Source organism: Neorhizobium petrolearium (assembly GCF_017873175.1).
Taxonomy (GTDB): domain Bacteria; phylum Pseudomonadota; class Alphaproteobacteria; order Rhizobiales; family Rhizobiaceae; genus Neorhizobium; species Neorhizobium petrolearium.
The window spans coordinates 55934-171276 of the sequence record NZ_JAGGJW010000008.1 but is presented as its reverse complement, the minus strand read 5'-3'; the positions used below and the strand labels follow the sequence as shown (position 1 = coordinate 171276).

The 115343-nt window shown below is 60.5% G+C and carries 102 protein-coding genes, 1 pseudogene and 1 riboswitch (2 of these 104 running past the window's edge); of the genes and pseudogenes, 38 read left to right on the top strand and 65 right to left on the bottom strand.

Features of this window, described 5'->3' with window-relative positions; translation table 11 throughout:
* The 8 genes from J2046_RS16865 to J2046_RS16830 form a co-directional block, all read right to left on the bottom strand.
* Window positions 1-1554: the 5' portion of a nitrate reductase gene (locus tag J2046_RS16865; RefSeq protein ID WP_210053723.1), read on the bottom strand. 1101 nt of this gene lie to the left of the window's left edge; 1554 of the gene's 2655 nt are visible here — the first part of the coding sequence; its start codon is at window positions 1552-1554; the stop codon falls past the left edge of the window.
* On the bottom strand, window positions 1555-1887 hold the full coding sequence (nirD, locus tag J2046_RS16860; RefSeq protein ID WP_210053721.1) for a nitrite reductase small subunit NirD: 333 nt from the start codon (window positions 1885-1887) through the stop codon (window positions 1555-1557).
* Window positions 1888-1946: 59 nt separating this feature from the next.
* On the bottom strand, window positions 1947-3212 hold the full coding sequence (locus J2046_RS16855) for an MFS transporter (protein ID WP_210053719.1): 1266 nt from the start codon (window positions 3210-3212) through the stop codon (window positions 1947-1949).
* Between the two features lie 346 nt (window positions 3213-3558).
* Complete coding sequence (locus J2046_RS16850; protein ID WP_210053717.1) at window positions 3559-4350, bottom strand: class I SAM-dependent methyltransferase; 792 nt, start codon at window positions 4348-4350, stop codon at window positions 3559-3561.
* A 2-nt stretch (window positions 4351-4352) separates the two neighbouring features.
* On the bottom strand, window positions 4353-5183 hold the full coding sequence (locus J2046_RS16845) for an ABC transporter ATP-binding protein (RefSeq protein WP_210053716.1): 831 nt from the start codon (window positions 5181-5183) through the stop codon (window positions 4353-4355).
* Window positions 5180-6178: a FecCD family ABC transporter permease gene (locus tag J2046_RS16840; protein ID WP_210053713.1), complete on the bottom strand. Its 999-nt coding sequence runs from the start codon at window positions 6176-6178 to the stop codon at window positions 5180-5182. Before J2046_RS16840 ends, J2046_RS16845 begins: the two co-directional genes overlap by 4 nt.
* Window positions 6179-6216: 38 nt before the next feature.
* Window positions 6217-7251 carry an ABC transporter substrate-binding protein gene (locus tag J2046_RS16835; protein WP_210053710.1) on the bottom strand — a complete coding sequence of 345 codons (1035 nt, stop codon included), beginning with the start codon at window positions 7249-7251 and terminating at the stop codon, window positions 6217-6219.
* Window positions 7252-7446: 195 nt separating this feature from the next.
* A riboswitch (cobalamin riboswitch) is annotated at window positions 7447-7680 on the bottom strand.
* A 197-nt stretch (window positions 7681-7877) separates the two neighbouring features.
* Window positions 7878-8663: a class I SAM-dependent methyltransferase gene (locus tag J2046_RS16830; RefSeq protein ID WP_210053708.1), complete on the bottom strand. Its 786-nt coding sequence runs from the start codon at window positions 8661-8663 to the stop codon at window positions 7878-7880.
* A gap of 114 nt (window positions 8664-8777) precedes the next feature.
* Here J2046_RS16830 and J2046_RS16825 point away from each other — a divergent pair, with 114 nt between their 5' ends.
* The 4 genes from J2046_RS16825 to J2046_RS16810 all read left to right on the top strand — a co-directional run bounded on the left by J2046_RS16825 (window position 8778) and on the right by J2046_RS16810 (window position 12858).
* Window positions 8778-9914, top strand: a complete 1137-nt coding sequence (locus J2046_RS16825; RefSeq protein WP_210053706.1) for an ABC transporter substrate-binding protein — start codon at window positions 8778-8780, stop codon at window positions 9912-9914.
* Window positions 9915-9920: 6 nt separating this feature from the next.
* Window positions 9921-10991 (top strand): FecCD family ABC transporter permease, encoded by a 1071-nt coding sequence (locus tag J2046_RS16820; protein WP_210053703.1) that lies wholly within the window; start codon window positions 9921-9923, stop codon window positions 10989-10991.
* Window positions 10985-11737, top strand: coding sequence for an ABC transporter ATP-binding protein (locus J2046_RS16815; protein ID WP_210053701.1), 753 nt, complete (start codon window positions 10985-10987; stop codon window positions 11735-11737). The genes J2046_RS16820 and J2046_RS16815 overlap by 7 nt, the downstream gene beginning before the upstream one ends.
* Before the next feature lie 362 nt (window positions 11738-12099).
* Window positions 12100-12858, top strand: coding sequence for a FadR/GntR family transcriptional regulator (locus J2046_RS16810; RefSeq protein WP_210053699.1), 759 nt, complete (start codon window positions 12100-12102; stop codon window positions 12856-12858).
* Window positions 12859-12904: 46 nt separating this feature from the next.
* On the opposite strand, the gene J2046_RS16805 is transcribed toward J2046_RS16810, so the two are convergent.
* Entirely contained in the window at window positions 12905-13693 is a 789-nt protein-coding gene (locus tag J2046_RS16805; protein WP_210053697.1) for a carbohydrate-binding protein, read from the bottom strand.
* 10 nt (window positions 13694-13703) lie between these two features.
* The gene (locus J2046_RS16800; RefSeq protein ID WP_210053694.1) at window positions 13704-15494 is read right to left on the bottom strand and encodes a heparinase II/III domain-containing protein; all 1791 of its coding nucleotides are present in this window, start codon (window positions 15492-15494) and stop codon (window positions 13704-13706) included.
* Between the two features lie 242 nt (window positions 15495-15736).
* Here J2046_RS16800 and J2046_RS16795 point away from each other — a divergent pair, with 242 nt between their 5' ends.
* From J2046_RS16795 to J2046_RS16750, 10 genes are all read left to right on the top strand, one after another.
* Window positions 15737-16687, top strand: a complete 951-nt coding sequence (locus J2046_RS16795; protein ID WP_210053692.1) for a carbohydrate ABC transporter permease — start codon at window positions 15737-15739, stop codon at window positions 16685-16687.
* Between the two features lie 4 nt (window positions 16688-16691).
* Window positions 16692-17528 carry a carbohydrate ABC transporter permease gene (locus J2046_RS16790; RefSeq protein WP_210053690.1) on the top strand — a complete coding sequence of 279 codons (837 nt, stop codon included), beginning with the start codon at window positions 16692-16694 and terminating at the stop codon, window positions 17526-17528.
* Window positions 17529-17532: 4 nt separating this feature from the next.
* Window positions 17533-18705: a glycoside hydrolase family 88 protein gene (locus tag J2046_RS16785; RefSeq protein WP_210053688.1), complete on the top strand. Its 1173-nt coding sequence runs from the start codon at window positions 17533-17535 to the stop codon at window positions 18703-18705.
* A gap of 10 nt (window positions 18706-18715) precedes the next feature.
* Entirely contained in the window at window positions 18716-19825 is a 1110-nt protein-coding gene (locus tag J2046_RS16780; RefSeq protein ID WP_210053686.1) for an ABC transporter ATP-binding protein, read from the top strand.
* Window positions 19826-19845: 20 nt separating this feature from the next.
* Entirely contained in the window at window positions 19846-20580 is a 735-nt protein-coding gene (locus J2046_RS16775; protein WP_210053684.1) for a DUF624 domain-containing protein, read from the top strand.
* Window positions 20581-20610: 30 nt separating this feature from the next.
* Entirely contained in the window at window positions 20611-21891 is a 1281-nt protein-coding gene (locus tag J2046_RS16770) for an ABC transporter substrate-binding protein (protein ID WP_210053681.1), read from the top strand.
* A 74-nt stretch (window positions 21892-21965) separates the two neighbouring features.
* Window positions 21966-23819, top strand: coding sequence for a DUF2264 domain-containing protein (locus tag J2046_RS16765; protein ID WP_210053679.1), 1854 nt, complete (start codon window positions 21966-21968; stop codon window positions 23817-23819).
* A gap of 82 nt (window positions 23820-23901) precedes the next feature.
* Window positions 23902-24750: a 5-dehydro-4-deoxy-D-glucuronate isomerase gene (gene kduI, locus J2046_RS16760; RefSeq protein WP_210053678.1), complete on the top strand. Its 849-nt coding sequence runs from the start codon at window positions 23902-23904 to the stop codon at window positions 24748-24750.
* Window positions 24751-24994: 244 nt separating this feature from the next.
* Window positions 24995-25783 (top strand): cell wall hydrolase, encoded by a 789-nt coding sequence (locus J2046_RS16755; protein WP_210053675.1) that lies wholly within the window; start codon window positions 24995-24997, stop codon window positions 25781-25783.
* Between the two features lie 149 nt (window positions 25784-25932).
* The gene (locus J2046_RS16750; RefSeq protein WP_210053674.1) at window positions 25933-26463 is read left to right on the top strand and encodes a hypothetical protein; all 531 of its coding nucleotides are present in this window, start codon (window positions 25933-25935) and stop codon (window positions 26461-26463) included.
* Window positions 26464-26468: 5 nt separating this feature from the next.
* Here the strand turns inward: J2046_RS16750 and J2046_RS16745 are convergent, their stop codons facing one another.
* Window positions 26469-27686 carry an FAD-dependent oxidoreductase gene (locus tag J2046_RS16745; RefSeq protein ID WP_210053672.1) on the bottom strand — a complete coding sequence of 406 codons (1218 nt, stop codon included), beginning with the start codon at window positions 27684-27686 and terminating at the stop codon, window positions 26469-26471.
* A 128-nt stretch (window positions 27687-27814) separates the two neighbouring features.
* Here J2046_RS16745 and dxr point away from each other — a divergent pair, with 128 nt between their 5' ends.
* Window positions 27815-29002: a 1-deoxy-D-xylulose-5-phosphate reductoisomerase gene (gene dxr / locus J2046_RS16740; protein ID WP_210053670.1), complete on the top strand. Its 1188-nt coding sequence runs from the start codon at window positions 27815-27817 to the stop codon at window positions 29000-29002.
* Window positions 29003-29035: 33 nt separating this feature from the next.
* Here the strand turns inward: dxr and hemA are convergent, their stop codons facing one another.
* From hemA to J2046_RS16720, 4 genes are all read right to left on the bottom strand, one after another.
* Window positions 29036-30250 (bottom strand): 5-aminolevulinate synthase, encoded by a 1215-nt coding sequence (gene hemA, locus J2046_RS16735; RefSeq protein WP_210053668.1) that lies wholly within the window; start codon window positions 30248-30250, stop codon window positions 29036-29038.
* A gap of 220 nt (window positions 30251-30470) precedes the next feature.
* Entirely contained in the window at window positions 30471-31268 is a 798-nt protein-coding gene (locus J2046_RS16730; RefSeq protein ID WP_210053666.1) for an FAD binding domain-containing protein, read from the bottom strand.
* Between the two features lie 13 nt (window positions 31269-31281).
* Complete coding sequence (locus J2046_RS16725; protein WP_210053664.1) at window positions 31282-33627, bottom strand: xanthine dehydrogenase family protein molybdopterin-binding subunit; 2346 nt, start codon at window positions 33625-33627, stop codon at window positions 31282-31284.
* A 123-nt stretch (window positions 33628-33750) separates the two neighbouring features.
* Entirely contained in the window at window positions 33751-34239 is a 489-nt protein-coding gene (locus J2046_RS16720; RefSeq protein WP_210053663.1) for a (2Fe-2S)-binding protein, read from the bottom strand.
* Between the two features lie 275 nt (window positions 34240-34514).
* On the opposite strand from J2046_RS16720, the gene J2046_RS16715 reads away from it, so the two are divergent.
* From J2046_RS16715 to J2046_RS16690, 6 genes are all read left to right on the top strand, one after another.
* The gene (locus J2046_RS16715; protein ID WP_037156862.1) at window positions 34515-34781 is read left to right on the top strand and encodes a glycine zipper domain-containing protein; all 267 of its coding nucleotides are present in this window, start codon (window positions 34515-34517) and stop codon (window positions 34779-34781) included.
* Between the two features lie 174 nt (window positions 34782-34955).
* On the top strand, window positions 34956-36884 hold the full coding sequence (locus J2046_RS16710) for an autotransporter assembly complex protein TamA (RefSeq protein WP_210053661.1): 1929 nt from the start codon (window positions 34956-34958) through the stop codon (window positions 36882-36884).
* Between the two features lie 29 nt (window positions 36885-36913).
* Window positions 36914-41416 (top strand): translocation/assembly module TamB domain-containing protein, encoded by a 4503-nt coding sequence (locus J2046_RS16705; RefSeq protein WP_210053659.1) that lies wholly within the window; start codon window positions 36914-36916, stop codon window positions 41414-41416.
* Between the two features lie 40 nt (window positions 41417-41456).
* Window positions 41457-42386, top strand: coding sequence for an arginase (gene rocF / locus J2046_RS16700; protein ID WP_210053657.1), 930 nt, complete (start codon window positions 41457-41459; stop codon window positions 42384-42386).
* A 248-nt stretch (window positions 42387-42634) separates the two neighbouring features.
* A complete protein-coding gene (locus J2046_RS16695) occupies window positions 42635-44422 on the top strand; it encodes a methyl-accepting chemotaxis protein (protein ID WP_210053655.1) in 1788 nt (595 codons plus the stop codon).
* Window positions 44422-44901 carry a chemotaxis protein CheW gene (locus J2046_RS16690; RefSeq protein WP_037156852.1) on the top strand — a complete coding sequence of 160 codons (480 nt, stop codon included), beginning with the start codon at window positions 44422-44424 and terminating at the stop codon, window positions 44899-44901. The genes J2046_RS16695 and J2046_RS16690 overlap by 1 nt, the downstream gene beginning before the upstream one ends.
* Window positions 44902-44968: 67 nt before the next feature.
* Here J2046_RS16690 and J2046_RS16685 read toward each other — a convergent pair whose 3' ends face one another.
* The 10 genes from J2046_RS16685 to J2046_RS16640 all read right to left on the bottom strand — a co-directional run bounded on the left by J2046_RS16685 (window position 44969) and on the right by J2046_RS16640 (window position 57309).
* On the bottom strand, window positions 44969-46018 hold the full coding sequence (locus tag J2046_RS16685; protein WP_210053653.1) for an aldo/keto reductase: 1050 nt from the start codon (window positions 46016-46018) through the stop codon (window positions 44969-44971).
* 257 nt (window positions 46019-46275) lie between these two features.
* Window positions 46276-46620, bottom strand: coding sequence for a formate dehydrogenase subunit delta (locus J2046_RS16680; RefSeq protein WP_210053651.1), 345 nt, complete (start codon window positions 46618-46620; stop codon window positions 46276-46278).
* A complete protein-coding gene (fdhD, locus tag J2046_RS16675; RefSeq protein ID WP_210053649.1) occupies window positions 46610-47437 on the bottom strand; it encodes a formate dehydrogenase accessory sulfurtransferase FdhD in 828 nt (275 codons plus the stop codon). Before fdhD ends, J2046_RS16680 begins: the two co-directional genes overlap by 11 nt.
* 4 nt (window positions 47438-47441) lie before the next feature.
* A complete protein-coding gene (gene fdhF, locus J2046_RS16670) occupies window positions 47442-50321 on the bottom strand; it encodes a formate dehydrogenase subunit alpha (RefSeq protein ID WP_210053648.1) in 2880 nt (959 codons plus the stop codon).
* 4 nt (window positions 50322-50325) lie between these two features.
* Complete coding sequence (locus tag J2046_RS16665; RefSeq protein ID WP_210053645.1) at window positions 50326-51882, bottom strand: formate dehydrogenase beta subunit; 1557 nt, start codon at window positions 51880-51882, stop codon at window positions 50326-50328.
* Window positions 51879-52358: a formate dehydrogenase subunit gamma gene (locus J2046_RS16660; protein WP_210053644.1), complete on the bottom strand. Its 480-nt coding sequence runs from the start codon at window positions 52356-52358 to the stop codon at window positions 51879-51881. Before J2046_RS16660 ends, J2046_RS16665 begins: the two co-directional genes overlap by 4 nt.
* Before the next feature lie 167 nt (window positions 52359-52525).
* A complete protein-coding gene (locus J2046_RS16655) occupies window positions 52526-53419 on the bottom strand; it encodes a LysR family transcriptional regulator (protein ID WP_210053642.1) in 894 nt (297 codons plus the stop codon).
* Between the two features lie 68 nt (window positions 53420-53487).
* Window positions 53488-54612 carry a mandelate racemase/muconate lactonizing enzyme family protein gene (locus J2046_RS16650; protein ID WP_210053640.1) on the bottom strand — a complete coding sequence of 375 codons (1125 nt, stop codon included), beginning with the start codon at window positions 54610-54612 and terminating at the stop codon, window positions 53488-53490.
* A gap of 13 nt (window positions 54613-54625) precedes the next feature.
* Window positions 54626-56125 carry an aldehyde dehydrogenase family protein gene (locus tag J2046_RS16645; protein ID WP_210053639.1) on the bottom strand — a complete coding sequence of 500 codons (1500 nt, stop codon included), beginning with the start codon at window positions 56123-56125 and terminating at the stop codon, window positions 54626-54628.
* On the bottom strand, window positions 56125-57309 hold the full coding sequence (locus J2046_RS16640; protein WP_233469841.1) for an iron-containing alcohol dehydrogenase: 1185 nt from the start codon (window positions 57307-57309) through the stop codon (window positions 56125-56127). Before J2046_RS16640 ends, J2046_RS16645 begins: the two co-directional genes overlap by 1 nt.
* A gap of 70 nt (window positions 57310-57379) precedes the next feature.
* On the opposite strand from J2046_RS16640, the gene J2046_RS16635 reads away from it, so the two are divergent.
* Window positions 57380-58276, top strand: a complete 897-nt coding sequence (locus J2046_RS16635; RefSeq protein WP_210053637.1) for a LysR substrate-binding domain-containing protein — start codon at window positions 57380-57382, stop codon at window positions 58274-58276.
* A 52-nt stretch (window positions 58277-58328) separates the two neighbouring features.
* Here the strand turns inward: J2046_RS16635 and J2046_RS16630 are convergent, their stop codons facing one another.
* The 9 genes from J2046_RS16630 to J2046_RS16590 form a co-directional block, all read right to left on the bottom strand.
* Complete coding sequence (locus J2046_RS16630; RefSeq protein ID WP_210053635.1) at window positions 58329-58736, bottom strand: F0F1 ATP synthase subunit epsilon; 408 nt, start codon at window positions 58734-58736, stop codon at window positions 58329-58331.
* Between the two features lie 174 nt (window positions 58737-58910).
* Window positions 58911-60341 (bottom strand): F0F1 ATP synthase subunit beta, encoded by a 1431-nt coding sequence (atpD, locus tag J2046_RS16625; RefSeq protein ID WP_037156829.1) that lies wholly within the window; start codon window positions 60339-60341, stop codon window positions 58911-58913.
* 23 nt (window positions 60342-60364) lie between these two features.
* A complete protein-coding gene (locus J2046_RS16620; RefSeq protein ID WP_210053633.1) occupies window positions 60365-61246 on the bottom strand; it encodes a F0F1 ATP synthase subunit gamma in 882 nt (293 codons plus the stop codon).
* 42 nt (window positions 61247-61288) lie between these two features.
* The gene (atpA, locus tag J2046_RS16615; protein WP_210053631.1) at window positions 61289-62818 is read right to left on the bottom strand and encodes a F0F1 ATP synthase subunit alpha; all 1530 of its coding nucleotides are present in this window, start codon (window positions 62816-62818) and stop codon (window positions 61289-61291) included.
* Complete coding sequence (locus tag J2046_RS16610) at window positions 62818-63384, bottom strand: F0F1 ATP synthase subunit delta (RefSeq protein WP_152601253.1); 567 nt, start codon at window positions 63382-63384, stop codon at window positions 62818-62820. Before J2046_RS16610 ends, atpA begins: the two co-directional genes overlap by 1 nt.
* A 262-nt stretch (window positions 63385-63646) precedes the next feature.
* Window positions 63647-64030 (bottom strand): AGROH133_08824 family phage infection protein, encoded by a 384-nt coding sequence (locus J2046_RS16605; RefSeq protein WP_210053629.1) that lies wholly within the window; start codon window positions 64028-64030, stop codon window positions 63647-63649.
* Window positions 64031-64100: 70 nt separating this feature from the next.
* On the bottom strand, window positions 64101-66323 hold the full coding sequence (locus J2046_RS16600; protein ID WP_210053627.1) for a primosomal protein N': 2223 nt from the start codon (window positions 66321-66323) through the stop codon (window positions 64101-64103).
* Window positions 66324-66372: 49 nt separating this feature from the next.
* A complete protein-coding gene (locus tag J2046_RS16595) occupies window positions 66373-67509 on the bottom strand; it encodes an AAA family ATPase (protein WP_210053625.1) in 1137 nt (378 codons plus the stop codon).
* Window positions 67510-67537: 28 nt separating this feature from the next.
* Complete coding sequence (locus J2046_RS16590) at window positions 67538-68443, bottom strand: GNAT family N-acetyltransferase (RefSeq protein ID WP_210053622.1); 906 nt, start codon at window positions 68441-68443, stop codon at window positions 67538-67540.
* Between the two features lie 151 nt (window positions 68444-68594).
* On the opposite strand from J2046_RS16590, the gene J2046_RS16585 reads away from it, so the two are divergent.
* Both J2046_RS16585 and J2046_RS16580 read left to right on the top strand, forming a co-directional pair.
* Entirely contained in the window at window positions 68595-69530 is a 936-nt protein-coding gene (locus J2046_RS16585; RefSeq protein WP_210053620.1) for a tyrosine recombinase XerC, read from the top strand.
* 79 nt (window positions 69531-69609) lie between these two features.
* Complete coding sequence (locus tag J2046_RS16580; RefSeq protein WP_210053618.1) at window positions 69610-70689, top strand: TraB/GumN family protein; 1080 nt, start codon at window positions 69610-69612, stop codon at window positions 70687-70689.
* A gap of 3 nt (window positions 70690-70692) precedes the next feature.
* Here the strand turns inward: J2046_RS16580 and J2046_RS16575 are convergent, their stop codons facing one another.
* The 16 genes from J2046_RS16575 to sdhC form a co-directional block, all read right to left on the bottom strand.
* Window positions 70693-71193: a cytochrome b gene (locus tag J2046_RS16575; RefSeq protein ID WP_210053617.1), complete on the bottom strand. Its 501-nt coding sequence runs from the start codon at window positions 71191-71193 to the stop codon at window positions 70693-70695.
* Window positions 71194-71557: 364 nt separating this feature from the next.
* Window positions 71558-72964 (bottom strand): dihydrolipoyl dehydrogenase, encoded by a 1407-nt coding sequence (gene lpdA, locus J2046_RS16570; RefSeq protein ID WP_210053614.1) that lies wholly within the window; start codon window positions 72962-72964, stop codon window positions 71558-71560.
* Between the two features lie 39 nt (window positions 72965-73003).
* Window positions 73004-73507 carry a hypothetical protein gene (locus J2046_RS16565; RefSeq protein ID WP_210053612.1) on the bottom strand — a complete coding sequence of 168 codons (504 nt, stop codon included), beginning with the start codon at window positions 73505-73507 and terminating at the stop codon, window positions 73004-73006.
* A gap of 5 nt (window positions 73508-73512) precedes the next feature.
* Window positions 73513-73929 carry an MAPEG family protein gene (locus tag J2046_RS16560; RefSeq protein WP_210053983.1) on the bottom strand — a complete coding sequence of 139 codons (417 nt, stop codon included), beginning with the start codon at window positions 73927-73929 and terminating at the stop codon, window positions 73513-73515.
* Between the two features lie 15 nt (window positions 73930-73944).
* On the bottom strand, window positions 73945-75177 hold the full coding sequence (odhB, locus tag J2046_RS16555; protein ID WP_210053610.1) for a 2-oxoglutarate dehydrogenase complex dihydrolipoyllysine-residue succinyltransferase: 1233 nt from the start codon (window positions 75175-75177) through the stop codon (window positions 73945-73947).
* A 58-nt stretch (window positions 75178-75235) separates the two neighbouring features.
* On the bottom strand, window positions 75236-78232 hold the full coding sequence (locus tag J2046_RS16550; protein WP_210053608.1) for a 2-oxoglutarate dehydrogenase E1 component: 2997 nt from the start codon (window positions 78230-78232) through the stop codon (window positions 75236-75238).
* A gap of 182 nt (window positions 78233-78414) precedes the next feature.
* On the bottom strand, window positions 78415-79320 hold the full coding sequence (gene sucD, locus J2046_RS16545) for a succinate--CoA ligase subunit alpha (protein ID WP_210053606.1): 906 nt from the start codon (window positions 79318-79320) through the stop codon (window positions 78415-78417).
* Window positions 79321-79339: 19 nt separating this feature from the next.
* The gene (gene sucC, locus J2046_RS16540; protein WP_210053604.1) at window positions 79340-80533 is read right to left on the bottom strand and encodes an ADP-forming succinate--CoA ligase subunit beta; all 1194 of its coding nucleotides are present in this window, start codon (window positions 80531-80533) and stop codon (window positions 79340-79342) included.
* A gap of 36 nt (window positions 80534-80569) precedes the next feature.
* Window positions 80570-81532, bottom strand: a complete 963-nt coding sequence (gene mdh, locus J2046_RS16535) for a malate dehydrogenase (RefSeq protein ID WP_210053602.1) — start codon at window positions 81530-81532, stop codon at window positions 80570-80572.
* A gap of 176 nt (window positions 81533-81708) precedes the next feature.
* The gene (gene zapE, locus J2046_RS16530) at window positions 81709-82872 is read right to left on the bottom strand and encodes a cell division protein ZapE (protein WP_210053600.1); all 1164 of its coding nucleotides are present in this window, start codon (window positions 82870-82872) and stop codon (window positions 81709-81711) included.
* Between the two features lie 28 nt (window positions 82873-82900).
* A complete protein-coding gene (locus J2046_RS16525) occupies window positions 82901-83428 on the bottom strand; it encodes a protease inhibitor Inh/omp19 family protein (RefSeq protein ID WP_210053981.1) in 528 nt (175 codons plus the stop codon).
* Between the two features lie 264 nt (window positions 83429-83692).
* Entirely contained in the window at window positions 83693-84472 is a 780-nt protein-coding gene (locus tag J2046_RS16520; protein WP_210053598.1) for a succinate dehydrogenase iron-sulfur subunit, read from the bottom strand.
* Complete coding sequence (locus J2046_RS16515; protein ID WP_210053596.1) at window positions 84465-85391, bottom strand: glycosyltransferase family 25 protein; 927 nt, start codon at window positions 85389-85391, stop codon at window positions 84465-84467. The genes J2046_RS16520 and J2046_RS16515 overlap by 8 nt, the downstream gene beginning before the upstream one ends.
* Before the next feature lie 4 nt (window positions 85392-85395).
* Window positions 85396-87237 carry a succinate dehydrogenase flavoprotein subunit gene (gene sdhA, locus J2046_RS16510; protein WP_210053594.1) on the bottom strand — a complete coding sequence of 614 codons (1842 nt, stop codon included), beginning with the start codon at window positions 87235-87237 and terminating at the stop codon, window positions 85396-85398.
* A 7-nt stretch (window positions 87238-87244) separates the two neighbouring features.
* Window positions 87245-87625 carry a succinate dehydrogenase, hydrophobic membrane anchor protein gene (sdhD, locus tag J2046_RS16505; RefSeq protein WP_210053592.1) on the bottom strand — a complete coding sequence of 127 codons (381 nt, stop codon included), beginning with the start codon at window positions 87623-87625 and terminating at the stop codon, window positions 87245-87247.
* Between the two features lie 12 nt (window positions 87626-87637).
* Entirely contained in the window at window positions 87638-88030 is a 393-nt protein-coding gene (gene sdhC, locus J2046_RS16500; protein WP_210053590.1) for a succinate dehydrogenase, cytochrome b556 subunit, read from the bottom strand.
* A gap of 284 nt (window positions 88031-88314) precedes the next feature.
* On the opposite strand from sdhC, the gene J2046_RS16495 reads away from it, so the two are divergent.
* Entirely contained in the window at window positions 88315-88719 is a 405-nt protein-coding gene (locus J2046_RS16495) for a hypothetical protein (protein ID WP_210053588.1), read from the top strand.
* A gap of 82 nt (window positions 88720-88801) precedes the next feature.
* Here the strand turns inward: J2046_RS16495 and J2046_RS16490 are convergent, their stop codons facing one another.
* From J2046_RS16490 to tsaD, 5 genes are all read right to left on the bottom strand, one after another.
* A complete protein-coding gene (locus J2046_RS16490) occupies window positions 88802-89446 on the bottom strand; it encodes a class I SAM-dependent methyltransferase (RefSeq protein WP_210053586.1) in 645 nt (214 codons plus the stop codon).
* Window positions 89447-89451: 5 nt separating this feature from the next.
* Window positions 89452-89892: an EVE domain-containing protein gene (locus tag J2046_RS16485; RefSeq protein ID WP_210053584.1), complete on the bottom strand. Its 441-nt coding sequence runs from the start codon at window positions 89890-89892 to the stop codon at window positions 89452-89454.
* A gap of 8 nt (window positions 89893-89900) precedes the next feature.
* Window positions 89901-90194 carry a YciI-like protein gene (locus J2046_RS16480; protein WP_037156768.1) on the bottom strand — a complete coding sequence of 98 codons (294 nt, stop codon included), beginning with the start codon at window positions 90192-90194 and terminating at the stop codon, window positions 89901-89903.
* A gap of 78 nt (window positions 90195-90272) precedes the next feature.
* A complete protein-coding gene (locus J2046_RS16475; RefSeq protein WP_210053582.1) occupies window positions 90273-91262 on the bottom strand; it encodes an NAD(P)H-dependent glycerol-3-phosphate dehydrogenase in 990 nt (329 codons plus the stop codon).
* A complete protein-coding gene (tsaD, locus tag J2046_RS16470; RefSeq protein ID WP_210053581.1) occupies window positions 91259-92356 on the bottom strand; it encodes a tRNA (adenosine(37)-N6)-threonylcarbamoyltransferase complex transferase subunit TsaD in 1098 nt (365 codons plus the stop codon). The genes J2046_RS16475 and tsaD overlap by 4 nt, the downstream gene beginning before the upstream one ends.
* An 84-nt stretch (window positions 92357-92440) precedes the next feature.
* On the opposite strand from tsaD, the gene hemC reads away from it, so the two are divergent.
* The 6 genes from hemC (at window position 92441) to J2046_RS16440 (ending at window position 98333) form a co-directional block, all read left to right on the top strand.
* The gene (gene hemC / locus J2046_RS16465; RefSeq protein WP_210053579.1) at window positions 92441-93370 is read left to right on the top strand and encodes a hydroxymethylbilane synthase; all 930 of its coding nucleotides are present in this window, start codon (window positions 92441-92443) and stop codon (window positions 93368-93370) included.
* Between the two features lie 4 nt (window positions 93371-93374).
* On the top strand, window positions 93375-94085 hold the full coding sequence (locus J2046_RS16460) for a uroporphyrinogen-III synthase (RefSeq protein ID WP_210053577.1): 711 nt from the start codon (window positions 93375-93377) through the stop codon (window positions 94083-94085).
* Window positions 94086-94174: 89 nt separating this feature from the next.
* Window positions 94175-95422, top strand: coding sequence for a COG4223 family protein (locus J2046_RS16455; RefSeq protein ID WP_210053575.1), 1248 nt, complete (start codon window positions 94175-94177; stop codon window positions 95420-95422).
* A gap of 8 nt (window positions 95423-95430) precedes the next feature.
* Complete coding sequence (locus J2046_RS16450) at window positions 95431-97050, top strand: heme biosynthesis protein HemY (RefSeq protein WP_210053572.1); 1620 nt, start codon at window positions 95431-95433, stop codon at window positions 97048-97050.
* Between the two features lie 21 nt (window positions 97051-97071).
* A complete protein-coding gene (locus tag J2046_RS16445; protein WP_037156756.1) occupies window positions 97072-97551 on the top strand; it encodes a tellurite resistance TerB family protein in 480 nt (159 codons plus the stop codon).
* Between the two features lie 17 nt (window positions 97552-97568).
* On the top strand, window positions 97569-98333 hold the full coding sequence (locus J2046_RS16440) for a glutamine amidotransferase (protein WP_411828512.1): 765 nt from the start codon (window positions 97569-97571) through the stop codon (window positions 98331-98333).
* 3 nt (window positions 98334-98336) lie between these two features.
* Here the strand turns inward: J2046_RS16440 and J2046_RS16435 are convergent, their stop codons facing one another.
* Window positions 98337-99572 (bottom strand): MFS transporter, encoded by a 1236-nt coding sequence (locus J2046_RS16435; protein ID WP_210053568.1) that lies wholly within the window; start codon window positions 99570-99572, stop codon window positions 98337-98339.
* A 141-nt stretch (window positions 99573-99713) separates the two neighbouring features.
* Between J2046_RS16435 and J2046_RS16430 the strand changes: the two genes are divergently transcribed.
* Both J2046_RS16430 and J2046_RS16425 read left to right on the top strand, forming a co-directional pair.
* Entirely contained in the window at window positions 99714-100004 is a 291-nt protein-coding gene (locus J2046_RS16430) for a YggT family protein (RefSeq protein ID WP_210053567.1), read from the top strand.
* Window positions 100001-100312 carry a DUF167 domain-containing protein gene (locus tag J2046_RS16425; RefSeq protein WP_411828509.1) on the top strand — a complete coding sequence of 104 codons (312 nt, stop codon included), beginning with the start codon at window positions 100001-100003 and terminating at the stop codon, window positions 100310-100312. Before J2046_RS16430 ends, J2046_RS16425 begins: the two co-directional genes overlap by 4 nt.
* 10 nt (window positions 100313-100322) lie before the next feature.
* Here the strand turns inward: J2046_RS16425 and ppa are convergent, their stop codons facing one another.
* The 7 genes and pseudogenes from ppa to J2046_RS16390 all read right to left on the bottom strand — a co-directional run bounded on the left by ppa (window position 100323) and on the right by J2046_RS16390 (window position 109663).
* Window positions 100323-100859 (bottom strand): inorganic diphosphatase, encoded by a 537-nt coding sequence (gene ppa / locus J2046_RS16420; protein ID WP_037156746.1) that lies wholly within the window; start codon window positions 100857-100859, stop codon window positions 100323-100325.
* A 151-nt stretch (window positions 100860-101010) separates the two neighbouring features.
* The gene (locus J2046_RS16415; protein ID WP_210053563.1) at window positions 101011-101517 is read right to left on the bottom strand and encodes a GNAT family N-acetyltransferase; all 507 of its coding nucleotides are present in this window, start codon (window positions 101515-101517) and stop codon (window positions 101011-101013) included.
* Window positions 101518-101717: 200 nt separating this feature from the next.
* The gene (typA, locus tag J2046_RS16410; RefSeq protein WP_210053560.1) at window positions 101718-103535 is read right to left on the bottom strand and encodes a translational GTPase TypA; all 1818 of its coding nucleotides are present in this window, start codon (window positions 103533-103535) and stop codon (window positions 101718-101720) included.
* Between the two features lie 132 nt (window positions 103536-103667).
* On the bottom strand, window positions 103668-105350 hold the full coding sequence (locus J2046_RS16405; protein ID WP_210053558.1) for an ABC transporter permease: 1683 nt from the start codon (window positions 105348-105350) through the stop codon (window positions 103668-103670).
* Between the two features lie 11 nt (window positions 105351-105361).
* On the bottom strand, window positions 105362-106321 hold the full coding sequence (locus J2046_RS16400) for an ABC transporter substrate-binding protein (RefSeq protein WP_210053556.1): 960 nt from the start codon (window positions 106319-106321) through the stop codon (window positions 105362-105364).
* Window positions 106314-107430, bottom strand: a pseudogene (locus J2046_RS16395) (ABC transporter ATP-binding protein). Before J2046_RS16395 ends, J2046_RS16400 begins: the two are co-directional and overlap by 8 nt.
* A 142-nt stretch (window positions 107431-107572) precedes the next feature.
* On the bottom strand, window positions 107573-109663 hold the full coding sequence (locus tag J2046_RS16390) for a M3 family metallopeptidase (RefSeq protein WP_210053554.1): 2091 nt from the start codon (window positions 109661-109663) through the stop codon (window positions 107573-107575).
* A 187-nt stretch (window positions 109664-109850) separates the two neighbouring features.
* On the opposite strand from J2046_RS16390, the gene J2046_RS16385 reads away from it, so the two are divergent.
* Window positions 109851-110273: a hypothetical protein gene (locus J2046_RS16385; RefSeq protein ID WP_210053552.1), complete on the top strand. Its 423-nt coding sequence runs from the start codon at window positions 109851-109853 to the stop codon at window positions 110271-110273.
* A 14-nt stretch (window positions 110274-110287) separates the two neighbouring features.
* Here the strand turns inward: J2046_RS16385 and J2046_RS16380 are convergent, their stop codons facing one another.
* The gene (locus tag J2046_RS16380; RefSeq protein ID WP_210053550.1) at window positions 110288-110929 is read right to left on the bottom strand and encodes a LysE family translocator; all 642 of its coding nucleotides are present in this window, start codon (window positions 110927-110929) and stop codon (window positions 110288-110290) included.
* A 148-nt stretch (window positions 110930-111077) separates the two neighbouring features.
* Here J2046_RS16380 and J2046_RS16375 point away from each other — a divergent pair, with 148 nt between their 5' ends.
* Together J2046_RS16375 and J2046_RS16370 are read left to right on the top strand one after the other, a co-directional pair.
* Entirely contained in the window at window positions 111078-111542 is a 465-nt protein-coding gene (locus tag J2046_RS16375; RefSeq protein ID WP_037156729.1) for a MarR family winged helix-turn-helix transcriptional regulator, read from the top strand.
* 22 nt (window positions 111543-111564) lie between these two features.
* A complete protein-coding gene (locus tag J2046_RS16370; RefSeq protein WP_210053980.1) occupies window positions 111565-112740 on the top strand; it encodes a multidrug effflux MFS transporter in 1176 nt (391 codons plus the stop codon).
* A 52-nt stretch (window positions 112741-112792) separates the two neighbouring features.
* Here J2046_RS16370 and J2046_RS16365 read toward each other — a convergent pair whose 3' ends face one another.
* The gene (locus J2046_RS16365; protein WP_210053547.1) at window positions 112793-114016 is read right to left on the bottom strand and encodes an argininosuccinate synthase; all 1224 of its coding nucleotides are present in this window, start codon (window positions 114014-114016) and stop codon (window positions 112793-112795) included.
* Window positions 114017-114210: 194 nt separating this feature from the next.
* Here J2046_RS16365 and J2046_RS16360 point away from each other — a divergent pair, with 194 nt between their 5' ends.
* Both J2046_RS16360 and J2046_RS16355 read left to right on the top strand, forming a co-directional pair.
* Window positions 114211-115068: an SDR family NAD(P)-dependent oxidoreductase gene (locus J2046_RS16360; RefSeq protein WP_210053545.1), complete on the top strand. Its 858-nt coding sequence runs from the start codon at window positions 114211-114213 to the stop codon at window positions 115066-115068.
* 69 nt (window positions 115069-115137) lie between these two features.
* Window positions 115138-115343, top strand: the beginning of a protein-coding gene (locus tag J2046_RS16355) for a LysE family translocator (protein WP_210053978.1). The gene runs 436 nt beyond the window's last position; 206 of the gene's 642 nt are visible here — the first part of the coding sequence; its start codon is at window positions 115138-115140; its stop codon lies beyond the right edge, outside the window.

Here is a 115343-nt window from a genome sequence, read left to right as displayed (position 1 = left end):
GGCACCGATATCGAAATCACGGCCGCCATCGTTCTCGAACGCCGAGAGCGCCGCATGCTCGGCAAAGATGTCGGCCGGCGAATGGAAATCAAAGCCGGCAAAACCCATTCGACGTCCGACTTCTGCTACCTGCCACCAATCAGCCTTCGCTTCGCCAGGCGTGGGAAGGAACGGCCGCTGACGGGAGATACGCCGCTCCGAATTGGTGATCGTGCCGTCCTTCTCGCCCCAGCCAAGCGAAGGCAGCAGCACATGCGCATGGCGGGCAGTATCGGTTTCCTTCAGAATGTCCGAGACCACGACGAACGGACAGGCCTTGATTGCCGCCTCGACCGCATCGGCATCCGGCATCGAAACGGCTGGATTGGTCGCCATGATCCAGAGCGCCTTGACGCGTCCGTCGGCGACGGCACGGAACATATCGATGGCCTTGAGCCCGGGCTTCGACGCAATGGTTGGAGAGGCCCAGAAGCGCTGCACGCGATCGCGATCCTCGGCGCTCTCAATTGCCATATGGGCTGCCAGCATGTTGGCGAGTCCCCCCACTTCGCGCCCACCCATCGCGTTCGGCTGCCCGGTCAGCGAGAAAGGCCCCATGCCGGGCCGGCCGATGCGGCCTGTCGCCAGATGACAGTTGATGATGGCATTGACCTTGTCCGTGCCGGACGAGGACTGGTTGACGCCCTGGCTGTAGCAGGTGACGACCTTTTCCGTCGTTTCGAACAGGCGGAAAAATTCGCGGATCTGCATGGATGGCAGGCCGGTGCGCTCCATAAGGTCGATGAAAGAGAGCGCCGAAGCAGTAGCAAAGGCTTCGGCAAAACCCTGTGTATGAGCGGCGATGTAGTTCTGATCGATCGCGGAACTGGCCGCCAGATGGGCGAGCAGCCCCATGAACAGCGCAACATCGCCATCGGGCCGGATCGCAAGATGGAGGTCGGCAATATCGCAGGTCATGGTGCGGCGCGGATCAATGACCACGATCTTCATGCTTGGCCGTGCAGCTTTCGCTGCGCCCAATCGCTGATAGATCACCGGATGGCACCAGGCGAGATTCGAGCCGGTGAGGATTACAAGATCAGCAAGCTCCAGGTCCTCATAAGCACCTGGCACTGTGTCGGACCCGAAGGCGCGGCGATGGCCGGCGACCGAAGACGACATGCAAAGCCTTGAATTGGTATCGATATTGGCCGAACCGATGAAACCCTTCATCAGCTTGTTGGCAATGTAATAATCCTCGGTCAGCAATTGGCCGGAGACGTAGAACGCAACTGAATCCGGTCCGTATTCGGCAATCGCTTCAGAGAATTTTTGCGCGACGAGATCAAGTGCCGCGTCCCAATTGGCGCGCTGGCCCCCGATCTCGGGAAAAAGCACACGCCCGTCCAGGTCGATGGTTTCCGCGAGCGCGGAGCCCTTGGAGCAGAGCCTGCCGAAATTGGCCGGATGCTCTGGATCGCCTCTTACCGTCACGACACCGTCATCCGCCAGGGAAGCGATGACACCGCAGCCGACACCGCAATAAGGACAGGTAGTCTTCACATCGGTTGCCATTTATTCCGCCGCCACCGTCATCAGAGTCTCAAGCGCGATGAAGAGCCTGCCGTTGTCGTTTCTGAGGGGGATGGTGCGAACCTCCCCCTCGTCAGCACCGAGCGCCTTTCCGGTTTCGAGCGAGATCACCCAGTTATGCAGCGGGCAGGTGACGGCTTTGCCATGCACAATGCCCTGGCTGAGCGGCCCGCCCTTGTGGGGACAACGATCGTCTGTCGCAAACACCTCGTCTTCCGCCGTCCGAAACACCGCGATCCTGCCCTGCGGTGTCTTCACGCACCGCGCACCGCGCAGCGGAACGTCGGAAATATCGCCGATCAGATGCCAGTCCATAGATCTACCTTCCTCCGTAATCGGTACGGGCCTTCGCTGGAGCTGTTAATCTCGGGACCTCAGGTGGCGGCGGCCACCGGCTGAGCGGAGAGCCCCTGACGGTCGAGTTGCTTTACCGACAAGTGCATCCAGACGAGCGAGATTGCGACGATCAGAAAGAGCAGCACGAAGCAGCTGGACCAAAGGCCGGTCATGTCCTTAAGCACGCCGAAGGCAATCGGAAGAATGAAGCCGCCGAGACCGCCCATCATGCCGACGATACCGCCGACGGCGCCGACGCTCTCCGGGTAATATGCCGGAATATGCTTGTAGACGGCGGCCTTGCCGAGGCTCATCATGAAGCCCAAAACGAAAATGACGACGATGAAGACGCCCGGCGTGATCCCGAGTGCGGAGCCGGTTCCGGCTGCCGGTAGCGAAAGGATGAGCGTGGCAACGGCCGATACCGCGAACATCGCATACATGACGCTGCGCGCACCCTTCCTGTCCGACAACACGCCGCCGAAGGCACGGAAGATGCTGCCCGGAATGGAATAGGCAGCCGCGATTATGCCGGCGACTCCAAGGTTGAAGCCATAGACGCCGACGAGATAGCGAGGCAGCCATAACGACAGGGCAACGAAGCCGCCAAAGGCGAAGAAATAGTAGAGCGAGAAGCGCCAGACCTGAGCGTTCTTCAGTGGTGCGAACTCCTGAAGCAGGCTCTTGGAAACAACACCATGCTCGCGGCGAAGGCGGAAGGCCGGATCATCCGTCGTGGTGAACCAGAAGACGATTGCCATCAACGCCAGCCCTACGGCCCAGATCTGCGCGACAGCCTGCCACCCCCATGCGATGAGCACGAACGGTGCAGCGAATTTGGTCACGGCCGCGCCGACATTGCCGGCGCCGAAGATGCCAAGTGCCGTCCCCTGCTTTTCGGCCGGGAAGAAGGGCGAGACATAGGCGACGCCGACTGCGAAAGAACCACCGGCAAGGCCGACACCGAGACCGGCAATCAGCATTTGTGTGTAGGTTTGAGCATAGGACAGCAGGAAGGTCGCCAATGCAGCGGCCAGCATGGTGAGCGTGTAAACGAGGCGGCCGCCGTAACGGCTGGTCCAGACGCCAAGGAGGATGCGGATGAGCGAACCGGTCAGGATCGGCGTGCCGACCAGCAATCCGAACTGGGCTTCGTTCAGTCCGAGATCCTGCTTGATACGGATCCCGATGATCGCAAAGATCGTCCATACGGCAAAACAGACGGTGAAGGCGATCGTGGACATCCACAATGCTTTGGCTGGTTCGCCGGCGGACATGGGCTGCGTTTTCTCAAGTACAGACATGGCTTCTCCAGGGCCCGACAAGGTCGTGCCGATCCATCGCTAGAGGTTAAAAACAAAAAGCCGCTGGCCAGGTACGCGAACACCAAAGGTGTGCGAGATATCCTGATCAGCGGCTTTGCCTGGGGCGCCCGTCGTTGGACGCCAAAAAATGCGGCCCGTTGGCCTCACTAGTTTAGATGCAAGAGCTGTGCCAAATACGAAAAGGTAATTAAATCCGTTATTTCGCTCTCAAGTCGTGCTCGCATCTGCCAAACATCAATCACATAGGCGCCAAAAATTGTGCAGTGCGCCTAAAATAGGCACGAACTCAACCCATGTTCGGCACCGCGGGGACGACCCTGTGCCTTCACTCGCTCCTGCTGAAGCTCGGCCGCCGGCAGGAGAGAATGAAGCGCCGGTAAAGCAGCGTTCTCAATCGGTTTCTCAAATTGGTGGTCTTGCGCTGCGCTGCGGCGATCGGTCGATGGGAGGAAATCTCTATGTCCTCAAAGCCCGCCGCTTCGACCAGCGGCTGGAGCCTCTCCACGGTGAGGCCCTCACCGAACGGCAGCGAGGCCATGATGTTCTGGTGCTGGTCACTCATGGCGCCATCATAATGCGGATCGATTCCGCTCAGCCTGTCGATGAGACCGATGGCGTAAGACGCGAATTTCCCAACGGGCGTCGGCCTTGCCCAATCGCCGTCGAAGATCAGAAGTTTCCCTCCCGGCTTCAGGACCCGACACCAATCGGCAAGGGCCTGTTCGGGTTCCGTCAGCGTCCAGACGAGATGACGGCAGACGACGGCGCCATAGCTTGCGTCCGGCTCCATCGTCTGCTCCGCATCGGCAAGGATGAACCGTACCCGTTTCCGCCCCGCATGCTTGCGCCGCGCGACATTCAGCATTGCTTCGGAAAAATCGAGGGCCGTGACCTCGTGCCCGAGGGAGAGGAGCACATTGGTCACCTCGCCGGTGCCGCAGGCAAGTTCAAGCACCTTGAGCGGTTCGTTGCCGAGGCTCCGACGGACTGCGGCGGCCCAGGCCTCAAGTTCCGGCCCGGGCGGAATGCGATGACCAAAGGCGAGATCGAAGGTTTCCGACCGCTTGGACCAATGTTCGCGGATATCCTCCTTGAGGTGGTGGTTGCGTCCGTCCATGCTCACGATACCCTATGTGCAATCGACTTCAGGCGTGCATCTTTCCCGAATGATGGTGCCGTATGGGGCGAACCCATGGCTATGTAGCGGATGAAGCAGCTGCCATCGTTTCCCTGATCGATCTCCGCCTCCACGCCGAAGACCTCCCGAATGCATTCGACCGTCAGCACATCGCTCGGTGTGCCGAGCGCCACCAGTTGCCCGCCCTGCATGACGGCAAGGCGGTCGCAGAACATGGCCGCATGATTGAGATCGTGCAGAGCCGCCGCCACAGTCAAACCTTGCCGACGCACCAGATCGAGCAAGCCGATCTGGTGGCCGATGTCGAGATGGTTGGTGGGCTCATCGAGAAGCAAGATTCGCGGATGTTGTGCGAGCGCGCGGCCGATATGCAGGCGCTGGCGTTCGCCGCCGGAAAGCGTGTGCCACAACCGGCTGGACAGGTGGACCATATCGACGTTTTGAAGCGCCGCCTCTACGATCGCGTCGTCCTCCGGCGACCAGGGCGACAGCGGTTCTAGATAGGGCGTGCGTCCAAGTTCGACCGCCTGCCGGGCAGTAATCCGCTCGCCGGTCTCCGCCTGCTGCTCCACTAGTGCCAACCGGCGGGCAACCTCGCGCCGCCCGAGCGTGCCGATCGGCACGCCGTCCAGCAGGACTTCGCCCGACTTCGGCTTGCGGATGCCGGCAAGCAACGCCATCAGGCTCGTCTTTCCCGAACCGTTCGGGCCGATGATGCCGAGAAATTCGCCTGACCGCACGTCAAGCGAGACATCGCGCAGGATTTCGGCGCCTCCGGCTGCCCATGAAACATTCCTGGCCGAAAGCATCATGCGCGGCCTCTCCTCTGTCCAAGAATCAAGGCGAAGGCCGGCGCTCCGATGAGCGCGGTGATCACGCCGATTGGCAGAACCTGGCCCGGAATCAAAATGCGCGACAGGATATCCGCCACAATCATGAAGGCGGCGCCGATCAGCGCTGCCGCCGGCAGGAGCACGCCATGGCGGATGCCGACCAGCATGCGCGCCGCATGCGGGATGACCAGTCCGACGAAGCCGATCGACCCTACGATGGAGACCATGACCGCCGTCATCATCGCGGATATGCCGACCAGCGTGAGATAGGTCCGGCGAACCGAAATGCCGAGCGAAGCGGCCGATTCTGCGCCGAAGGTGAAGGCATCAAGCGACCGGGCATGCCAGAGGCAGACCGCAAGGCCGAATAGAGCCGCAGGAATGGCGAGCCAGGCATCCGGCCAACGGACGCCGGAAAGATTGCCGAGCAGCCAGAACATGATGCCGCGCGCCTGCTCGGCGGTCGCCGCCTTGGTGACGATAAAGGAGGTGAGCGCGTTGAAGAGCTGCGAACCCGCGACGCCGGCAAGGATGATGGCGGCCGTACCCTTGCCCGCCTTGGCGGCCAAAAGGCTGACAAGCGCGAAGGCGACGAGGGCACCAAGGAAGGCTCCCATCGGCAGCGTCAGGAGGCCCGCACCAAGTCCCAGGATCGCCACGCCGACAGCACCGGTGGAAGCCCCGGCCGATATGCCAAGGATATAAGGATCGGCCAGCGGATTGCGCAGCAGCGATTGCAGCACGACGCCGGATAAAGCGAGTGAGGCGCCGCAGCAGGCCGCGACTACGGCGCGGCTTAACCGATAGCTCCAGACAATGCCTTCGTCGATCGGTTCCAGCGGATAACCTGCATCCCATAGCCGGTTGGCGACCGTCTTGGCGACCACCTCGAGCGGTATCGCTGTCTCACCGATCGCCGCGCCCAGCCAAAGCGCGGCGACAAGGACGACAAGCGCAAGGAAAACCGCGCCCATTCGTCCGATTGAGGATATCGCCCGGCCCACTTGGAGGGTCACTTTGCAAGGCCGGCAGCGGCGATGGCATCGGCCAACGCCTCGATGCCTTCGATGGTGCGGATCGTCGGGTTCATCGCCTGTGCATCCATGTCGAAGACATGACCGTTCTTCACGGCCGGCATCAGGCTTGCAACGGGATCCGTCTCAAGGAACCTGTGCTTGGCCTCGATACTGTCCAGCGGATAACGCCGCCGCTCCATGGCGCCCGCGACGATCATGGTCGGATTGGCCTTGGCGATGGTTTCCCAGCCGATCGTCGGCCATTCGTCATCGGTCTTTATGATGTTCTCGATGCCGAGAGCCGACATGATATAGCCCGGCGCGCCGTTCTTGCCCGCCATATAGGGATCAGAATCCTGCTGGGCGCTCGAGAACCAGAAGACGGCGGACAGCTTGCCTTCCGCCGGGGCGACCTTGGCCCGGGCGGCATCCTCGCGCCGCTTCAGGTCCGCCACGACCTCTTCGCCCTTGTCCTGGACGTTGTAGATCTTAGCGAGATCGCGGACTTCTCGATAGACGAGTTCCATGGTGAAGACCTGATGGCGGACGCCGTCGCTGGCGGCAGAATTTTCCTTGCCGATGCAATCGGATGGCGACGTATAGACCGGAATGCCAAGTTCGTCGAACTGCTCCGGCTTGGCGACCACGCCCTCGGGTCCGACCTGCCACTGGAACTGAACGGCAACGATGTCCGGTTTCTTGCCAAGCACGCTTTCAAAGCTAGGCTCGTTGTCTGCAAGCCGTTCGATCTTCGTATTCACATCCTCGTAGCCTTTGAGGACCGGGCCGACCCAAAGCGCCGTACCGACCACCCTGTTCGCCAGCCCCAGGAGATAAAGGATTTCGGTGCTGCTCTGACCGATCGAGACCGTACGCGACGGCGCCTTCCCGAAGGTGACCTGCCGGCCGCAATTTTCGAGCGTGAGAGGATAGCTGGTTTCCGCCGCAGCGGCGCTGTGGAACAGGCCGGAGGCGATCAAGGAGAAGGCGCCCAGGCCAACATGCAGCGGCCGTTTCAGAAAGATATTCATCGTGTTCCCCGAAATGTGACGTGAACGCCGGCGGCAAGCCCGCGTGCCGGACGGTGGTGAGGCTCAGAATGCCCGTTAGGCAGCCCGATCAGCTGAATAGTCGTCGAGATTTGGGGAATACGAAGTGCCAGAACGCCAAAAGGCGCGGATGATAGTCATGTCCTGCTCCTGTTCCGGGCATCCCCGCCCGTGACGATGGATCGATATTCGACGGCAGGTCTCCTGGCTTGCGGATATCTGTCGTCCATCTGCCTTCCCGCGCCGGACTGACGCAGTGGCATGGCACCCTTCAGCGCCACGAGGATGGACGGCAATCCGCTTACAGTTGCGGGGGCAGCCACGGTCTTGGATCCCCTTCGGGTCTCCGCACCGTGTTCCCATTTCATCCCTTCGCATTGAACTCCGGGAACCGTCACTCGCCAGATAAAGACCACTCGAGATCGCCGTCAAGTGGCGAATGATTGTAAGCGAGCCATTGGCCTCTCCCGATATTGGCATTTAACGTAATGTAATATCATTACATAAGCAAAGGATGCGCACGTGTCCAGCGGCTTTCAATCTCAGCCGTCTTTTTTGTTTCAGAGTCGGAGTGCAGCAAAATGCCGATGAAATATCAGGAGGGAAGGCTAATTTGGCTTGGTCGCACAGATCGCATACCGATCCTGCACCATGCGCTCGAGGCCGCGCAGGAAGGGCATCTTGCGGGCTTGCGCCCAGTGGATGTCGAACAGCTTGCGGTCGACGACGATGTTTTCGAAACCGGCTTGACGCAGCAAATCCACAATCGCTTCCGCCGGCATTCGGTCGGAGAAGTAGACCCGTGATCGGATGCTTTGATGCCGTGCCATCATCTCTGGCGCCATGTGGCTCGCAAGCTGCTTGCCTGTCATTTTCGCCCAGAACGTCTGAAGGCTCTTGACCCAGGTTTCCTTGCCCATGTTTCCGTCGACGATCAGGACCTTTCCCCCTGGCTTCAGGACGGAGAACCATTCGCGGAAAGCCGCAGGCGGATCGACCAGCGTCCAGACAAGGTGGCGGTTGGTGATAGCGTCGTAGCTCTCCTTCGGCTCCATCGTGTTTTCCGCGTCGCCAGAGACGAAACGGATATCGGCGCCTCGTGTCTTCGCCTTGGCGCGCGCCTGCGCCAGCATCGCATCCGACCAGTCGAGGCCCGTCACCCTGAAGCCAACATCGTTCATCAGGTGCGAGATGACCGCCGTGCCGCAGGCGAGATCGAGTGCCGCCCGGCCTTCTCCCTCGCCCAGATGCTTCCTGATCAACCGCTGCCAGCCCTTCCGCTCGCCCTCGGAGAAGATTTCATGGCCGACGCTCTCGTCGAACGTTGCGGCTCTTTCCGACCAGAAGTCACGAATCTCGTCACGGATAGAGTAATTGGTGTTCATCAGGTTCATCACAGCCACCCCTGCACTTCAAAACTTTGGAAAAGCTCTAAAACATAAAACTTGATTCCGAAAGTCACATTTCTTATGCCTGTGGACATTATCGGGCGTCGGGAGAGTTTCCATATGGATTTCATGAAATTGTCGGCAGCAACTGCGGTTGTGCTTGGAGGCCTTCTGGCCTTGCCTGCCATGGCGCAATCCTTCACGGTGAAGGACGTGGCTGGCCGCGAAGTAGCCTTTGACAAGCCGGTCGAGCGCGTCATCCTGGGTGAGGGCCGCATGCTCTACGCCGTGGCGCCGATCGAAAAGGAAGATCCCTTCGCAAAGGTGGTCGGCTGGCGTAACGACCTGTGGACGACCGACAAGGACGGCTTCAACACCTATGTCACGAAGTTCCCTAAGGGCAAGGAACTTCCCTTCCTCGGCAACCTGACGGATGGCACGCTACAGACTGAGACGGTCGTCAAGCTCAATCCCGATGTCGTGCTGCTCCCGATTGGCAACAAGCAGGCCGCCGACGAAGTCAAACTTGAGGATATGCTGAACGGCATCGGCGTGAAGATCGTCTATATCGACTTCCGCGAACACATTCTCGACAACACGGAACCGAGTCTGAAGATTCTCGGCAAGATTCTTGGCCACGAGGACCGTGCCGAAGCCATCGCCGTCTACTGGAAGGAGCAGATGGCGCGCGTCACTGACAAGCTCAAGGCGGCCTATCCGCCGAAACCGAACGTCTTCATGTACCGCGCTGCCGGACTCGTGGAGTGCTGCGGCACGTTCGGCCCGGACAATTTCGGCCTGATGGTGGATTGGGCCGGCGGCCACAATCTCGGCTCCGATTTCCTGCCTGGCTATACAGGCTCCATCAATGCCGAACAGGTTGTTGCTTCCAATCCGGATATCGTTGTCGTCACGGGATCCAATTGGAGCCAGACGAAAAATGCCAAGGACTATGTGAACGTTGGCCCGAGCGCCGCGTCCACCTTCAACGATAGCCGCAAGGCACTGAATGCGCTGATGGAAAACCCTGCTTTCACCGGTTCGAAAGCCGTCGCCAATGGCAATGTTCATGCGATCTGGCATCAATTTTATACGAGCCCTTATCAGTTCGTCGCCGTGCAGCAGATGGCCAAGTGGTTCCACCCGGACCTTTTCGCCGATCTCGATCCGGACGCCACCTTCAAGGAGTTCCACGAGAAGTTCCTGCCGGTCGCTTATCAGCCGGGTTATTGGGTCAGCGCGAAAGAGGGTCGGTAAGCGCCGATGGCCGAGGTCGCAGCTCCGTCGATTGAAGTCAACGCCGGGCGGGAGCGCTATCGCGCCCTCGCCCGGCGCAAGCTGACAATCCTTGCGGTGATGACCGGTGCACTTTGCCTGTCATTTGCCGTCGATCTCGCCTGGGGGCCGGCCCGCTACGGCCTCGGTGAAGTCGTCGCTGCACTTCTCGATCCGTCCTCTGTCTCGCCGCAGGTCCGGGCCGTCGTATGGGATATCCGCATGCCGGTCGCCATCATGGCAATCGTGGTCGGCGCCGCTCTTTCCGTTGCAGGGGCTCAAATGCAGACGATCTTGGCCAACCCGCTTGCGAGCCCCTTCACGCTCGGCATTTCGGCCGCCGCGAGCTTCGGTGCCGCGCTTGCGATCGTCACTAGCGTCTCGCTCCTGCCGGTTGCGGCCGGCATGCTCGTGCCTGTCAACGCCTTCATCATGGCGCTGATTGCCACGCTTTTCATCCATTTCATCTCACAAGCCCGCGGCGTTTCGGTTCAGACGGTCGTCCTGCTCGGCATTGCCTTGGTTTTCACTTTCAACGCCCTGCTCGCCTTCCTGCAGTATCTCGCCTCCGAGCAGGCTTTGTCGGCGGTCGTCTTCTGGACGATGGGAAGTCTCACCAAGGCGACCTGGCCGAAGATCTGGGTCACGCTTGCCGTCCTTCTGATCGCCCTGCCGCTGTTTGCGCGCAATGCCTGGGCTCTGACAGCTATCCGCCTCGGCGAAGACAAAGCCGCCAGCTTCGGGGTGAACGTCCGCCGCATCCGGCTGGAGACCATGCTGATCATCTCGCTGCTGGCCGCTGTACCGGTGAGTTTCGTCGGCACGATCGGCTTCGTGGGCCTCGTCGGACCGCATATCGCCCGCATGATTCTCGGCGAGGATCAGCGCTTCTTCCTGCCGGGCTCAATCCTCTCCGGCGCACTCCTGCTCTCGCTGACATCAATCGTGTCGAAATCGATCATTCCAGGCGTGGTTTTTCCCATCGGCATCATCACCGCGCTGGTTGGGGTACCTTTCTTCTTCTCGCTCATCCTCTCCAACAGGAGCCGTTCATGGTAGCGTTGCAGTTGCAATCGGTCGGCGCTTACCACGGTCGCAAGCTCTTCGTCGAAGGCGTGACGACACCGATGATGAAATCCGGTGAAATGATCGCGGTGATCGGTCCGAACGCGGCCGGCAAGTCAACGCTCTTCAAGCGGATCACCGGCATACTGAAGGGGCCTGGCAGTGTTGTGATCGACGGAGCCAGGAGAGGGAATGCCATCGGCTACATGCCTCAGGATACTTCCGCCAACGCCGTTCTAACCGTGTATGAATCTATCCTGCTGGCCCGCAAGCAGGGCCAGACCTGGGCCGTCAGTGACGGCGATCTGCGTTTCATCGACGAAATCATGAAGGCGCTGAATATCACCTCGATCGCCTTCCGAGACCTTGGCGCACTTTCCGGTGGCCAAAGGCAGCTCGTCTCCATAGCCCAGGCGTTGATCCGGGAACCGGAAATCATGCTGATGGACGAACCGACCAGCGCGCTCGACCTCCATCGCCAGGTCGAGGTGCTCGACTTCATGCAACGCCAGGCGCGCACCAAGGGTATGATCGTCCTGATCGCTATCCACGACCTCAATCAGGCTCTCCGCTTTGCCGACAAGGTGCTGGTCATCGCCAATGGCCGCATGCGCGCCTGCGGCAAGCCTCGCGACGTGGTCACCGCCGAAATGTTGCGCGAGGTCTACAAGATTCATGCGCGCATTGAGAAATGCTCACTGGATCATGACCACGTCATCGTGGATGGAACCGCACACTGACGACTGAAGGCTTGGCTTACCCTCGCGACTGCCCGATGCTAATGATGGGCGCGTGAGTGACCGTGTCGCGAAGAAGGCCGCACGATGACGAGCAGGCCGCAAAGATCATCATATTAATCTAGCAGGGGATCAGGTCACTTGAAGAGACCGGTCGCTTGGGCCTGATCGACCTCAAGCATCAACTTATCTTTTTGAGCCGTGAACCGCTCTGGACACGAGCAGCGGCATTAGATTCTTCCGTCCGATAACGACAACTGGTCGGGGAGAGATATTCGCCGTCGACTCGTCCATTGAAACGGAGCTTTATTTGTCATACATGTCTGATGAATCGATTGCACATCGAGGTGGTGCTCCGATAGCCAATGCAAAGGGATCAAGGCGTGGCAGTACACATAAAGGATCGCGGCAGGGGTCCCGGATCGCTGGTCTCACAAGTCGGAGAAAGCCTTCGGCAGGCTATCTTGAGCGGTCAATACTCTCCCGGCGACAAGCTTCCGAGCGAAATCGAACTGACCGAGACGCACGGTGTCAGCCGCACCGTGATCCGGGAAGCGGTAGCGGCACTTCGTTCCGATGGGCTTGTCGAAGTGCGCCAGGGAGCCGGGATATTTGTTCTCGGCACCGACGCGTATCCATCGCTTTCCGGACGACGAGTCGACAAGGCGCGCGTATCCTCCGATCTGGAAGTCCTCGAAGTCCGCGCGCCGCTCGAGATCGAAGCAGCAGGCCTTGCGGCGCTGCGCCGGTCGCCGGCGCAGGAGGAGACGATTTTCGAGTGTCATCGGAAAATTCTCAAATGCATCGAGAATGATGAATCGATCCGCGAAGCGGATCTCGCCCTCCACTTCGCCATTGCCGAGGCCACCAATAACCCGCTTTTCAAGCAGCATCTCGAGTTCCACGGCTCCGCGGTCATTCCCCAATCAAAGATTGTCAACGAGTCGCGGGCGGCCGAACAAACCGCTTATCGAAAAATGATCCACAAGGAGCATGAGGCAATCGTCGTGGCGATCTCCGATCGGGACGAGGAAGCCGCACGCAACGCCATGCGCGATCATTTGAGAGGCAGTCAGATCCGATATCGAGACTTGCTCAAGGACTTCCGAACATTTCCGGGCTAGGTCGCCAGCACCCTACATGGGTGATCGTCGCCACCCATACCCGGCCCTAGGCAACGTCTCTTCCCCACACTTCGATCTGTGTCAACGCCGGAAAGAATGAAGGATCTTCGGCCTTGACGAGGCTGTGCAAGCGAATCCATTCGACAGTCCTGGGCCTTACCGAAAAGGATTGAGCTGCCCCTGACTTAGCCAATGGAAAGCAAGTGGTTTCGCCGTTCGAAAAGGTGATGCTTGCCTTTTTCCACCATGAGTCATGCGGGAAATCCGCCCGCAGATAGAAGACGAGTTCGTCGATCCAAACCGGGCGACCGAACCCCACCGTGAGTGTCGCTTCCGGATTTCTGTTGATACCCCAGCTCGTGTAGGGCCAGAAACCGTGATGGTCGTTGGCCTTCTCGCCATCGATCACATTGCGCGCGGCAAACACCGCTTCGCCGCGCGTCTCCGCATTGGCTTTCGCATGCGGGAACAGCGTTGTATTGGCATGATCATCCCATGGATTGAGAGCCAGGTTCCTCCGTGAGGCGATCTCGTCCGGCCGGGCCTTGCGCACATGGAGCCGGTGAATATCGCCCTGAAATGCACGGGGGGAATAGCAGGCACGCTTGTCGCCGAAAGGGACCTTGAGAGAATAGCTGGGACCTTTGAGGTAGGCTGCAGCAGAGCCGATCGTGTCGTCAAGCGCGAGAACGACATGTCCCGGTTCCGATGCCATGACAACGATCTGATCACCTTCCTGGTAGTCCTGGCGGTAAACGAGAAAGACTTCGTCCTTTCCTGTCGCACTTGCCAGGACGGTCCCATTGAGGCCAAGGACCTTCAACGTCAATTCCATCCCGTCCTCCTCAGACGATCCGTAGTGTCAGTTTTTTCTCGGCAAGAGGAATAAGCAGCCGGTAGATCCTGGCGGGCCAGGATTCCCTCAGCCGTTCATCCTCTATCTCGATGGGCTCCACTTCCACTCTGCCGGCGCCCTGCAACTCGATCCGGCCGAAGGGCGGCACTTCGATCACCCCCGCCACGACTGATGGCTCGAAGCAGATCATGAGCGACAGAACGGCCGGCACATCCCCTTCGTAGATGTCGGAAATTTCCACGTGGCGACCCCGAAGGAGTGAGACGACGCGCCGATAGCTACGGACCTGCGCCTCGGGCGGATAGGCGCCGGCGATATCGAGGGAAATGCGCGCTTCCGCCTCATCGAAACTGGTCGCCACATCCCGCGCGGCAAAGCCTTCGCCATCAGACTGCATGACGCCGCCGAAGGTCGGCAGGTTGTGATATGCCGACTGCATCGTCCATATCTCGTACCGTCTCTGAGAAAAGGTCTTGGCAGTGTAGGTTTCGACGCCGACATCGATGAGGAATGGCCGGCCATCCTTGTAGAGCGTCACGCTTCCGACGTCGTTGTGGTTGTGGCTTTCGCCGTTATGGCCGCCCTTCACTGCGAGAGCGAAATGTTCGTCGCGTGCAATGAACAACTCGATGCCAGGATAGAAGATATCGCGTGCCTCGACGTGATCAGGTTTGGCGGAGATCTTCGGTCCCGTCAGCAACTCCTGCACCCGGTACCAAAGATTCCATTCCTGCGGCAGATGCGGGTTTTCCGCGCGCACTCTGTCGGCTGCGGCAAACGATGCCAAAGCCTCTGATCCAACCGCCTCGCCAAAGAGATACTCGCGCGCACTGCAGGGCTCGACCACCGCAGAAGAATCCGCGAAATTGAAATAGTGACGGCCGCAAACATGCATGTTGAGAATATATTCGGCCATGTTGCGGATTTTCGGTTCGCTCCGGAGGGACGTGAAAACGCCCGGCGCTGCAGCGTCCAGGATGGTCATCGCGCCATGCAGACAGAGCGCGGCATGCCGGTAATAGACAACGCCTTCCTCGCAGGCACCGTCCTCGGCATAATCCTTCAAAAAAGCATCGAGGCTGCCGAGAGCCTTTTCGACGACTTTCCGGCGCAGTTGCTGTTCGGTGCGAAGGCAGAAGACGGACAGGAGGACATTCTGGGTTATCCACGCCGTCCAGTTGTTCATCCGCTCGCTGCCGCGGCCCATCCACCAGAAATGCCTGACCAAGTAAGGTTCAAAGATGCGAACTCCGATCTCCCGTTCGATATGGGCGGCGATCTCGGGGCTCACCGCATCCAGTTCGTCCCGCATCAGTGCCACGACAGTGGCAAGCAACGCTGCGGTTTCCGCTGCAAATAGATCGATGACGGGCCGGGCGGTGTCAGGGAGAGCAGAACGCGGGCCACCCCTCTCATAGGAATTGTGTGCCGGCAACTGCCAGCCGCTTTCCTCGGCAATCAGGAAAATGCCGTCGACGATGGCCGGGAGGAAGCGTTTCCTGCCCTCGACCAACTCCCCGAGAACGAGGTTGTTCAACATGCGGCGCCGGCTGAAGTAAAGCTCCTCGAAACGGGACCGATTGCCCGTTTCACCGTATTCCCGGTAGTCGGATGCCAGGATAAGCGACCATGGCCGCTTGAGCGTTTCTTCGGCATCCTGGAGAATCACGGCGCGAAGGGGAGCGGGCACAGCAGTCCAGGCAGCGCGGTCCGAGAAAGGAACACCGGGGCAGAAACCGGCCAGACTGCCTGGCAGCTTCCCCGCCACCTCGCTGAACATGTGTCTCCTCCCAAAGCGCAGCCAGTTTCAGATCGCACCTCCCACCTATCATACGTATTTTCCCGTCGCCACCAAATTCATATGATTTATTCATAACTTGTTTGACCAATGTGGAAGATATGCTATGTGGTGCAGCGGTAGGCGAGGAGGAGCGCGAGGATGCGCCCGTAGGCAACAACGGAATTGCGCGTCGTGCCTGGCGGCTTTCATGTCGCAGGCGGTCAGCCGGGAGGAGAGGATCGGTGTCCATTTCGAATACGGCTACAGCGATAGACCATGCACCGGCAGATCCCCGGCGCAAGGTGAAGGCCTTGTCGAAACGACGCCGCAAGATACAGGATGCACTGGTCGCCTATTCCTTCATCGCACCGAATTTCATCGGCTTTGCCGTCTTCACCCTCGGACCGATCGCCTTTGCATTCGCGCTGGCCTTCATGCACTGGGATGGCTCCAACGCCATCACCTTCGCAGGGCTGGATAATTTCTGGCGGCTTTTCGAGGACAAGGCCTTCATCGCGGCTTTCTGGAACACCGTCGTCTATACGGTCGTATCCGTGCCGGCGACGCTTCTCTGCGCGCTCGGCCTCGCAATCCTTTTGAACCAGAAGATCTTCGGCCGCGATTTCTTCCGGACCGCGATGTTCTTCCCGTATGTCGCATCGCTGGTCGCCGTGGCCGTCGTCTGGAACATGATCTTCAATCCCGAAATGGGACCGGTGAACATGATCCTCTACACGCTCGGCCTCGATCCAAAGGACATGCCGGGCTGGGCGGCCGATCGACATTGGGCCATGGTCACGGTCATTCTCTTCGGCATCTGGAAGAGCATGGGCTATTACATGGTCATCTATCTGGCCGGCCTGCAGGGCATCAATTCCGAGCTCTACGAGGCGGCCGACCTCGACGGCGCCAATTCCTGGCAGAAATTCATCTACGTCACCGTGCCACAGCTCGCGCCGACCACGTTCTTCGTGACGGTCATGCTGACGATCCAATCCTTCAAGGTATTCGACCAGGTCTACATGATCACCCAGGGCGGTCCGGGCACATCCACACTCGTCCTCGTCTACCACATCTACAACGAGGCCTTCATCTCCTGGGATCTCGGTTATTCCAGCATGGTCGCGCTGGTCCTCTTCTTCCTCGTGCTCGCCGTCACGGTCATCCAGTTCCACCGTCAGAGGGAGGACTGAGGTCATGAGGATCGCCGGACGTAAAATCACGGCCAAAACCTTAGCCGTCTATACGATCGCCATCGTCATCACCGCGGTGATGCTGATGCCGTTCGCCTGGATGCTCTCGGCTTCGCTGAAGCTCAGCCGTGACGTCTTCGTCTTCCCGATCGAATGGATTCCGTCCGAGCCGCAATGGCGGAACTACGTGGACATCTGGACGAAGATCCCGTTGGCGCTCTTCATCTACAACACGTCCAAGCTGACCATCATCGTCACGCTTCTCCAGCTCCTGACATCGAGCTTCGCAGCCTATGCCTTCGCCAAGCTCAACTTTCCCTACAAGAACACGCTCTTCCTGGGCTATATCGCCACGATCGCCATGCCCTGGCAGGTCTACATGGTGCCGCAATTCCTGTTAATGCGGGAGTTCGGGCTTAACAACACGCATCTGGCGCTGATCTGCCTGCAGGCCTTTACCGCCTTCGGCGTCTTCCTGATGCGGCAGTTCTATATGTCTATCCCGACAGAGCTCTGCGAAGCGGCGCGCATCGACGGCATGAACGAGTACCAGATTTGGGCAAAGATCATGCTGCCGCTCTCGAAGCCAGCGCTTTCGACGCTGACCATCTTCACCTTCGTCACCACATGGAACGACTTCCTCGGGCCGATGATCTATCTCACCAAGACCGAGCTGAAGACCATCCAGATCGGCCTGCGCATGTTCATCTCCCAGTATTCGGCCGAATACGGGCTGATCATGGCCGCCTCGGTCGTGGCACTCATTCCGGTTCTCGTCGTCTTCCTGTCTCTGCAGCGCTTCTTCGTCGAGGGTGTCGCCTCGTCGGGTCTCAAGGGTTAAGTCCATGAACGCCGTCTCGTCCGTCGCCCCGCAGCCGATCACCGATACCGAGGTTAAGACCGCGCTCGATATGGCCGTCGAGCAGGTCAGGCGGAACCTGCCGGAATTCACCTATGTCTCGCAGAATCATTCGAGCGTCGGCAATGTCTATCCGGCGGTTGAAAACAACCAGTGGACCGCAGGCTTCTGGCCAGGAGAAATCTGGCTCGCTTTCGAGCATACCGGCGACAGGATCTTCCAATATGCCGCGCAAATCCAGATCCAGAGCTTCCTGCACCGGATAGAAAACCGCATCGAGACGGACCATCACGACATGGGGTTCCTCTATTCGCCGTCCTGCATCGCCGCATGGAAACTGGTCGGTGATGAGGATGGCCGCAAGGCTGCGCTACTCGCGGCAGACCAGTTGATCGAGCGCTTCCAGCCGATCGGCCGGTTCATCCAGGCCTGGGGCCGCAAGGGCGTCGCGGAAGAATACCGCTACATCATCGATTGCCTGCTCAACCTGCCGCTCCTCTATTGGGCGAGCCGCGAAACGAACGATCCGAAGTACCGCGATATAGCGCTGATGCACGCCCGAACGACGCTGGCAAATTCCATCAGGCCCGATGACACTACTTATCATACCTTCTACCTGGACCCGGTGACGGGAGCACCTGTCCGTGGCGTGACGAAACAGGGATACAGCGACGAAAGCGCCTGGGCACGTGGCCAGGCTTGGGCCATCGCCGGAATGGCGCTTTCCTACCGATATGAAAGGATCGAGGAATATCGCCAGACCTTCGATCGCTTGCTCGCCTTCTATCTCAAGCGCCTGCCGGTCGATATGGTGCCCTATTGGGACCTCATTTTCTCGGACGAGGACGGCGAGCCCCGTGACAGCTCCTCCGCTTCGATCGTCGCCTGCGGCCTGCTCGAAATGGCCGATCTGGTCGAGCCTGAGACCGCATCGCGATATCGCGAATTGGCGCGCCGCGTGATGAAGAGCCTCGTGGACCGCTACGCAGTCAAGGATTCCGCCGTATCGAACGGCCTCGTCCTGCATGGGACCTATTCGAAGAAATCCCCCCATAACACCTGCCGAGGCGAAGGCGTCGACGAGTGCGTCTCCTGGGGAGATTACTATTACATGGAAGCTTTGACGCGCCTTTCGCGCAACTGGTCTTCCTATTGGTGAGAAGGACCTGATGGCCAGCATTTCACTGAAGAAACTGAACAAGACCTATGGCGCGCTGACCGTCGTGCACGACATCGATCTCGAAATCGCCGACAAGGAGTTCATCATCCTGGTCGGCCCCTCGGGCTGCGGCAAGTCGACGACGCTGCGCATGATTGCCGGGCTGGAGGAGATTTCCGGCGGGGAACTCAAGATCGGCGGCGACGTGATGAACGATGTTCCCTCCAAGGACCGCGACATCGCCATGGTCTTCCAGAACTATGCGCTTTATCCGCATATGACCGTCTACAAGAACATGGCCTTCGGCCTGCAGCTCCGCAAGGCGAAGCGGGACTTCGTCGACAGTCAGGTGCAGGAAGCGGCAAAGATCCTCGATATTACGCATCTGCTGAACCGAAAGCCGAAGGCTCTCTCCGGCGGCCAGCGCCAGCGCGTCGCGCTCGGCCGCGCCATGGTGCGCAATCCGGCCGTCTTCCTGCTGGATGAGCCGCTTTCCAACCTCGATGCGAAGCTGCGCGGCACGATGCGCGCCGAAATCACCAAGCTCCACAAGCGGCTCGATGCGACCTTCATCTATGTGACCCACGACCAGATCGAGGCCATGACCATGGCGGACCGGATCGTGGTCATGAAGGACGGCCATATCCAACAGGTCGATACGCCACAGAACCTTTATGACCGGCCGATCAACATGTTCGTGGCGGGCTTCATAGGCGCCCCCCAGATGAACATGCTGCCATCGGTGATCCAACGTCGCGGCGATGGATATCTTGCAGTCTTCGACGGCCGGGAACTGCCGCTGCCGGCACATTTCGACAAGAGCCGCATTGCACCTTACGAAAATCGGGAACTGGTGCTCGGCATCCGCCCGGAAAACTTTCATGAGCTGCCGCCGGCCGACATCCCTGCGGAGAACCTGGCTCCATTCAAGGCGATCGTCGAACTGGCTGAGCCGATGGGCTCGGAAGTTCATCTGAACCTGGTGGCGGGCGGACGCGGTCTGATCGCGCGCATCTCACCGAGGTTCAAGGCAGGAATCGGGGACGAAGTCACGCTCGTCGCCGATATGAGCAATATGCAGTTGTTCGACAAGGAGACGGAGCGCTCGATCCTGTATTGAGGCGTCTGCGGAGAGAGGCCATGCAATGGCTGCGCGACATGTGGACAAAGGAGGGACGGGGCATTCCGAAGGATGCTCCAAAGAAGACCAGGCTTGCCCTGTTCGCAGAAATTTTCGCCCGTGAATGGTGGGAAATGGTCAAGCTCAACATCCTGTTCATTCTCGCCGCGATGTTCGTCGTAACCCTGCCGGCGGCAATCGCCGCGACTGCGCGCATTTGCGTCGCCTTCGTCGAGGACCGCAATGTTTACCTGCTGCGGGATTTTATGGAGGCTTTCATCAGCTACTTCTGGCGCGCCACGGCCTGGGGACTCGCTTTCACCGCCACCCTTGGCATGGGGGTCTACGCGACGGCGAGCTATACCTCCGCGGCCAGAGATAATTTGGTTCTGGTGGCACCGCTGACCATCAGTTTCGTCGTGACTGCCTTCATTGCGGTCATGGCATGTCACCTCATCGTCCTGATGGTGATGCGCAACCTTCCGGCGTTGAGGCTACTGCGCCTCGCGGCAATTGCCTCAATTATCCGCCCGCTTCCGGCGTTTGCGGCGATTGCCTTTGTATCGGCCCTCTGGCTCGCCCACATCGCCTTCTATCCGGTTTCCGTTTTCATGCCGGCAACGCTCAATTTTTCACTCGGAATGTTTGCCGTCGCATTCGGCGTTCATCGGGCCGCGACGATCGTTCTAGCCCTGCCAATCGCAACACAAGAGCAACGCGAGCCGCAAGCCCGCAACACGACACAAAACATCTAATCCAGAAACACTCAGGGAAGGAGAATCGGAATGTCTTTGGATCATTTTGGGAGAACAATGAAACTTGCCTTGGCCGGACTGGCTTTCGCCACGACGACCGCGGGCTCCGCGCTCGCACAGTCGGCCGACGCGGTCACACTCAAATGGGCGCTCTGGGATTGGGACAAGGTCGCCTACTACAAGCCCTTGATCGAGGCTTACGAGAAAAAACATCCGAACGTCAAGTTCGAGCCTGTCGATCTCGGCTCGCAGGACTACCAGCAGATGATTTCAACGCAGTTGACCGGTGGATCGAAGGATATCGACATCGTCACGGTCAAGGACGTTCCCGGTTATGCCAACCTGGTGCGCGCCGGTTCGATCAGCGACCTCAGCGGCTTCATGAAGGAGCAGACGATCGATGCGGGGCCCTTCGGCGGTCTCATTGAGGAACTGACGGTAGATGGCAAGATCTATGCCCTCCCCTTCCGGTCCGACTTCTGGGTCGTCTATTATAACAAGGATATCTTCGACAAAGCCGGCGTCTCCTATCCGACGAATGACATGACCTGGGCGCAGTTCGACCAGATCGCCACCAAACTCACCGGCGGCATGGGCACGAACAAGACCTATGGCGCCCTCTTCCACACCTGGCGCTCGACGGTCCAACTGCCCGGTATCCTGGACGGCAAGCATACGCTGGTCGATGGCGATTATGCCTTCCTCAAGCCCTGGTACGAGCGGGCGCTTGCCCTGCAGAAGGAAGGTGTGGTCCCGTCCTATGCGTCGTTGAAAACCTCCAACACCCACTATTCGGCTCTGTTCTTCAACGGAACGATCGGCATGCTGCCGATGGGCACCTGGTTCATCGGTACGCAGATCGCCAAGGTCAAGTCGGGCGAATCCAAGAGCAAAAATTGGGGCATCGTGAAGTATCCGCATCCGGAAGGCGTGCCGGCCGGGACCACCGCAGCGCAAATCTCCGGCCTCGCCGTTAACGAGAATTCCGATCACAAGGAAGTGACGCTTGATTTCATAAAGTTCGTCACCGGGCCGGAGGGGGCGGCAATCATCGCGTCCACCGGTACCATTCCGGCCCAGCGCACAGACGATGTCGGCGAAAAGATCGCTTCCGTTCCCGGCTTCCCGCAGGATGCGAACAGCAAGGCGGCACTGAAAGCCGGCAAGTCCTTCCTGGAAATGGCGGTGAACCCCAACGCAGCAAAAATCGAGGTCGTGCTGAACCGTACGCATGACGCGATCATGACGGACAATATCTCTGTCGATGACGGCCTGAAGGAAATGACGGAAGGCGTGAAAGCGATCAAATAACTCCTGCCATGATTGACCGCGGGAGTGCTCCTCTCGCGGTCAATTCTCTTTGGACATATTCCTGGATATCGCTTGTGATTTACGATCTCGCTCAGGCCAATCCCCTTTTCGGCAATCCCTTGAAGACCCGTGACGACCTTTCGAAGGCCGTCATCGATCTCTTCAAGCCGCTCCTGCCTTACTTTTCCGAAGGTGGTGCACGCGTACGCCTGAGCGCAACCGGCGCCATCTTCGACCGAGCAGCTGCTGATCTGGAGGGTTTTGCAAGACCGCTCTGGGGAATTGTGCCCCTGGTTGCCGGCGGCGGCACTTTTCCGTTCTGGGATCTGTATCGACGCGGCCTCGCCAATGGCACGGACCCCTCCCATCCGGAATATTGGGGCGACGTCGCCGATCGAAATCAGCGACTGGTGGAACTGGCTGCCATCTGCTTTGCTCTCGCAATGGTTCCGGAGCATATCTGGGAGCCGCTTGCCCCAAAAGACAAGGACAAGATTGCAGCCTATCTGATCAGTGGCCGCGAGCACGAGTTCGTCGACAACAACTGGAAATTCTTTCGCGTCTTGATCGACCTTGGACTTGAACGGGTCGGGGTACACTTCGACCGATCGAAAACTACGGCCTATCTCGACGAACTGGAGGCATTCGACATCGGCAACGGCTGGTATCGCGACGGACCGGTGCGCCGAGTCGATCATTACATTCCCTTTGCCATGCACTTCTATGGCCTGATCTATTCGGTTCTGGCGAAAGGCGACGAGGCTCGCAAAACCCGTTTGCGGGAACGCGCACGAACCTTTTCCAGCGACATTCGCCACTGGTTTGGCCCGGATGGAGCAGCGCTCGCCTTCGGACGCAGTCAGACCTACCGATTTGCCGCCGGCGGCTTTTGGGGAGCACTCGCCTTCTCCGGAGTCGAGGCACTGCCTTGGAGCGAGATCAAGGGCTACTACATGCGGCATATCCGCTGGTGGTCGGACAAACCGATCGCCGATCGCGATGGAGTTCTCTCGATCGGCTATGGCTATCCGAACCTCTTGATGAGCGAGAGTTACAATTCAGCTGGATCGCCTTACTGGGCGCTCAAATTCTTCCTGCCCCTCGCATTGCCGGACGATCATCCGTTCTGGATTGCGGAAGAAGCGCCGGCACCGGAGTTTCCGCTGCCGATTCCGCTGAAGGAACCGGGCATGGTCGCCATGCACACGCCTGGCAACGTGGTGATTCTGTCGTCCGGGCAGCAGCACGACAAGATGCGCGGGGCGAACGAGAAATATTCGAAATTCGTCTATTCGACGCGCTACGCCTTCAATATCGAAGCCGATGACCGGCAGTTTGCCGCCGCCAGCTTCGACGGCATGCTTGGATTGTCCGACGACGACGTACACTTTCGCATGCGGGAGACTTTGGACGAGGCATTGATCGCTGACGACCGGCTTTATTCGCGCTGGCGTCCCTGGAGCGACGTGGTCGTCGAGACTTGGCTTCTGCCCGTAAACCCATGGCACATACGCGTTCACCGGATCACCACGCCGCGCGCGCTGAAAACCGCCGAGGGTGGCTTTGCCATTGAGCGTGCCGATTTCAATGTCGATCGGGCTGAGCATTCGGAAGGCCGGGCGGTATGGCACGGCCGAAGCGATATCAGCGCCATCATTGACCTTTCGCCGGGTGCGCAGCGGGCCGGCCTTGCGATGAGCCCTATCGCCAACACGAACCTGATCCATGCCAAGACGCTGCTGCCGCAATTGCGCGGCGACATTCCCGCAGGTACGACGGTATTGGCGACCGCCGCTATGGCACTGCCTGTTGGCGATGATGCGGAGGCGGCGCTTCATGCCCCGCCACCTTGCCCCGAAATCGATGAATTCGAGCAGTTCTTTCGGATGAAAGGTTCACCGATACCCGCATTCGCACTCGAGCTGTAGATTCCCGTAAAGCTGCGGAAAGGCCTTCATCAAAGAGCCGTAAGCATGCTGGACTGCAGCTCCCGACACGAAAGGAAAAGACATGACCGCCACCGTTCAAACGCGCCATGCAATCCACTACAGCCAGTCCGAACGCATGACAGGCGCGGAGATCAGGGAAAACTTCCTGATCGAGACGCTTTTCGTCCCCGGAAGCCTCCAGGCGGTCTATACCCATTATGATAGAATGCTGGTTGCCGGTGCCATGCCCACGAACGGCCGGCTGATCGTCGGCGACGAACTGGCGAAGCTCGTCGGGACCGACTATCTACTGGAGCGCCGTGAGCTCGGTCTGATCAATATCGGTGGCCCGGGCCGCGTCATGGCCGATGGCACGACTTATGATCTCCAATCCATGGACGGGCTTTATCTCGGCCAGGGAAAGCAGGAAATTGTCTTCGAAAGCGTCGACCCGACGAGACCTGCAAAATTTTACATCAATAGCGCCCTTGCCCATGCCAAACTTCCCTCGCGGATTATTGCCAAGAGCGATGCGATCGAGAACGATCTCGGGGACGGCGCCACCTCGAACAAGCGCAAACTTTACCAGTATCTCCATCCGAAGGTCTTGCCGACCTGCCAGCTCCTGATGGGACTGACGCGGCTCGAAACCGGCAGCGTCTGGAATACGATCCCGGCCCATCTGCATGATCGCCGCATGGAAGCCTATCTCTATTTCGACCTGCCGGAAAACGCGTTCGTCGTGCACCTGATGGGGCGCCCCGAGGCCACGGAGCATCTGATCGTCAGAAGCGAGCAGGCTGTCCTTTCCCCCCCATGGTCCATTCATTGCGGCGCAGGCACCTCTGCTTATGCCTTCATCTGGAGCATGGCAGGAGACAATCAATCCTTCACCGACATGGATATGGTCGACATGAAGAGCCTTCGGTAGCAGGTAGCATGGGCTGTTGAAGAGCGAACCTTCGCCTTCGTCGGATAAGACGCACGGATAGGGACAGGGAACTGGTCCTTCCACGACTTGATTCGGCTGAGCGCTGCCGCTTGCCAACTTCTCCAGTATCAGAATGATTTTCTTAACCTTTGCGGCCTTTATAGATTTTGTTTGATCCGAAGCGGCGCTTGAGGTACCTCTTTTCGCGCCGAGGTGATTTTTGAAATTTTATCGCGGGGACATCATGACGGCGATCACTTACGCCCCTTTTCGAAGGGCAGCCTGCCTGGTTGGATTCGCCCTTCTGGCCGGCTGCACGTCGTCTCAGACGACATCGTCAATCACCAAGGATTCCGTGAAGACGAATACCGCTTCGATTGATAGCACCAAGCAGGTGTACACTTATACCGCAACTGACCGCGAATGCTTGAAGCGGGCGATGTATTTTGAATCTAAGCGGTCCAGCAAAGACGGCTTCATGGCCGTCGGCAGCGTGGTGATGAACCGCCTGACTTCCGGTGCTTATCCGGAGACGATTTGCGGCGTCGTTTCCCAAGAGAAGCAATTCGCGCCGGGCGTGATGACACGCGTGATGAAAGAAGAAACGGCGCCTGAACTGAATGCTGCTGCAGACGCCATCCTTCGAGGCGAACGAAATCCCGAAGTGAAGGAAGCCATGTTCTTCCATCAGGATGGGCTGAAATTCCCTTACGGCAACATGCACTATGTGACCGTGGCCGGTGGCAATGCGTTCTACGAGAAACGCGACGACGAAGGTGAGCTGCAGACCCCTGCCCCAAAGCCGGCGGATGAATATATCCTCGCCTTCGCGCCGCATCTTGCCGCTTCGCCAAGCATGGTGGCCGTGAACGATGTCCGAGCAACAGCCACGCAGGCAGAAGGGGATGATCTCGTGCTTCCGCTTGATGCCCCGGTTCCCATTCAACGGCCCCAGCCTGCAAGCATGTCCGCCGCAGGGCAGATGGCTCTGGCTCAGCCGGAAGTGTGGTCCTTGCGCCCCGCCGGGAAGTGATCTGCGTCGGGCCAAGTCAAGGCTTGCTTCCGTGGCTGTGGACATCTTCCCGGGCAGGTAACGTCCCGATTGCCTCGCCGATTTGCTGGCCATAGAAAGTTATGCGCCACTTTAAGGGGAAGCTGGCGGAATATTTCGGGGGCTAGTCAATGAATTCGCGTTTTTCTTGCGTGGCCGCACTCGGTGTGCTGGCCATGATCATGGTCGGCTGTACGACGACGGAAGAAGCCAACCAGGCGATCCAGTCCAAGTGGATCGGCCAGCCGGTCGATTCCTTCTTCACCTATTACGGGCCGCCCGTTTCGTCTTTCCCGCTGAATGACGGCGGAACGATCTATACTTGGGTCGGCGGCGAGACGACGCGTTATATTCCGGCCCAGTATCAGACACCGCAACCCGCCAAACAGGATGCGAACCGGGTTACGCGCACGACGACGGAAACGCAGAAGAAGGCGGATGGCAGCACCGTCACGACCACCAAAACCTCGTCCTTCGGCATTTCGGCTCAACCCGCAGCGCCACAGATGATCTCGCCGGCCCGCACCGAGGAGCTCTTCTGCGAACTGCAGATTACAACGGGCGCCGACAAGATCATCCGCATGCTGCGCGCGACGAAAGATACCGATGGCGAAGGTTTCAGCCTCTCACGCTGCGCCGAAGTGATGGGCGTCAAGAAATAGGCCCGTCAACGCGGCCTTACATGCTCCATCCGAAAGCCAAGGCCGATGAGGCGTCCTGACAGATGGGCAAGCACTGGCCATCGAGCAATGCCGCGGATAAAGGCGGGCGGGCCTTTTCGTCTCTGCTCATCCGCCTGATCGGCGCGGCGGCGGCTGCGCATCATCAGCTGCAGCTTCTGTGTCGCTTTGGTCGGAAAGCTGCGGCGCTTTTCGACGGCCGCCAGATCGGCATCGGAAAGGCGGTTTTCCCCTAACGGAGCCGCCAGGATGTTGGCTGCCGCCACGGCATCCTGGATTGCCAGGTTGACGCCGACACCGCCGATCGGCGACATGGCATGTGCCGCATCGCCGATGCAGATGAGTCCCGGTCGCCACCACTGTTTCAGTCTGTCGATACGGACGGTGAGCAGGCTCGTATCGTCGAATGTACGGATTTCCTGTATGCGATCCGCCGGCAGCGGCGAAACATCGATCACCATCTGGCGAAAGGTTTCGATACCTTTCTCGCGGATTTCGGCAAGCGTTCCCTTACGAATGACATAGCCGCATTGCCAATAGTCACCGCGATCGATCAGCACGAAGCCCTGACGCGGACCGGCATGCCCCATCACTTCGTCTGGATCGCCTGGCTGTTTCGAAAGCTTCATCCAGACCACCTCGCTCGGAATGCCGAAACTTTCGACGATAAGCTCCGCCTTCTCCCGCACAACCGAGTTCCGACCGTCTGCACCTATAACGAGCCTGGAATGGATGGGCAGATTGCCTTCGGTCGTTTCTGCCACGAGGCCGGAAATCCGATTACCCTCTTCCAACAGCTCCGTGACCTTTGCATTCATGATCAGCCGGAAATTCGGATATCCCTGGGCTTGAGCTGCAAGAAAGTTCAGGAAATCCCATTGCGGCATGAAGGCGATAAAGCGGTTCTTCACCGGCAGGCGTGAAAAATCGGCGATGGTAATCGTTCGGCCCGCCATTTCAGCGGACAATTTCGGCGCCCGCGTATGCGGCAGTTTCAGGAGCTCGTCGATGAGGCCGAGTTCCTGCATCACTTCCATGGTCGACGGGTGAATCGTGTCGCCGCGAAAATCCCGCAGGAAATCGCCATGCTTCTCTATCACTACGACATCGACGCCCGACCGCGCCAGCAGATAACCGAGCATCAGGCCAGCCGGCCCCGCTCCTGCGATCACGCATGTGGTCTTTATTTCCTGTGTCGCGCTCATGACCTTATTTCGCTTGAAGCCATTTCCCGGATCAAGCAGCACTTGGTCGCAGCGTGATGAAATTCAAGCCTTGTGAGCTGCGACTTTCGCTTGTAGACCTGCGGCAGCTTTATGAAACGGAAGATATCATGGCCGATACCGGCAAACGCCGCATCAGCATTCTCGGCTCTACGGGCTCGATCGGCGTCAACACGCTCGATGTCGTGGATCAGCTCGGCGGCCGAGAGGCTTTTGACGTCGTCGCGATCACCGGCAATGCCAATATCGCCCTCCTGGCCGAGCAGGCGAAGGCGTGCGGCGCGAGCCTGGCTGTCACTGCCGATGACGCTCAATATTCTGCTCTGAAGGACGCGCTTGCGGGCAGCGACATTGAAGTGGCCGCCGGACGCGACGCACTGATCGAGGCGGGCGCGCGGGATTCTGACTGGGTCATGGCGGCAATCGTCGGCACTGCGGGGCTCGCACCGACGCTGGCCGCCGCACAACGAGGCGCCGATATCGCCCTTGCCAACAAGGAGTGCCTGGTCTCCGCCGGTGAGCTTTTCATCAACGCGGTTGCCGAAGGCGGCGGGCGGCTGATTCCGGTCGACAGCGAGCACAGCGCGATCTTTCAGTCGCTGGAAGACGATCAGCACCATGCCGTGGAACGCATCGTTCTGACTGCATCAGGCGGCCCGTTCCGCACCTGGACACGTGAGGCGATGGCGGGCGTTACAGTAGAGACCGCCCGTGCCCATCCTAACTGGTCGATGGGATTGAAGATCTCGATCGGCAGTGCGTCCATGTTCAACAAGGCGCTGGAGATGATCGAGGCGAAACACCTCTTCGATCTGAGGCCGGACCAGATCGAGGTGATCGTCCATCCGCAATCGGTCATCCATTCCATGGTCGGGTACACGGACGGCTCGGTGCTTGCCCAACTCGGCTGCCCGGACATGCGCACCGCGATCGGTTATGCGCTCACTTATCCGAACCGGCCAAAGCTCAACGTCGAACGGCTGGATTTTGCGAAACTCGCACGTCTCGATTTCGAAGCCCCGGACGAAGTGCGCTTCCCGGCACTGCGGCTCGCGCGAACGGCGCTTGAACGAGGCGGCGTACAGGGCGCAGCCATGAATGCAGCAGAAGAGACCTCCTTCCACGCCTTCTGTGCCGGCCGCATCGGCTTCCTGAATATGGCCGACATTACCGAACAGGTGATGGACAGCATGGCAGATTACGGCGCAGCCACGACCATGGACGAGGTTTTCACGGCGGATGCAGAAGCCCGCAGACGGGCCGGCGAAATCATCGCGAAAAATGAAATGGCCGCATAAGCGGCCATTTGGCTTATCCGATTTTCAGACCTGTCACGCGACGTGCCTTGCCAGCGCACAACGCGACCAGAGCTGGTGCAGCGAGCCGACCAAATGCTCGATATCGGCATCCGAATGCAGCGGAGTCGGAGTGATTCGCAAGCGTTCGGTCTTCTTTGCCACGGTCGGGTAGTTGATCGGCTGGACATAGACGTCGCAGGTATCGAGCAGGATATCCGAAATCCATTTGCACTTTGCAGCATCGCCGACCATGACCGGCACGATATGGCTGGGATTGTGCATATGCGGAATGCCGCGCTGGTCGAGCATGGTGCGCAACTTGCGAACGCGATCCTGATGACGGACGCGCTCGAAGGGGCTTGCCTTCAGATGCCGGATCGAAGCGAGCGCACCGGCAGCCAATGTCGGCGGCAGTGCCGTCGTAAAGATGAAGCCGGAGGCAAAAGAGCGAATGAAATCGCAAAGTGCTGCGGAGGCAGCGATATAGCCACCCATCACACCGAACGCCTTGCCAAGCGTCCCCTCGATGACCGTCAGCCGATCCATCAGGCCTTCGCGCTCGGCAATGCCGCCGCCACGCGGGCCATACATGCCGACCGCATGCACTTCATCGAGATAGGTCATCGCTCCGTATTTGTCGGCCAGATCGCAGATTTCCTTGATCGGGGCAATATCACCGTCCATCGAGTAGACGGATTCGAAGGCGATCAGCTTCGGCGCGCTCGGATCGGCGGCCGCGAGCTTCGCCTCCAAGTCATCGAGATCGTTGTGCTTCCAGATCATCCGTTCGCATTTGGCATAGCGGATGCCCTCGATCATCGACGCATGGTTCAGCGCATCGGAGAAAATGATCAGTCCCGGGATCTTCTGGCCGAGCGTACCAAGCGTTGCCCAATTCGACATATAGCCCGAGTTGAAGATCAGGCCCGCTTCCTTACCATGCAGATCGGCAAGCTCGCGCTCGAGGAGAACGTGGTAGTGCGTCGTTCCAGAAATATTCCGGGTGCCTCCCGCACCCGCGCCACAGTGATCGATGGCTTCCTTCATCGCCTCGATTACGGCGGGATGCTGGCCCATGCCGAGATAGTCGTTGGAACACCAGACGGTTACTTCCTTCGGGCCATCGGGAGTGTGGCGTGTGGCGCGCGGAAAATTGCCACGATGCCGTTCGAGATCAGCGAACACCCGATAACGACCCTCCGTGTGAAGCCCGTCCAGTTCGCTCTTGAAAAATGCCTCGAAATCCATGTCACACTCCAGAACCTGCTTTGGTTTTGGTTTCAGTCGCGCTTTTCGTCAACCCCGCGATGCGTGAATAAAACCCACCTGCGGCAAAAGGCCCGTATCTTTGAATTATTCCAATAAAAGACTTAGCCAATATGGGCAATGCGATAATTGATCCACGTCAAGGAGGAAGGAAAGAGCGGCGCTTGCGCTCTTTCCTTCCGGTTCGGATCGCGACTCGTCGTCAACCGGCAGCAACGACGGCTCGTTTCGCCATGACCTTCACGAGGTTGGCGCGATATTCCGCGTTGGCATGCAGGTCCGAGAGAAGATTGGACGAATCCACCGCGATGTTCGACAGAGCATCGGCTGACCAGTTGGAAGCGAGCGCCTGTTCGAAGCCCGAATGGCGAAAGACACCGTTCGAGCCAGCGCCGGTCACGGCAACACGCACGCCGCTGGATGTCTTTGCCACGAAGACGCCAACCATCGCGAAGCGCGAGGCCGGATTGTTGAACTTTGCATAACCTGCCTTTTCCGGTGCATCGAAGGAGACGGCGGTCACAATCTCGCCATCCTCAAGGGCCGTCTCGAATAGGTCCGTGAAGAACTCATCTGCCGCGATCGAACGCCGGTCGGTAATCACCGTCGCAGCAAGGCCTAGTACGCCAGCCGGATAATCCGCCGCCGGATCGTTATTGGCAATCGAGCCCCCGATCGTGCCCATATGGCGCACATGCGGGTCTCCGATATGGCTTGCAAGCTCGCAGATCGCAGGGCAGATGGCACGAAGTTCACGGGAACCGGCGACATCGGCATGCGGCGTGGCGGCGCCGATCGTCACCTCGCGACCGTCGATCGAAATCCCGCGCAGAGCCGCGATATGCCGGAGATCGATGAGATCGGTCGGCGCGGCGAGTCGCTGCTTCATGGTCGAGATCAGTGTCATGCCGCCGGAGAGATATTTACCCTCCTCATGCGCAGCGCGGAGTTTGACGGCATCTTCCACGGAGGAAGCACGGTGATAGCTGGTTGCATACATTGTCCATTCCTCCTCAATGAGCCGCGTGCATCGCCTGCCAGACCTTCATCGGGGTCGCTGGCATGGTAAGCCCGTTATTGCCGATCGCATCGGTGATGGCGTTGATCAGCGCCGGCGGCGAGCCGATCGCACCTGCCTCACCACATCCTTTGATACCGAGCGGATTATTTGGGCAAGGCGTGTTCTGGTGCGACAGCTTGAAGGACGGCAGGTCGTCGGCGCGCGGCATGGCGTAATCCATGAAGCTCGCCGTCAGGAGCTGACCGTTCGAATCATAGTGCACAGCCTCGAGCAGCGCCTGGCCGATGCCTTGGGCCAAACCGCCATGCACCTGGCCCTCTACAATCAGCGGATTGATGATATTGCCGAAGTCATCGGCGGCGACGAACTGGATGATGTCCGTCTCGCCGGTTTCCGGATCGATCTCAACCTCCGCGATATAGCAACCGGCCGGGAAGGTGAAGTTGGCCGGATCGTAGAAAGCCGTTTCCTTGAGCCCGGGCTCCATACCAGCCGGCAGGTTATGAGCCGTATAGGCGGCGAGTGCCACCTGGAACCATGGCAAGGCTTTATCCGTACCGGCAATTTTCAACTCGCCGTTTTCGATCACGACATCCTGCTCGTCCGCCTCCATCAGATGTGCCGCGATCTTCTTTGCCTTGGCCTCGACCTTGTCGAGTGCCTTGACGATCGCCGACATGCCGACTGCGCCGGAGCGGGAACCATAAGTGCCCATGCCCATCTGCACCTTGTCGGTATCGCCATGAACGATGTTGATGCTGTCGATCGGCACGCCGAGTCGGCCGGCGACGAGCTGGGCAAACGTGGTTTCGTGACCCTGCCCATGGCTATGGGAGCCGGTCAGCACCTCAATCGTTCCGACCGCGTTCACCCGTACTTCCGCCGATTCCCAAAGACCAACACCTGCGCCGAGCGAACCAACCGCCTGCGACGGTGCAATACCACAAGCTTCGATATAACAGCTCATACCGATGCCGCGCTTCTTGCCACTGGCTTCTGACTGTGCCTTGCGGGCAGCAAAGCCTTTCCAGTCGGCCGCCTGCATCGCAGCATCGAGCGAAGCTTCGTAATCGCCGGTGTCGTAATTCATGATCACCGGCGTCTGATAGGGGAAGGAACGGATAAAATTCTTCCGCCTCAGTTCAGCCGGCGAGACGCCGAGCTCGCGCGCCGCCGTCTCGATTGTGCGCTCAAGCAAGTAGGTTGCTTCAGGGCGCCCGGCGCCGCGATAGGCATCGACCGGCACGGTATTGGTATAGACGGTGCGGACATTGGCATGAATCGCCGGGATCGCGTATTGGCCGGAAAGCAGCGTCGCATAGAGATAGGTCGGCACGGCCGAAGAGAAGAGCGACATATAGGCGCCGAGATTGGCGATCGTGTCGACCTTCAGCGCCGTGATGCGGTTGTCCGCGTCGAAGGCCATCTTCACCTTGGAAACATGGTCACGGCCGTGGGCGTCGGTAAGGAAGGCTTCTGTGCGGTCGGAAGTCCATTTCACCGGCACTCCGGTCTTCTTCGAAGCCCACAGGCAGACGATCTCCTCCGGATAGATGTAGATCTTCGAGCCGAAACCGCCGCCGACATCCGGCGCGATGACGCGCAGCTTGTTTTCCGGCGCGACATTGTAGAACGCGCTCATGACAAGGCGAGCCACGTGCGGGTTCTGGCTCGTCGTATAGCAGGTGTAGTGGTCTTCGGCCGAATCATAGATACCGAGCGTGGCGCGCGGCTCCATCGGGTTCGGCGAAAGCCGGTTGTTGACGATCTCGATCTCGGTGACATGCGCGGCCGACGCGATCGCCCGGTCGGTCGCATCCGGATCGCCGAGCTGCCAGTCGAAGATCAGGTTGTTTGATGCTTCCGGGTGGATCTGCGGCGCTCCGGCCTCCAGCGCTGCGGTCGCCTCGGTGACGGCTGGAAGCGGCTCGTAGTCGATGATGACGGCTTCCGCCGCATCGCGGGCTTCACCGATGGAATCCGCCACGACGATCGCCACCGCATCGCCCACATAGCGCACGGTTTCAGCGGCGAGCGGCCGCCAGGCGCCCATTTTCATGGGTGAGCCATCCTTCGAATGGATCATCCAGCCGCAGATGAGATTGCCGATGCCATCGGCCTGCAGCTGCTTGCCGTCCAGCACATCGATGACGCCCGGCATGGACTTCGCGGCACTCGCATCGATGCTCTTGATCCTGGCGTGCGCGTGCGGACTGCGAATGAAGTAGGCAGATTTCATGCCGGGGACAGTCATGTCGTCCGTATAGCGCCCCTTGCCGGTCAGGAAACGCTTGTCTTCCTTGCGGGTTACGCGTGCACCGATTCCTTCAACACCCATTTTCATCTCCTCCAGAAATGAGCGAATAGCCAATAGGAAGTAGCGAATAGAGGGATTTCGAGTAGCGACGGGCCAAACCAACGGCCAACTATTCGCTATTCGCTACTCCCTATTCGCTTGCCTTCACTCCGCCGCTTGACGGCCCGATGCCATTTCGGCATCGGCGGCGAGGATGGCCTTGACGATATTGTGGTAACCAGTACAGCGACAGATATTGCCTTCCAGCCCTGCGCGGACCTTCTCTTCTGTCAGCGAACCGCCTTCACGGTTGATCATGTCGACCGCCGTCATCACCATTCCGGGCGTGCAGAAGCCGCATTGAAGTCCGTGGTGCTCCTTGAAGGCCGCCTGCACCGGATGCAATTCGCCCTGGCCGGCCAGCCCCTCAATCGTTGTGATCGTTGAACCGGAAGCCTGTACCGCGAGGATGGAGCAGCTTTTGACCGAATGGCCGTCCATATGGATGACACAAGCGCCGCACTGGGTCGTGTCGCATCCCACATGCGTTCCGGTCAAACCAAGTTTCTCGCGGATGAAGTGCACGAGCAGGGTGCGATCCTCGCACTCGCCGCTCATCGCGCGGCCGTTCACGGTCAGCGTCACTTTCGTCATCATTTTCCTCCTCGCATCTCTCCCGGATACAGACATCATCATTTGCTTTTTTACGGAGAGGATCAACTGCTACTTTCTAGGGAACCGTCAATTATTTGGTCGGCCTCGGAACCCGTCTTGACGCTTCCACCAACGATTCGAGGGCAAATTCCTCAAAGAAATGAAGGCGGCATATGGACTCTTCTACATCGCACCCTATTGTTCCCGCGATAGTGCTGGAGCTTGCTGGCGGATGCCGCGGAAGGGCCGGCCATAATAGACAAAGGAGAAATGTCATGAAGAAAGCCATCGTGCTTCTGATGCTTGGCGCATCCCTCGCGAGTTGCACCGCAACTGAACAAGGCGCTGGCATCGGCGCTGCGTCGGGTGCCGTGATCGGTGGCCTTGCGACAGGCAACGTCCGCGGTGCGGCTGTCGGCGCCGCGATTGGCGGCGTATCGGGCGCATTGATCGGCTCCGTCGCCGAACAGCCCGGTCAGTGCTACTATCGCGACCGCTATGGTCGTCGCTATGTCGACGATTGCCCGCGCGGTTACCGATAAACGCTCGGATTGCCGGCGAAATGTGTGGCCCCGGAGCACGCTTCGGGGCTTTTTCTTTCATGAAATCATCGCGAAGGACAGACAAGGGGTACCCTGCCCCTTCTTTTGCCGTTAGATAGGTTTTGTTGGGGGCTATGAGGACTCAAAGCCGAGGCGTCGACAGTTAATTTGCGTATGCGGAACAAAAGTACGGGGCGGGAAAAGGACCGGAAGCTGAGGGGAGCAGGCACCGTCGCAATGCTCGTCGCCGCCTTTCTGTTTGCTCCGCCGCTCGTAAACAATGCCTACGCCTTCAAGATCTTCGGCATAACGCTCTTCGGGGATGACGAGGAGACCGTCGAGGTCATCGATCCTGTCCGGTACGACGTGACACTCGAGACGGGAAATGCGGACAAGGATCTCAAAGAGCGCCTCGAAAATGCAGCGTCGCTCGTCGCCGACGAGAAGCAGCCCGTCTCCGGCGATCTTGGTGTCGTTATCAAGGCGCGGGAAGACCGCGACCGACTGATCGCCGTTCTTTATGAAGCAGCGCGTTACGGCGGCACCGTGCATATTTCCGTCGCCGGCACCGACATAGACAGTTTGCCACCCAATCCGACCTTCAATCACGCAGCGCCTGTTCCGGTGACCGTTCGCATCGCCCCCGGTCCGGTCTTCAAGCTTGGCTCGGTGCGTTTTGAAGGAGATGCCGTCGGACGCGATCCCGCGAAATACGACCTGGTTCCCGGCGGAGAAGCCGGATCTCGCCTTATCCTCAAAGCCGGCGAGCAGCTTCTCGTCGATCTGAAGGATGAGGGCCGGCCGCTTGCAAAGCTTACCGAGCGACAGGTGACCGCCGATCACAGGACGAATACCATCGATGTCGTGCTCGGTGCTGTCGGCGGTCCCATGGCGCCGTTCGGTGCGGTGGCCGTCAAGGGCTCGCGAACCGTCGATGCCGCCTTCATCAGCCGTTATTCACGGCTCGACAGGGGCGGGCGCTATTCGCCGGAGCAACTGAAGAAGGCGAATGACCGCCTGCGCGAGCTCGGTGTCTTTTCGAGCGTGACGATCCGCGAAGCGGATAGACTCGCTCCGAATGGTTCGCTGCCGCTGACGATCGAGGTGTCAGAAGGCAAACATCGTTATTTCGGCTTCGGCGCCGAATACTCCTCGATCGACGGAATCGGGCTTGAAGGCTATTGGGGTCATCGCAATCTGTTCGGCGAGGCAGAATCGCTGCGTATCGAGGGCAAGGTGTCCGGCATCGGAGCCACGACCGATCTCGGCACCTACGACTACTCCGCCGGCATCATATTCACCAAACCCGGTGCCTTCGTGCCCGAGGCTACTTTCGAATCCCGTCTCGAAGCCAAGAGCGAGACGCCGGATGATATCTACGAGGCGCAATCGGTCATCTACTCGGCCAGCATTGCCTACGAATTGAACGACAGGGACAAGTTGACTGCCGGCGGCGAAATAGCCTGGATCAATACCGACGATGCGTTCGGCAAGAACCAGTATCTCACCGTCAGTCTTCCGCTTGGTTTCGAACGGGACGCCCGCGATAACAAGCTCGATCCGACGGAAGGTTATCACGCCACGCTGGCGGCTAAGCCCAGCTATGAGCTTCTGGACGGCACGGTCTTTTCCTCATTCGAAGGTTCGATCTCCGGCTATCTCGGCTTCGGGGAAGAAAATGGCATCGTGCTCGCGGGCCGGCTTGCGGCCGGTGCACTGGTCGGTGCCGACGACCTTGAAAGCATTCCCGCGACACGCAGATTCTTCGCCGGAGGCGGTGGATCGGTGCGCGGTTATGCCTATCGGGAAATTTCGCCCTATAACAGTGCCGACGAGCCGACGGGCGGGCGATCCTATACGCTGGGCTCTTTCGAAGTACGGGTAAAAGTGTCAGAGAGTATCGGCATTGTACCTTTTATCGATGTCGGTACCGTTTCGACCGGAATCATGCCTGATTTTTCTGATATACGCGCGGGAGCGGGGATCGGCGTACGATATGCCACGCCTTTTGGGCCGCTCCGACTTGACGTCGCAATTCCGTTGCAGCGTTACGATGGCGGCAGCCAATATGGGATCTATGCTGGTATAGGACAGGCATTCTGAAAGGCAGATGGAAAGGTAGCATATCGGGCATGACGCTGATGGTTCGCCTGCTGAAATGGGTTGTGAAAGCCGTGCTTGGCGCGGTCGCGATCCTGTTCGTCATGGCGCTTGGTGTTCTCCTTTTCGTGGCGCTCACCCCCGTTGGCGGACGGGTGGCGGCAGACCGAATCTCCGCAATTGTTTCCACCCCGGACCGAACCATCACCTTTTCGCGGCCGGAAGGCCTTTTGACCGGCGATCTGCGGATCGACACGCTTACCCTTTCCGACAAGGCAGGCCCCTACGCCCAGATCGGCGGCATCAAGGTCGACTGGTCACCAACGGCGTTGGCCGGAGGTGTTTTCCGTGCCGAACGTATTTCCGCCGAGACCGTAAATTTCATCCGTCCGCCGCGGCCCTCGAACACCCCGGCAACGCCTCAAACGACTTCGAGTTCTTCAGGATCCCCTCTCCCGATCGGAATCCGGGTCGCACAGATCGACCTGCCGGACATCAATCTCTCTCAGGCGCTTTCCGGACGGGATTTCTCCCTCTCGGTCAAGGGCTCGGTAGATGCGACCGGACCCGATATTTCCCTCGACTTGCAGGCAACCCGGAAGGATGAGCCGGATGCCAAGGCATCCGCCGATGTGGTCTACGCCCCCTCCGAGAATCGTCTGACACTGAAAGCCGCCGTCTCCGAGCCGCAAGGTGGTCTGCTTGCCCGCCTCCTGCGCCTGCCGGGCGCGCCTGCGGTGGAACTGGCGCTCGACGGCGAAGGTCCGCTTTCCGATTGGGCCGGCAAATTGCAGGGCAGCGTCGGCGGCACCCCGGTCATCGCTGTCGACGGCAAGCACATGCTTATCGAGGACGGCAGGCACCGCGTGGAGGTGACTGGCGGCGGCCAACTCGCAACCCTGTTGCCGCCCGCGTTCCGGCCTCTGTTCGCCGGCACGACCGATATCAATGTCGCCGCAATCTATGCCGACTCCGGCCGTGTCGACATCGAACGCGGCAACCTCACGTCGGGTGCCGTGAAGATTTCCGCACAAGGGGTCTGGGATCCAACGGGCGACAACAGCCTCACTGCGGGCCTCGCCGGCACCAACGGCCCCGTAGCCCTCGTCTGGCCGATCAGCGGTCAGGAGAGCCGGTTTTCTTTCGAGAGCATCAATTTCACCCTGACGGGTGCCGCATCCTCGGCCCGCTTCAATGCAACGGCTGCCTTGAGCGCCGCCGAACTGCCGCAAGGTCGCTTCGGGCAAATCCGCCTGCAGGCGGAAAGCGAGGATCTCAATCTCATCGATCGCGCAGGCAGTATCCGCAGCCGGTTCACCGTTGCTCGCACGGATTTTACAAACGATAGCCTCGATCGAATCATCGGCGGGCCCGTGACGCTGGATGCGCCGCTCAGGCTCGCGCCGCCGGCGATCGGCCTCGACGCGGCGACCTTTGACAGCGCCAATGTCAATGGCACACTTTCTGGCGCCTATGACATGTCGAAGCAGGCTGTCACCGGTAATTTCCGTATCTTCGCAAACCCTGCCGTGCTGCCGGCCGCTCTGGTCTCGAAGTTCGAGGGCAAACTTTCGGCCGAGGGTTATGTCAACGCGGCGACCGACGGCCGTGGCCGTGTGAGCCTCGAAAACTTTGTGATGCGATCCAATGCAGTCGAGGCGAATGGTAACGTTGTTCTCGAAAACCAGACCGTGACCGGCCATCTTGCCGGCCGCATGCCGGACTTGAAGCGCTGGCTGCCCGAAGGCGAGGGCGCCGCGGGTTTCGACATCGCAGTCAACGGCCCGCTCGCTGCAATGGGCGTGAAGGCCGTTCTCAATTCCGCGGACGCACGTCTCGTCGGTCGTAAGCTCCAGAACATGAGCGTTGTCTTCGACGGTACCGCCGACCCGAACGCACCCAAGGGCAAGTTGACGGCTACGGGCTCGTTGGACGGCCAGTCGATCCGCGCCAACGCCGATATAATCTCGACACAGGGCCGCACGAGCGCACCGTCAATCAGCGCCGAGGTCGGCCCCAACAAACTCAATGGTGCGTTGAGCTTCTCACCCGATTTCCTGCCGGAAGGCCAGTTGAATTTCGATTTTCCGGATGTCTCGATGCTTGCCGCGCTCGCCGCCCAACAGGCCCAGGGCGATCTCCGTGGTTCTGTGACTTTCAGCAATACGGATGGCCGGGCCGGCGCCGCAATCCGGGCATCCGGCAATGCGCTTCGCCGCGGCTCGATCGAGATCGTCCAGCCGAACATCGATCTTGCCATTCCGGACATCAAGGCGATCGCGGCCGAGGGCACAGTGCGCGCCGGCCGCATCGGCACCGGATCCGTTGGCGTCAGCGACATCAACCTTGACGTCAGCCATAGCGGCAGCAGGACAGGCTTCAACCTCACCGCCCAATATGACAATGCGCCGCTCAATGCCGTTGGTGATGTCCAGACCGATGGCGAGATCTCGGTGGGCATAGAGAGCTTCACCGCCTCGCCACGCAACATCCCGGTTCGGCTTGCCGCCCCCACCCGCATTGCCATCGTCAATGGTGGTGCGCGGCTTGCCGGACTAACGCTCGCGACCGGCAGCGGCAGCGTCACCGTTAACGGCACTGCCGGCTCGTCCCTCGACCTGACGGCCAATATCAATGCACTGCCTGCGAACCTCCTCAATGCCTTCGTTCCGGCGGTCAACGCTGCCGGCACGATCTCCGGTACCGTGAACGCCACAGGGTCCACCTCCGCTCCTGCGATCCGCTATGATCTTGAATGGAATGATGCGCAGCTTCGCCAGACGCGCGATGCTGGCATCAGTCCGTTTCGTCTCCAAGCAAGCGGAAGCTTTGCCAACGGGACGGTCGCACTAGACGCGACCCGCCTGACGGGTTCCGACGGCCTCGACCTGTCAGCCGCCGGCCGCGTTCTTCTTCAGAACGGTGTTCCGGCTCTCGACATCAACGCCCGTGCCAATGCGGTGCCCGCAAGCCTGATTAACGCCTTCGCGCCGACCCTGGGCGCCCGCGGCACAGTTTCCGGGACCGTCACCGCAACTGGGACGCCGGAGGCGCCTGCCGTCCGTTACGATCTTCGCTGGGCCGATGCCGGCGTCAGCCAGACCGCATCTGCAGGGCTGGCACCACTGAACATCACGGCAAACGGGACTTTCCAGAACGCTGCAGTCACCGTCGATACTAGACTTTCGGGTGGCGGTGGCATCTCGCTTTCGGGCAGCGGTTCGGTTTCACTGGCTGGAGAAAAGCCTCTCAACCTCAAATTCAATGGGCAATTGCCCTTCTCCATCCTCGCCGGCCAGCTTGCCGCTCAAGGCTTCGTGCTGGAAGGTACCGGCAATGTCGATCTGGCAATCGGCGGCACGGCTTCGGCGCCGGCGATCACTGGCACGGCCTCCTCATCCGGCGCACGGCTTGTCGACGTGCGGCGCAACCTTGCCGTTACTGATCTTGCCGCCAATATCTCCTTCAACGGTAACAGCGCCAACATTTCCCAGCTCTCCGGCAAGCTCTCAGGCGGCGGCAGCATCTCGATCCAGGGCTCGGTCGGCATTACGCCCGGCTCCGGCTTTCCGGCCGATCTGAGGATCATGCTCGCGCGAGCAACCTATGCGGACGGGGCCCTCTTTGCGGCAACGGCCGACGGTGCCTTGACCCTGACCGGCCCGCTGACGTCTGGCCCCCTCCTTGGTGGCCGGGTAACGTTGACCAAGGCAGCGATCACAGTGCCTGCTAGGCTCCCGACCTCGCTTGCGGAAATAGACATCCGTCACCGTAATGCCCCACCCGATGTGCTGCGACAGATGGAGGAACTCCGCCCTAAGGAGGCAACCGGCAGTTCGAGGCCGATCGCCCTCAATCTGCAGATCAGCGCGCCCAACGGCATCTTCGTCCGCGGTCGAGGTATCGATGCAGAACTCGGCGGTGACCTGACCATAACCGGCACAGCGGTAGATCCCATCGTCTCCGGCGGTTTCGAAATGCGCCGTGGACGCATCGTCATCCTCGCCAAGCGGCTCGATTTCACGGAAGGTGAAATCACCTTCGGCGGCGGGCTGATCCCGGTCCTGAACATGGAAGCCAGCACGACCTCAGCCCAGACGACAATCATTGTGAAGGTCACCGGCGTGGCGAACGATCCGACGATCACCTTCTCTTCTTCGCCCGCCCTGCCGCAGGATGAGGTCCTGGCGCGGCTGATCTTCGGCCAGTCCATGTCGCGGCTTTCGCCGCTGCAGATCGCCCAGCTCGCCGATGCCGTTACCCAGCTTGCCGGCGGTGGCTCCACCTCCCTTCTCGAAACGCTGCGCAGCAATCTCGGCGTCGACGACCTCGATATCAACACCGACGAGACAGGCCAGACGACCGTCTCCGTCGGCCGCTACATCAACAATCGTACCTATGTGCAGGTCGAGCAGGGCGGCTCCGGCGGCGCCGAGGCCACGATCAATCTCGATATCGGCCGAGGCGTGAAACTCAAGGCCGGCGCCGGGACAGAAGGCGGCAAGGCCGGCATCTTTTACGAGCACGAATACTGATTTCGAGCCTCATTTATCCTGCCTTTCTCGGGAGAAGAGAATGAACTCCAAGGACATCACATTGATCGGCGTTCCTCTGGAAGAAGGGTCCGGCCGCGGCGGTTGCGCCATGGGCCCGGCAGCCTTCCGTCTGGCCGGCATTGTCAAGTCGCTGGAAGGCCTGGGGTTCCGCGTCAGCGATAGCGGCGACCTGTGCCCGGAACCGGCAACCGATCTCGAAGAGCGGCAGGATGCGAAGAATCTGCCGATCGTCGGCGCTTTCGCGCGGGCACTGGAAAACCGGATCTACGAAAAGGCTAAAGCCGGTACGATACCCGTGATCATGGGCGGCGATCATAGCCTTTCCATGGGCAGCGTGCCGGGCATGGCCCGTTACGCTGCCGGGATCGGCCGGCCACTCTTCGTGCTCTGGATCGATGCTCATGCGGATTTCAATTCGCCGGAAACCTCACCGTCAGGCAATATTCACGGAATGCCGGTGGCCTTCTTCACAGGACAGGCGGAATTCGCACCGATCCTCGACAGCGACCGCCCCATGGTCGACCCGCGGAATGTTTTTCAGATCGGCATCCGCTCCGTCGACGAAATCGAGCGGAAGATGATCGCCGAGCACGGCGTCAACGTCTTCGACATGCGCGCCATCGATGAGAACGGCATCGCAGCGATCATGCTTCAGGTGATCGATAGGGTAAACGCCGCCAACGGTCTTTTGCATGTCAGCCTTGACGTGGATTTCCTCGATCCGGATATCGCACCGGGAGTAGGCACCACCGTACCGGGAGGCGCAACCTTCCGCGAGGCGCATCTGATCATGGAAATGTTGCATGATACCGGACTTGTCTGTTCGCTCGATCTCGTCGAGCTGAACCCGTTCCTTGACGATCGCGGCAAGAGCGCGCGGATCATGGTGGAGCTGACGGCAAGCCTTTTCGGCCGGCGAGTTCTGGATCGTCCGACGCGTTCGGCATAGTGTTTTCAATTTATATTCTATCAACCTGTTCGTTTTCTGGCATAAATTACAAGGAAAATTGATTTTATACAAAAGTCCTACGTATATTTCCGAGTACGAAGTGAGAGAATTATTGACCTGACGTTAATTTTTGAGGGCTATTTCTTGTGAGACTCAAGGGCCCTCTGCAGCACCCTGACTTTCATGTGGAGAGACAAGCGGCGGCTTGAGACGAAGCTGAACTCACAAGCGGGAGCAAGCAAAGTCTAATGTCTATCCTTTCTCTTCCAGGCGCCGACGCGAAAGCAATGCTTGCAGCGCTCGCCAAATCGCAGGCGATCATCGAATTTGATCTGTCCGGAACTGTCCTCACAGCCAACGAGAACTTCTGCAAGACTCTTGGCTACGCGCTCTCCGAAATCGTCGGCAAGCATCACAGCATGTTCTGCGACCCGGCTTATACGAAGTCACAGGACTACAAGGACTTCTGGGCACGCCTCGGTAGCGGCAAATATGAGGCCGCAGCCTACAAGCGGATCGGGAAAGGGGGCCGCGAGATATGGATCCAGGCGTCCTACAATCCGGTCATGTCCGGCGGCAAGCCCTACAAGGTCATCAAGTTCGCGACCGACATCACTGCCGCGAAGCTGAAGGCCGCCGAGGACGAAGGCAAGATCAATGCGATCTCACGGATCCAGGCCGTTATCGAATTTACGCCGACCGGCGAGATCCTGACCGCCAACGAGAATTTCCTGTCCTGCCTCGGCTACCAACACGCCGAGATTGCCGGCAAGCATCACAGCATGTTCTGCGAGCCGGCATTCCGCGACAGCCCCGATTATCGCGAATTCTGGAAGAAGCTGGCGGGCGGCGAAGCCATCGCCCAGGAATTCAAGCGCATCGGCAAAGGCGGCAAGGTGGTCTGGATCCAGGCCTCCTACAACCCGATCTTCGATGCCGATGGCCGAGTCTTCAAGGTTGTCAAGTTTGCGACCGACATTACCGAGCGGGTGCGCGCTGTCGATGATCTTGCCGTGGGCCTTACCGCGCTGTCCCATGGTGACCTCACGGCTCAGATCGAGAAGCCTTTCATCCCGACGCTGGAAAAGATCCGTACCGATTTCAACGAAGCGGTCGCCAAGCTGGCAGAGGCTATGCGTACGGTCGGCGAGAATGCAGAAGGCATCGCCGGCGGCTCCAGCGAAATCCGCCAGGCCTCCGACAGCCTGGCAAAGCGGACGGAACAGCAGGCCGCGGCAGTCGAAGAAACTGCGGCGGCACTGGAAGAGATCAGCCGGACGGTTACCGACAGTGCCAAGCGCGCCGAAGAAGCAGGCGACCTTGTCTCTCGCACGAAGAGCGGCGCTGAACATTCAGGCGCCGTTGTTCGCAATGCTGTCGGCGCGATGGATCAGATAGAGAACTCTTCCAAAGAGATCTCGAACATCATCGGCGTCATCGACGACATCGCGTTCCAGACCAATCTCCTGGCGCTCAATGCAGGCGTCGAAGCAGCACGGGCAGGCGAAGCCGGAAAGGGCTTTGCGGTCGTTGCCCAGGAAGTTCGGGAACTCGCACAACGGTCCGCTACCGCAGCCAAGGAAATCAAGACCCTGATCTCCACCTCCTCGGAACATGTCAAGCGTGGCGTTGCCCTGGTTGGAGAGACTGGCAAAGCTCTGGAACAGATTATCGCTCAGGTGGAAGACATCAACGGCAATGTCGTCGCGATCGTGGAAGCATCCCGTGAGCAATCCACGGGGATCCGTGAGATCAGCAACGCCGTGAATTCCATGGACCAGAACACACAGCAGAATGCGGCCATGGTCGAGGAAACGACGGCAGCCAGCCACAGCTTGGCCCGCGAAGCCGAAACCCTGCGCAATCTCCTGGCGCAATTTAGATTTGGGCAACACTCTTCGCATAGAATTGCTCAAGCGCGACCTGATGCACGCCCTGTCGCATCGCCGGCACGCAATCTCATGGCAACGGTCGCGCGCGCCGCATCAGGGGGAGCCGCTGCCGCCCAGGCAACGGATAGTTGGGAAGAATTCTGATGGCTACGACAATCAACTCCACAAGCTACAGCGGCGAAACGCTGGAGATCATAGCTTTTCGTCTGCACGAGCAGGAGTTCTGCGTGAAGACGACGACAATCCGCGAAATCCGCGGCTGGGCTCCTTCGACCCCGATCCCGCATGCGCCACCGGACGTGATCGGTGTTATGAACCTGCGCGGTTCCGTCATCCCGATCATCGACCTCGCCTACAAGCTCGGCATGAAGAGCACAGTAGCAAATGAGCGCAGCGCCATCGTTGTCGCCGAGGTGCATAACATGGTGATCGGCATGCTTGTCGACCGCGTCTCCGATATCCTCACCATTCCCTCGAGCCAGGTTCAGCCGGTTCCGGAGATTTCCGCTTCCTTCGACAAATCCTTCTCGGAAGGTATCATCGCCAACGAGAACGGGATGATCTGCTTCCTGAATCTCGCCAAGATGTTCAAGGGCACCGAGGCGGAAGACCTAGCCGCCTAAGCGGACCCCGGTAAGCTTGCAGAGCCGCCCGTGCGACATCGCCGGCGGCTTCTGCTTTATTTGATGATCATTCCTTTGGTTCGAACGGGGCGGGCCTGCGTCCAGCCCCCTGACGATCGAGCATCCAGCGAGGATATTCCGGCGGCAGTGCACTCACTTCGTCCAGCCTCGCCATATCATCGGCATCGAGCATCAAGGTCACCGCCTTGAGATTTTCTTCGAGCTGCTCCAACCGTTTGGCTCCGATGATGACGCTGGTCACAAACGGCTTGGCCAGGATGTAGCCCAGCGCCACTTCCGCGACACTCGCGCCATGTTTGGCGGCTACTTCGCGCATGACAGCAACGCAGGCCCAAGCGCGATCCTTATCGACCGGCGGAAAATCGAAGCTCGCGCGGCGGCCTTCGCCGTTGCCTGACGCACCGGGACCGTACTTTCCGGAAAGCAGACCGCCGGCGAGCGGCGACCAGACCATCAGGCCAAGCTTCTCTTCCTGCATCAACGGAACGATCTCGCGCTCCAGATCACGACCGGCGATCGAGTAATAGGCCTGCACCGTCTCGAAACGGGCAAAACCCTTGCGTTCAGAAATGCCGAGTGCCTTGGCGATGCGCCAGGCCGCCCAGTTGGAAAGACCGACATAACGCACGAGGCCACGTGACACTAGATCGTCCAGCGCCCGCAACGTCTCATCGATCGGCGTCACCGTATCCGTGCCATGAACTTGATAGAGATCGATATGATCCGTCTGCAGCCGTTCGAGGCTTTGCTCTACGGAATCCATGATATGGCCGCGCGAAGAACCCCGATCGTTTGGCTTGTCGCCCATTTGGCCATGAACCTTGGTGGCGATGATGACGTCCTTGCGCGGTACGCCGAGATTTTTGAGAGACTGGCCGAGAATACGCTCGGAATTGCCGAGCGAATAAACGTTTGCCGTATCGATGAAGTTGACGCCGGCAGTCAGTGATCGCTCGACGATCCTGTCGGCGGCGTCCTGTTCGACGCCGGCGATCTGGCCCCATTGCGAGGCGGCGCCTGCTTCACCGAACGTCATGGTGCCGAGGCAAATTTCTGAAACGAAAAGACCCGTATTACCGAGCTGATTGTAGCGCATGGAAAACTCCCGTGTGCACTGACGGCTGAAGATCGGAATAATCTGTACAGAGCCGGGCGGCGCGGGGAGCGCGGGATGAGCTTGGGGAAAGCGGCGTCAGGCTCCACGATCAATCTAGATCGCATTCCCGTTTCGTCAATCGGAGCCGCCTCCGTTTTTTGGGAACTTTTATGTGAGCGAAGATTTGTCCGCCTCCGTGGGACGACGGCGACTCGGCAATCGTTGTTTCGCGATCCGGAAGACAGAAATTCGCGCTATCAGGCCCTGACTTCCGGGATGCTCGGTTCGGAAAGCGATTCTCCCGATGCCGGTCCCTTGCCGCCGGGTGCCCCCTCCTCCGCGTCCTCTCCGACGCCAACGCCCGATCCGGCCTTGGCGTCCGGTCGGCGGATCAGCACCGAAGCCTTGACGACAAGCGGCAGAAGCCCCTCACCGCCGTTGTCGAGATGCTCTAAAAGGTGCCGGCGCATGCGCGGCTCCCAGAACTTGTTGATATGTGTGGCGACCCCTTCGGCACGTACATTTTCCGGCTGCGACATGAAGAAGGTGGCAATCTGGTTCGCCATCCGGATCAGTTTTTCCAGCCCCTGATCATGCGACATCGGCGACAACTCCAGTGGTAATGCGATCGGTACGCGTAAAGATTTCGAAATCCTCGCCGCGCGTCAGGGCGACGAGGGTCATACCCGCTTCTTCTGCCGTGCGAATAGCAAGCGCGGTCGGTGCGGAAATGGCGATCAGAAGGGCACTGCCGAGAATCGCCGTCTTCTGGACCATCTCAACCGAAATCCGGCTGGTGACGACGACCACGCCGGACTGGCCTCCGATGCCCTGCCGAACCAATGCGCCAGCCAGCTTATCGAGAGCATTATGGCGGCCGACATCCTCGCGGACTGCGATCAGGCCTTTGCCGGGCACGAAAAAACCGGCGCCGTGGACCGCATGGGTCTCGGCATGCAGCGGCTGTGCATCATTGAGCGCTGCGGCAGCATCGGCAACGTCCTTCATGGTCAGCGCCATTGAAACGGCTGAAACATCCGGTACAGGCCGTATCGCCTGGTCGATCGACTCGATACCGCAGAGCCCGCAGCCGACCGGCCCCGCCATGTGGCGACGGCGGGCGCGCAGTGCATCTTCCTTTTCTTCCGCAAGCGTCACCTGCACATCGAGGCCCCGCCCTTCGGCCACGACCGAGATAGCCTCGATCTCCGCAATCGAGGTGATGATACCCTCCGTAAGGCTGAAGCCGGCGGCAAAATCTTCGAGATCGGCGGGCGTGCCCATCATCACCGCATGGGTGGAACCGCCATAAGAAAAGGCGATCGGTACCTCCTCAGGCACCACCCGCGAACCGGCGCGAATGACACCATTACGGCGAGCGATTTCCGGAACTGCGGCGGTGGTCTTGGGCAAATTCATGCAGTTACTCCGCAGCCTCCAGTTTCCCCGCGATCCGCCGCGACCGGCGAGACAGTTCTTCGTAGTCGCTCTGCCATTCGGTCGGACCGTTGGAGGGCGAAACCTGCACCGCCGTCACCTTGTATTCCGGGCAATTGGTCGCCCAATCGGAGAAGTCGGTGGTGATGACGTTCGCTTGCGTGTTTGGGTGATGGAAGGTCGTGTAGACCACGCCCGGAGCAACACGGTCCGTGATCAGTGCCCTGAGCGCCGTATCACCGGAGCGGCTGGCAAGCTTCACCCAGTCGCCGTCCTTGATGCCGCGCTGTTCGGCGTCGTGCGGATGGATCTCCAGTCGGTCCTCCGTATGCCAGGTGACATTGTCGGTGCGCCGCGTCTGGGCGCCGACATTGTACTGGCTGAGGATGCGGCCGGTGGTGAGCAGCAGCGGGAAGCGCGGGCCTGTGCGTTCGTCGGTCGCGACATATTCCGTGCGGATGAACTTGCCCTTGCCGCGTACGAAACCGTCGACGTGCATGATCGGCGAGCCGGCCGGATGCGCCTCGTTGCACGGCCACTGAACCGAACCCATCTTGTCGAGATAGTCATACGATACGAGCGCGAAGCTCGGCGTCGTCGCGGCGATTTCGTCCATGATTTCGGATGGATGGGTATAGCTCCAGTTGAGCCCCATCGCCTGCGCAAGCTTCTGGGTCACTTCCCAGTCGGCGTAACCGTTCTTCGGGCTCATCACCTTGCGAACCCGGTTGATGCGGCGCTCGGCATTGGTGAAGGTCCCGTCCTTTTCCAGGAAGGTCGAGCCCGGCAGGAAGACGTGAGCGTAATTGGCCGTCTCATTCAAAAAGAGGTCGTGGACCACCACGCATTCCATCGCCGCAAGCCCTGCCGAAACATGCTTGGTGTCCGGGTCGGACTGCAGGATATCCTCGCCCTGGATGTAGATACCCTTGAACGTGCCCTCGACGGCCGCATCCAGCATGTTAGGAATTCGCAGTCCCGGTTCGTTGTTGAGCGTCACGCCCCACATCTTCTCGAAGATATCGCGGGTCGCGTCGTCGGAAATATGGCGATAACCCGGCAGTTCATGCGGGAAGGAACCCATGTCGCAGGAACCCTGCACATTGTTCTGGCCGCGCAGCGGGTTCACGCCGACACCCGGACGGCCGATATTGCCGGTCGCCATCGCAAGATTGGCGATCGCCATGACGGTCGTCGAACCCTGACTGTGCTCGGTGACGCCGAGGCCGTAATAGATCGCGCCGTTGCCGCCGGTGGCATAGAGCCGCGCCGCGCCGCGGACGAGGTCGGCCGGTACGCCGGTGAATTTTTCCGTCGCCTCCGGGCTGTGCTGCTCTTCGGATACAAAGGCTGCCCAGTCCTCGAATTCCGACCAGTCGCAGCGCTCGCGGATGAATTTTTCGTCGAACAGGCCTTCGGCGACGATGACATGCGCCAGCGCAGTCAGCACGGCGACATTGGTGCCTGGCTGCAACGGCAGATGATAGGCGGCTTCCACATGCGGCGTGCGGACAAGATCGATGCGGCGCGGATCGATGACGATCAGCTTGGCACCTTGGCGCAACCGCTTCTTCAGCCGCGAGCCGAACACCGGATGACCATCAGTCGGATTGGCGCCGATGACGATCACCACGTCCGTATGTTCGACGGAGTCGAAATCCTGCGTGCCGGCCGAGGTGCCGAAAGCCTGGCCGAGGCCGTAACCGGTCGGCGAGTGGCAGACGCGCGCGCAGGTATCAACATTGTTGTTGCCGAAGCCGGCGCGGATAAGCTTCTGCACAAGGAAGGTCTCTTCGTTGGTGCAGCGCGACGAGGTGATGCCGCCGACCGAGTCACGGCCATACTGATATTGCAAGCGCCTGAATTCCGACGCCACGTGCGCAAAAGCCTCTTCCCAGGTCACTTCGCGCCACGGATCGGAGATCTTCTCGCGGATCATCGGGTTGAGGATGCGGTCCTTGTGGGTCGCATATCCATAAGCGAAACGGCCCTTGACGCAGGAATGGCCGCGGTTCGCCTGGCCATCCTTATAGGGCACCATGCGCACCAGCTCTTCGCCGCGCATCTCCGCCTTGAAGGAACAGCCGACGCCGCAATAGGCGCAGGTGGTAACCGCCGAGTGCTCCGGCTGGCCGATGGCGATCACCGACTTTTCCGTAAGCGTTGCGGTCGGGCAAGCCTGCACGCAGGCGCCGCACGACACGCATTCGGAATCGAGGAAATGTTCGTGCATGCCGGGCGAAACCCGGCTTTCGAAACCGCGCCCCTCGATCGTCAGCGCGAAAGTGCCCTGCACTTCCTCGCAGGCGCGCACGCAGCGGGAGCAGACGATGCACTTCGACGGATCATAGGTGAAGTAAGGGTTCGATTCGTCCTTCGGCATCCATCTGGCATTGATCTCGCCATTGTTGCGGCCCCGGACGTGATTGTCGCCCTCATAGCCGTAACGCACATCGCGTAGGCCCACGGCACCGGCCATGTCCTGCAATTCGCAATCACCATTGGCAGCGCAGGTGAGACAGTCGAGCGGATGGTCGGAGATATAGAGTTCCATCACGCCGCGGCGGATGTCCTTCAGCCGATTTGTCTGAGTGTGCACGACCATGCCAGGCATGACCGGCGTAGTGCAGGAGGACGGCGTTCCGGCGCGGCCTTCGATCTCCACGAGACAGAGGCGGCAGGAGCCGAAAGCATCCACCATGTCGGTGGCGCAAAGCTTCGGCACCTGGATGCCGGCCTCCATCGAGGCGCGCATGATCGATGTGCCTTCCGGCACGGTAATCTGCCGCCCATCGATGGTCAGTGCCACCCAGGTTTCGGATCGGGACGCCGGCGTGCCGTAGTCGATTTCATGAACGAGGGACATGATGTTACTCCGCCGCTTCGATAAAGGGTGTTGGAGCGAAATCCTCCGGGAAGTGGTTCATCGCGCTCATGACGGGATAGGGTGTGAAGCCGCCGAGAGCACACAGCGAGCCAAACTTCATCGTGTTGCAGAGGTCGGCAAGCAGCGCCTTGTTTTTCTCAGGCTCGACGCCTTGAGCAATCTTGTCGGCCGTTTCGACGCCCCGTGTTGAGCCGATACGGCAGGGCGTACATTTGCCGCAGCTTTCGATGGCGCAGAATTCCATCGCGAACCGGGCCTGTTTGAGCATATCCACAGTGTCGTCGAAAACGGTAATCCCCGCATGGCCGATCAGTCCGTCCCTGGCCGCAAAGGCTTCGTAATCGAACGGTGTATCGAACAGAGCACGCGGGAAATAGGCGCCCAGCGGACCGCCCACCTGAACCGCCTTCACCGGCCGTCCGCTTGCCGTGCCGCCGCCGATATGGTCGACAATTTCGCCGAGCGAAAGGCCGAAAGCGGTCTCGTAGAGCCCGCCATATTTGACATTGCCGGCGATCTGGATTGGGATCGTGCCCCGCGACCGGCCCATGCCGAAATCGCGATAGAAGGCCGCCCCCCGATCCATGATGACCGGCACGGAAGCAAGCGAGATGACATTGTTGACCACTGTCGGACGGCCAAGGAACCCCTTCAATGCCGGCAGCGGCGGTTTGGCGCGCACGATCCCCCGCTTGCCTTCGAGAGAATTGAGGAGCGAGGTCTCCTCACCGCAGACATAGGCACCGGCACCCGATCGGATTTCCATGTCGAACGCATGCGCCGACCCCATCACCGACGGTCCGAGGATACCGGCGACACGGGCGATCTCTACCGCCTCCGTCATCGTCTCGATCGCATGCGGATATTCGGAACGGATATAGACATAACCCTTGGTGGCACCGGTCGCGACGCCCGCAATGATCATGCCTTCGATCAGCACGAAGGGATCGCCCTCCATGATCATACGGTCGGCAAAGGTCGCACTGTCCCCTTCGTCGGCATTGCAGACGATGTATTTCTGCGGATCGGCCGCATCCAGAACCGTCTTCCATTTGATACCGGTCGGGAAGCCGGCTCCGCCACGTCCGCGCAGGCCGCTGTCGGTGACTTCCTTGACGACCTCGGCAGGAGCCATGGAGAGCGCTTTTTCCAGTCCCTTCAGCCCCTGATACTGCCGATAGTCATCAAGGGAAAGCGGATCGGTAACCCCGCACCGGGAAAAAGTAAGACGCGTTTGCTGACGAAGGAACGGAATGTCCTTCGTCAGCCCGAGACAGAGCGGATGATCGCCGCCCGTCAGGAATCCGGCATCAAATAGGCCTTTCACATCGCTCGCCTTCACCGGGCCGTAGGCGACACGGCCATGCCCATTGCGGACCTCGACGAGCGGCTCCAGCCAGAACATGCCGCGCGAGCCGTTGCGCACCACTTTCGCATCGAGGCCGCGGGCTGCGATCTCCTGGGTAATCGCCTTCGCCACCTTCTCGGCTCCGAGCGCGAGCGCAGCGGCATCGCGCGGCACGAAGATTGCCACCGTCATCGGCGCACCTCCGTAATGATCTCGTCAAGACAGTGCTCGTCCACGCGACCGTAAACCTCCCCGTCCAGCATTGCAGCCGGCGCGCAGGCGCAAAGGCCCAAGCAGTAGACCGGCTCCAGCGTGACGGCACCGTCCAGCGTCGTCTGGTGAAAGTCGATCCCGAAAAGCTCGCGGACACGATCAGCAATACGATCGCTGCCCATCGACTGGCAGGCCTCCGCCCGACAGAGCTTCAACACATGCCGACCGGCCGGGTGCTCGCGGAGATCATGGTAGAAAGTGACGACGCCATGCACTTCTGCCCGCGACAGGTTGAGTTCGCTGGCGATGATCGGCTTCACTTCCTCCGGCACATAACCGAACTCCGCCTGGATCGCATGCAGGATCGGCAGCATCGGGCCTTCGAGATGCTTCAGATCCCCGATGATCTGAAGCGACCGCTCGGTGAACTCACCAGCGGAAATGCGCATATTCATATCTTCTAGCCTCCCGGCTGACCCACGCGGCCGTTTTTGCGACCATTTGCAGATCAGAAAGCTGGCGAAGCCGTCCGGCGGTCGTGCTTCACCTGTTACGGTGGAGTCTCGCAACGCATGCCGCAACCGTCAATAAAGGAGATTGGTTGATCGATAGAAAAAAACTATCAATCCATGGCTGCCGGACTCAGACTGCGTGCTTCGTGCAATAGAGCGGAGACCAGCGGCGTAAACGGCTCGCGATGCGTTGCCACCAATCCGACGATGTGACTGGCTTCCGGTTCAACGATCGGAATCGTGCTAATTTGCTTGGCGAATCCGAATGACCGAGCCACATTGCGCGGCATGATGCTCGCCCATCGGCCAGTGCCCACATGCGAGAGCAGCACGACCATAGAATTCGACTCAAGCATCGGCTCTATGGTGACGCCGGCATCTGCGAGATGCTGATTGATAATCCGCCGGTTTTGCATGTCCGGCGTCAACAAGCAAAGCCTGAGATCGGCCATCTCCTTCCAGGTCACCTGCTCGCGATCGGCCAAGGGCGTACCGGCTGCCGTGACCAGATTATAATGTTCGGAATAGAGCGGCACGCTCGTGACGCGGCCAAGCGGCTCGTTATCAAGATAAGTGATCCCCGCATCGATCTCGAAATTGTCGAGTTGAGAGAGCACCTGCAGCGAGTTGCGCGAGACGACCGAAAAGGTGACATCCGGATGCTTTGCCTGAAAGGGTTCCGTGAGCCGCGGTATCATGGCAAGCGCGGTCGGGATAGCCGCAAGCCGGATGTGCCCGGCAAGCCCCTTGCGCGCGGCGCGCATCTCCTCGCGCATGGTGCGCGTGTCGCCGACGATGCGCTTTGCCCATTCCAGCACCCGCTGTCCCTCCGGCGTCAGACCCTGGAACCGGGAGCCACGCACCACGAGCTGCACGCCGAGGCTCTCCTCAAGCTGCCGTATCGCTGCCGAAAGCGATGGCTGCGAGATGCCGCATTCCTCGGCTGCCCGGCCGAAATGGCCTTCGCGGGCGAGCGCGATGAAGAATTCCAACTTGTCGATCATCGCAAACCTCCTGGCACCAGCGCTAACGCGTTGCGCGCCGGCATACAAGCCGGTTGGCAGCGATGACCCTAACCGATCCGCGTGGCCTTCAACCGCTCCTCATTCAGCACGATGCCGAGACCGGGACTTTCACCGAGTTCCAGCCAGCCGTTTTCATGCTTCAGCGGCTGGACAAGCGGAAAATCGCGTCGCGCCTCGCTCCATTCCGGATTGTCGTAAGGGTATTCGAGAAAGGGGGCATCGCCCGCGCCGGCCGTCAGATGCGCATTCGCCAACACGCCGATCCCGTTCGTCCAGCTATGCGGCGTGAACATCACACCCGCTTCGCGCGCCTGATAGACGAGCCGACGGCAGCCGGTGATACCGCCGACCAGCGCCACGTCCGGCTGGATCACGTCGAAGGCCCGTTCCTCGATGATGTCACGGAACTCGTAAAGCTCACGAGTCATCTCGCCGCCGGCGATCCGCACCGAGGTCACCTCCCTCAGGGCCTTCATGCCCTTGCGGTCGGAACGATGCAGCGGCTCCTCCATCCAATAGATATTGAGCTGTTCGAGCTCCTGCGCCACGACGAGCGCGTCCTTGAAGGCCCAGGGCAGCGTCGTATCCCAGGGCATGCGCCAACCCTGGTTGCAGTCGACCATCAGCTCCAGCCGATCGCCGACACGAAGGCAGATCGCTTCCAGCGCCTTCACGTCGTCGCGCCAGCTCGAACGCCCGCCAGCGGATGAGGAGAACCGCACTTTCATCGCGGTGAACCCCTCCTCGACATAATGCTCCGCCTGGTCCACCATCGCGGAAGGATCTCGCAGCACGCCGGAAGAAGCGTAGAGCCGGACACGATCGGTCCGCCCTCCGAGCATGCGCCAGACTGGCTCGCCGGTTACCTTGCCCGCAAGATCCCAGAGTGCCAGATCGAGCGGCCAGCAGCGACCGTAGTGAAAGTTGATGTGCGACAGGATCTCGTAATGTCGCTCGATATGACGAGGATCCTGACCGATGAACAGGTCTTCATGGCCTTCGAAACCCTTCATCAGGTCACCGGAACCGACACCCTCGCGTCCATCCTCGTCCCGCACCCGGACGATCGTTGCGTCGAAATAATGCCGCGGCCGACCGTCCCAGCTTGCCTTGAAAGGCGGATCGAGCTCCAGGCGGTGGTGCGAAATTTCTATCGATGCGATCCGGCTCATATCTCCTCCCCGCCTATCCGAACTGCTGCCAGATGGTCTTGTAGTCGCAATACTTGTCGATCGCATGCACTGAACGATCTCGCCCGAAACCGGATTGCTTGAAGCCGCCGAAGGGCGTTGCAAAGCTCGACATGTCATAGGTGTTGATCCACACCGTGCCGGCATGGATTGCTTCGGAAAAACGGTGCGCCCGGTCCATGTCCTTCGTGAAGACTGCGCCGGCAAGCCCGTAGATCGTGTCGTTGGCAAGCCGCAGCGCCTCTTCCTCCGTATCGAAGGGGATAACCGCCAGGACCGGGCCGAAGATTTCCTGCCGGGCGAGGCTCATGTCGTTCGTCATGTCCACGAAAACGCCGGGCGAGACATAGTAACCGCCGGTGTCCGAAAGCACCCGCTCGGCTCCGAAGGCGCGCCGTGCACCTTCCCTCTCGCCGGCTGCGATCATCCCGAGCACCTTCTGCATATGTGCTTCCTCGATCAATGCACCGATCTGTGCCGAGGGCTCGAAGGGATGCGCAAGCGTGATGTCGTTTTTCGTGACCGCCTCTATCTTCTCGATCAGCGCGTTCTGAACCGAGCGCTGTACGAGAAGCCGGGTCGAGGCATGGCAGGTTTCGCCGGAATTGTAGAAGCAGCCCCACGCGGCAGCCGATGCGGCCGCATCGAGATCGGCATCCGCGAAGACGACGAGCGGTGACTTGCCGCCCAGCTCCAGCGCCACGCGCTTGACGTTCGATTGCGCCGCGTACCCCATCATCAGCCTGCCCACTTCGGTCGAGCCGGTAAAGGCGATCATATCCACATCCATATGCAGCGCCAGCGGCTTGCCCGCCTCCTCGCCATAACCGGTTGCGACGTTCAGCACACCGGCCGGCAAGCCTGCTTCGACGGCCAATGCGGCGAGCCGGATCGCCGAGAGCGAAGATTGTTCGGCAGGTTTCAGCACTACGGAATTGCCGGCCGCGATCGCCGGACCGAGCTTCCAGGCATCGATGATCATCGGGTAGTTCCAGGGCGTGATCACGCCGACCACCCCGAGCGGCACTTTGCGCACCAGCGCGCGGGCGTTCGGCCCGGTCGGCGCAATCTCGTCATACATCTTGTCGATCATCTCGGCATAATACTGGATGCCATCCGCGCACAGCCGCACGTCGACGTTCAGCGACGCGAGCACCGGCTTGCCGACATCGAGCGTTTCCAGCAGCGCGAGCTCTTCGCCATGGACGCGGATCAACTCCGCCCATCTGAGCATGATCTTCTTCTTTTCGAGCGGTTCCTGCCTTCGCCAGACGCCGCTTTCGAATGCAGCCCGCGCCGCAGCAACCGCCGCATCAATGTCCGCAGCACTGCCGAGAGCCAGTTCCGCACCGGGCTTGCCGTCCATCGGGCGAACGCGGGTAAAGGTCTGCCCGGACGTCGAAGCCCGATATTCGCCATCGATGAAATGGCGGCCTTCCAGCGTCAGCGCCGCCAGCTTCTTTTCCCAATAGTCGCGGGTATAGATTCCAGTCATCAGAGGGTCCTCGGAAGCGACATGATCTTGTCGGCGAACACATCGATATCCGCATAGGAAATGGCGCGGATTGTCGAACGCCGCATCGGCTGATTTTCCGGCGCACGCATCTCGGCGGCTAGGTCGGCGGCACTGAAGGGCTCGAATGCCTTCGGCAGCGCGCGCACTATCCCGCAGCGCTCCATCATGTCGGAGACGAAGGCCGGCAGCGCCGCAGCGTTATCGAGACGAACCGTTTTGGCCGCCGCATGCAGATCGATCGTATCGGCCTCGACAAGCCACGGCAATGTCGCCTCGAAGCCGAGCGCAGTCGCAAGCCCGTGATGCACCGGCGCCAGCCCCGCCAGCGCATGACTGATATTATGCGCGACCGCCGTCCCGCAATTGTCGATCGCGACGCCGGCATAACAGGAGCCGAGCAGCACCTTTCCGCGCGCATCGAGATTGCCAGGCACCTTGACCGCCGTTTCAAGCGAGCCTGCGATGAGCCGCATCGCTTCATGGGCATAGAGCTTTGCACCGATATGGGCATTGCGGTTGGTCGAGGCCTCGAAAGCATGGATGAAGGCATCCATGCCGCACCAGGCCGTGAGATGCGGCGGCAGCGAAATTGTCAGCTCCGGATCGAGAATGACGAGGTCCGCCTTCGTCTCCTTGCCCCAGATCCACAGCTTCTTGCCTTCCGGGCCTGTAAAAATGTTCGTCGCAGACGTTTCCGATCCCGTGCCGGCTGTCGTCGGCACCATGATTTTCTTCAGCGGCTTTTTCGGCAATTGGTTGGCGGCAAGCGCGTAGAACATCGGATCCTCATCGGACGCTGCGCAGCAGGCTGCGATCTTGGCGATATCCAGCACCGAACCGCCGCCGACGCCGATCACCAGATCAGCGCCTCTGGCTGCTTCCGTCGCTGCTCGCGCATGCGCAAGCTTCGGCTCGCCGGAAAAATCCGAATAGAGCCGCGCCTCCAGCCCGATCTCAGCCAGATCGCCTGAAAGTTCCCTGGCCAATCCCGAAGAGACCAGGAAGCCATCCATGACGATCAGGGCGGTATGCACGCCCTCGAAGGCCTTTGCGGCGGATGCGACCTCACGAAACGCCCCGGCGGCGAAGCGGATGCCGGGAATGGAAAAGGTCGAAAATGACACGGGCAGCAAATCCGGTTTGGAAATGTCTTCAGTCTGCATCACAATCTCAGCTCTTCAAATCCATCGGTTTTTCGGGATATTGGATGACTTGAGATTATGGAGAAACGTGATGCTCGACCGCATTCCTCTGGAAGCATTTCGCGTCTTCGACGCCGCCTGCCGCTTCATGAACTTTTCCCGCGCCGGCCGTGAGCTTCATATCGCCCAAGCCGCCGTGAGCCGCCGCATCCAGGGGCTGGAGGATCAACTCGGCGCAAAGCTCTTCAACCGCCGCGGCCGCAATCTGGCCCTGACGCCGGAGGGCGAGCGGCTTTTTCAGCGTGTGCGCGCAATGCTCGAATATCTGGAGGAAAGCCTTGAGCCCTTCCGCGGCGGCGGGCGCGAAATCATCTCGATTGCCGCAAGCGGCTCAGTCTCGCATCTCTGGCTCGGCAAGCGGCTTAAGGATTTCGACAACGAAAGTCCGTCCGTTTCCGTACGGCTGCTGACGACAGATTCACCATCGGAACTGGCGTCCGAGGCCAACGATCTCGTCATCCTCTATTCCACCGGCGAACACCCGCGCTGGAATTTGACGCTGCTGATGAAGGAAATCCTGGCACCGGTCGCCTCTCCCGCCTATCTTGCCCGAAGAGGCCTGGATGCCGCATCACTAACTGCCGATAAAGTTGCCGATCTTGACCTGATCGACTACGAGCGGTTCAACGCCAACTGGATCTCGTTCCGGCAGTGGTTCACACGCATCCCGCATCCGCCGAAAACGTGGCCTAACCCGCGGCTTTCCTTTTCCACCTATTCGCTGGCAATCGACGCGGCCCTGCAAGGCGAAGGCATCACACTCGGTAGTATCAGACTGATCGCGGAGCAGCTTGCTTCCGGCACACTGATCGAAGTCGGCCTGAACCGGATCGAAACCGGTTACGGCTATTATCTGGGCATGCCACGCTACCGCTCTCTTTCACCGGGGGCCGCGCGCCTGCATCAGCATCTGCTCGCAGGTCAATAAACAAAAGAAGACGGCCTTTCGGGCCGCCTGCAACTCTTGAATGGTTGGGCACTTAGGCCGGCATGACGATGCCGTTCAGATGAGTCAGTTCTGCCAAGAACAGTTCCAGCTTGGTCTTGTGCTCGTCGCTCTGGGCTCTATCGATCTCGGCCTGCGTAACCTCGATCCGCCGCTGCAGCGTCTCGCGCGTCACTTCGCTGAGCGGCACGGCGGATTCGGCAAGCAGCGTGCATCCGGTCGGCAGGATGTCGGCGAAGCCGCCGAACACCACGTATTTGTTGACCTGGCCGGAGGCGAGCTTCACGGAGACCACGCCCGGCTTGATGGTCGTCATCGTCGGCGCGTGATTGACCAGCACCGTCATTTCGCCGAGAGTGGCCGGAATCACCACTTCTGTGACCTTCTCCGACACGAGGAGACGCTCGGGCGAAACCAGTTCAAAATTGAAAGCGTCGGCCATAACGGTCCACTTCCTTAGAGCAATTCCAGCAAAAATTCCTAACGGTTTTGCGTCCGGAATCGCGGGAAAACAAAAGTCAGAGCATCAAAGGCAATTCTGTTTTAGCTGCGATGCTCTGTGTTCTATGCAGTGACGGCGCACCGGAAATTTTCCCGCGCGCCATCTCGTTCAGGATCAGGCGGCTTCCGCCAGCTTCTTGGCCTTCTCAACTGCTTCCTCGATCGAGCCGACCATGTAGAAGGCTGCTTCCGGAAGGTGGTCGTATTCGCCGTTGACGAGGCCCTTGAAGCCTTTGATCGTGTCTTCGAGTGCGACGAGCTTGCCCGGCGAGCCGGTGAAGACTTCGGCAACGAAGAAAGGCTGCGACAGGAAGCGCTCGATCTTGCGGGCGCGGGCAACCGTCAGCTTGTCCTCTTCCGAGAGTTCGTCCATGCCAAGGATGGCGATGATGTCCTGAAGCGCCTTGTAGCGCTGCAGGGTCGACTGGACCTTACGAGCCACGTCGTAGTGCTCTTCGCCGACGACCATCGGGTCAAGCATGCGTGAGGTGGAGTCGAGCGGATCGACGGCCGGGTAGATACCCTTTTCAGCAATCGAACGGGAGAGAACCGTCGTCGCGTCGAGGTGGGCGAACGAGGTCGCCGGGGCCGGGTCCGTCAAGTCGTCGGCCGGAACGTAGATGGCCTGAACCGAGGTGATCGAGCCCTTCGTCGTAGTGGTGATGCGCTCCTGCATCTGGCCCATGTCGGTCGCAAGCGTCGGCTGATAACCGACGGCCGAAGGAATACGGCCGAGCAGAGCCGACACTTCCGAACCTGCCTGGGTGAAGCGGAAGATGTTGTCGACGAAGAACAGGACGTCCTGGCCCCTGTCGCGGAAATCTTCGGCGACCGTGAGGCCGGTCAGAGCGACGCGAGCGCGGGCGCCCGGCGGTTCGTTCATCTGGCCGTAAACCAGCGCAGCCTTGGAACCTTCACCGCCGCCATGCTTGTTGACGCCCGATTCGATCATTTCGTGATAGAGGTCGTTGCCTTCACGGGTCCGCTCGCCGACACCGGCGAACACGGAGTAGCCGCCGTGCGCCTTCGCGACGTTGTTGATTAGTTCCATGATGAGAACCGTCTTGCCGACGCCTGCACCACCGAAGAGGCCGATCTTGCCGCCCTTCGCGTAAGGAGCGAGAAGGTCGACGACTTTGATGCCGGTGACGAGGATCTGGGCTTCCGTGGACTGTTCTACATAAGCCGGAGCATCCTGGTGGATGGCGCGCTTGTGCTCGGTGTTGAGCGGGCCGGCTTCGTCGACCGGCTCGCCGATGACGTTCATGATGCGGCCGAGCGTTTCCGGGCCGACCGGAACCGAAATCGGAGCGCCGGTATCAGTGACCTGTTGACCGCGGACAAGACCTTCCGTCGAGTCCATCGCGATCGTGCGAACAGAGTTTTCCCCGAGGTGCTGTGCGACTTCGAGAACGAGGCGGTTGCCGTTGTTATCGGTCTCAAGCGCGTTCAGGATCGCCGGAAGGTCGCCGTCGAAAGCGACGTCAACGACAGCGCCGATAACCTGGGTCACTTTGCCGAGGGACGAGCCCGTTGCGGTAGCCATGATTCTTACCCTCTTTCTTTACCTCAGAGCGCTTCCGCGCCCGAAATGATTTCAATGAGTTCCTTGGTGATCTGCGCCTGACGCTGGCGGTTGTAGGAAAGCGTCAGCTTGTTGATCATCTCACCGGCATTGCGCGTCGCGCTGTCCATCGCGGACATCTGCGCGCCATAGAAGGAAGCGTTGTTTTCAAGCAGCGCCCGGAAGATCTGCACTGCGATGTTCTTCGGCAGCAGGTCTTCGAGAATTTCCTGTTCGCCGGGCTCATATTCGTAGAGCGCCGAAGACCCGTTATTCGCTGCCTCGCTCGCTTCGAACTTTGCCGGAATGATCTGCTTAGCAGTTGCCACCTGCGAAATCACCGACTGAAAACGCGCGAAGAACAAAGTCGCAACGTCGAACTCGCCGGCATTGAACAGTTCCAATACCTTGTGCGCCACTTCATCCGCCTGCACGAAACCAAGCTGCTTGACTTCGCGGAAGGTGATGTAGTGGACGATATTTTCCTTGAAGCTGCGGCGCAGGACATCGTTGCCTTTGCGGCCGACGGTCAAGATCTTCACCGTCTTGCCCTGGGAGAGCAATTTCTGCGCATGATCGCGGGCAAGACGGATGATCGAGGAGTTGAAGCCCCCGGCCAGACCGCGTTCGCCGGTCGCGACGATCAGGAGATGAACCTGATCCTTGCCCGTTCCCGACAGCAGCAACGGCGCTTCGGCATTGCCGGCGTTGGCGGCCGAAAGGCCGGCCAACACCTTGTTCATCCGCTCCGCATAAGGACGGGCGGCCTCGGCCGCCTCCTGGGCACGGCGCAGCTTCGCCGCGGCAACCATCTTCATCGCCTTGGTGATCTTCTGCGTCGCCTTTACGGAGGCGATCCGGTTTTTCAGATCCTTAAGTGAAGGCATCCGTTATCGGTCCCCTGGGGGTTAGTTGGGCTTGATCCGTTCTCAGGCGAAAGACTTGGCAAAGCTGTCGAGAGCAGCCTTGAGTTTCGCGCGCGTGTCGTCCGAAATCTGCTTCTCGGTACGGATCGTATCGAGGATAGCCTTGCCTTCGGTACGCAGGTAGGACAGCAGGCCCTGCTCGAACTTGCCGACCTCCGCGACGGAAATCTTGTCGAGATAGCCGTTGACGCCGGCGAAGATCACCACAACCTGCTCTTCCGTCTTGAGCGGCGAGAACTGCGGCTGCTTCAGGAGCTCGGTCAGGCGGGCACCGCGGTTCAGAAGGCGCTGTGTCGCGGCATCGAGATCCGAACCGAACTGGGCGAAGGCAGCCATTTCGCGATACTGGGCGAGTTCACCCTTGATCGAGCCGGCAACCTGCTTCATCGCCTTGATCTGTGCGGCAGAACCGACACGGGAAACCGACAGACCGACGTTAACGGCCGGGCGGATACCCTGGTAGAAGAGGTCAGTTTCGAGGAAGATCTGGCCGTCGGTGATCGAGATCACGTTGGTCGGAATGAAGGCCGAAACGTCGTTGCCCTGGGTTTCAATGACCGGCAGAGCAGTCAGGGAACCAGCACCGCGATCGTCGTTGAGCTTTGCGGCGCGCTCCAGAAGGCGGGAATGCAGGTAGAAGACGTCACCCGGGTAGGCTTCACGGCCTGGCGGACGGCGCAGCAGCAACGACATCTGACGATAGGCGACGGCCTGCTTGGAAAGGTCGTCGTAACCAATCAGGGCGTGCTGACCGTTGTCACGGAAGTATTCGCCCATGGCGCAACCGGCGAACGGCGCCAGATACTGCATCGGGGCCGGGTCGGAAGCCGTAGCGGCAACGATGATCGAATACTGCAGGGCGCCGCGCTCTTCGAGAACCTTGACGAACTGAGCAACGGTCGAACGCTTCTGGCCGATGGCGACGTAGACGCAGTACAGCTTTTCCGAATCAGGGCCGTTGTCGTGAATGGCCTTCTGGTTCAGGATCGTATCGAGAATAATGGCGGTCTTGCCGGTCTGGCGGTCGCCGATGACGAGCTCGCGCTGGCCGCGGCCGACCGGGATGAGGGCGTCGATGGCCTTGAGACCGGTCGACATCGGCTCATGAACCGACTTGCGCGGAATAATGCCCGGAGCCTTCACGTCGACGCGAGAACGGCGGGTTGCATTGATCGGGCCCTTGCCGTCGATCGGATTACCAAGCGCGTCGACGACGCGGCCGAGCAGCTCCGGACCAACCGGAACGTCAACGATGGCGCCGGTCCGCTTGACGGTGTCGCCTTCCTTGATAGCACGGTCGGAACCGAAGATAACCACGCCGACGTTGTCGGCTTCGAGGTTCAGCGCCATGCCGCGGATGCCGCCCGGGAACTCGACCATTTCACCGGCCTGGACATTGTCCAGACCATAAACGCGGGCGATACCATCGCCAACGGAAAGAACCTGGCCGACTTCGGAAACCTCAGCCTCCTGGCCGAAGTTTTTGATTTGATCTTTCAGAATTGCGGAAATTTCCGCGGCGCGGATATCCATCAGCCAACCTCTTTCAGTGCAAGCTTAAGGGTGGAAAGTTTGGTGCGAAGGGAGGTGTCGATCTGACGAGAACCGACCTTGACGATGAGACCGCCGAGAAGCGACGGATCGACCGTCACGGCGATTGCCACATCCTTGCCGGTAACGCCCTTCAGCGCCGACTTGAGCTCAGTTTCCTGCGCCGTGGAAAGCGCATATGCCGAAGTGACCTCGGCGGTGATTTCTCCGCGATGCGCCGCAGCGATCTCGCGATAGGCGCGGATCATGCCGGGGAGCGCGAAGAGGCGGCGATTGCCGGCAACGACCTTCAAAAAATTGCCCACGAGGCCCGTGATGCCAACCTTGTCGGCAACGGCGACGATGGCTTTTTGCTGCTCCTCGGCGGAAAAAACCGGGCTTGCGACCAGGCGTCGCAGGTCTTCGCTTTCGTCCAACAGCACCTGAAAACGATCAAGATCGGCACCGACCTTGTCGACCGAACCAGCCTCCAGAGCCAGTTCGAAAAGCGAGGAAGCGTAACGCTCCGCTACACCGGAAATAAGCTGGGACGTGTCTGCCACGGGCACAGTTTCCCTGTATTGCCATCCAAGCGCCAAACCTTCCGTAAAAGGTGCAGCAAGACCTTGAAATCGTTTGATTATTTCTCAGAACCTGCAGGGCGGGCGCCCTACCCTTTCCGACTTTCGCGGTTCGTCTAGCATAGGATGTAGGCCACCGCAACACGCCTGATAGAGGAAAAAGCCTTGGATGCAAGGGCTTGAACCGCATTTTATCCCGCAAGCGGAGGGATTTTCAGGCAATTGTGGTCCGCGGTCTCGAATGGAGGCGTCAAATCGTCCCGAAGACATAGGCGAGCGGTCCGGCCGCCAGCACAACCTGAAGTAAGAAAAATGCAATATTTCGAGGGGTAAAGGCCCGGTCGAAGGCCCAGGAGACGAGACGTCCGATGGCTGCGAATCCGAGTGCGATACCGAGCACCATATAGATCCAGTCCTGGGCGAGCATGATGGCCGTCAGCCCCAGCCCAAGATGATGCGCTCCCGCGGCGCGAACGGAAGCGTATCCCTCCGGCCGCACTTCGCCGATCTGGAATGCCGTCAGGCGCAGGACGAAAGCTGGGAACAGGAAAGCGACGAGGCCGAGAACAGCAGTTGCCGCGGCGCAAACGAAAGCGAGTTGTTCGCCGAGTTCAGTGGGAAAATAGAGTTCCATCCGGTTCTCGCCCTTATTCGAATCGTCTGATTTTAGCGCAAGCGGTAAACAACTCGCTAAGAGTGGCGACTTAGAGAAAGCTCTGCGGGTCGATATCGAGCTGGATTTGCACCGCCCCGCGCTGCTTCGGCCCGCTTGCCAGCATCGCCCGGAGGAAAGCCTGCATGTCGGAATTGCGCCGCCCATGTACGAGCAGCCGAAAACGGTGCCGGCCCCGCACCAGCGCAAGCGGCGCTTCCGCCGGTCCGAGCACGGAAATGCCGCTAACCTTTGGCGCGGCGGCTCTGAGCCCGCGGGCATGGTTTTCCGCATCCGCCCGCGTATCGGCCGATACGATCAGCGAGGCGAGTCGACCGAAAGGAGGGAGTATCGCCTTTTCTCTCTCGGCAATCTCGCGCTCGTAGAAAGCGCCAGCGTCGCCCGAAACGATCGCCTGCATGACCGGATGCTGCGGTTGGAAGGTCTGCAACAGGCCGTGGCTTTTCAGGCCGGTCCGGCCGGCGCGTCCCGTCACCTGCGAAAGAAGCTGGAATGTCCGCTCCGCCGCCCGCGGATCGCCGTTCGACAGTCCAAGGTCGGAGTCGACGATGCCGACCAACGTCATCAGCGGGAAATTGTGCCCCTTGGCGACCAGCTGCGTGCCAATGACGATATCGGCATCGCCCTTGGCGATAGCCTCCAGCTCCAACCGCATGCGCTTGACGCCACCGAGCAGGTCCGACGACATGACGATCGTCCGAGCGTCCGGAAAGTGCTTTTCCACTTCCTCGGCGATGCGTTCGACGCCCGGCCCGCAGGCGACGAGGTGGTCGAGCGTCCCGCATTCCGGACAGGCTTCGGGCTTCGGCTCGGAGTAACCGCATTGATGGCATTGGATCTGGTTCTTGAAGCGGTGCTCCACCAGCCAGCTCGAACATTGCGGGCACTGGAAGCGGTGGCCGCAGACCCGGCAGAGCGTCAGCGGCGCGTAACCGCGACGATTGAGGAAGAGCAGTGCCTGCTCACCACGTCCGATCGTCTTGGCAATTGCCCGGATCAGCACGGGCGACAAAAAGCCGCCGCGCTCCGGCGGGTGGCGTCGCATGTCGATGAGATGCAGGTCTGGCATCGCCGCATCGCCGAAACGGGTCGGCAGATGCACGGTGTTGTAACGACCGGAAAGCCCGTTAACTTGGCTTTCGACCGATGGCGTCGCCGAGACGAGTACGATCGGAAAATCACCGATCCGGGCGCGCACCACGGCCATATCACGGGCATTGTAGAAAACGCGGTCTTCCTGCTTGTAGGCGGGATCGTGTTCTTCGTCGACGATGATGAGACCAAGGTTCTCGAAAGGCAGGAAGAGCGCGGAGCGGGCGCCGGCCACGACCTGCACCTCGCCCGTCACGACACCGCGCCAGACCTTTTCGCGCATGCGCGGCGAAAGATCGGAATGCCATTCGCCCGGCTTGGCGCCGAACCGGTCCTGGAAACGTTCGAGAAAGCTTGCAGTCAGCGCAATTTCCGGCAGCAGGATCAGCACCTGCTTGCCTCGCCGCAAGGTCTCCGCGATCGCCTCGAAATACACTTCCGTCTTGCCGGAGCCGGTAACGCCGTCGATCAGCGACGTGGAAAAGCCGCCGGCCCGGATCGAGCTGACGATCTCCTCGGCGGCGTCCTTCTGCGGCCCCTCGATGCGCGGCGCGATATAGTCCGGATCGGGCTTGGCGACGACGGGAGGGGGGGCCAGGAAGATCGTTTCGAATATGCCCTGTGCGGTGAGCCCGTCGATGACGCTCAATGAGACGCCAGCCGCATGCGCCAGCCCGCTGCGGGTCCAGGGGATGTCTTCCTGATTGGCCAGATCGAGCACCCGGGTCCGCGCAGGCGTCAAACGCTCCGGCTGGCCGCCGAGGTAACGCAGGCCCTCCACCATCGGCTCTGGTTCGAGGGCCGCCGGCGCCCGGATCGCCATGCGTGCCACCAGCCCGGGCGGCGAGAGCGTATAGTTCGCAACCCAGTCGATGAAATCGCGCATTTCTTTTGAAAGCGGCGGGCAATTGAAGGCGAGTGTCATCGGTCGGAGCTTCTTCGGATCGAGCCTGTCGTCGTTCTCGCCGTCCCAGACAACGCCGATCAATTGCCGCGGCCCGACCGGTACCTGCACGACCGAGCCGGGCTCCACTGCCAAGCCTTCCGGAACCGCATAGCTATAGGCGCCCGGCACCGGCAGCGGCACCAGGACCGGCACCACTTTAACCAAGGGTGGTGTTTTAAACAGCGAACCGAAGAGATCGGACGAATCTTTGCCCATGGGTGGCGACCATGCCCCGAAGCGGAACAAAAGTGAACCCTGAAGAGGGCTACTCATCCTCTGTGTCGATGACCCCCGTCAGCCTCATGCCTTCGATCCAGGTGGCGCCCCCCTGTCTGATCACTCTGCGTGGCCGGCTGCCGCAACGCGCCTCGACCGCCGCAGCCAGCACGTCCGAATGCGTGACAATCCAGATCTGGCTGGAGCGGGAGGCTTCCGCAATCATGTCGGCAAGCGGCGGCAGCATGTCCGGGTGCAGGCTGGTTTCCGGCTCGTTGAGCGCAATCAGCGGCGGCTGGCGATAGGACATCAGCGCGGCCGCGAGTCCCAGAAAACGGATCTGACCGTCGGAAAGCTCGCGCGGTTGAAACACCCGCCGCGGAAAATCCGGAAAGACGAGGCCGAATTCCGCATGTTCGCCGGGCTCCGGCACAGAGAGCTTCGCCCCGCCGAAAGCGGCGGCAACCGCCCGGTCGAGCTCCACCGTATCCCCGCGCGTGTGCACCAGCGTCGCAAAGACCGCGGCCATGTTGCTGCCGTCCTGATCCAGGAGAGGAGAGGTCACAGCGAGACAGGGCTGCCGCAAAGCCGAGTCCCGGTCCGTGCGAAACCCATGGAAGAACCGCCATCCATCGACCATGCGCCGAAAGGCGCCGACTTCCGGGTAGTGCCCGGCATCGCCAAGCAGCGCGATCGCCGTCTCGGACGTCATCGCCTGTTCGGGATATTCCTCCATTCGCCCGCTTGTTCCCCGCACCATGATGCCCGGCCCGGCGCGCTTCATCATCGTCACCGGCCGCGAACCCGTCTCGACCGACAGCTCTTCCGCTTTCACCTGCGGCTCGAAGACAAAGCCCGCCGCGTCGATGGGCGGGCGAAGCCCCGCCTCGACCCGATAGCGAAAGGTGATGGCCCGCTCCTCGTCCAGCACCTCCGCCTCGAACTTGATCCGAAAATTCTTCCCCTCCCGCCTCGGGCCTGACCAGAGCGCAGACGCCATGCCGCCTTCGGCCGCAATCTCGTAAGCCAGATTACCCCGCACAGCCGCCTGAACGAGTTGAAGAGCGCGATAGAGGTTGGACTTTCCGACGCCGTTCTCGCCAATGAACAGGTTGACGCCGGAAAGATCCATGCGGATCGACCGGAGCGAACGGTAGTTTTGGGCGAACATCGAGCGAAGCAGCATGCCCGATTTCTACACGATCCCGCGCAAGTTAGAAGCGAGGCATGAACTTCGCATCACCATTGGCGGCAAGTTCGAAGACGGTATGATGCTCCAGTGCCTTGGTGACCTCGGCCGCATCACCTTCGAGCTGATCCGGCTGGATCATCTGGCCGATGGTGAAATCGAAACGGTCGCCCTTCTTGTTCAAAAGCTCGTAGAATACCGTCATGTCGCGCAGTTCGGTCGACCACTTGGCGAACCAGTAGAACAGGCCGGAATTGCGTGCCCGCATATGGATCGGCAGTATGGGCATGTTGTATTTGCGCGCCAGCCCCACGGCCGAAGTCTTCCAGGGGCGTTCATTGAGCTTCCCGTCCGCCCAATAGGCGATACGGCCCGACGGGAAGAGCACCATCACCTTGCCGTCCTCGACCGTCTTGTTGGTCAGAACCAAAGTTTCGCGGGCCTTCAGCTTGCTCTTGTATTCTTCCCGCCATTCGACCGGAATGATCATTTCGGCAAAACGCGGGTTGACGCGGATCGCATCGCGATTGGCAAAGATCATCATGTCGGGCCTGCGCCCTTTCAGCAGGTCGAAGATAGCGACTCCATCGGCAATACCAGTCGGATGATTGCTGACAAGGATGAAACCGCCCGCAGCAGGAATGCGCTCGGCATTGGCGATAGCAATATCCAGCTTCAGCACATTGCTCAGATATTCGAAGGACTGGAAGCCGGGCATGCTGGCAACGTCGTCCGCGAATTCGATTGCCTTGCCGTAGCGCAGCAGCGCATAGAGAAACGGCCGCATCACTGGCCAAAGCGGATTCTTCACGATGCGCTCGCCGCGTTCGGCGATCAGCGTGTCAACGATATGGCCGGGCTTGCCTTGAGAAACGAGAGCGATTGTCTCCGCGAACTGTCCGAACGTGGTGGTGGAATCACGGCGCGCCATAGAAACTCCCGCTGGCAGGCCGCCATTATATCGCAGCCTGTATGATCGAACGATGACATTGTTACATGGACTAAAATAGGGCTTAGGAATTTCGTAACGCCGTCGGTAGCAATCTGGGGCGGCTTTTCTCAGAATTCAACCGGGTCCGGGAATGAACGAACTGCTGATTATTGCCGCACCCGATCTGGTCGCAAAACGCCGCGAATGGCTTCAGAGCCTGGCTAACGAACGTCGCCTTTCCGACAACACCCTGGATGCCTATGAGCGCGACACGCGGCAATTCCTGACATTCCTAACCGCTCACCTGGGAGGTCCGGTCAGGCTTGCCGATATCCATACCCTGCGTCCTGCGGACCTGCGCGCCTTCCTGGCCGCGCGCCGTCGGGAAGGGTCCGGAGCACGCTCGCTAGGCCGCCATCTGGCAGGACTTCGCTCCTTCTTGCGCTATCTGGAGCGCAAGGGCCTGGTGAACGCTGCAGCCGCCGGCGCGATCCGCGCGCCGAAACAGCCGAAATCCCTGCCGAAGCCGCTCACCGATCGCCAGGCGCTGAACCTCGTCACTACCGACGCCCAATTGCAGGAAGAACCCTGGATCGCGGCGCGCGATGCCGCAGTGCTCACCCTGCTCTATGGCTGCGGACTGCGCATCTCGGAAGCGCTAGGCCTCAAGTCCGCCGACCTCACCCCCGGTTCGACAACGCTGCGTATCACCGGCAAGGGCGGCAAGACGCGCATCGTGCCATTGCTGCCGATCGTGTTCGATGCGGTGGCGACCTACAGGAAGCTTTGTCCGTACCATATCGGCGCGGACGAACCACTTTTCCGCGGCGCGCGCGGCGGGCCGCTACAGCCGGCGATCATCCAGCGCGAGATGCAGAAGCTCAGGAGCGCCCTCGGCCTGCCGGAAACGGCAACGCCGCATGCGCTGCGCCATTCCTTCGCCACGCATCTTCTGGCCGGTGGCGGCGATCTGCGCACCATCCAGGAACTCCTGGGCCATGCCAGCCTTTCGACGACCCAGGTCTATACCGGCGTCGATTCGTCCCGGCTGCTCGAAGTCTACGACCGCGCCCACCCGCGAGCGTAAATATGTCATTAACCACCTGCATTAAGTGCTTATCTAGAGCCTATGGCTAATATGCCGGCAGCCTTTCCGGACGGATGACATGACGACTCCCGCCTTTGCCTTACCCGCTGGCGCCTTTTTAAGGCGCGCTCAGAGTATCACCCTGTGGCTGATTGCAGCTGCGCATCTGATCACGCTGGCTTCCCTCCTTCTCATCCTTGGCTCGCTGTCGCCCGCGCACGCAGAAACGCCGGCCTGCCCCGGCACAAATCTCCTTGACGGGATGAAGGTTGAAAATCCGTCCACCTATCAGCAGCTCGTGGCGGAAGCCGACAAGGTGCCAAACGGCAGGGGCATCTTCTGGAAGATCGAAAAAGAAGGCGTCGCTCCCTCGTATCTTCTCGGAACCATGCATGTCTCCGATCCGCGGGTCCTGAAAATGCCGCCCGGAGCGGCGAATGCCCAGGCGAAGAGCAGCACGATCGTCATCGAATCCGACGAGGTCCTCGATGAGAAGAAGGCGATGGCGGGCATTTTGGCCAAGCCGGAACTCACGATGTTCACGGACGGCAGCTCCATCGAAAAGCTACTGCCGAAGGAAGACGCCGCCCTGCTCGAAGCGGGATTGAAGCAGCGAGGCATTCCGCTTGCCGCCGTCTCGCATATGAAGCCCTGGATGCTGATGGCCTTCGTATCGCTTCCCGCATGCGAGATGGCACGGAAAGCGGCAAACCCCGATTTTCTGGACAAGCGGATCGCTCTCGATGCCGTTGCCGCCGGCAAGCCGGTGAAGGGCCTTGAGACATTTGTCGAGCAGCTTTCTGCCATGGCCGCCATCCCGGTCGAATTCCACCTGAAATCGCTGGTCGAAACCGTCAGGCTTGGCCCGAAGATGGATGATGTCTTCGAAACGATGACGGAACTCTACCTCTCAGGAGAGATTGGTCTCACCATGCCCCTGCTCAAGACCATTGCTCCCGAAGGCGACGATGATGCGGGTTACGCCGAATTCGAGAGGCTGGTCGTCACCAAGCGCAATCACGTGATGGCCGAACGCGCCGCCCCCATTCTCGCAGAAGGCGGGGCATTCATCGCCGTGGGCGCCCTTCACCTGCCGGGCGAGGAAGGTCTCGTGGAACTCCTGCGCAAGCAGGGGTTCACGGTCACGCGGGCCGATTGAGCCTCAGCCGACCGTCATGCGCCGCAGGACATTGGTCTTCCAGTAGAACTGATGCATCAGCGCTCCCAGAACATGGGCGGCGATGACGATCCAGAGCAGGGTCTTCAGAACCTCCGCATGCACTTCGCCTGCCTGGCTGCTGCCGAGATAGTAGGCGCCGATGCCCGTCAGCGGCATGGCGATCAGCAAAACGTAGAGTGCCACATGAGCGAGCTTGGCACCGAGCCTGAAGAGAGCAGGTTCCTCCGGCGGTGCCGCCGGCGCCCCGGACGTGAAACGGAGGATGAGACGGAGAGCAAGAAGAATGAGGATGGCAATACCGACATAGGCATGGATGTTGGCGCTGGCCACCTGTTCCGCAGTCGCACTGCCGGTACGGCGGACGGCACGATTCCATTCCTCCATGCCTTCCGTGAACAAGAGGTTGAAGAAGACGAGCAATGCGGTGGCCCAATGCACCACACGCTGCGGAAGCGAGAATGAAACTGGAGTAACGCTTTCCATTTTTTATACCTTTTCAATATCTTATCGATAGAAACTATAGGAGCCGCAGCTCTGCCTACAAGCGACGATCTGCAAGATGACAGAGATTTAATCCTGGATTTGCTGTTCCGCAAAAAGCTGGTCTCTACGAACGAGTGCCGGAGCAAGACAGCCGGTTTCCCATACCGACCAGCATCGATGAAACCAGAGTGGGATGCCTGAAAGTGTGAGCGGTTTTCGGCTAGAATCCCGCTAATTTTTTGACACAGATCAGGATGAGGTGAGCAGGCCTTGCGGCAATATGCGCAAGCAATCCAAGCCAAAAAGCAGAAGCCGCGGGATGCTTCCATCCCGCGGCTTCTGAACGTTCTATCTCTGGCATTTTCTACATGTGGATCGGCTTGAAGAAGGTGCCGAGTGCCGCTTCCTTGACCGCTTCCGACATGGTCGGGTGTGCGTGGCAGGTGCGGCCGAGATCTTCCGACGATCCGCCGAACTCCATCAGCACGGCGATTTCGTGGATCATCTCGCCGGCGCCGAAGCCGACGATATGACCGCCGAGCACGCGATCGGTCTCCTTGTCGGCCAGGATCTTCACGAAACCATCGGTTGCCAGCATCGCGCGGGCGCGGCCGTTCGCCGTGAAGGGGAACTTGCCGACCTTGTAGGCGATGCCCGCCGCCTTCAATTCCTCTTCCGTCTTGCCGACGGAAGCCACTTCCGGCTGTGTATAGACGACACCCGGGATGACGTCGTAGTTCACATGGCCGTGCTGGCCGGCAAGAATTTCGGCAAGCGCCACGCCCTCGTCTTCCGCCTTGTGGGCCAGCATCGGGCCGCGAACGACGTCACCAATGGCATAGATGCCGTCGACATTGGTCTTGAAATGATCGTCGATCTCGACGCGGCCGCGGTTGTCCAGCTTGACGCCGACCTCCTCGAGACCAAGACCCGCCGTGTAAGGCTTGCGGCCGGTAGCGATCAGCACGACGTCCGCCTCCAGCGTCTGGGCTTCGCCGCCCTTGACCGGCTCGTAGGTGACCTTGGCGCCCTTGGCAGTCTTTTCGACACCGGTAACCTTGGCCTCGGTGCGAATATCCATGCCCTGCTTGACCATCATGCGCTGGAACTGCTTTGCGGCTTCGCCGTCCATACCGCCGAGCAGCTTGTCGAGATATTCCACGACGGTGACCTTGGCGCCAAGGCGCGACCAGACCGAACCGAGTTCCATGCCGATGACGCCGCCGCCGACCACGATCAACTGCTCCGGCACCTTTTCAAGCGCAATGCCGCCGGTCGAGGAGATGATCACCTTTTCATCGATCTCGACATTGACGCCCGGAATGCCGGCGACGTCGGAACCGGTAGCGACGACGATGCTCTTCGTCTCCAATTCCTGGACCTTGCCGTCCTCGCCGGTCACCGAAACCTTGCCGGCGGAGACGATTTTGCCCGTCCCCTGGAATCCGTCGATCTTGTTCTTCTTGAACAGGAAGGAAACGCCATCGACGTTGGATTTCACCGTGGCGTCCTTGTGCGCCATCATCTTTTCGAGGTTCAGCTTAGGGGCAGAAACCTCAACGCCGAGTGCATCCATGCCGTGGGCCGCGTGATGGAACATTTCGGAAGCATGCAGCAGTGCCTTGGAGGGAATGCAGCCGATGTTGAGGCAGGTCCCGCCATAGGTGGCGCGCTTTTCGACGACCGCGACCTTGAGGCCGAGCTGGGCCGCCTTGACGGCGCACACATAACCACCGGGGCCGCTACCGATTACGACGAGATCATAAGCCATCACAAATCCTTCTCTTGATAACCCGGGGAGGAGCAAAGCTCACGCCGCCCTGCATTCCTTGAATTCATAAAGGTCCCAGGGGACTTGCCCGAGACCGCTCTTGTCCCACAGCGCCGAATGGCGGATCGCAGGGCCAAACCCCGGCATCAGGATCGCGTCCGGAGCCTCGCTTCCTTCCGGTCCCAATATGTCGATATGGCCGGTTGCCACATCAAGGACATAGGGGACGCCTGTCCAGATCGTACAAGCCCTGAGCTCCGTTCCCGTCGCATCGCCCTCAGGGCAGTTGTTCATTACCATGCCGCCCGGGCGGCGCGTTTCCTCGTCGTACATGATGTGGCCGTCGAGTTTCAACTTGCCCCCGGTGATCGTAAACAGATGGCTGACAGCCGCCGCATCCGAGCCCACCGGCCTGAACGAAAGTGTCGTCCCGGCTTCCGCCTCGGTGAACACCGCCTTCTCGATTGCGCATCGTTCTTGGGCCTCCGCCATTCCCGGCAGCAGGCAGAGCGAAACAAGCCATGTCTTGAAGGGTGCTTTCATCGCATTCACCGGAACAGTGCGATCATCATGGCGACAAGTCCGGCGAGACCGATCAGCCAGGCGAACGACCGAAAATACGGGATGCCTGCCAGATAGAGCGGCAGATAGATGAGGCGGGCGATGAACCAGATCCAGCCACCGATCAGTCCCAAACCCGAGGCATCGTCACCCGCAAAGGCGACTCCGAGCAAAAGCCCGATAAAGGCCGGATAGGTCTCCTGAAAATTCTTCGACGCCCGCGCAGCACGGCCAACGAACTTGCCTTTCGGCTCCAGTCCTTCATCCCGCGGCCCCGCGTTCCAGTCGCGGCCGAGTTCGCGGGTCGATAGCACGGCCTGAACCGAGATGTGGACAACGAGCAGGATCACGCTCAGGGCCAGCAGCGTCATGTAAGGCGTTGCGGTAACCCCGAGCGCTTCCATCATTGCAATCCCGTCTTAGAGATCGAGAACCAGGCGTTCCGGATCTTCCAGGCTCTCCTTCACACGGACCAGGAAGGTCACGGCTTCCTTGCCGTCTACCATGCGGTGATCGTACGAGAGCGCCAGATACATCATCGGACGGATGACGATCTGGCCGCCGATGACGACCGGACGCTCCTGGATCTTGTGCATGCCGAGGATGCCCGATTGCGGCGCGTTGAGGATCGGCGAGGACATCAGCGAGCCATAGACGCCGCCGTTGGAGATCGTGAACGTGCCGCCCTGCATGTCGGCCATCGACAACGCGCCGTCACGAGCAAGCTTGCCGAGGCGGCCGATATCCTTTTCGATCTCGGCGATCGACATCTGGTCGGCATCGCGCACGACCGGAACGACGAGGCCCTTGTCGGTGCCGACCGCGACGCCGATATGGCAGTAGTTCTTGTAGATGATGTCGGTACCGTCGATCTCGGCGTTGACGGCCGGCAGTTCCTTCAGCGCATGGGTGACCGCCTTGGTGAAGAAACCCATGAAGCCGAGCTTCACACCGTGCTTCTTCTCGAAGATGTCCTTGTACTTGTTGCGCAGATCCATGACGGCCTTCATGTCCACCTCGTTATAGGTGGTCAGCATGGCGGCGGTGTTCTGCGCATCCTTGAGGCGGCGGGCGATCGTCTGGCGCAGGCGCGTCATCTTCACTCGCTCTTCGCGGGCGGCATCGTCGGCCGAGGAAACCGGACGCGGCGCAGCCGGTGCGGAAATGCCCTTGGCGACGGCTGCGATCACATCACCCTTCAGCACCTGGCCACGCTTGCCCGAGCCTTCGATATCGGCGGTGGAAATGTTGTTGTCCGCAGCGATCTTGGCGGCAGCCGGCGCCGGCGGCATGGAGGACGCGGCGGCAGCCGGTGCCGAGGCTGCCGCGGGAGCAGCCGCAGCCGGCTCGGCAACCTTGGCCGGAGCGGCCTCAGTGGGCTTGGCGGCCGGTGCGGCAGCCGCAACGCCTGCACCACCTTCGGCAATCTGGCCGAGCAGCGCGCCGAGACCGACGGTCTCGCCATTGTTGGCAACGATCTCGGAAAGCACGCCGGCTGCCGGCGACGGCACTTCGACGGTCACCTTGTCCGTTTCGAGCTCAAGGAGCGGTTCATCGGCCTTGACCGTATCGCCGACTTTCTTGAACCAGGTGCCGACGGTCGCCTCGCTGACGGATTCGCCGAGGGTGGGGACGCGGATTTCGGTGGCCATGATCTGTTTCCGTGTTTGTCAGATGTGTTTTTGAAAGGATGGAAAGGCGGCTGATGTCTCAGCCGCCGAGCGCGTCTTCGAGGAAGGCCTCGAGCTGCGCCAGATGTTTGGACATCTGGCCTGTCGCGGGCGAAGCCGCAGCCGGCCGGCCGGTATAGCGGACCCGCTGATACTTCGCATCGATATGGGCGAGCACCCATTCCAGGTATGGATCGATGAAGGCCCAGGCGCCCATGTTCTTCGGCTCTTCCTGGCACCAGACCATTTCCGCGTTACGGAAGCGGGAAAGCTCGTTGATGAGCGCCTTGGCCGGGAACGGATAGAGCTGTTCGATGCGCAGCAGGTAGATGTCGTCGATGCCGCGCTTTTCGCGCTCTTCCAGAAGATCATAATAGACCTTGCCGGTGCAGAGAACGACACGACGGATCTTCGAATCCTTCTGCAGCTTGATCGGACCGTCCTTGATGACCTCCGCATCGTCCCAAAGCAGGCGATGGAAAGAGGATTCACCCGCCATTTCGGCAAGTGCCGAGGTCGCCCGCTTGTGACGCAGGAGAGACTTCGGCGTCATCAGGATCAACGGCTTGCGGAAATCGCGCTTCACCTGCCGGCGCAGGATATGGAAGTAGTTGGCCGGCGTGGTGCAGTTGGCGACCTGCATGTTGTCTTCCGCGCACATCTGCAGCCAGCGCTCAAGGCGGGCCGACGAGTGTTCAGGCCCCTGGCCTTCGTAACCGTGCGGCAGCAGGCAGACGAGACCGGACATGCGGAGCCACTTGCGTTCGCCCGACGAGATGAACTGGTCGAACACGACCTGCGCACCATTGGCGAAGTCGCCGAACTGGGCTTCCCAGAGCGTCAAGGCATTCGGACGAGCCAGCGAATAACCGTATTCGAAGCCCAGCACTGCCTCTTCCGAGAGCATGGAGTTGATGACTTCGTAGCGGGCCTGTGTGGGCGACAGGTTGGCAAGCGGGATATAGCGGTCCTCGGTATCCTGATCGTAGAGGACCGAATGGCGCTGCGAGAACGTGCCGCGTTCGCAATCCTGGCCGGAGAGGCGGATCTTCGTGCCTTCCGTTGCGAGCGAACCGAACGCCAAAGCCTCGGCCATCGCCCAGTCGATCCCTTCGCCGGTTTCGACCATCTGCGCACGGTTTTCCATGAAGCGGCGGATGGTGCGATGCGCGTTGAAGCCTTCCGGGATCGTCGAAAGCTTGCGTCCGATCTCCTTCAACTGCTTCATGGGCACGGCCGTCTTGCCGCGACGCTGCTCGTCGGCATTGTCGGCCGAGCGCAGGCCGGACCATTGGCCATCCAGCCAGTCGGCCTTGTTCGGCTTGTAGCTCTGGCCGGCCTCGAACTCGGCCTCCAGATGCGCGCGCCAATCAGCCTTCATCTTCTCGAATTCGCCCTCGGTCACGAGGCCTTCGGCAATCAGGCGGTCGGCATAAAGCTGGGACACCGTCTTGTGGCCGCGGATGACCTTGTACATCTTCGGCTGCGTGAACGCCGGCTCGTCGCCTTCGTTATGGCCGAAGCGGCGATAGCAGAACATGTCGATCACGACCGGCTTGTGGAACTTCATCCGGAATTCGGTCGCGATCTTTGCCGCATAGACCACCGCTTCCGGATCGTCGCCGTTGACGTGGAAGATCGGCGCCTCGATCATCTTGGCAACATCCGACGGATAGGGCGACGAGCGCGAGAAGGCCGGATTGGTGGTGAAGCCGATCTGGTTGTTGATGATGAAATGCATCGTGCCGGCGACGCGATGGCCGCGTAGGCCGGAAAGGCCGAGCACTTCGGCAACTACGCCCTGGCCCGCAAAGGCCGCGTCGCCGTGCAACAGCAGCGGCAGAACTTTGGCGCGCTCGCGCAGCGGGATGATATCGCCTTCCCAAACCTTGGCGAGCATGTCCTGCTTGGCGCGGGCCTTGCCCATGACGACCGGGTTGACGATTTCCAGATGCGACGGATTGGCCGTCAGCGACAGGTGCACCTTGTTGCCGTCGAACTCACGATCCGAGGAAGCGCCGAGGTGGTATTTAACGTCGCCCGAGCCTTCGACCTCGTCCGGCTTGAAGGAACCGCCCTTGAACTCGTGGAAGACGGCGCGGTGCGGCTTGCCCATGACATTGGTCAGCACGTTGAGGCGGCCGCGATGCGCCATGCCGAGAACGACTTCCTCGAGCCCTTCCTGGCCACCGCGCTTGATGATCTGCTCCAGTGCCGGGATGAGCGATTCACCGCCATCGAGACCGAAACGCTTCGTACCCTTGAACCTGACATCGAGGAACTGCTCGTAGCCTTCCGCCTCGACCAACTTCTGCAGGATCGCCTTCTTGCCGTTTTGAGTAAATTCAACGCCCTTGTCCGGGCCCTCGATGCGCTCCTGAATCCACTGCTTCTCCTCCGGGTTGGAGATGTGCATGAACTCCACGCCGATCGTCGAGCAATAGGTGCGCTCCAGAATCTCGATCATCTCGCGAATGCTCGCGTATTCGAGGCCGAGCACGTTGTCGATAAAGATCTTGCGGTCGTAATCGGCTTCCGTGAAACCGTAGGCCGTCGGCGAAAGCTCGTTATAATCCTCGACCGGAGCTGCAAGACCGAGCGGATCGAGCTTGGCATGCAGGTGGCCCCGCATGCGGTAGGCGCGGATCATCATGATGGCACGCACGCTGTCGCGGGTCGCCTGCAGGACAGCGGCGGGATCGATCGGCTTGCCGGAGGCAGCGGCAGAGGCTTCGGCCTTCGCCTGGACCTTTTTTTCGATCGCCTTTTCGACAACGGGCCAGTTGCCGTCGAGCGCTGAGACCAGTTCGCCATTGGCGACGATCGGCCAGTTCTTGCGCTGCCAGGAAGCTCCGTTTGCCGCTTTCTTCACATCGTCCGGATTGTCGGCAAGCGCCTTGAAGAAAGCCTGCCATTCCGGTGCAACCGAATTCGGATCATCCTCATACCGGGCATGAAGCTGCTCGATATAGGTTGCGTTCTGACCGTCCAGGAAAGAGGTGATGAGAAATTGCTCGTTGGCTTCTTGCCGTGCCATGGTTTCTTGCGGGCGCCGCGCCCGCCTCCTGCCGTAATTGAGGGCCGAAGAGCGTCGGCCGCCGCTTTCATTCATGGTGTGACATAGACCGCAGATGCGGAATGTCACGCGCGCTTTACGCGAAATACGGGCAGGCGAACCATGTTCCTTTTCGCCTGCCCGAAGCTTGCCCTTATGTGGCGTCAGCCCTTGAGGACTTCAACCAGCGTCTTACCTAGGCGGGCCGGAGACGGCGATACCTTGATACCCGCCGATTCCATGGCCGCGATCTTCGATTCCGCGTCGCCCTTGCCACCGGAAACGACAGCACCGGCATGGCCCATCGTGCGGCCCTTCGGAGCCGTGCGTCCGGCGATGAAGCCAGCCATCGGCTTCTTGCGGCCCTTCTTGGCTTCGTCCTTGAGGAACTGCGCCGCATCTTCTTCCGCCGAGCCGCCGATTTCGCCGATCATGATGATCGACTGCGTGGCGTCATCAGCCAGGAACATTTCCAAGACGTCGATGAACTCGGTGCCCTTGACCGGGTCGCCACCGATGCCAACGGCCGTGGTCTGGCCGAGGCCTTCGTTCGAGGTCTGGAAGACCGCTTCGTAGGTCAGCGTGCCGGAGCGCGAAACAATACCGACCGAACCCTTGCGGAAGATGGAGCCCGGCATGATGCCGATCTTGCACTCTTCCGGCGTCAGGATGCCGGGGCAGTTCGGGCCGAGCAGGCGGGATTTGGACCGGTCAAGGCGAGCCTTGACGCGAACCATGTCCATGACCGGGATACCCTCGGTGATGCAGGTGATGAACGGAATCTCGGCCTCGATCGCCTCGATGATCGCGTCGGCGGCGCCCGCCGGCGGGACGTAGATGACGGACGCGTCGGCGCCAGTCTTTTCCTTGGCTTCAGCAACGGACGTGAAGATCGGCAGCGACGTGCCGTCGACGCCGGACGACCACGATTCCCCGCCCTTTTTGGGATGAACGCCCCCCACCATCTTGGTGCCGTAATAGGCGAGCGCCTGTTCCGTATGGAAGGTACCGGTCTTGCCGGTCAGGCCCTGGACGATGACCTTCGTGTCTTTGTTGACGAGAATAGACATTGGTTGCGGTCCTTCCAGGTTAGGCTTCGATCGCCGCGACGATCTTCTTCGCCGCGTCATCAAGATCGTCAGCCGCAGTGATCGCGAGACCGGACTCGTTCAGGATTTTCTTGCCGAGCTCGACATTGGTGCCTTCCAGACGCACGACGAGCGGAACCTTCAGGCCGACTTCCTGCACGGCAGCGACAACGCCCTCGGCAATAACGTCGCAGCGCATGATGCCGCCGAAGATATTGACGAGAATGCCTTCGACCTTGGGGTCCGCGGTGATGATCTTGAAGGCCGCAGCGACCTTCTCCTTGCCGGCGCCGCCGCCGACGTCGCAGAAGTTCGCCGGCTCTTTGCCATAAAGCTTGATGATGTCCATCGTCGCCATGGCGAGGCCTGCGCCGTTGACCATGCAGCCGATATTACCGTCAAGCGCCACATAGGCGAGGTCCCACTTGGAGGCCTCGATTTCCTTGCTGTCTTCTTCTGTCTCGTCGCGCAGCGCCTTGATGTCGTCGTGGCGGAAGAGCGCATTGCCGTCGAACGAAACCTTGGCGTCGAGCACGCGCAGGTGGCCGTTCTTCATGACGATCAGCGGGTTGATTTCGAGAAGCGACATGTCCTTCTCGTCGAAGGCCTTGTAGAGGATCGGGAAGAGCGACTTGGCGTCCTCGGCGGCAGCACCGGTAAGCTCGAGAGCCTTGGAGATCGCAGCGACGTCGGCAGCCGTCACCCCGGCTTCCGGATCGATGGCGATCGTGTGGATCTTCTCGGGCGTATCGTGGGCAACGGCCTCGATGTCCATGCCGCCTTCGGTCGAGACGACGAAGGCCACGCGGCCGACCGAGCGATCGACCAGCAGCGAGCAATAGAGCTCACGGGCGATGTCGGCGCCATCCTCGATATAGAGGCGGTTGACTTGCTTGCCGGCTTCGCCGGTCTGCGCGGTCACCAACGTGTTGCCGAGCATCTCCTTGACATTGGCAACCACTTCTTCGATCGACTTTGCAAGGCGCACGCCCCCCTTGGCTTCCGGGCCGAGTTCCTTGAACTTGCCCTTGCCGCGACCGCCCGCATGGATCTGGCTCTTCACCACGTAAAGCGGGCCAGGAAGCGACTTCGCAGCAGCTTCCGCCTCTTCAACCTTCAGGATGGCCACGCCCTGGGCCACCGGCGCACCGTAGCTCTTCAGCAGAGCCTTGGCCTGATATTCATGGATATTCATGGGTCAATCCCTGTTTCGATTATTTCAGCGCGCCCATTACTTCAGAGCGGGGGCGATGTTGATGCAGGCTTCGCAGAGACCGGCGACCGCGCCGACGGACTTCTGGAAGGCTTCCTCTTCGGTCTTGTTGAATTCGACTTCGATGACGCGCTCGACGCCACCGGCGCCGAGAACCACCGGAACGCCAACATACATGTCCTTCACGCCGTACTGACCGGAAAGGTAAGCTGCGCAGGGCAGCACGCGCTTCTTGTCCTTGAGGTAGGATTCGGCCATCTCGATCGCGGATGCGGCCGGAGCGTAGTAGGCCGAACCGGTCTTGAGAAGACCGACGATTTCGGCGCCGCCGTCACGGGTGCGCTGGATGATCTCTTCGAGGCGCTCTTTGGTGGTCCAGCCCATCTTCACAAGGTCGGTCAACGGAATGCCGCCGACGGTGGAATAACGTGCCAGCGGCACCATCGTATCGCCATGGCCGCCAAGAACGAATGCGGTGACGTCCTGGACGGAAACGTTGAACTCTTCGGAGATGAAGAGGCGGAAACGGGCCGAGTCGAGCACGCCGGCCATGCCGACGACCATGTTCTTTGGCAGGCCCGAAAATTTCTGGAGCGCCCAGACCATCGCGTCGAGCGGATTGGTGATGCAGATCACGAAGGCGTTCGGGGCATATTTCTTGATGCCGGCGCCGACCTGTTCCATGACCTTGAGGTTGATGCCGAGCAGGTCGTCGCGGCTCATGCCCGGCTTGCGGGCAACGCCGGCGGTGACGATGCAGACGTCAGCGCCTTCGATGGCCGAATAATCGCTGGCGCCGGAGAGCTTCGCATTGAAACCTTCGACCGGGCCGGACTGGGCGATATCGAGGCCCTTGCCCTGCGGAATACCGTCAGCGATGTCGAAGAGGACGACGTCGCCCAGCTCTTTCAGGCTGGCGAGATGCGCCAGCGTGCCACCGATCATGCCAGAACCAATAAGTGCGATCTTCTTGCGCGCCATCGAAAAGCTTCCTTTCGAGATCTGAATCCACAGCAGACCAGGGCAGATCCGCCAATGTGCACGACCGCATACAGCCATCCGGGAAAAATGGCAATCGATTATTTTGTGAGTATATTTTTCAATCGGTTAGATCATAAAATTCTTACGTAAACGTAAGACATAATGTCACCAAAACTTCAAACTCGGCGGCGTTTTTCCTGATGCAGCGCAAGATAGTCGGGGCTGCGCATCTCGAAGAGGCGCGACACGGTTCGGTCGAATTCGAAGCCTTCCGTCCCCTTACGCTCAAGGAGAATATCCTCCGGCGACGTCGCTGCGGAAACGTAGAGTCTGACCGTATGGTCATAAAACGCATCGATCAGGTTGATCAGCCGCTTTGTCTCGTTCCGCCTGTCCGGTCCGAGCTGCGGAATATGTTCGACGAAAACGGTATCAAAACGACCGGCGATGGCTAGATAATCGGAAGCACCCAGCGGCTTGCCGCAGATATCCGAAAAATCGAAGCGCGCGGCGCGTCCGGCGGCGGCGGGAACGTGAATACTGCGGCCTTTCCTCGGGATCTCGACGGGTTCGGCCCTCTTGCCTTCCGTCACCTGATGCCAGGCGGCCTCCATCGCCGCGTCGGCGCGCCCATCGAGCGGCGTCACATAGACCGGCAGGCTCGCAAGCTTCTGCATGCGATAATCGTTGGGCGAGTCTAGCGTCACCACGTCGACATATTTGTTGAGCAGCGCGATGAACGGCAGGAAGAGCCCGCGGTTGAGCCCATCCTTGTAGAGGTTTTCCGGCGCCACATTGGAGGTCGCGATCAATACGCAACCGAGATTGAAAAGCTCGGTGAAAAGACGCGCCAGAATCATCGCATCCGTAATGTCGGTCACGGAGAATTCATCGAAGCAGAGAAGCTCGGCCTCCGCATAAAGCGCTGCAGCGACCGGCGGCACCGGATCGGCCTGCCGCGTTTCACCGCGCTTCACCCTCATCCGATGCTCATGGATGCGGTTGTGCACGTCCGCCATGAACTCGTGGAAATGCGCGCGGCGCTTCTTCTCTGTCGGCACCTTCTTGAAGAACATGTCCATCAGCATGGTCTTGCCGCGCCCGACGCTGCCATGGACGTAAAGTCCGCGGATTTCCCGCGGCCGCCCGCCGCCCCTGGCGAACAGCCAGCCGAGCGCGCTCTTCTTCTTCGCCGGCTTCGTTTCCCTAAGGCATGTCAGGACATGGTCGAGCCTCGCCGCCACATCGAGTTGGGCGGCATCGGCCGTCAACGCACCCGACAACGTCAGCGCCTTCAGCTCTTCGCCGACGCTCGCCGTGTATTCGGGAATGGGTTCCAACCGGACGCTCTCAAATGTATGGAGCCGCTCAGCGGCTCAGGCTGACCGGCTGTCCGGAATTCATCGTACCGTCGAAACGGTTGTCGGCACTCTTGTAGACTCGTCCGATGACGTCGCCGGCCCGATTCTTGAACTGGACCATCTTGCCCGACACGTCCCAGGAGCCCATGGTCGTCAGTTCCCCGACACAACCGCGGGTTCCGCCACGCGAACCGCCCCCGAGATTGGTGAGCGTCAGGAACATGTCGCAGGAGGCACCGGCATTCGAGACGCGCCAGTTGCCGACCATGGCTTCCTTCTTGACGTCGAGAGCACTCGCCGGCGCCGCCGCATTCGGGTCAACCGCAGCCGTGTTCGGGTTGGCAGCCGGAGCGGTGGGGAACTGCGATGCGCCGCCCGGAGGCGGAAGCTGCCCGCCCTGCACCGACGGAACGGGCTGGGCCTGAAGAGGAGCGGGTTGAGAAGGCAAGTCGCTGTAGGGACTGTATGAAGTACGCTGGCAACCGGCAAGTGCTATCGCAAGAACGAGGCCTGTCGCCACATATCTGAACTGCATCATCTAACTCCCGCTTTCAGTCGGTATCCGCCGCTAATGCCACTGAATTGAGACCGAATTACCGTAAAGCCCCTTGGTTAATCAAGTGTGACTGGAACAATTTGGCCGCTTATTGCGAGTTCGCGCCTGCAGAACGCTTCGATCGGTTTCGGCAAGCAACAGGGCGCCGGTGCTGTTTTGGAAGACCTTCGCCGGCAAGGAAAAAATCAACCCGCCCCCGAAATACGGGAGCGGGCCGCAAAGAAGAGCAGACACCCGAACGCCTCAGACGCGGCGCTCGACCATCATCTTCTTGATTTCGGCGATAGCTTTGGCCGGGTTCAAACCCTTCGGGCAGGTCTGCGTACAGTTCATGATTGTATGGCAACGATAGAGCCGGAAAGGATCCTCGAGATTGTCGAGGCGCTCGCCCTTGGCTTCGTCGCGGCTATCGATCAGCCAGCGATAGGCCTGCAACAGAACGGCCGGACCGAGATAACGGTCGCCATTCCACCAATAGCTCGGACAGGAGGTCGAGCAACAGGCGCAGAGGATGCATTCGTAGAGACCGTCGAGCTTCAGGCGATCCTCGTGGCTCTGCTTCCACTCCTTGGCCGGCGGCGGCGAAACCGTCTTCAGCCAGGGCTCGATCGAGCGGTGCTGGGCATAGAAATTGGTGAGGTCCGGAACAAGGTCCTTCACCACCGGCATGTGGGGCAGCGGATAGATCTTCACGGTGCCCTTGATGTCGTCCATGCCCTTGGTGCAGGCGAGCGTGTTGGTACCGTCGATATTCATCGCGCAGGAGCCGCAGATGCCTTCGCGGCAGGAGCGGCGTAGCGTCAGGGTCGGGTCGATATTGTTCTTGATGTAGAGCAGACCGTCGAGAACCATCGGCCCGCAATCATCGACATCGATGTAATAAGTGTCGATGCGCGGGTTCTGGCCGTCGTCCGGATTCCAGCGATAGACGCGGTACTCGCGAACATTCTTGGCGCCTTCCGGCTTCGGCCAGACCTTGCCTTCGGTCATCTGAGAGTTCTTGGGGAGAGCGAGTTCAACCATTGCTAGACTTCCGATCCTTGGCGGCAAGCGCCATACTGTCTTTCAGGTTATAACCATTCGGCGCCCAGGGGGCGACCGTCGTGTTCAAAAGTTTCAAGGGTTGGCCTTTGATCGCCGCCCAGACAAGCTTCAGCCGTTCCAGAGCCCGGAGCAGCGGCATCCACGCGGCCCGGCCGAACGGCGCGCGGACATGCGCCCGTTTCGACGTCTTGTCGGTGGCGATCACGCTCGCCGAGCCCGACTGCATGATGACCCAGGGAGCAAGATGCGCCACGTCGCAATCGTGGTAGGCGCCGCTCCAGAGGAAATCGTCGGCCGGCACGCAGTTCTGGTCGACACTCGCAAGCAGGCGCTCCGCACCTCGGCGCGTCACCAGATACGCGGCCGAACCCGATGCGGGACGCAGCGAACGAACCAGCCTGTGTTCACCGAGTTGACGTATCGTTACCGCCTTGCGACCACCCGGGCGGAAAACGCCCTCGAGCTTGACGATATCGACGCCGAGATCCGAACCGAGCAATTCGGAAACAGCCTCGACGAAACCGGGCTGCGGCTCTGCGTCATCCTCCAGCACAAGTGCATAGGTGAAATCGGAGGCAAGAAACCGCCGCCAGGTCAGCACATGGCCAGCGAGACAGGCTTCTTCCGTCAGCATGAAGAGCCGGTTGCGGTGGCCGTTCCAGGCAACGCCGTCCGGCGGGAACCGCAGCGACAGCCCGCGAACAGACAGAACGGCCTGAGGATTGTTCCGCGCATCGACGGCCGCAATCCTCTCAAGTGGCCATTTGAGATGGCCGAAATGCCGTTCGATCTCGGCCCACCGGTCAGGCGAGCGATCGAGATTGATCGCGAATATGCCGAGAAGACGCCTGGAGGGCACTTTCTCGGCAGAATTCGCGATGGACGGCATAGCTGTCATGGCCTCAGTACACGCGTGCCTTGGGCTCGATCTTGTGCGGATCGATACCTTCTGCGATGAGCTCGGTGTGGACCGGGCGGTAGTCGAGCTTGACCTCACCGACCTCGCTCACCCAGGCGAGCGTATGCTTGCGCCAGTTCTCGTCGTCGCGGCCGCCGAAGGGGCCGGACGTATAGTCCTCGCGGGCATGCGAACCGCGGCTTTCCTTGCGGGCTTCCGCGCCGTAGACCGTGGTGATCGCGTTCGCCATCAGGTTCTGCAGTTCGAGCGTTTCCACGAGGTCGGAGTTCCAGATCATCGAACGGTCGGTGACCTTGATGTCCTTGAGCTCGCCCCAGATTTCCGAAAGCCGGCGGCAGCCGGATTCAAGCGATTCCTGGGTCCGGAACACCGCCGCGTCTTCCTGCATGGCGCGTTGCATCTTGTCGCGCAGCACGGCGGTTGGCGTGCCGCCGCTGGCATTGCGCAGTCCGTCGAAGCGCGCCATGATCCGGTCGCAGGCCGCCTTGTTCAGCGCCGGCACCGGTGCGTCCCTGTCGATGACCTGGCCGGCGCGGATGGCGGCGGCGCGGCCGAAGACGACGAGGTCGATCAGCGAGTTGGAGCCGAGGCGGTTCGCGCCGTGTACGGAGGCGCAGCCTGCTTCGCCGACAGCCATCAGGCCGGGTGCGATCCGTTCCGGATTGGCACCGTCGGCATTCAGGACTTCACCCCAGAAATTGGTCGGGATGCCGCCCATGTTGTAGTGGACGGTCGGCAGGACCGGGATCGGCTCCCGCGTCACATCCACGCCTGCGAAAATCTTGGCGCTCTCGGAAATGCCCGGCAGGCGCTCGTGTAGGACCGCCGGATCGAGATGGTCGAGATGCAGGAAGATATGGTCCTTGTTTCTGCCGACGCCGCGGCCTTCGCGGATTTCCAGCGTCATGCAACGGGAAACAACGTCGCGGGAGGCGAGGTCCTTGGCCGAGGGCGCATAGCGTTCCATGAAGCGCTCGCCCTCGGAATTGACGAGGTAGCCGCCCTCGCCGCGTGCGCCTTCGGTGATGAGACAGCCCGAACCATAGATGCCGGTCGGATGGAACTGCACGAACTCCATGTCCTGCAGGGGCAGGCCGGCGCGGGCGATCATACCGCCGCCGTCGCCGGTGCAGGTATGGGCGGACGTTGCCGAAAAATAGGCGCGGCCGTAACCGCCGGTCGCCAGCACCACCATCTTGGCGGCGAAGCGATGGATCGTGCCGTCGTCCAGGCACCAGGCGACAACGCCGGTGCAGCGGCCGTCGTCCGACATGATCAGGTCGAGCGCGAAATATTCGACGAAGAATTCCGCATTGTTCCTGAGCGACTGACCGTAAAGCGTGTGCAGGATCGCGTGACCGGTGCGGTCGGCGGCAGCGCAGGTGCGCTGCACCGGCGGGCCTTCGCCATAGTTCTGCATATGGCCGCCGAACGGACGCTGATAGATCTTGCCTTCCTCGTTGCGCGAGAAGGGCACGCCGTAATGCTCGAGTTCATAGACGGCCTTCGGCGCTTCCATGACCATGTACTGCATGGCATCGACGTCACCGAGCCAGTCGGAGCCCTTGACGGTGTCGTAGAGGTGCCACTGCCAGCTGTCCGGCGTCATGTTCTGCAGCGAGGCGGCGATGCCGCCCTGTGCCGCGACCGTATGCGAGCGGGTCGGGAAAACCTTGGTGATGCAGGCGGTCTTGAAGCCCTGCTCGGCCATACCGAGCGTGGCGCGCAGGCCAGCGCCACCGGCGCCCACGACGATCACGTCATAGGAATGGTCGACATAGGTATAGGCCTTGCCGGTCTGGGCGATGGGTGTGATCGATGCCATAACGGGATTATCCTGCAAACGCGATTTTCAGGGCGGCGAGAAGACAGAGGCCGCCGATCAGGAAGGAAAAGAAGGCATTGAGGATGAGAAGAGCGATCTTCATGCCTTCGGAATGGATGTAATCCTGGATGATCTCTTCCATGCCGAGACGCATATGCACGATACTTGCGACGATGGTCAGCGCATTGATCGTGGCAACGAAGGGATTGGCGAGCGCGCCGACCACTTCGGCATAGGGCTTGCCGGCATAGATGATCAGGAAAACGATGTAGAAAACGAGGAGCGGAACAAGCGCGATGGACGTGGTCCTGACGCGCCAGAAATGCTCCGTACCGCTCTTGGCCGAACCAAGACCGCGGACTTTTCCGAGAGGAGTGCGCATATCCATGATCCTGTCCCCTCAGCGAACGATAAGCACGACCGCCCAGACCAGGACAGTCAGGACGATGGACGCGACGAGATTGGCCTTGGCGAGCATGGTCGAGAATTCCTTCTCGAAGCCGTAGCCTAGATCCCACATGATGTGGCGCAGACCACCGAGCAGATGGTGGATGAGGGCCCAGGTATAGCCGAAAAGCACGAGCTGCCCGATGATCGAGCCGAACAGCCAATTGATCCAGTTGAAATATTCCTCGCCGGAAGCGGCCGAGATCAGCCAGGCGGCAACAAGCAGCGTGCCGAAGTAGAGCGCTCCGCCGGTAATGCGGTGGACGATCGACATCGCCATGGTGGGAATGAATTTATAGATTTGCAGATGCGGCGACAGGGGCCGGTTATTTGTCACATTCGCCATCAGAACCTCGCGGCGTCGTATGCGGTATCTCGGGCGGGCGCCCAACAATGCACGATGCCGAAGAAATGTGCATTGCATCATCGGCGTGGTTTAATCTTCGAAATCACGGACGACAAGAACAATTCAAACGGATTTCAAATTTAATCGATTGTGTCTTTCTCAAGGCGGCATCGGCTCAAACCCCGCGGTCACATTAACCACGATTTGCAAAGAATTCGTTGCCGGCATGACGAGCGAGGCCGTTTCATGTTAACGTTTCGTTAACGATTTTGCCGGAGTTCGCCATGATCGCGAATCGCATGAAGCCTGTTTTCGTTGCCGGCGTGGTGCTGGCAGCGACATTGTCGTCCCCCTCGCAGGCGGGCGACCGCGACTACGGCCACTGGCACTATCTATCCGCACCCGCCGGTGCATTTGTCTCCAATAGCGACCTCGCCGCCTTTGTCAGCAAGCCCGGTATTTTCAGCGGCACGTTCGACGTAGCCCGCACCGCAAGCCGTAGCGTCTATATCCTGCGGAGCTATCGCGACACACCCTTCACGAGCCCCGTTATATCAATGACAGGGAGCGGCTCGGTTTCGCCTTCCGTGAAGATCATCAACGTCGCCGGCGAAACGGAGGATCCTTTCGCACCCGTCAACGCCTGCACCTACGAGGCCGGCGCCTGCGTCATCCGCGGCGGGAATTGAACGTCCGTCGGCGATCCACCGCCTTGGCAGTTTCCTCTACGTTCCCCTGCCGGCCAGAGGGCGGCGGCTCGGCACCCCCCATCTACCCGAACCGCCACACAGTCGTCCGCTTCACCTCGCTGTCCTCCAGCGCCCGGGTCACCGGCACCTGGTAGACCGCAAGCTGCCTCAGCCGATCCTTCGGGCAATAACTCCGCCCCGGATCACCGATCAATACCAGTTTCCCTTCGGCTGCGAGTTGCGCGAACCAGGGAATCAGCGCATCGGCGAAATCTCTATCGTAGAAGACGTCACCGGCAAGGATCACGTCCGCATCGACTGCCTTGCCGGTCAGATTTTCACCGGTAAACCCGATCTCGGCCCCATTTTCGGCGGCATTCAACGCGACGGCGCTCTCCGCCCACGGATCGATATCCGCCGCCAGCACGTCCGAGGCGCCGGCCAGTTTGGCGGCGATCGCCACCAGCCCCGAACCGCTGGCGAAATCCAGCACCCTTTTGCCGGCTACCGTTTCCGGATGGTCGAGAATGAAGCGCGCCAGCCCCTGCCCGCCCGCCCAGGCGAAGGCCCAGAAGGGCGGCGGCAGGCCGATCTTGTCCAGATCCTCTTCCGTCTTCAGCCAGAGCTCATGCGCTTCGGTCGCAAGATGCAGCCGGATTTCCGGCACATGCGGCGGCGGCATGAGATCGGTGTTTTCGAGGATAAAGGTCCTGGGATCGGTCTTCAAATCGCTCAGTCCGGCGAGCGCGGCGGATTGTCGAGACCGCCGAGCCTGCAGATTTCGAAATATTCCTCTTCCGTCACCGGCTGCACGGAAAGCCGCATGGAGGTGACGAGCGACATCTTCTCGAACTTCGGGTTAGCCTTGATGTCCTTCAGCGTTACCGGCTTCGGCATATCCGTGACCGCGCGGATATCGACGCAGTCCCAGCGGGGATCGTCCTTGGCGGTCGAATCGGGGTGCGACAATGCGCAGACCTCGACGATGCCGACGATCTCCAGCCCCTCATTGGAATGGTAGAAGAAGCCCTTTTCGCCGATCTTCATCGCCCGCATGTTGTTGCGCGCCTGGTAGTTGCGCACCCCGGTCCATTCAGTGCCCTTGGCGCCAGCCGCCTTCTGCTGTTCCCAGGACCAAGAAGAAGGTTCGGATTTATAAAGCCAGTACGCCATCTTTCGCTTCACTCCGCCGGCTTGTTGAAGACCCAGTTATACGGTTTGACTTCGACCTTCTCGAAGAGACCGGCGAGATAATAGGGATCGGCTTCCGCGATCGTCCGGGCAGCCTCCATGTCGGCGGCCTCGACAATCACCAGGCTGCCGTTCGGCTTGCCTTCGTCATCGAGGAAGGGACCAGCCATTTTCAGCGTACCTTCCGCATTGAGCTTGTTCAGGTGTTCGAGATGAGCGGGACGGGTCTCCATCCGGACGTTCAGATGGCCGGGTTTGTCGGTGCATAGAAAGGCAAACAGCATCGGGTCTTCTCCTAAGAGCGCATCCCGAAAAGTGTGAAGCGGTTTTCGGACAAGATGCGCGATCAACTAAAGGAATTGCTATTCGGTTTTGATCGGCCGTGTCATGAGTTGCTCCATGGCCGACATGATATCGAGCTTCCCGTCGATGATCGCCGCCACCGCCCCGGTCACCGGAAGCTCGACCGAGAACTTTTCCCCCAGTCGGGCCGCGACCGAAGCCGCATGAAAGCCCTCGACCAGCGGACCGCCGGCAGTCTCCGCAGGCTCGCCCTTGCCAAGCGCGATGCCGAAGCGAAGGTTACGGGATTGATGGCTCGTGCCGGTCAGTACCAGATCGCCGAGCCCCGAAAGCCCGCGCACCGTATCCGCCCTGCCGCCCATAGCCTCGACGAGCCGCGACATCTCCGCAAGCCCGCGCGAGATCAGCGCAGCACGCGCAGAATCCCCGAGGCCCGCGCCTTCGATGATGCCGCAGGCGATCGCCAGCACGTTCTTGAGCGCGCCGCCGAGCTGCACCCCGACCCGGTCGGTCGAGGCGTAGAGGCGGAACGTTCGGCCCGAGAGCATGTTTGCAAGTCGTTCCGAAAGAGCCTTGTCCTCCGCAGCAATCACCATGGCGGTCGGCAGACCGCGCGCGATATCGGCAGCAAAACCGGGACCGGACAAAACGGCGATCGGATGATGCGGCAGTTCCGCTTCCAGCACTTCCGTCAGCAGCTTGCCCGAAGACTTGTCCATTCCCTTGGCACAGATGACCACCACCGCATCCCTGGCGAGATAGGGACCATAATGCCGTGCCGCATCCGCCTGCGCCTGGGAAGGCATGGCGAAAAGCACAAGGCTCGCCTCGCTGATCGCATCCGGTTCGGCGGAAAACTCCAGCGCATCCGGCAATGGCACGCCGGGAAGCGCTGCGTCATGCACGCGATCCTCACGCAGGTCGCTCATCAGCTCAGGGTCGCGGCCGATCAACGTCACCGGATACCGACCCTCCAGCGAGATCACGGCCGCAAGCGCGGTCCCGAAAGCTCCCGCACCGATGACGACGATGCGCTCCTGGACGTTCATGCCTTGGCCCCCCGCTTGCCGGAACCGAGGAGCGTCTGAGCCTGCCTGTCCAGCGGCCAGCGCGAGCGCGGCGCGACATCGAGCGGATCAGTCGGAAAATCCTCCGCCAGCCGTTCGAGGCCTGCCCAGGCGATCATCGCGGCATTATCGGTGCAGAGCCTCAATGGCGGTGCGATGAAGCGGAAACCGTTCTCGATGCAGAGCGCCTGCAGCGTGCGGCGGATTTCCTGATTGGCCGCGACGCCTCCCGCCACCACCAGGGCCGGATCGACGTCGAGATTGGCGAATTCTTCCTTGAAACGCGCCAGCCCGCGGCCGATACGGTCGCGCAGCGTGCGGGAAACCGCCTTCTGGAATGAGGCGCAGATATCGGCCACATCCTGTTCGGAAAGCGGAGCGATCTCGGTCGCCGCCTGCCGCACGGCAGTCTTGAGGCCGGAGAAGGAAAAATCGAGCCGCGCCTCGCCGACCAACGGGCGTGGAAGGGAGAAGCGGTCCGGATCGCCGCCCTGTGCGGCTTTTTCCACGGCCGGCCCGCCGGGATAGGGCAGACCGAGCAGCTTTGCCGTCTTGTCGAAGGCTTCGCCAAGCGCATCATCAATCGTCGTGCCCCAGCGCTCATATTCGCCGACGCCGCGCACCAGCACGAGCTGCGTATGACCGCCGGATACCAGCAGCATGAGGTAGGGGAACGAAAGGCCATCCGTCAGACGCGCCGTCAGCGCGTGGCCTTCGAGATGATTGATGGCGAGCAATGGCTTGCCGGCGGCGAGTGCAATCGCCTTGGCCGTCATCAGCCCGACGATCAGTCCGCCGATCAGGCCCGGCCCGGAGGTCGCGGCAACCGCATCGATCTCGTCGAGCGAGACATCGGCGCGGTGAAGAGCCTCCTCGACCAGTCCGTCCAACGCCTCCACATGGGCACGTGCCGCGATCTCCGGCACCACGCCGCCATAAACGCTGTGCTCATCGAGTTGGGACAGCACGACATCGGAAAGGATTTCGCCGCGGCCGTCCTCATGACGCGCGACCACCGCCGCAGCGGTCTCGTCGCAGCTAGTTTCGATGCCGAGGATGCGAAGAAAGGTCGCCATGCCCTATCGTTGATTGCCTATCGTTGATTGCGAGCCGGAAGAAAGAGGTTTACGAGAGCTTCCGGTAACAACGGAATGACGCGGATGCAAACAAAACCTTTCCGGATCGGTACGCGAGGCAGCCCGCTGGCGCTCGCCCAGGCCTACGAAACACGCGCCCGGCTCATGGCCGCGCATGGCCTGCCGGAAGAGATGTTCGAGATCGTCGTGCTGTCAACGACCGGCGACCGGATCAACGACCGGCCGCTGACGGAGTTCGGCGGCAAAGGCCTCTTCACTCAGGAACTGGAGGAGCAACTTCTTTCCGGCGATCTCGATTTCGCGGTGCATTCCTCCAAGGACATGCCAACCAAACTGCCCGACGATCTGCGGCTCGCCGCCTATCTGCCGCGGGAGGATTTCCGCGACGCCTTCATCGGCCGAACCGCATCAACTTTGACCGCATTGCCCGACGGCGCCACGGTGGGATCATCATCCCTCCGCCGCCAGGCGCTGATCCGTCGCATCCGGCCGGACATCGATGTCATCACCTTCCGCGGCCTCGTCGACACGCGCTTGCGTAAGCTGAGCGAGGGGCAGGTCGATGCAACCCTTCTCGCCTATGCCGGCCTGAAACGCCTTGCCAAGGAAGGCGTCGTCACCGAACTGCTGGACCCCGCCGACTTTCCCCCTGCCCCGGCGCAAGGCGCGATCTGCGTCGAAAGCCGCATCGGCGATGCCCGCATGGATACTCTGCTGGAAGCGATCAACGATCGGGCGACCTACGACGCGGTCTCCTGCGAACGCGCATTCCTTGCAGCCCTGGACGGATCCTGTCGCACGCCGATTGCCGGTTATGCGGTCTGCGAGGGAGATCACATGAAATTCTCCGGCCTGATCCTGACGCCGGACGGCGGGAAGGAGCACTCGATCGAGGTGGAAGGTCAACGCGAGCACGCCGAGACGCTGGGCCGCAAGGCGGGTGAAGCGGTGCGCGTGGCCGCAGGCACCGATTTCTTCGAAGGCTGGAGCTGAGCCTGTGCGGGTCGTCGTCACCCGCCCGGAAAACTCTGCCCGCCGGACAGCCGAACGGCTGCGGAGCCTCGGCCATGAGCCGGTTCTTCTGCCGCTCACGAAAGCACGGCACCGCGCGGACTTGGCGGAAGATGCCTTCGATAAACCACATGCAGCGCTTGCCGCGACCAGTGCCGAAGCCGTTCGGGTCCTTTCGGCCCTGGCCTATCGCCTTAACCCCTATCTCGAAGAAACGCTCTATGTCGTGGGCGATGCCACCGCCAGGGCGGCGGGAGAAGCGGGCTTCCAAAACATCTGTGTTGGTCCTGGCACCGGAGCCGAACTCGCCGAACTGATTGCAAGCCACGCGCCGGAGTTCACCGCTCCTCTCCTCTATCTGGCTGGAAAACCGCGCTCGTCGAAGTTCGAGGAGGGATTGCACGCGAGGAAGGTGCCTTTTGTGACGGCGGAAATCTACGAAATGTCACCTATAGCTTCTGATGAGGACACTATCCGGCATGCATTGCTCGATCCGCCGGCCGACGCAGTGCTTCTTTATTCCCGTGAGAATGCGCGCCTCTTCTTTGATTTCGCAGTGCCGCACGCTGCGGCTCTGGCAGCCATGCGGATGCTCTGCCTCAGCGATAACGTCGCCGGGGTCGTGCCCTATGAATTTCATGGAAACATCAAGATCGCTGATCACCCTGACGAAGACGGGCTTCTTGCCCTTCTTTAGTCGCGGCCCGCGGCAAAATCCCGCCCGCCCCTTTCCTTCCACTCACCCACCGACTAATTTCCTGTGAGCGCATGCAAAAAGAGGTCGAGATGGTATCGGAAAAACCACCCCGCCGGTCGAAGGCAGAAAAAGAACCGGTCACGATCGATCTGACGGCCGAGGAATCGGATGTAGTCGCGGAGCCGGTCCGCAGTAACGATACCGACGAACCGGTGACGCCCGCTGAACAGGTCGCGGAAGCTTCGGAAACACCGGTGGAGCCCCAGGAAGCAAAGGGCGACATTACGGACGAACCCGTCGCGCCGCCCTCCGCCACCGAGGGTTCCCCGATCGTCGAGGATGACGAAATTCCGGAAGAGCCGAAATCCGCAACCGTAGCCCCGGAACCGGAACCGGCGCCTGCACCGCATCCCCACACCAGCCCCGCCACATCGACCCTCGTCGCGGCCGGAATTTTCGGCGGCATCGTGGCACTCGCCCTTGCCGGCAGCATGCAATATGCCGGCTATCTGCCAGCGGAAACACGTGCGCCGGCCGTCGACATGACCCCCGTCTCGTCGGAACTTGCAGAACTGCGGCAGGAAGTTGCGGCACTTCGCGACAGGCCGGCCTCGCCGGCTGCGGATACGGCGCTTGCCGATCGCGTCGCGGCCCTTGAAGCTTCGGCAAATGCTCCAGTCGGCGGCGTGTCCGAACAGGCGCTTGCCGCGATGAAGACGGATGTCGACACACTGCGCTCGGCAATCGAATCGACGGCAAGCAACGGACTGGCTGTCGAAGACCGGGTCAAGGAAATTGAAACCCGGCTCAATGACCGTGGCCCGGAACAACAAATTGCACGCGCCATTGCCGCCGCGGCTTTGAAGGCGGCCATCGATCGCGGCGGGTCGTTCGAGACCGAACTCCAGACCTTTGCGAGCGTTGCCGGCGATGATCCTGCGGTTGCCGATCTCCAGAAATTTGCCGCGGGCGGAGTACCCTCCCGCGCCGACCTGCAGCGCGAGTTTCCACGCATGGCCGATGCCATGCTGGAAGCCGTCGTCCAGCCGGACCCGAACCAGGGCATCGTCGACCGGCTTCTGTCATCGGCGATATCCGTGGTCAAGGTGCGGCGCGTCGGAGATGTCCAGGGAGATACACCGGAGGCGATTGTCGCCCGCCTGGAAGAAGGACTGCGCAACGGCAACCTCCAGGCCTCCGCCCGCGAATGGGACGCGCTGCCGGAGCCGGCAAAGGTGGTCTCGCGCGATTTCAAGCAGAAGCTCGATGCTCGCATTCAGGTGGAAAATCTCGTGGGCGGAACGTTGACGCGCGCCGTCGCCGGCACTCAAGGCTGAGGCCCTAGATGATCAGACTTCTCATTTTCCTCGTTGTCGTGCTGGCCCTTGGCTGGGGTTTCTCCTGGCTTGCCGATCGCCCGGGTCTCATCTCCATCACCTGGCAGGACCACCTGATCGAGACGAGCATCATGGTTGCCGCCACCATGGTCGTCGCGCTTGTCGCAGCCGCGATGATTCTCTGGTGGATCGTCGGCGTCATCTGGACCTCGCCCTATTCCGTCCGCCGCTATTTCCGCGCCCGCAAGCGCGACCGCGGCTATCAGGCGCTTTCGACGGGACTGATCGCCGCCGGCGCGGGCAATGCGTTGCTAGCCCGCAAGATGAGTGTCCGCACCCGCGGCCTTCTGCGCGCCGACCAGGAGCCACTGATCCACCTCCTCGAAGCCCAGACCGCCCTCATCGAGGGCAAGCATGACGAGGCGCGCCAGAAATTCGAGCAGATGGCCGAGGATCCGGAGACCCGCGAACTCGGCCTGCGCGGCCTTTACATGGAAGCCCGCAGGTTGGGAGCCAACGAGGCCGCACGGCAATATGCCGAAAAGGCCGTGGAACACGCTCCCTACCTGCCCTGGGCGGCGCAGGCAACGCTGGAATCCCGCAGCCAGGCCGGCCGGTGGGAGGATGCGATCCGCCTGCTGGATCAGCAACGCGCGGCAAGCGTCATCGACAAGAACCAGGCCGACCGCTGGAAGGCCGTGCTGCTGACCGCCAAGGCCGACGACCGGCTGGAGGGCGACCCGAAAGGCGCCCGCGACGACGCCATGGCGGCCCTGAAGCTTGCCAAGGATCTCGTGCCGGCCGCCGTTATCGCCGCCAAGGCCTGGCTGCGCGAGGATAATGTCCGCAAGGCTGCCACTGTTCTCGAAGGCGTCTGGAAGCTCGGGCCGCATCCGGACATTGCCCGCGCCTATGTCCGCGCCCGCAGCGGCGACAGCACGACTGATCGCCTGAAGCGTGCCGAGAAGTTGGAAGCACTCCGCCCGAACAATGTCGAGTCCCTTCTGGCCGTGGCCCAGGCCGCGCTCGACGCGCATGAATTCCGGAAGGCGCGCGCCAAGGCAGAGGCTGCCGCTCGCATGGACTCCCGCGAGGCCGCCTATCTGCTGCTGGCCGATATCGAGGAGGCGGAGACCGGAGATCAGGGACGTGTTCGCCACTGGATGGCGCAGGCGCTGCGGGCGCCGCGGGATCCCGCCTGGGTCACGGATGGCTTCGTCTCGGAAAAGTGGCTGCCGCTTTCGCCGGTGACCGGCCGGCTCGATGCATTCGAATGGAAGGCGCCGTTCGGCCAGCTCGAAGGACCGATCGAGGAAGGATCACTCGCCGCTGAGGAAGCCATAGCCAGCCTGCCTCCTGTTTCCGCAATCAGGCCGGAAACAGGAGTGGAACAGCCGTCCAAGCCGATCATCGTACCGGTTTCCCCTTCCTCGGAACCTGCAAAGTCCCCGCAGACAGAAATCGCTGTTGCAGCAAAAACACCAGCTCCCGGGAATGTGACCTCAAAGGCTGGAAAATCGCCGGAAAGTGAGGAGGAGCCGGTTCCCTTTTTCGGCCGTCCGCCAGATGATCCGGGTGTGAAAGATCCTGATGCCGCGCAGCCTCCGACAAGGCTCCGGCTCTTTTAGAAAGCGAGGGCCTGAATATAGATGTTGGACCGCATTCAGGCCTTTCTCCACACTCTCACATCACCGCACCACTCACAGGAATTCGCGCCGGACGATCCTCGGGTCGCTTTCGTCGCGCTCTGCTTCCAGGTCATGGAAGCCGATGGCAACGTCTCGGAGGAGGAGCAGCAGAAGTTCCGCAACCTGCTGCGCGAGCGCTACGACCTCAGCGAGGAACGACTGAAGGCGCTGATCGAGATTGGTCATCAGGCCGGCAGCGAGGCGGTTGACTATTATCGTTTTACTTCCGATCTTAGACGATATCTCGTCGACGAGAACGATCGTGTCGAGCTCCTCGGCATTCTTTGGGATATCGTCTATGCGGACGGTCAGCGAAGCGAGATCGAAGATCACGTGATCTGGAGGATCGCCGATCTTCTGGGCGTCTCGGCGCGGGACAGGGTTCTGCAGCGCCAGCAGGCGGCGATGCGCGCAACGGGAGGAGATCAGGGAGGAGACTGAGGGTATACAAGATGCTGATGCTTCCTTCCCGTCGTACCGGAAAGCTCCCCGTGCTGATCGTGCTGCACCAGGAGCGCTCCTCCTCAGGCCGCGTGGGCCAGATGCTGATCGACAAGGGTTTTCCGCTCGATATCCGTCGCCCCGTCCTGGGCGATCCCCTGCCCGAAACCATGGCAGGCCATTCCGGTGCCGTGATCTTCGGCGGGCCGATGAGTGCCAACGATCCTGACCCTTTCGTGAAAACCGAAATCAACTGGATCGGCGTGCCGCTCAAGGAAAACAAGCCTTATCTTGGTATCTGTCTCGGCGCTCAGATGATGATCCGGCACCTCGGTGGCAGCGTCGGGCCGGACAAGGACGGTCTCACCGAAATCGGCTGGTATCCCTTGCGCCCGACGGAGCACGGTCGCCTGCTGACGCACTGGCCTCAAATGGTCTACCATTTCCACCGCGAAGGTTTCGACGTTCCGCACGGCGTCCAGCTTTTGGCCGAAGGTGATGCCTATCCGAACCAGGCGATCCGCTACGGCGAGAACGCCTGGGGCCTGCAGTTCCATGCGGAACTGACGCGCGCCATGATGCAGCGCTGGGTCGTGCATGGAGAACATCGCTTCATCATGCCGAACGCCCAGCAGGGCCGCGAGCATCTCGAGGGCCGGATGATCTTCGACGCGCCGTTGAAGGAATGGCTCTGGAACTTCCTCGATATCGTCTTCGATCGTCCGGCTGCATCGGAGGGAAAGAGCAAGCCGGTGCGCCAGCCGGCCCTGCAGACCGGCTGAATCCTATCGCATCGGTGCTTCCAGGCTGTCGATCTTGCGGAGTCTCGGGAAACTGAGCGACCAGATGATCGCAACCGCAAGCGTGCCGACGCCGCCGATGACCACAGCCGGCACGGCGCCGAAGATCGAGGCCATGGTGCCCGCGCGGAATTCCCCGAGCTCGTTCGACGCCCCGACGAAAACCATGTTGACGGCATTGACGCGGCCTCGGACCTCGTCAGGCGTCCAAAGCGCGATCAGGGTCTCGCGAACATAGACCGAGATCATGTCGGACGCCCCCATCAGCATGAGCGCCGAGATGGAAAGCCAGGGCGTTACCGACAGGCCAAACATCAGAGTGCCGACGCCGAAAAGCCCGACGCCGATGAACATGGCAAGGCCCGCCTTATGACGGATCGGATGGAAGGCGAGATATATTGCCACCACGATCGCTCCAACTCCCGGAGCTGCCCGCAGCATGCCGAGACCCCAGGGGCCGAGTTCCAGGATATCGCGCGCGAAGATTGGCATCAGCGCCACCGCGCCGCCGAGCAGGACCGCGAAGAGATCGAGCGAGATCGCACCGAGCACGATTTTTTCGCTGGAAATGAAGCGGAAGCCGGCAAGAATCTCCTCCCAGCTCACCTTGTTGGCGGCACGCCTCTGTGCCGGTTTCGGTATCAGGAAAACGAAAAGGCCTGCCAGCACCAGGAAGGCCAAGGCAACGGTGTAGGCCGCGACTGCACTGGCGCCGTAAAGCAGGCCGCCAACCACGGGGCCGAGGATCGCTGCCGTCTGCCAGGAAGAGGAGTTCCAGGCAACCGCATTCGGCAGATCCTCTTCCGGCACGAGATTCGGCCCGAGCGATTGCACCGCCGGCCCCATGAAGGCGCGTTCGATGCCGAAAACGATCAGAATCGCGAAAACCAGCCAGGGTGTAAAAGTGTGCGTGACGGTCAGCGCCAACAAAGCGCCGGCGCAGAGCGCTCCGACCACCATGCAGATGGCGACGATGGCGCGGCGATTATAGCGATCGGCCACCGAGCCGGTGACAAGGATCAGGAGCAAGGACGGCAGGAACTGGAAAAGCCCGATCAGGCCGAGATAGAGCGCATTGCGCGTCTCGTCGTACATTTGCCATCCAACCGCGACGCTGACGATCTGGATCGAAAAGGCGGAAAGAAAGCGGGCGAAGAAAAACCGCGTATAGGATGAATGCCGGAAGGCGGCGAACCGATCGCCCGAGGCGGAAATCGACATTTAATAGCACTTTCAGCGGAGCCGGAAAGCAGTATCGTCCCCGTCCCCCGTTAAACATGATTTGGATGAGGCCCAAGTGCGGCACTTGCCCGTTAGTTCGCCAATGTCTACATGTCTGTCAATAACGAAATGGAGACGTGAATGCTCGCCCTGTTTCAGACCATCGATTTGGCCTTGAACCTTTACACTTGGGTGCTGATCGCCAGCGCCATCTTCTCGTGGCTCTATGCCTTCAATGTCATCAATTCACGAAACCAGTTCGTGGACGCGATCGGCCGCTTCCTCTACAACGTGACCGAGCCGGCGCTCCGCCCGATCCGCCGCTTCATGCCCGATCTCGGCGGCATCGATATTTCCCCGGTGATCCTGCTCCTGATCATCTTCTTCATCCGTTCGCTGATGTGGACGTCGATCTATCCGCTGCTCGCGTGAACAATACCTCCTGCAGCAGGCATCCCGATCACCTGAGGCTTGCAATCCGGCTGATGCCGAATGCAAATCGCAATGTTGTCGAAGGCGTTGAGATCGCGGCCGACGGTGAGGCTTTCCTGAAGGCGCGCGTCACGGCGGTTCCCGAGGACGGCAAGGCCAACAAGGCGCTGATCCTGTTGATCGCCGACACGTTCCGGCTTCCCAAATCCTCCATTTCGATCATTTCCGGCGAGACTGCGCGCAAAAAAATCCTCCGGATCGACGGAGACCCGGAGGATCTGGAAGAGAAATTCAGGAAGTTTCTATAAGCCTGACAGCTTACTTCTTCTGCGCATTGAAACGATCGACGGCCTCGAGGATCAGCTTCTTCGCGACGCCGACATCCTGCCAGCCGCCGATCTTCACCCACTTGCCGGGCTCGAGATCCTTGTAGTGCTCGAAAAAGTGCTCGATCTGCTTCAGCGTGATTTCCGGCAGATCCGAATAGTTGGCTATCTTGTCATAGCGGCGTGTCAGCTTCGGCACCGGCACGGCGAGAATCTTCTCGTCCTTGCCGCCATCGTCTTCCATCACCATGACACCGATCGGCCGGACGTTGATGACGCAGCCCGGAACCAGCGGGCGGGTATTGCAGATGAGGACGTCGATCGGATCGCCGTCTTCCGACAGCGTGTGCGGCACGAAGCCGTAGTTACCCGGATAGGTCATCGGCGTGTAGAGGAAACGGTCGACAATAAGCGCACCGGCTTCCTTGTCCATCTCGTATTTGATCGGATGGCCGCCTACCGGCACCTCGACAATGACGTTGACGTCGTCTGGCGGATTCTTGCCAACGGAAATCGCATCGATACGCATTCTTTTCCTCGGGTCAGGTTCGACAAAGGTATCCGTCGATAGCGGGAATCATGCTGCAAAGCAACAAGGCTTTGGGAGGATTGTTAACTCCCGGCACCAGCTATAAAATTAGAAATCACTAAAATTAAGAAAGTGGCAGTAGTGCGGCTGATCAGGGCCAGACGAAGCCGATCTTGCGAAGCTGCGTGCCGTCGAAATCCTCCATGCCTTCAGCGACATCCGCTCCGCCATGCCGGCGGAAGAAACTCGCCGCATGCTCGCTGTCTTCGAGGCACCAGACCACGAGGCCTTCGCAGCCAAGCGATCTCAGCAACCGCCGGCTCTCGCCAAACAGGCGTCTCCCAAGCCCGATCCCCTGGAATTCGGGCCGCAGGTAGATTTCGTAAACCTCGCCGTCATAGGGCAGGGCGCGTGCCCGGTTCAGCCCGATTGTCGCATAACCGGCAATGGCACCGGCGACATCAAGGACTAGCAGCGTTGCGGGACCACGTGTAGCCTTGCGCCACCAGGCTTCGCCCCGGCGCTCCAGCATCTGCGTCAGCGGCTTGTAAGGAATGAGCCCGGCATAAGCCTGAGTCCATGCCTCACGGTGCGCCTCCGAGATGGCTCTTGCGTCTTCCGGTTCCGCCCGGCGGACATCGATCGACAACGTTTTCATAACGCTACTTTAAGCCCTGTCGTGGTCCATCCGCCATTTCACCATTGGGTGTAGGGCGATTTGCCCACAGACCTTTCATGTGGACGACAAGAAGACGTTAACGTGTTTTTAACCTTTGTCACAAGTCTAGCCGCTGCGAAGACACAGAAAAAACCCCGGCATCGCTGCCGGGGCTCTGGAAGGTTCAAACAGCTATGAAATCAAGCGATCTTGGACTTTTCGTAGCGCTTGCGATCATTCGGATCGAGATACATCTTGCGCAGACGGATCGATTTCGGAGTCACTTCCATCAGCTCGTCGTCCTGGATCCAGGAGAGCGCGCGGTCGAGGGTCATGCGGATCGGCGGAGTGAGCTTCACCGCCTCGTCCTTGCCGGCGGCGCGGATGTTGGTGAGCTGCTTGCCCTTCAGCACGTTCACTTCCAGGTCGTTGTCGCGGCTGTGAATGCCGATGATCATGCCCTGGTAGACCTTTTCGCCCGGTTCGATGATCATCGGACCGCGATCTTCCAGATTGAACATGGCATAAGCCACGGCTTCACCGGAACCGTTCGACAGAAGCACGCCATTGACGCGGCCGCCGATCGGTCCCTTGTAAGGCTGATAATCATGGAACAAACGGTTCATGATCGCCGTGCCGCGCGTATCGGTCAGCAGTTCCGATTGGTAGCCGATCAGGCCGCGGGTGGGAGCATAGAAACGCAGGCGCAGACGGTTGCCGCCCGAAGGCCGCAGCTCGACCATCTCGGCCTTGCGCTCGGACATCTTCTGCACGACGACGCCCGAATGCTCCTCATCCACATCGATGACGACTTCTTCGATCGGCTCCATGAGGTTGCCGGATTCGTCCTTGTGCATGACGACGCGCGGACGCGATACGGCCAGTTCGAAACCCTCCCGACGCATGGTCTCGATCAGGACGGCAAGCTGCAATTCGCCGCGGCCGGAGACGAAGAACGAATCCTTGCCTTCGGCTTCCTCGATCTTCAGCGCCACATTGCCTTCCGCCTCCTTGAAAAGGCGGTCGCGGATGACGCGCGAGGTTACCTTGTCGCCTTCCGTGCCGGCGAGCGGTGAATCGTTGACGATGAAGGACATCGTTACGGTCGGCGGATCGATCGGCTGGGCCTTCATGGCTTCCGTGACCGAGGGGTCACAGAAAGTATCGGCCACGGTGCCTTTGGAGAGGCCGGCGATCGCAACGATGTCGCCTGCCTGTGCATCCTCGATCGGCTGACGCTCAATCCCGCGGAAGGCAAGAATCTTGGAAATGCGACCGGTTTCGATCAATTTGCCGTCCTGGCCGAGAACCTTGACGCTTTGGTTCGGCTTGATCGACCCGGAAGCGATGCGGCCGGTGATGATGCGACCGAGGAAGGGGTTGGCTTCAAGGATGGTACCGATCATCCGGAACGGACCTTCTTCGACCGTCGGCCCCGGAACATGCTTCAGAACCAGGTCCAGCAGCGGCGCGAGACCTTCGTCCTTCGGGCCTTCCGGATTGTAGTTCATCCAGCCGTCACGACCGGAACCGTACAGGATCGGGAAATCGAGCTGCTCGTCGGTCGCATCGAGATTGGCGAACAGGTCGAAAACCTCGTTGATGACTTCTTCATGGCGGCCGTCCGGGCGGTCGATCTTGTTGATCGCGACAATCGGGCGAAGGCCGACCTTCAGCGCCTTGCCGACCACGAACTTGGTCTGCGGCATAGGGCCTTCGGACGCATCGACGAGGACGATCGCTCCATCCACCATCGAGAGGATACGCTCGACCTCACCGCCGAAGTCGGCGTGGCCGGGCGTGTCGACGATATTGATACGGACACCCTTCCATTCAACCGAAGTTGCCTTGGCGAGAATGGTGATGCCGCGTTCCTTTTCCAGATCGTTCGAATCCATAACGCGTTCGGCGACGCGCTGGTTTTCACGGAACGAGCCGGACTGTTTCAGAAGTTCGTCAACCAGGGTCGTTTTCCCATGGTCAACGTGCGCGATGATCGCGATGTTGCGAAGTGCCATATTCAAGATCTCTGAGGCTGCGGCGCGATGAACGGGAGGACGCGCCAAATTTCGTTGGCGGGCTCATATCCTTTTTTTCGCATTCGCGAAAGGGGATGCGGTTACAATTGCAATTAAGGGCGGCGAACACGGTTACTCCGCCACGAGGCCGCTGCGCCTCAGGAGCGTCAGCAGAAGAAGCGGCAGAAGGGTGGTGATCAGGATGGCAATGAAGGCCATGGCCATCCCGAGCCCGATCGAACCCTGCTCGAATTGCCGCCAGATGAAGGTCGCAATCGTCTGCATGCCGACCGGGGCGACGACAACAGAGGCGACCAGTTCGCGCGAGGCGAGCGCAAAGACGAGCAGCATGGCGGAAGCGAGGCTCGGGAAGACGAGCGGCAGAAGGATGCGGCGGAAGGCCGTAAAACTGCTCGCGCCGAAGACGCGCGCCGCCGCCTCCAGATTATCGCCGATCTGCTGGAATGCCGCCGTCGTATAGCGCACCGGCTGTGGCAACAGGATGCAGCAATAAGCGAGCAGCAGGATGAAGGCGGTGTTGTAGGGCGTCGCCGGCAGCCAGGGCATGTTCCAGGCGAGGATCAGGCCCACAGCCACAACGATGCCCGGCAGGGCATTCGGCAGGATGGTCATGATATCGATGGTCATACGGCCCGGAATCTTCGTCTTCACCACCGTATAGGCGGCCATCACGCCGATAAGGCCGGTGATCAACGCCGTGCCGATGCCAAGCGAGAAGCTGTTGGCGAGAGCCACCAGCGCACCGGCGCTGTTGCTGAAGACGGATTCGAAGTTGTCGAAACTGATATTGTCTAGCGCCAGTCCGCCGGAAATGGTCCGTGACAGCGCCGTTGACAGGATTGCGAGAAGCGGCACGCCCGTCGCCAGGAACGCCACGACGGCAAATGCGATCATGACGGGGATTTTCAGCGCCCCAAGCGGGCGCTTGTCCTTCGCCGTCGGCTTGCCGCCGACCGTCTGATACGAGCGCCGCGCGAGAATCCAACGCTGCGCCAGGAACGTCACCAGCGACATGGCGACAAGCAGGATCGACAGGAGTGCCGCGCCCGGTAAATCGATCGGCCAATCGGTGATCCTGAGATCGATGCCCGTCACGAGCACCTGGAAACCGGCGCGCCGACCAAGCGCCGCCGGCGTGCCGTATTCCTCGATGGCCGCGGCGAAAACGAGCATGAGACTCGCGGCGAGCCCGGGCGCCGAAAGCGGCAGCGTGATCCGCCAGAAAGCGCGAGCCGGCGTTGCGCCGAACACCCGGCCGACATCCGCATAGCGAGCTCCCACCGCCTCAACGGTGCGCGACACCGCGAAATAGACGACCGGAAACGTGTTGAACGTCATGACCAGCGTCATGCCGAACAGCGAGAAAAGGAAGGGCGCGAGATTGAAGCCTGCAAGCTGCTGCAGGTATCCCCGCGGCTGCAAGGTCATGATCCAGCCAAGCGTCGCAATATAAGGCGGGATCATGAAGGGCACGAGCAACAACACATCCCAGACCGGTGCCAAGGGGATGCGGTAGAGTGCCCGGAAAACCCCGAGAGGAACGGCAATCAGTGCCGAAGCAAGCACCACGCAACCACCGAGCAGCACGGTATTTGCGGCCATGCCGATCAGCGCACCGTCACCCAACGTCGCGATGAAGGAGGAGAAAGGGCCCGCGAACGAGCCCTGTCCGAGATAGGGGAAAATTCCCTGCAGCGCCACGGCAATGAAGGGAATGGCGACGATGACGATCAGTCCCGCGATTGCGAGCCAGGCAACCGGAGCCGCGCCGCCGATGCCGCCGTTCACCTTCATCCGACCGTTCCTTACTTGCCACCGTAGATCTTGGTGATTTCAGCCAGCGTTTCCTTGCGCTTGCCGTAGACGTCGGTGGTATCATACTTCAGCAGCTTCAGGTCGCTGATCAGCGGCCTGTCGGCGGGAATATCGGTGCGGGCCGGCATGAGCTTCGTGTCGGCAACCATCTTCTGCCCCTCGTCGGAGAGCATGTAGTCGATGAACTTCCTGGCCTCGTCCTGATGCTTGGACCAGTTGAGGACCATAGCCGGACGCGGCGCGATCACCGTGCCGGAAACCGGAAAGATCACATCGACACTCTCGCCTTTGGCCTTGGCGGCAAAAGTGATGTAGTCGACGGCACCGAAGACGGCGGCTTTGGCGCCCTGCAGGACGGGGTTCAGGGCTTCAGCATTGGCGCCGGCGATAATCGCGCCATTGGCCTTCAGGTCCTTGAAGAGTTTGAATTCGTCCTGGTTTGCGAGAGCCGCGTCGAGTTCGAAGGCGGAACCGGATTGAGCGGGGTCCGGAATGTTGACGAGATCCTTGTATTCCGACTTGGTAAGGTCCGCCCATTCGGACGGCTTCGGCGTACCGCTCTTGGTGTTCCAGGCGATACCGAGCGCCGAGATGCCCTGGGCAACGGCCGTGTCGGTCTTCAGGAAGTCTGGCACCTTCGCGGCGTTCGGGCTGGTATAGGCAAGCAGCCAGCCGCGCTTGGCGAAGTCGGTGGCCGTGTCCCAGGACGCGGAAATCAGAACGTCGACGACCGGGTTGGAAGCTTCCGCCTCGATACGCGCCATCACTTTGCCGGTCGTGGCCTGGAAGACGTTGACCTTGATGCCGGTCTCTTTGGTGAAGCCGGCCGACAGCTTGTCGATGAGGCTCTGCGGACCCGCGGTGTAGACTGTAATGTCGGCATGGGCGACGCCTGCCGTCAACGCCGTAGCGACGACGCCGAAAGTAATGCTCTTCAATAACTTAAGCATGTTCCAAATTCTCCTCTTTGGATGAATGAACTTTATTGCCGAACCAGCGGAGCTGGTCCGGATCGATCGAAAGGCCGATACCGTCTCCCGGCCTCAGCTTGACACGGCTCAACAGCTGCAATTCGACTTTAGCGAGCCCGGCGAGCGAAACGGTCGCGAGGTGTCCGTCGCCGCGAAATTGCGAACGCAACACGGTCGCCGCCAGACAGCCCGGCGCTATCTCTCCCGGCGTGATGGAGGCAACGGGGATCAGGACGCGAGAGGCCGCGCCGGCGCGGCCGGCATCCCGGATGCAATGCCACATCACTGCCTTTGAAGAACCAGAGCCCGTCCCGGTATTCGAGATCGGCAATGCCGCCGAGCCGCAGGAAGTCCGCCACTTCCGGCGATGCCGGCCGCTCGACCAGTTCATCCGGAGAGGCGAGCTGCTCGATCAGGCCACCGCGCATGACGGCAACATCGTCGGCAAGCGTCAACGCTTCGCTGTGGTCATGCGTGACATAGATGGCCGTCAATCCGAGAGTCGCGATCAGTTCGGCAAGCTCGCCGACCATGTTCTCTCGCAGTTCGCGATCGAGGTTTGAAAGAGGCTCATCGAAAAGAATGAGCTGCGGTTCGGCGACGATGGCGCGGGCAATCGCCACCCGCTGCTGCTGGCCGCCCGAAAGATCGCTTGGCCGGCGGTCGGCATAGGCGGCGAGGCCCACGCGTTCGAGTGCCCGCATCGTTCGGCTTTGTCGCTCCGCCCTGCCGATGCCACGCATTTCGAGCGGAAAAGAGACATTGCCGCCGACCGTCAGATGCGGCCAGAGCGCGTAATCCTGGAAGACCATGCCGAGATTGCGCTTCTCGGGCGGCGCGAAACTGCCGGTCGCGGCATCCGCGACGACCTGGCCGGCAATCGCGACAGAGCCCCTGGTTGGTGCCAGCAATCCGGCGACCAGCCGCAGCAAGGTCGTCTTGCCGCAACCGGAAGGGCCAAGCAGTGCCAGCGTTTTCCCTTTGGAAAGCGAAATGTCGATGCCTTTCAGCACCGGCGTCGCGCCATAATGCAATTCCAGCGCGGCCGTCGAGACGGCAGCATCGGTCGCTGAGAGATGAGACGTCATGGGGGCCGGCATCAATGAGGGCGATGCCGGTTGCATATTAAGGTTCCATGACAGTCATGTGACAGGTAGCCAGATACTCCAAAAGGCGCCGCCAACCCGTCATACCCGGCGCTGGAGCAATGATCCCCGAAAGGCCGCTCGGCTAGGCGTCGCTGCCGGTAAGTTCCTCGACCATGGCCAACCCTTTCTTCTTGAGCATGGCCTGCGGGTCGGGAAGCTTGCCGCGAAAAGCCTTGTAGGTCTCTTCCGGGTCGATCGATCCGCCGACGGAATAGATATTGTTCTTGAGCTTGCGGGCCATCACCGGATCAAAGGTGTTGCCGGTTTCCTCGAAAGCTGAGAAGGCATCCGCATCCAGCACTTCCGACCACATGTAGGAATAGTAGCCGGCCGAATATCCATCGCCGGAAAACACGTGCTGGAAATGCGGCGTCGCATGACGCATGACGATCGAGGCCGGCATGCCGATCCCATCAAGGACCTGCTTCTGCACCACCATCGGATCATCGGCGGGAGCGCCTGTATGGAAGGCCATGTCGACCAGCGCGGAGGAGGTGAATTCTACGGTCGCAAATCCGGCGTTGAAGGTGCGGGCCGCCAGCACCTTGTCCAGCAAGGCCTTCGGCATAGGCGCGCCGGTCTCGTAATGCACAGCGTATTTTTCGAGGATTTCCGGCACCGTCAGCCAATGCTCATAAAGCTGCGAGGGTAGTTCGACGAAATCGCGGGCGACGCCGGTGCCGGAAACCGACGGATAGGTGACGTCCGACAACATGCCGTGCAGCGCGTGGCCGAATTCGTGGAACAGCGTCTTGGCGTCATCAAGCGACAACAGGGCCGGCTTAACTTCGGCGGGTTTGGCGAAGTTGCAGACATTGTAGATGATCGGCAGCTCACCCTTCCTGCCGTTCTTCAGCGTCAGCTTGTGCTGCGACTGGAATGAACTCATCCAGGCGCCGGAACGCTTGGAGGAGCGTGCGAAATAATCGCCGAGGAACAGAGCCGTCAGCGAACCATCCTTGTCGTAGACTTCGAACACCCGCACGTCAGGGTGATAGGTGGCAACCCCCTTCACCTCGACCGCCTTGATGCCGAAAAGCCGCTCCGCGACGTCGAAACAGGCCTCGATCACCTTTTCGAGCTGCAGATAGGGCTTCAGCTCCGACTCGGAAAAATCGAACATCCGCTGGCGGAGCTTTTCCGCATAGTGGCGCCAGTCCCAGGGCATGACCTCATGGTTCTTGCCCTCCTCGGCGATCAGACCGCCAAGACTTGCCTCTTCCTCCAACGCCTTGGCGCGTGCCTTTTCCCAGACCTGGCGCAGAAGCGTATTCACCGCCTCCGGTGTCTTCGCCATCGTGTTGTCGAGCTTGAAGGCCGCGAAATTCTCATATCCGAGCAGCTTCGCCTTTTCTGCTCTCAGCGCCAGCGTCTCGCGCACGATGCTGAGATTGTTGGTCTCTCCGGGATTTTCTCCTCTTGCAACCCAGGCTTTGAAAGCCTGCTCGCGCAGGTCGCGGCGGGTGGAAAAGGTCAGGAAGGGCTCGATAATCGACCGTGACAGCGTCACCAGATATCCGTCCTGCTCGCCCCGCTCCCGAGCTGCGGCCGCCATGGCATCACGCAGGAATCCCGGCAGGCCGTCGAGTTTGGCCTCGTCGGAAAGTTTCAGTGACCAGCTCTTTTCGTCGCCCAGCACATTCTGCCCGAAACGGGCGCCGAGGCCGGCAAGCTTTTCATTGATATCCGCAAGCCGCTCTTGCTCGACCTTCGGCAGCTTCGCGCCGGCACGGACGAAACCCTTCCAGTGCCGTTCGAGCACTCGCTCCTCCTCGACGGTCAAGCCCAGTTCCTTGCGGGTTTCCCAAAGCCTGTCGATGCGCGCGAAGAGCGCAGCATTCATTCCGATCTTCGAGTAGTGGCGGGACAATTTCGGCGCAATCTCGCGCTCCAGCGCCTGGATGGTCTCGTTCGTATGCGCCCCGGCCTTGCCCCAGAACAGCGCCGAAATGCGCGAAAGCTCGTCACCGGCAATCTCCAGTGCCACGACCGTATTCGCAAATGTCGCCTCTTCCGGGTTGTTGGCTATCGCGTCGATCTCCGCTTCGTGGCTGGCAAGTGCCGCATTGAAACCCGGCGAGAAATCCGCGTCCTTCACTTCGTCGAAACGCGGCAAGCCGTGATGACCATTCCATTCCACAAGGGCGGGGTTCAGCGGAAGATCGGAAGACATGAAATATCCCTCAAAAACGATGCGTCATCATTCATATAGGAGAAGGCGGCGAGAATAGGTATCCGTGCCCTCCTTTTCAGTCGCGAACAAAAAATCATACCTGATAATTAACGGTTATTAACTATTTGACGCAGTGCAGTATTCGCAGGTACCTTTTGCGCGATATCCGATAATCAAGGATATGGCCATGGAAATCAGTTCCTTGCGCTGGTCCACCCATTTTCTGCAACGGGACAATTCCCGCAACAGCAAGATCGAAAAGTCTTCGCAGCAGGAAAGCCGGCACGGCCAGATTGCCTTTCAGGTGCCCGAGACGGTCGATTCACCGGTCGACTTTTCGGCGATCACGCCGCGGGATCTTCGCGAACTGGCCTGGCAGAACTATCAGGCCGGCAAGATTGACCAAGAGACTTATGCCACGCTCTCCGAAGAACTCCCAACCCACGCCATCGATGCTCAGGGGCAGTTGATCGACCTGTCGCAGGTAACCGACGAGACCGGTTTCGATTTTCACGATTATTACCGCAACCAGCTCGAAATCGCCATGTCGCTCGGTGATACACGCCGCGCCGACGTGCTGCGCTCGGTGATGGCGTTCCTGAACGTATGACAGGCCAGGCGCGCTCAGGCGCGGCGGTATCCGAAAAGACTGGGCGCCGAATGCCAGAGCGCCTGCACTGCAAAGCCGATGAACAGCAGCCCGGAAAGCCTGACGATCACCGTCTCATGCCGACGGTAGAAGCGTCGTACGACGCCCGCGCCGATGATCCCGATGAGCACGATGTCGGCCGTGAGAAAACCGAGCAGGGAAACGGCAAGCAGCATGGGCAGACCGGAAAATTCCAGCGCGTCCGATGAACTGGCAAGCAATGCCGTGAACGTCGCAAGCGCCACCGGATAACCTTTTGGGTTGGTGAGCCCGAAGATCAGGCCGCGCCGCAACGGTCTTTCGACCACCATCAGCGCACCGCCTCCATCCTTCGGCTTAGCACTGAGCGCGCTCCAGCCGATCCAGCCGAGATAAAGCCCGCAGATGACGCCGAGCACGTCGAAAAAGGTCGTGCCGATCGTCTTCGCACCGATGATCGCCACCAGCGCCAGCGCCGACCAGAGAATGTCTCCAGCCAGATGCCCACCCATGAAGAAAGCGCCTGCCTGACGTCCCTGCCCCGCCCCGATACCAAGGAGCGCGAGAAAGGCAGGGCCGGGAATCAGCGTATAGGCAAGCGCCGCAAGAAAGGTGCCTGCAAGCAAGGAAGAGGACATGGATAGGCTCCGACGGAAGACTGCGACAGTTTTGCCGCCGGTTTTGCCCCTGTCAATGCAGACTGAACCTGGGTTTTCCGTTTGCCTTGCACGCGAAAAATAGTAAGGGAACCTTACGAAATCCTCCGAAGAATGGAGGGGCTGGAAAATGGACACATTGGGCTTTCTGATCGTCGACAGTGCACGCCTTCTGCGCGCCGCCTTCGAACGCCGCATTGCGCAGGCGGGTCTTGGCCTGACGCCGGGTGAGGCGCGCGCACTGATGAATATCGCCGCGGCCGGCGGCAGCCGGCAGCTCGATATCGCGGCCCGCATGGGCGTCGAGCCGATGACGCTCTGCGCCTATCTCGACAAGCTGCAGTCACTGGGGCTGATCGAGAGGCAGCAATGTTCCGTCGACCGGCGCGCCAAGCGTATAACGCTGAAACCCGCTTCCGAGGAGATGATCAAAGCCATCCGCAAGGAGCTGGACATCATTCTGGCACAAGCGACCGAAGGTCTGAGCGAGGAAAGCAATCGTATCCTGCGCGAGACGCTCGCCGTCTTCAACGCCAATCTTCAGGCCGCCAATCCTTCCCATGGGTCCCAGACAGCATCCGATGAAAACCGATAATATGCCGCCCATCCCCGCGCCGATGAGCGAGCGCCGCACCACGATCATTGGCGCCCTGCTGACGGCGATCGGGCCGATCTCCATGGCGATCTACACGCCGGCCATGCCGGAACTGGTGCGCGCCTTTTCGACGACGGAAGCGGCGATCAAGATGTCGCTGTCTCTCTATTTTGCTGGTTTTGCATTGGCACAGCTGGTCGCGGGACCGGTTTCGGACGCTTTCGGACGCAAAACTGCCTCGCTGAGCTTCCTCATCATCTACCTTATGGGCTCTTTGCTCGCCGCCTTCGCCCCGTCGGTCGAATGGGTTCTCGCCGGCCGGCTTGTCCAAGGGATCGGCGCCTCCGTCGGCATCACCGTGTCGCGTGCCATCGTTCGCGACCAGTTCAACGGTGGCGACGCGGCGCGGATCATCAATACGATGGGCATCATCCTGGCAGTAGGCCCGTCCCTCGGACCGACGATCGGCGGTCTCGCACTGGCCGCCTTCGGCTGGCGGTCCGTGTTTCTGTTAATGGTCGGTTTCGGCGCACTCCTGGTCTTCCTCTCCACCGTCTGTCTTAGGGAAACGACGGTGCCGGATCGCAGCCGGCTGAAACCGCTTCGCCTTATTCAGGCCTATGCGGAAATCATCAGGCTTCCTCGCTTCCTATTTACCGCGCTCGTTCTCGCAGGCGCCGTCGGCTCCATGTATGCCCAGGCAGCCGTGCTGCCGTTCATCATGATCGAGGAGGTAGGCCTCACGCCGACCGAGTTCGGCATGAGCATGCTGATGCAGTCCGGCTTTTACCTGACGGGGTCCATATGCCTGCGGATTGTCTCAAGACGACTGGCGACTGAACGCGCTCCGGCTGTCGGTCTTCTGTTCAGCGGCACCGGCGCCATCGTCATGGCGCTTTCCGTCCACTTCCTGCCGCCTTCGTTTGCATCCATCATGATCCCGGTGGCGCTCTGCGCATTCGGGATCGCGTTCGTCGTCCCCTATATCACGGCGGCAGGCCTCATTCCTTTCCCGCACATCGCCGGTTCCGCCTCGGCGATGATGGGCTTCATTCAGATGGCAGCGGGCTTCCTTGGCGGTGTCATGGCAGCCTCGATCGGCTCGCCGTTGCCCGCCTTCGGCATCATCATTCCAGCCATGCATATCATGGCGGTGTTCGGTTACATCGGCTTCCGCATCGCCAGCCGCAAGGCATGAAAAAGCCCGCCTCCTTTTGAGGAAGCGGGCATCAACAATCCGAATTCTACGGCTATTTCGCGAGATTGCGCTTGGCGAGCGTTCTGAGGCGCAGCGCATTGAGCTTGATGAAGCCCGCTGCATCCTTCTGGTCGTAAGCGCCCTGGTCGTCCTCGAAGGTGACCAGCTTGTCGGAGTAAAGCGATTTTTCGCTCTCGCGGCCGATGACCATGACATTGCCCTTGTAGAGCTTCAACGTCACTTCGCCTTCCACATGCTCCTGGCTCCTGTCGATCGCGGCCTGCAGCATTTCGCGCTCCGGCGAGAACCAGAAGCCGTAATAGATGAGCTCGGCATAGCGCGGCATCAGCTCGTCCTTGAGGTGGGCGGCACCGCGGTCGAGCGTGATGCTCTCGATCGCGCGATGAGCGGCAAGCAGAATCGTGCCGCCAGGCGTCTCGTAGACGCCGCGCGACTTCATGCCGACAAACCGGTTCTCGACGAGATCGAGCCGACCGATGCCGTTGTCGCGGCCATAATTGTTGAGCGTCGCAAGCAGGGTTGCCGGCGACATCTCCACGCCATTGATGGAGACGGCGTCGCCTTTCCTGAAACCAACCTTGATGACGGTCGCCTTGTCTGGAGCCGTTTCCGGAGAAATGGTGCGCATATGCACGTATTCCGGCGCCTCCTGTGCCGGATCCTCCAGCACCTTGCCTTCAGAGGACGAATGCAGAAGATTGGCGTCGACGGAGAAGGGGGCTTCCCCCTTCTTGTCCTTGGCAACCGGAATCTGGTGCTCTTCGGCAAATTCAAGTAGCTGCGTGCGGCTCTTGAAGGCCCAGTCGCGCCATGGAGCGATGATCTTGATGTCCGGGTTCAGCGCATAGGCCGAAAGTTCGAAACGGACCTGGTCGTTGCCCTTGCCGGTCGCGCCGTGTGCGATCGCATCGGCACCGGTCTTCCTAGCGATCTCGATCAGATGCTTGGAGATCAAGGGGCGGGCAATCGACGTGCCGAGCAGATAGACGCCTTCATAGACCGCATTGGCGCGGAACATCGGGAAGACGAAATCGCGCACGAATTCCTCGCGCACGTCCTCGATGAAGATTTCCTTGATGCCGAGCATCTCGGCCTTCTTGCGCGCCGGCTCCAGTTCTTCGCCCTGGCCGAGGTCGGCAGTGAAGGTCACCACTTCGGCGCCGAGTTCGGTCTGCAGCCATTTCAGGATGATCGAGGTGTCGAGACCGCCGGAATAGGCGAGGACGACCTTCTTTACGTCTTTCGGGAGTGCCATGTCGATTTAGTCCGTCTGCGGGTGGCGGCGGTTGATAACCGCGGGATCGGGGAATTGCGGCACTTTTAGCGAGTTTATCGGGACGCGCAAGAAAAACCGGGGGAAACGTAACCGTCATGTCATGTTGACGCGTTCTGCTATAGGCTCCATATCCGCGCCTACCTTTGAACAGCAGCGTCATAGAGGAGACTTTCATGGCCGTTACTCATCCCGCTCTGAAGAAGGAAAATGTCGCCGTCATCACCGGTGCCGCGTCCGGCATCGGTCTTGCCGCAGCACGAGAATTCGCCCGCATGGGGTTGTCCGTCGTGCTCGCCGATCTCGAAGGCGACCGGCTTTCGGATGCGTGCCGCGAAGTCGCAGCCCTTCACGAAGACGGTGAAACGGATGTCGTCGCGATCGGCACCGATGTCTCCAGGCCGGATGAGGTTGCCGCTCTCGAACGCGCAGTGCTTCAGCGCTTCGGCCGCGTACATGTGCTGATGAACAATGCCGGCATCAGCCCCGGAAGCTCGATATTCGGACCGCAGTCAAACTGGGACAGCACGTTTGCCGTCAACCTGCTTGGTGTGATCCACGGAACGCAGACATTCGGTCCGGCCATGATCGCGCATGGCGAACCGGCGCTGATCATCAATACGGGCTCGAAACAGGGCATTACCACGCCACCGGGCAATCCGGCCTACAACGTTGCGAAGGCGGGCGTCAAAGCCTTCACGGAAGCCCTGCAGCACGAGTTGCGCAACACGCCGAACTGCCGGGTCTCAGCGCATCTCTTGATCCCCGGCTTCGTCTTCACCAGCCTCACCAAGGGAGACCGCACGGAAAAACCGGCCGGCGCCTGGACGCCGGAGCAGACGGTCGAATTCATGTTGACGAGCCTTGAACGCGGCGACTTCTATATCCTCTGCCCCGACAATGATGTCGACCGCGCAACCGACGAGCGCCGTATGCTCTGGGCAATCGGCGACATCATCGAAAACCGCCCGCCGCTGTCGCGCTGGCATCCGGATTTCGCCGAAGCATCGAAGGAATTCATTTCCAAACGCTGACGGACGAATTCACATGGCCTCGAAAGCCGGGTAATGGTGCATATCATTACCGGCTATTCGAGAACGCCTATGGATTTCCTGCCAAGCCTTGCCACCCTTCTCGCCTTCACCGCCGCCGGCCTGCTTCTGGCGCTGACGCCCGGGCCGGACATGACGTTGTCGATCAGCCGCGCACTTGCACAGGGACGCCGCCCGGCGCTTTTCGTGGTGCTCGGCACAAGTCTTGGCGTCGTCTGCCATACGCTGCTCGTCGCCTTCGGCATCTCGGCTCTCAT

Coding starts and splice junctions, on each gene's coding strand:
- nirD (WP_210053721.1), bottom strand. CDS start 1,887: ATGGACTGGCATCTGATCGGCGATATTTCCGACGTTCCGCTGCGCGGT.
- J2046_RS16855 (WP_210053719.1), bottom strand. CDS start 3,212: ATGTCTGTACTTGAGAAAACGCAGCCCATGTCCGCCGGCGAACCAGCC.
- J2046_RS16850 (WP_210053717.1), bottom strand. CDS start 4,350: ATGGACGGACGCAACCACCACCTCAAGGAGGATATCCGCGAACATTGG.
- J2046_RS16845 (WP_210053716.1), bottom strand. CDS start 5,183: ATGATGCTTTCGGCCAGGAATGTTTCATGGGCAGCCGGAGGCGCCGAA.
- J2046_RS16840 (WP_210053713.1), bottom strand. CDS start 6,178: ATGGGCGCGGTTTTCCTTGCGCTTGTCGTCCTTGTCGCCGCGCTTTGG.
- J2046_RS16835 (WP_210053710.1), bottom strand. CDS start 7,251: ATGAATATCTTTCTGAAACGGCCGCTGCATGTTGGCCTGGGCGCCTTC.
- J2046_RS16830 (WP_210053708.1), bottom strand. CDS start 8,663: ATGAACCTGATGAACACCAATTACTCTATCCGTGACGAGATTCGTGAC.
- J2046_RS16825 (WP_210053706.1), top strand. CDS start 8,778: ATGGATTTCATGAAATTGTCGGCAGCAACTGCGGTTGTGCTTGGAGGC.
- J2046_RS16820 (WP_210053703.1), top strand. CDS start 9,921: ATGGCCGAGGTCGCAGCTCCGTCGATTGAAGTCAACGCCGGGCGGGAG.
- J2046_RS16815 (WP_210053701.1), top strand. CDS start 10,985: ATGGTAGCGTTGCAGTTGCAATCGGTCGGCGCTTACCACGGTCGCAAG.
- J2046_RS16810 (WP_210053699.1), top strand. CDS start 12,100: ATGCAAAGGGATCAAGGCGTGGCAGTACACATAAAGGATCGCGGCAGG.
- J2046_RS16805 (WP_210053697.1), bottom strand. CDS start 13,693: ATGGAATTGACGTTGAAGGTCCTTGGCCTCAATGGGACCGTCCTGGCA.
- J2046_RS16800 (WP_210053694.1), bottom strand. CDS start 15,494: ATGTTCAGCGAGGTGGCGGGGAAGCTGCCAGGCAGTCTGGCCGGTTTC.
- J2046_RS16790 (WP_210053690.1), top strand. CDS start 16,692: ATGAGGATCGCCGGACGTAAAATCACGGCCAAAACCTTAGCCGTCTAT.
- J2046_RS16785 (WP_210053688.1), top strand. CDS start 17,533: ATGAACGCCGTCTCGTCCGTCGCCCCGCAGCCGATCACCGATACCGAG.
- J2046_RS16780 (WP_210053686.1), top strand. CDS start 18,716: ATGGCCAGCATTTCACTGAAGAAACTGAACAAGACCTATGGCGCGCTG.
- J2046_RS16775 (WP_210053684.1), top strand. CDS start 19,846: ATGCAATGGCTGCGCGACATGTGGACAAAGGAGGGACGGGGCATTCCG.
- J2046_RS16770 (WP_210053681.1), top strand. CDS start 20,611: ATGTCTTTGGATCATTTTGGGAGAACAATGAAACTTGCCTTGGCCGGA.
- kduI (WP_210053678.1), top strand. CDS start 23,902: ATGACCGCCACCGTTCAAACGCGCCATGCAATCCACTACAGCCAGTCC.
- J2046_RS16755 (WP_210053675.1), top strand. CDS start 24,995: ATGACGGCGATCACTTACGCCCCTTTTCGAAGGGCAGCCTGCCTGGTT.
- J2046_RS16750 (WP_210053674.1), top strand. CDS start 25,933: ATGAATTCGCGTTTTTCTTGCGTGGCCGCACTCGGTGTGCTGGCCATG.
- J2046_RS16745 (WP_210053672.1), bottom strand. CDS start 27,686: ATGAGCGCGACACAGGAAATAAAGACCACATGCGTGATCGCAGGAGCG.
- dxr (WP_210053670.1), top strand. CDS start 27,815: ATGGCCGATACCGGCAAACGCCGCATCAGCATTCTCGGCTCTACGGGC.
- hemA (WP_210053668.1), bottom strand. CDS start 30,250: ATGGATTTCGAGGCATTTTTCAAGAGCGAACTGGACGGGCTTCACACG.
- J2046_RS16730 (WP_210053666.1), bottom strand. CDS start 31,268: ATGTATGCAACCAGCTATCACCGTGCTTCCTCCGTGGAAGATGCCGTC.
- J2046_RS16725 (WP_210053664.1), bottom strand. CDS start 33,627: ATGGGTGTTGAAGGAATCGGTGCACGCGTAACCCGCAAGGAAGACAAG.
- J2046_RS16720 (WP_210053663.1), bottom strand. CDS start 34,239: ATGACGAAAGTGACGCTGACCGTGAACGGCCGCGCGATGAGCGGCGAG.
- J2046_RS16715 (WP_037156862.1), top strand. CDS start 34,515: ATGAAGAAAGCCATCGTGCTTCTGATGCTTGGCGCATCCCTCGCGAGT.
- J2046_RS16710 (WP_210053661.1), top strand. CDS start 34,956: ATGCGGAACAAAAGTACGGGGCGGGAAAAGGACCGGAAGCTGAGGGGA.
- J2046_RS16705 (WP_210053659.1), top strand. CDS start 36,914: ATGACGCTGATGGTTCGCCTGCTGAAATGGGTTGTGAAAGCCGTGCTT.
- rocF (WP_210053657.1), top strand. CDS start 41,457: ATGAACTCCAAGGACATCACATTGATCGGCGTTCCTCTGGAAGAAGGG.
- J2046_RS16695 (WP_210053655.1), top strand. CDS start 42,635: ATGTCTATCCTTTCTCTTCCAGGCGCCGACGCGAAAGCAATGCTTGCA.
- J2046_RS16690 (WP_037156852.1), top strand. CDS start 44,422: ATGGCTACGACAATCAACTCCACAAGCTACAGCGGCGAAACGCTGGAG.
- J2046_RS16685 (WP_210053653.1), bottom strand. CDS start 46,018: ATGCGCTACAATCAGCTCGGTAATACGGGTCTTTTCGTTTCAGAAATT.
- J2046_RS16680 (WP_210053651.1), bottom strand. CDS start 46,620: ATGTCGCATGATCAGGGGCTGGAAAAACTGATCCGGATGGCGAACCAG.
- fdhD (WP_210053649.1), bottom strand. CDS start 47,437: ATGAATTTGCCCAAGACCACCGCCGCAGTTCCGGAAATCGCTCGCCGT.
- fdhF (WP_210053648.1), bottom strand. CDS start 50,321: ATGTCCCTCGTTCATGAAATCGACTACGGCACGCCGGCGTCCCGATCC.
- J2046_RS16665 (WP_210053645.1), bottom strand. CDS start 51,882: ATGACGGTGGCAATCTTCGTGCCGCGCGATGCCGCTGCGCTCGCGCTC.
- J2046_RS16660 (WP_210053644.1), bottom strand. CDS start 52,358: ATGAATATGCGCATTTCCGCTGGTGAGTTCACCGAGCGGTCGCTTCAG.
- J2046_RS16655 (WP_210053642.1), bottom strand. CDS start 53,419: ATGATCGACAAGTTGGAATTCTTCATCGCGCTCGCCCGCGAAGGCCAT.
- J2046_RS16650 (WP_210053640.1), bottom strand. CDS start 54,612: ATGAGCCGGATCGCATCGATAGAAATTTCGCACCACCGCCTGGAGCTC.
- J2046_RS16645 (WP_210053639.1), bottom strand. CDS start 56,125: ATGACTGGAATCTATACCCGCGACTATTGGGAAAAGAAGCTGGCGGCG.
- J2046_RS16640 (WP_233469841.1), bottom strand. CDS start 57,309: ATGCAGACTGAAGACATTTCCAAACCGGATTTGCTGCCCGTGTCATTT.
- J2046_RS16635 (WP_210053637.1), top strand. CDS start 57,380: ATGCTCGACCGCATTCCTCTGGAAGCATTTCGCGTCTTCGACGCCGCC.
- J2046_RS16630 (WP_210053635.1), bottom strand. CDS start 58,736: ATGGCCGACGCTTTCAATTTTGAACTGGTTTCGCCCGAGCGTCTCCTC.
- atpD (WP_037156829.1), bottom strand. CDS start 60,341: ATGGCTACCGCAACGGGCTCGTCCCTCGGCAAAGTGACCCAGGTTATC.
- J2046_RS16620 (WP_210053633.1), bottom strand. CDS start 61,246: ATGCCTTCACTTAAGGATCTGAAAAACCGGATCGCCTCCGTAAAGGCG.
- atpA (WP_210053631.1), bottom strand. CDS start 62,818: ATGGATATCCGCGCCGCGGAAATTTCCGCAATTCTGAAAGATCAAATC.
- J2046_RS16605 (WP_210053629.1), bottom strand. CDS start 64,030: ATGGAACTCTATTTTCCCACTGAACTCGGCGAACAACTCGCTTTCGTT.
- J2046_RS16600 (WP_210053627.1), bottom strand. CDS start 66,323: ATGGGCAAAGATTCGTCCGATCTCTTCGGTTCGCTGTTTAAAACACCA.
- J2046_RS16595 (WP_210053625.1), bottom strand. CDS start 67,509: ATGCTGCTTCGCTCGATGTTCGCCCAAAACTACCGTTCGCTCCGGTCG.
- J2046_RS16590 (WP_210053622.1), bottom strand. CDS start 68,443: ATGGCGCGCCGTGATTCCACCACCACGTTCGGACAGTTCGCGGAGACA.
- J2046_RS16585 (WP_210053620.1), top strand. CDS start 68,595: ATGAACGAACTGCTGATTATTGCCGCACCCGATCTGGTCGCAAAACGC.
- J2046_RS16580 (WP_210053618.1), top strand. CDS start 69,610: ATGACGACTCCCGCCTTTGCCTTACCCGCTGGCGCCTTTTTAAGGCGC.
- J2046_RS16575 (WP_210053617.1), bottom strand. CDS start 71,193: ATGGAAAGCGTTACTCCAGTTTCATTCTCGCTTCCGCAGCGTGTGGTG.
- lpdA (WP_210053614.1), bottom strand. CDS start 72,964: ATGGCTTATGATCTCGTCGTAATCGGTAGCGGCCCCGGTGGTTATGTG.
- J2046_RS16565 (WP_210053612.1), bottom strand. CDS start 73,507: ATGAAAGCACCCTTCAAGACATGGCTTGTTTCGCTCTGCCTGCTGCCG.
- J2046_RS16560 (WP_210053983.1), bottom strand. CDS start 73,929: ATGGAAGCGCTCGGGGTTACCGCAACGCCTTACATGACGCTGCTGGCC.
- odhB (WP_210053610.1), bottom strand. CDS start 75,177: ATGGCCACCGAAATCCGCGTCCCCACCCTCGGCGAATCCGTCAGCGAG.
- J2046_RS16550 (WP_210053608.1), bottom strand. CDS start 78,232: ATGGCACGGCAAGAAGCCAACGAGCAATTTCTCATCACCTCTTTCCTG.
- sucD (WP_210053606.1), bottom strand. CDS start 79,320: ATGTCTATTCTCGTCAACAAAGACACGAAGGTCATCGTCCAGGGCCTG.
- sucC (WP_210053604.1), bottom strand. CDS start 80,533: ATGAATATCCATGAATATCAGGCCAAGGCTCTGCTGAAGAGCTACGGT.
- mdh (WP_210053602.1), bottom strand. CDS start 81,532: ATGGCGCGCAAGAAGATCGCACTTATTGGTTCTGGCATGATCGGTGGC.
- J2046_RS16525 (WP_210053981.1), bottom strand. CDS start 83,428: ATGCAGTTCAGATATGTGGCGACAGGCCTCGTTCTTGCGATAGCACTT.
- J2046_RS16520 (WP_210053598.1), bottom strand. CDS start 84,472: ATGGTTGAACTCGCTCTCCCCAAGAACTCTCAGATGACCGAAGGCAAG.
- J2046_RS16515 (WP_210053596.1), bottom strand. CDS start 85,391: ATGACAGCTATGCCGTCCATCGCGAATTCTGCCGAGAAAGTGCCCTCC.
- sdhA (WP_210053594.1), bottom strand. CDS start 87,237: ATGGCATCGATCACACCCATCGCCCAGACCGGCAAGGCCTATACCTAT.
- sdhD (WP_210053592.1), bottom strand. CDS start 87,625: ATGGATATGCGCACTCCTCTCGGAAAAGTCCGCGGTCTTGGTTCGGCC.
- sdhC (WP_210053590.1), bottom strand. CDS start 88,030: ATGGCGAATGTGACAAATAACCGGCCCCTGTCGCCGCATCTGCAAATC.
- J2046_RS16495 (WP_210053588.1), top strand. CDS start 88,315: ATGATCGCGAATCGCATGAAGCCTGTTTTCGTTGCCGGCGTGGTGCTG.
- J2046_RS16485 (WP_210053584.1), bottom strand. CDS start 89,892: ATGGCGTACTGGCTTTATAAATCCGAACCTTCTTCTTGGTCCTGGGAA.
- J2046_RS16480 (WP_037156768.1), bottom strand. CDS start 90,194: ATGCTGTTTGCCTTTCTATGCACCGACAAACCCGGCCATCTGAACGTC.
- J2046_RS16475 (WP_210053582.1), bottom strand. CDS start 91,262: ATGAACGTCCAGGAGCGCATCGTCGTCATCGGTGCGGGAGCTTTCGGG.
- tsaD (WP_210053581.1), bottom strand. CDS start 92,356: ATGGCGACCTTTCTTCGCATCCTCGGCATCGAAACTAGCTGCGACGAG.
- hemC (WP_210053579.1), top strand. CDS start 92,441: ATGCAAACAAAACCTTTCCGGATCGGTACGCGAGGCAGCCCGCTGGCG.
- J2046_RS16455 (WP_210053575.1), top strand. CDS start 94,175: ATGGTATCGGAAAAACCACCCCGCCGGTCGAAGGCAGAAAAAGAACCG.
- J2046_RS16450 (WP_210053572.1), top strand. CDS start 95,431: ATGATCAGACTTCTCATTTTCCTCGTTGTCGTGCTGGCCCTTGGCTGG.
- J2046_RS16445 (WP_037156756.1), top strand. CDS start 97,072: ATGTTGGACCGCATTCAGGCCTTTCTCCACACTCTCACATCACCGCAC.
- J2046_RS16440 (WP_411828512.1), top strand. CDS start 97,569: ATGCTTCCTTCCCGTCGTACCGGAAAGCTCCCCGTGCTGATCGTGCTG.
- J2046_RS16435 (WP_210053568.1), bottom strand. CDS start 99,572: ATGTCGATTTCCGCCTCGGGCGATCGGTTCGCCGCCTTCCGGCATTCA.
- J2046_RS16430 (WP_210053567.1), top strand. CDS start 99,714: ATGCTCGCCCTGTTTCAGACCATCGATTTGGCCTTGAACCTTTACACT.
- ppa (WP_037156746.1), bottom strand. CDS start 100,859: ATGCGTATCGATGCGATTTCCGTTGGCAAGAATCCGCCAGACGACGTC.
- J2046_RS16415 (WP_210053563.1), bottom strand. CDS start 101,517: ATGAAAACGTTGTCGATCGATGTCCGCCGGGCGGAACCGGAAGACGCA.
- typA (WP_210053560.1), bottom strand. CDS start 103,535: ATGGCACTTCGCAACATCGCGATCATCGCGCACGTTGACCATGGGAAA.
- J2046_RS16405 (WP_210053558.1), bottom strand. CDS start 105,350: ATGAAGGTGAACGGCGGCATCGGCGGCGCGGCTCCGGTTGCCTGGCTC.
- J2046_RS16400 (WP_210053556.1), bottom strand. CDS start 106,321: ATGCTTAAGTTATTGAAGAGCATTACTTTCGGCGTCGTCGCTACGGCG.
- J2046_RS16390 (WP_210053554.1), bottom strand. CDS start 109,663: ATGTCTTCCGATCTTCCGCTGAACCCCGCCCTTGTGGAATGGAATGGT.
- J2046_RS16385 (WP_210053552.1), top strand. CDS start 109,851: ATGGAAATCAGTTCCTTGCGCTGGTCCACCCATTTTCTGCAACGGGAC.
- J2046_RS16380 (WP_210053550.1), bottom strand. CDS start 110,929: ATGTCCTCTTCCTTGCTTGCAGGCACCTTTCTTGCGGCGCTTGCCTAT.
- J2046_RS16375 (WP_037156729.1), top strand. CDS start 111,078: ATGGACACATTGGGCTTTCTGATCGTCGACAGTGCACGCCTTCTGCGC.
- J2046_RS16370 (WP_210053980.1), top strand. CDS start 111,565: ATGAGCGAGCGCCGCACCACGATCATTGGCGCCCTGCTGACGGCGATC.
- J2046_RS16365 (WP_210053547.1), bottom strand. CDS start 114,016: ATGGCACTCCCGAAAGACGTAAAGAAGGTCGTCCTCGCCTATTCCGGC.
- J2046_RS16360 (WP_210053545.1), top strand. CDS start 114,211: ATGGCCGTTACTCATCCCGCTCTGAAGAAGGAAAATGTCGCCGTCATC.